General features: G+C 51.1%; 90 protein-coding genes (1 of these 90 only partly in view). 14 read left to right on the forward strand and 76 right to left on the reverse strand.

Annotated elements, in window-relative coordinates:
* Positions 1–332: 332 nt before the first annotated feature.
* On the reverse strand, positions 333–464 hold the full coding sequence (locus CFI03_RS31065) for a hypothetical protein (RefSeq protein WP_283094512.1): 132 nt from the start codon (positions 462–464) through the stop codon (positions 333–335).
* A 442-nt stretch (positions 465–906) separates the two neighbouring features.
* Here CFI03_RS31065 and yfbR point away from each other — a divergent pair, with 442 nt between their 5' ends.
* From yfbR to CFI03_RS12045, 3 genes are all read left to right on the forward strand, one after another.
* Positions 907–1,503: a 5'-deoxynucleotidase gene (gene yfbR, locus CFI03_RS12035; protein ID WP_116393793.1), complete on the forward strand. Its 597-nt coding sequence runs from the start codon at positions 907–909 to the stop codon at positions 1,501–1,503.
* 73 nt (positions 1,504–1,576) lie between these two features.
* Positions 1,577–2,023: a hypothetical protein gene (locus CFI03_RS12040; RefSeq protein ID WP_116393794.1), complete on the forward strand. Its 447-nt coding sequence runs from the start codon at positions 1,577–1,579 to the stop codon at positions 2,021–2,023.
* A 22-nt stretch (positions 2,024–2,045) separates the two neighbouring features.
* A complete protein-coding gene (locus CFI03_RS12045; protein WP_116393795.1) occupies positions 2,046–2,606 on the forward strand; it encodes a DinB family protein in 561 nt (186 codons plus the stop codon).
* Between the two features lie 53 nt (positions 2,607–2,659).
* On the opposite strand, the gene CFI03_RS12050 is transcribed toward CFI03_RS12045, so the two are convergent.
* Genes CFI03_RS12050 through CFI03_RS12075 form a run of 6 tightly spaced genes read right to left on the reverse strand, consistent with a single transcriptional unit; the run spans position 2,660 to position 10,987 of the window.
* On the reverse strand, positions 2,660–3,532 hold the full coding sequence (locus CFI03_RS12050) for a sugar phosphate isomerase/epimerase family protein (protein ID WP_116393796.1): 873 nt from the start codon (positions 3,530–3,532) through the stop codon (positions 2,660–2,662).
* The gene (locus tag CFI03_RS12055) at positions 3,529–4,581 is read right to left on the reverse strand and encodes a glycoside hydrolase family 18 protein (protein ID WP_116393797.1); all 1,053 of its coding nucleotides are present in this window, start codon (positions 4,579–4,581) and stop codon (positions 3,529–3,531) included. The genes CFI03_RS12050 and CFI03_RS12055 overlap by 4 nt, the downstream gene beginning before the upstream one ends.
* Positions 4,582–7,221: a transglutaminase domain-containing protein gene (locus CFI03_RS12060; protein WP_116393798.1), complete on the reverse strand. Its 2,640-nt coding sequence runs from the start codon at positions 7,219–7,221 to the stop codon at positions 4,582–4,584.
* Positions 7,218–8,252: a carbohydrate-binding family 9-like protein gene (locus CFI03_RS12065; protein WP_116393799.1), complete on the reverse strand. Its 1,035-nt coding sequence runs from the start codon at positions 8,250–8,252 to the stop codon at positions 7,218–7,220. Before CFI03_RS12065 ends, CFI03_RS12060 begins: the two co-directional genes overlap by 4 nt.
* 28 nt (positions 8,253–8,280) lie before the next feature.
* Positions 8,281–9,567: an alpha-L-fucosidase gene (locus tag CFI03_RS12070; RefSeq protein WP_116393800.1), complete on the reverse strand. Its 1,287-nt coding sequence runs from the start codon at positions 9,565–9,567 to the stop codon at positions 8,281–8,283.
* Positions 9,568–9,592: 25 nt separating this feature from the next.
* Entirely contained in the window at positions 9,593–10,987 is a 1,395-nt protein-coding gene (locus CFI03_RS12075; RefSeq protein ID WP_116393801.1) for an alpha-L-fucosidase, read from the reverse strand.
* A gap of 118 nt (positions 10,988–11,105) precedes the next feature.
* Between CFI03_RS12075 and CFI03_RS12080 the strand changes: the two genes are divergently transcribed.
* Positions 11,106–13,364, forward strand: a complete 2,259-nt coding sequence (locus CFI03_RS12080) for a helix-turn-helix domain-containing protein (protein WP_116393802.1) — start codon at positions 11,106–11,108, stop codon at positions 13,362–13,364.
* A 39-nt stretch (positions 13,365–13,403) separates the two neighbouring features.
* Here the strand turns inward: CFI03_RS12080 and CFI03_RS12085 are convergent, their stop codons facing one another.
* The 4 genes from CFI03_RS12085 to CFI03_RS12100 all read right to left on the reverse strand — a co-directional run bounded on the left by CFI03_RS12085 (position 13,404) and on the right by CFI03_RS12100 (position 20,163).
* Complete coding sequence (locus CFI03_RS12085; RefSeq protein ID WP_116393803.1) at positions 13,404–15,041, reverse strand: type 2 periplasmic-binding domain-containing protein; 1,638 nt, start codon at positions 15,039–15,041, stop codon at positions 13,404–13,406.
* 42 nt (positions 15,042–15,083) lie between these two features.
* Positions 15,084–15,992, reverse strand: coding sequence for a carbohydrate ABC transporter permease (locus CFI03_RS12090; protein ID WP_116393804.1), 909 nt, complete (start codon positions 15,990–15,992; stop codon positions 15,084–15,086).
* Between the two features lie 34 nt (positions 15,993–16,026).
* Positions 16,027–16,956, reverse strand: coding sequence for an ABC transporter permease (locus tag CFI03_RS12095; RefSeq protein ID WP_481857675.1), 930 nt, complete (start codon positions 16,954–16,956; stop codon positions 16,027–16,029).
* Between the two features lie 336 nt (positions 16,957–17,292).
* Positions 17,293–20,163, reverse strand: coding sequence for a family 78 glycoside hydrolase catalytic domain (locus CFI03_RS12100; protein ID WP_116393806.1), 2,871 nt, complete (start codon positions 20,161–20,163; stop codon positions 17,293–17,295).
* 123 nt (positions 20,164–20,286) lie between these two features.
* Here CFI03_RS12100 and CFI03_RS12105 point away from each other — a divergent pair, with 123 nt between their 5' ends.
* A complete protein-coding gene (locus tag CFI03_RS12105) occupies positions 20,287–20,715 on the forward strand; it encodes an NUDIX hydrolase (RefSeq protein ID WP_116393807.1) in 429 nt (142 codons plus the stop codon).
* A gap of 77 nt (positions 20,716–20,792) precedes the next feature.
* Here CFI03_RS12105 and CFI03_RS12110 read toward each other — a convergent pair whose 3' ends face one another.
* From CFI03_RS12110 to CFI03_RS12165, 12 genes are all read right to left on the reverse strand, one after another.
* A complete protein-coding gene (locus CFI03_RS12110) occupies positions 20,793–21,770 on the reverse strand; it encodes an aldo/keto reductase (protein ID WP_116393808.1) in 978 nt (325 codons plus the stop codon).
* A 221-nt stretch (positions 21,771–21,991) separates the two neighbouring features.
* Positions 21,992–24,193 (reverse strand): protein kinase family protein, encoded by a 2,202-nt coding sequence (locus tag CFI03_RS12115; RefSeq protein ID WP_116393809.1) that lies wholly within the window; start codon positions 24,191–24,193, stop codon positions 21,992–21,994.
* Between the two features lie 5 nt (positions 24,194–24,198).
* The gene (locus CFI03_RS12120; protein WP_116393810.1) at positions 24,199–24,972 is read right to left on the reverse strand and encodes a protein phosphatase 2C domain-containing protein; all 774 of its coding nucleotides are present in this window, start codon (positions 24,970–24,972) and stop codon (positions 24,199–24,201) included.
* 11 nt (positions 24,973–24,983) lie between these two features.
* The gene (locus CFI03_RS12125; RefSeq protein ID WP_116393811.1) at positions 24,984–25,814 is read right to left on the reverse strand and encodes a vWA domain-containing protein; all 831 of its coding nucleotides are present in this window, start codon (positions 25,812–25,814) and stop codon (positions 24,984–24,986) included.
* A gap of 124 nt (positions 25,815–25,938) precedes the next feature.
* Positions 25,939–26,460 carry an AAA family ATPase gene (locus CFI03_RS12130; RefSeq protein WP_236013294.1) on the reverse strand — a complete coding sequence of 174 codons (522 nt, stop codon included), beginning with the start codon at positions 26,458–26,460 and terminating at the stop codon, positions 25,939–25,941.
* Positions 26,461–26,492: 32 nt separating this feature from the next.
* On the reverse strand, positions 26,493–28,190 hold the full coding sequence (locus CFI03_RS12135; RefSeq protein ID WP_116393812.1) for a response regulator: 1,698 nt from the start codon (positions 28,188–28,190) through the stop codon (positions 26,493–26,495).
* 2 nt (positions 28,191–28,192) lie between these two features.
* Positions 28,193–29,902: a histidine kinase gene (locus tag CFI03_RS12140; RefSeq protein WP_205411925.1), complete on the reverse strand. Its 1,710-nt coding sequence runs from the start codon at positions 29,900–29,902 to the stop codon at positions 28,193–28,195.
* Between the two features lie 101 nt (positions 29,903–30,003).
* Entirely contained in the window at positions 30,004–30,882 is an 879-nt protein-coding gene (locus CFI03_RS12145; RefSeq protein WP_116393813.1) for a carbohydrate ABC transporter permease, read from the reverse strand.
* Positions 30,883–30,893: 11 nt separating this feature from the next.
* Positions 30,894–31,754 (reverse strand): ABC transporter permease, encoded by an 861-nt coding sequence (locus CFI03_RS12150; protein ID WP_201003924.1) that lies wholly within the window; start codon positions 31,752–31,754, stop codon positions 30,894–30,896.
* Between the two features lie 109 nt (positions 31,755–31,863).
* Positions 31,864–33,597: an extracellular solute-binding protein gene (locus CFI03_RS12155; protein ID WP_248757523.1), complete on the reverse strand. Its 1,734-nt coding sequence runs from the start codon at positions 33,595–33,597 to the stop codon at positions 31,864–31,866.
* 318 nt (positions 33,598–33,915) lie between these two features.
* The gene (locus CFI03_RS12160) at positions 33,916–34,497 is read right to left on the reverse strand and encodes a histidine phosphatase family protein (RefSeq protein ID WP_116393816.1); all 582 of its coding nucleotides are present in this window, start codon (positions 34,495–34,497) and stop codon (positions 33,916–33,918) included.
* Positions 34,498–34,533: 36 nt separating this feature from the next.
* Entirely contained in the window at positions 34,534–35,052 is a 519-nt protein-coding gene (locus CFI03_RS12165) for a GNAT family N-acetyltransferase (protein WP_349292473.1), read from the reverse strand.
* A 277-nt stretch (positions 35,053–35,329) separates the two neighbouring features.
* Between CFI03_RS12165 and CFI03_RS12170 the strand changes: the two genes are divergently transcribed.
* Positions 35,330–38,743, forward strand: coding sequence for an S-layer homology domain-containing protein (locus CFI03_RS12170; RefSeq protein WP_116393818.1), 3,414 nt, complete (start codon positions 35,330–35,332; stop codon positions 38,741–38,743).
* A gap of 176 nt (positions 38,744–38,919) precedes the next feature.
* On the opposite strand, the gene CFI03_RS12175 is transcribed toward CFI03_RS12170, so the two are convergent.
* The 18 genes from CFI03_RS12175 to CFI03_RS12260 form a co-directional block, all read right to left on the reverse strand.
* Positions 38,920–39,489 carry a histidine phosphatase family protein gene (locus CFI03_RS12175; protein WP_116393819.1) on the reverse strand — a complete coding sequence of 190 codons (570 nt, stop codon included), beginning with the start codon at positions 39,487–39,489 and terminating at the stop codon, positions 38,920–38,922.
* Positions 39,490–39,512: 23 nt separating this feature from the next.
* Positions 39,513–39,848, reverse strand: coding sequence for a hypothetical protein (locus CFI03_RS12180; protein WP_116393820.1), 336 nt, complete (start codon positions 39,846–39,848; stop codon positions 39,513–39,515).
* A gap of 155 nt (positions 39,849–40,003) precedes the next feature.
* On the reverse strand, positions 40,004–41,611 hold the full coding sequence (locus CFI03_RS12185) for a glycoside hydrolase family 3 protein (protein ID WP_116393821.1): 1,608 nt from the start codon (positions 41,609–41,611) through the stop codon (positions 40,004–40,006).
* Between the two features lie 25 nt (positions 41,612–41,636).
* A complete protein-coding gene (locus CFI03_RS12190) occupies positions 41,637–43,259 on the reverse strand; it encodes a response regulator transcription factor (protein ID WP_116393822.1) in 1,623 nt (540 codons plus the stop codon).
* Positions 43,256–45,076 (reverse strand): cache domain-containing sensor histidine kinase, encoded by a 1,821-nt coding sequence (locus CFI03_RS12195; protein WP_116393823.1) that lies wholly within the window; start codon positions 45,074–45,076, stop codon positions 43,256–43,258. Before CFI03_RS12195 ends, CFI03_RS12190 begins: the two co-directional genes overlap by 4 nt.
* Positions 45,077–45,100: 24 nt before the next feature.
* Positions 45,101–45,958 carry a carbohydrate ABC transporter permease gene (locus CFI03_RS12200; RefSeq protein ID WP_116393824.1) on the reverse strand — a complete coding sequence of 286 codons (858 nt, stop codon included), beginning with the start codon at positions 45,956–45,958 and terminating at the stop codon, positions 45,101–45,103.
* On the reverse strand, positions 45,958–46,839 hold the full coding sequence (locus CFI03_RS12205) for a carbohydrate ABC transporter permease (protein WP_116393825.1): 882 nt from the start codon (positions 46,837–46,839) through the stop codon (positions 45,958–45,960). The genes CFI03_RS12200 and CFI03_RS12205 overlap by 1 nt, the downstream gene beginning before the upstream one ends.
* A 248-nt stretch (positions 46,840–47,087) precedes the next feature.
* Positions 47,088–48,470, reverse strand: a complete 1,383-nt coding sequence (locus CFI03_RS12210; RefSeq protein WP_116393826.1) for an ABC transporter substrate-binding protein — start codon at positions 48,468–48,470, stop codon at positions 47,088–47,090.
* A gap of 385 nt (positions 48,471–48,855) precedes the next feature.
* Positions 48,856–51,753, reverse strand: a complete 2,898-nt coding sequence (locus CFI03_RS12215) for a DEAD/DEAH box helicase (protein WP_116393828.1) — start codon at positions 51,751–51,753, stop codon at positions 48,856–48,858.
* Positions 51,750–53,339, reverse strand: coding sequence for an SWIM zinc finger family protein (locus CFI03_RS12220; protein ID WP_116393829.1), 1,590 nt, complete (start codon positions 53,337–53,339; stop codon positions 51,750–51,752). Before CFI03_RS12220 ends, CFI03_RS12215 begins: the two co-directional genes overlap by 4 nt.
* Positions 53,340–53,473: 134 nt before the next feature.
* Entirely contained in the window at positions 53,474–55,219 is a 1,746-nt protein-coding gene (locus CFI03_RS12225; RefSeq protein WP_116393830.1) for a sensor histidine kinase, read from the reverse strand.
* A gap of 100 nt (positions 55,220–55,319) precedes the next feature.
* Positions 55,320–55,997, reverse strand: coding sequence for a tetratricopeptide repeat protein (locus tag CFI03_RS12230; RefSeq protein ID WP_116393831.1), 678 nt, complete (start codon positions 55,995–55,997; stop codon positions 55,320–55,322).
* Between the two features lie 333 nt (positions 55,998–56,330).
* The gene (locus CFI03_RS12235; protein ID WP_116393832.1) at positions 56,331–58,169 is read right to left on the reverse strand and encodes a beta-L-arabinofuranosidase domain-containing protein; all 1,839 of its coding nucleotides are present in this window, start codon (positions 58,167–58,169) and stop codon (positions 56,331–56,333) included.
* A gap of 25 nt (positions 58,170–58,194) precedes the next feature.
* Complete coding sequence (locus CFI03_RS12240; protein WP_116393833.1) at positions 58,195–59,025, reverse strand: carbohydrate ABC transporter permease; 831 nt, start codon at positions 59,023–59,025, stop codon at positions 58,195–58,197.
* Positions 59,022–59,969 (reverse strand): carbohydrate ABC transporter permease, encoded by a 948-nt coding sequence (locus CFI03_RS12245; RefSeq protein WP_116393834.1) that lies wholly within the window; start codon positions 59,967–59,969, stop codon positions 59,022–59,024. Before CFI03_RS12245 ends, CFI03_RS12240 begins: the two co-directional genes overlap by 4 nt.
* Positions 59,970–60,060: 91 nt before the next feature.
* Positions 60,061–61,515, reverse strand: a complete 1,455-nt coding sequence (locus tag CFI03_RS12250) for an ABC transporter substrate-binding protein (RefSeq protein ID WP_116393835.1) — start codon at positions 61,513–61,515, stop codon at positions 60,061–60,063.
* A gap of 119 nt (positions 61,516–61,634) precedes the next feature.
* Positions 61,635–63,410, reverse strand: coding sequence for a sensor histidine kinase (locus CFI03_RS12255; RefSeq protein ID WP_116393836.1), 1,776 nt, complete (start codon positions 63,408–63,410; stop codon positions 61,635–61,637).
* Positions 63,407–65,023, reverse strand: a complete 1,617-nt coding sequence (locus tag CFI03_RS12260; protein ID WP_116393837.1) for a response regulator transcription factor — start codon at positions 65,021–65,023, stop codon at positions 63,407–63,409. Before CFI03_RS12260 ends, CFI03_RS12255 begins: the two co-directional genes overlap by 4 nt.
* A 191-nt stretch (positions 65,024–65,214) precedes the next feature.
* Here CFI03_RS12260 and CFI03_RS12265 point away from each other — a divergent pair, with 191 nt between their 5' ends.
* A complete protein-coding gene (locus tag CFI03_RS12265; protein ID WP_116393838.1) occupies positions 65,215–66,843 on the forward strand; it encodes a catalase in 1,629 nt (542 codons plus the stop codon).
* Positions 66,844–67,043: 200 nt separating this feature from the next.
* Positions 67,044–67,268, forward strand: a complete 225-nt coding sequence (locus tag CFI03_RS12270; RefSeq protein ID WP_006040330.1) for a helix-turn-helix domain-containing protein — start codon at positions 67,044–67,046, stop codon at positions 67,266–67,268.
* A 208-nt stretch (positions 67,269–67,476) separates the two neighbouring features.
* Here CFI03_RS12270 and CFI03_RS12275 read toward each other — a convergent pair whose 3' ends face one another.
* Positions 67,477–68,334, reverse strand: a complete 858-nt coding sequence (locus CFI03_RS12275; protein WP_116393839.1) for a YhcN/YlaJ family sporulation lipoprotein — start codon at positions 68,332–68,334, stop codon at positions 67,477–67,479.
* 190 nt (positions 68,335–68,524) lie between these two features.
* On the opposite strand from CFI03_RS12275, the gene CFI03_RS12280 reads away from it, so the two are divergent.
* Positions 68,525–69,514: a ketoacyl-ACP synthase III gene (locus CFI03_RS12280; protein WP_116393840.1), complete on the forward strand. Its 990-nt coding sequence runs from the start codon at positions 68,525–68,527 to the stop codon at positions 69,512–69,514.
* 11 nt (positions 69,515–69,525) lie between these two features.
* Here CFI03_RS12280 and CFI03_RS12285 read toward each other — a convergent pair whose 3' ends face one another.
* From CFI03_RS12285 to CFI03_RS12335, 11 genes are all read right to left on the reverse strand, one after another.
* Positions 69,526–70,635 (reverse strand): CgeB family protein, encoded by a 1,110-nt coding sequence (locus CFI03_RS12285; protein ID WP_116393841.1) that lies wholly within the window; start codon positions 70,633–70,635, stop codon positions 69,526–69,528.
* Positions 70,636–70,646: 11 nt separating this feature from the next.
* On the reverse strand, positions 70,647–71,747 hold the full coding sequence (locus CFI03_RS12290; RefSeq protein ID WP_116393842.1) for a CgeB family protein: 1,101 nt from the start codon (positions 71,745–71,747) through the stop codon (positions 70,647–70,649).
* A 114-nt stretch (positions 71,748–71,861) separates the two neighbouring features.
* Positions 71,862–72,149: a hypothetical protein gene (locus CFI03_RS12295; RefSeq protein WP_116393843.1), complete on the reverse strand. Its 288-nt coding sequence runs from the start codon at positions 72,147–72,149 to the stop codon at positions 71,862–71,864.
* Positions 72,150–72,181: 32 nt separating this feature from the next.
* Positions 72,182–72,460, reverse strand: coding sequence for a hypothetical protein (locus tag CFI03_RS12300; protein ID WP_116393844.1), 279 nt, complete (start codon positions 72,458–72,460; stop codon positions 72,182–72,184).
* Entirely contained in the window at positions 72,457–72,798 is a 342-nt protein-coding gene (locus tag CFI03_RS12305; protein ID WP_116393845.1) for an alpha-helical endospore appendage domain-containing protein, read from the reverse strand. Before CFI03_RS12305 ends, CFI03_RS12300 begins: the two co-directional genes overlap by 4 nt.
* Before the next feature lie 25 nt (positions 72,799–72,823).
* Positions 72,824–73,111 (reverse strand): hypothetical protein, encoded by a 288-nt coding sequence (locus CFI03_RS12310; RefSeq protein ID WP_015843055.1) that lies wholly within the window; start codon positions 73,109–73,111, stop codon positions 72,824–72,826.
* A 98-nt stretch (positions 73,112–73,209) separates the two neighbouring features.
* Positions 73,210–74,562: a glycosyltransferase gene (locus CFI03_RS12315; RefSeq protein ID WP_116393846.1), complete on the reverse strand. Its 1,353-nt coding sequence runs from the start codon at positions 74,560–74,562 to the stop codon at positions 73,210–73,212.
* A gap of 17 nt (positions 74,563–74,579) precedes the next feature.
* Entirely contained in the window at positions 74,580–75,302 is a 723-nt protein-coding gene (locus CFI03_RS12320) for a sugar phosphate nucleotidyltransferase (RefSeq protein WP_116393847.1), read from the reverse strand.
* A 29-nt stretch (positions 75,303–75,331) separates the two neighbouring features.
* Positions 75,332–76,084 carry a glycosyltransferase family 2 protein gene (locus CFI03_RS12325; protein WP_116393848.1) on the reverse strand — a complete coding sequence of 251 codons (753 nt, stop codon included), beginning with the start codon at positions 76,082–76,084 and terminating at the stop codon, positions 75,332–75,334.
* A 187-nt stretch (positions 76,085–76,271) separates the two neighbouring features.
* Positions 76,272–82,994, reverse strand: a complete 6,723-nt coding sequence (locus tag CFI03_RS12330) for a WIAG-tail domain (protein ID WP_116393849.1) — start codon at positions 82,992–82,994, stop codon at positions 76,272–76,274.
* A gap of 100 nt (positions 82,995–83,094) precedes the next feature.
* Positions 83,095–84,408, reverse strand: a complete 1,314-nt coding sequence (locus tag CFI03_RS12335) for a glycosyltransferase family 4 protein (protein WP_116393850.1) — start codon at positions 84,406–84,408, stop codon at positions 83,095–83,097.
* A 173-nt stretch (positions 84,409–84,581) separates the two neighbouring features.
* On the opposite strand from CFI03_RS12335, the gene asd reads away from it, so the two are divergent.
* Entirely contained in the window at positions 84,582–85,370 is a 789-nt protein-coding gene (gene asd / locus CFI03_RS12340; RefSeq protein ID WP_116393851.1) for an archaetidylserine decarboxylase, read from the forward strand.
* Between the two features lie 280 nt (positions 85,371–85,650).
* On the opposite strand, the gene CFI03_RS12345 is transcribed toward asd, so the two are convergent.
* Positions 85,651–86,436: a helix-turn-helix domain-containing protein gene (locus CFI03_RS12345; RefSeq protein ID WP_116393852.1), complete on the reverse strand. Its 786-nt coding sequence runs from the start codon at positions 86,434–86,436 to the stop codon at positions 85,651–85,653.
* A 349-nt stretch (positions 86,437–86,785) separates the two neighbouring features.
* On the opposite strand from CFI03_RS12345, the gene CFI03_RS12350 reads away from it, so the two are divergent.
* Positions 86,786–88,081, forward strand: coding sequence for an aminotransferase class I/II-fold pyridoxal phosphate-dependent enzyme (locus tag CFI03_RS12350; RefSeq protein ID WP_116393853.1), 1,296 nt, complete (start codon positions 86,786–86,788; stop codon positions 88,079–88,081).
* Positions 88,082–88,154: 73 nt separating this feature from the next.
* On the opposite strand, the gene CFI03_RS12355 is transcribed toward CFI03_RS12350, so the two are convergent.
* The 6 genes from CFI03_RS12355 to CFI03_RS12380 all read right to left on the reverse strand — a co-directional run bounded on the left by CFI03_RS12355 (position 88,155) and on the right by CFI03_RS12380 (position 94,414).
* Positions 88,155–89,408, reverse strand: a complete 1,254-nt coding sequence (locus CFI03_RS12355; RefSeq protein ID WP_162862756.1) for an ABC transporter permease — start codon at positions 89,406–89,408, stop codon at positions 88,155–88,157.
* Positions 89,405–90,157, reverse strand: a complete 753-nt coding sequence (locus tag CFI03_RS12360) for an ABC transporter ATP-binding protein (RefSeq protein WP_116393855.1) — start codon at positions 90,155–90,157, stop codon at positions 89,405–89,407. Before CFI03_RS12360 ends, CFI03_RS12355 begins: the two co-directional genes overlap by 4 nt.
* Before the next feature lie 134 nt (positions 90,158–90,291).
* The gene (locus CFI03_RS12365) at positions 90,292–91,491 is read right to left on the reverse strand and encodes an S-layer homology domain-containing protein (RefSeq protein WP_116393856.1); all 1,200 of its coding nucleotides are present in this window, start codon (positions 91,489–91,491) and stop codon (positions 90,292–90,294) included.
* A 129-nt stretch (positions 91,492–91,620) separates the two neighbouring features.
* A complete protein-coding gene (locus tag CFI03_RS12370) occupies positions 91,621–93,039 on the reverse strand; it encodes a DEAD/DEAH box helicase (RefSeq protein WP_116393857.1) in 1,419 nt (472 codons plus the stop codon).
* Between the two features lie 24 nt (positions 93,040–93,063).
* Positions 93,064–93,837, reverse strand: coding sequence for an SDR family NAD(P)-dependent oxidoreductase (locus tag CFI03_RS12375; protein ID WP_116393858.1), 774 nt, complete (start codon positions 93,835–93,837; stop codon positions 93,064–93,066).
* A gap of 115 nt (positions 93,838–93,952) precedes the next feature.
* Positions 93,953–94,414, reverse strand: coding sequence for a chemotaxis protein CheX (locus CFI03_RS12380; protein WP_116393859.1), 462 nt, complete (start codon positions 94,412–94,414; stop codon positions 93,953–93,955).
* Between the two features lie 168 nt (positions 94,415–94,582).
* On the opposite strand from CFI03_RS12380, the gene CFI03_RS12385 reads away from it, so the two are divergent.
* Positions 94,583–95,557: a zinc dependent phospholipase C family protein gene (locus CFI03_RS12385; protein ID WP_116393860.1), complete on the forward strand. Its 975-nt coding sequence runs from the start codon at positions 94,583–94,585 to the stop codon at positions 95,555–95,557.
* A 33-nt stretch (positions 95,558–95,590) separates the two neighbouring features.
* Here CFI03_RS12385 and CFI03_RS12390 read toward each other — a convergent pair whose 3' ends face one another.
* Positions 95,591–96,574: an HRDC domain-containing protein gene (locus tag CFI03_RS12390; RefSeq protein WP_116393861.1), complete on the reverse strand. Its 984-nt coding sequence runs from the start codon at positions 96,572–96,574 to the stop codon at positions 95,591–95,593.
* A gap of 213 nt (positions 96,575–96,787) precedes the next feature.
* Between CFI03_RS12390 and CFI03_RS12395 the strand changes: the two genes are divergently transcribed.
* Together CFI03_RS12395 and CFI03_RS12400 are read left to right on the forward strand one after the other, a co-directional pair.
* A complete protein-coding gene (locus CFI03_RS12395; protein WP_174806559.1) occupies positions 96,788–97,084 on the forward strand; it encodes a DUF3055 domain-containing protein in 297 nt (98 codons plus the stop codon).
* A 57-nt stretch (positions 97,085–97,141) separates the two neighbouring features.
* A complete protein-coding gene (locus CFI03_RS12400; protein ID WP_116393862.1) occupies positions 97,142–97,414 on the forward strand; it encodes a hypothetical protein in 273 nt (90 codons plus the stop codon).
* Positions 97,415–97,452: 38 nt separating this feature from the next.
* On the opposite strand, the gene CFI03_RS12405 is transcribed toward CFI03_RS12400, so the two are convergent.
* From CFI03_RS12405 to CFI03_RS12475, 15 genes are all read right to left on the reverse strand, one after another.
* Positions 97,453–97,977 carry a phage tail protein gene (locus CFI03_RS12405; protein WP_116393863.1) on the reverse strand — a complete coding sequence of 175 codons (525 nt, stop codon included), beginning with the start codon at positions 97,975–97,977 and terminating at the stop codon, positions 97,453–97,455.
* Between the two features lie 18 nt (positions 97,978–97,995).
* Entirely contained in the window at positions 97,996–98,493 is a 498-nt protein-coding gene (locus tag CFI03_RS12410; RefSeq protein ID WP_116393864.1) for a phage tail protein, read from the reverse strand.
* Positions 98,494–98,516: 23 nt separating this feature from the next.
* Complete coding sequence (locus tag CFI03_RS12415; RefSeq protein ID WP_116393865.1) at positions 98,517–99,035, reverse strand: phage tail protein; 519 nt, start codon at positions 99,033–99,035, stop codon at positions 98,517–98,519.
* Positions 99,032–99,514, reverse strand: coding sequence for a GNAT family N-acetyltransferase (locus tag CFI03_RS12420; RefSeq protein ID WP_116393866.1), 483 nt, complete (start codon positions 99,512–99,514; stop codon positions 99,032–99,034). Before CFI03_RS12420 ends, CFI03_RS12415 begins: the two co-directional genes overlap by 4 nt.
* A 147-nt stretch (positions 99,515–99,661) precedes the next feature.
* Positions 99,662–107,347 (reverse strand): S-layer homology domain-containing protein, encoded by a 7,686-nt coding sequence (locus CFI03_RS12425; RefSeq protein WP_116393867.1) that lies wholly within the window; start codon positions 107,345–107,347, stop codon positions 99,662–99,664.
* 283 nt (positions 107,348–107,630) lie between these two features.
* Positions 107,631–108,488 (reverse strand): 5'-3' exonuclease, encoded by an 858-nt coding sequence (locus CFI03_RS12430; RefSeq protein ID WP_116393868.1) that lies wholly within the window; start codon positions 108,486–108,488, stop codon positions 107,631–107,633.
* A gap of 608 nt (positions 108,489–109,096) precedes the next feature.
* Positions 109,097–110,290, reverse strand: coding sequence for an aminotransferase class I/II-fold pyridoxal phosphate-dependent enzyme (locus CFI03_RS12435; protein WP_116393869.1), 1,194 nt, complete (start codon positions 110,288–110,290; stop codon positions 109,097–109,099).
* A 4-nt stretch (positions 110,291–110,294) separates the two neighbouring features.
* Complete coding sequence (locus CFI03_RS12440) at positions 110,295–110,657, reverse strand: arsenate reductase family protein (RefSeq protein ID WP_116393870.1); 363 nt, start codon at positions 110,655–110,657, stop codon at positions 110,295–110,297.
* 17 nt (positions 110,658–110,674) lie between these two features.
* On the reverse strand, positions 110,675–111,625 hold the full coding sequence (locus CFI03_RS12445; protein WP_205411926.1) for an RluA family pseudouridine synthase: 951 nt from the start codon (positions 111,623–111,625) through the stop codon (positions 110,675–110,677).
* Positions 111,622–112,203 (reverse strand): cob(I)yrinic acid a,c-diamide adenosyltransferase, encoded by a 582-nt coding sequence (locus CFI03_RS12450; protein ID WP_116393871.1) that lies wholly within the window; start codon positions 112,201–112,203, stop codon positions 111,622–111,624. The genes CFI03_RS12445 and CFI03_RS12450 overlap by 4 nt, the downstream gene beginning before the upstream one ends.
* 111 nt (positions 112,204–112,314) lie before the next feature.
* Positions 112,315–113,523, reverse strand: a complete 1,209-nt coding sequence (locus tag CFI03_RS12455; RefSeq protein WP_116393872.1) for an aminotransferase class I/II-fold pyridoxal phosphate-dependent enzyme — start codon at positions 113,521–113,523, stop codon at positions 112,315–112,317.
* Between the two features lie 13 nt (positions 113,524–113,536).
* Positions 113,537–114,028, reverse strand: a complete 492-nt coding sequence (locus CFI03_RS12460; RefSeq protein ID WP_015843024.1) for an Lrp/AsnC family transcriptional regulator — start codon at positions 114,026–114,028, stop codon at positions 113,537–113,539.
* A 94-nt stretch (positions 114,029–114,122) separates the two neighbouring features.
* Complete coding sequence (locus CFI03_RS12465) at positions 114,123–114,509, reverse strand: spore coat protein (protein WP_116393873.1); 387 nt, start codon at positions 114,507–114,509, stop codon at positions 114,123–114,125.
* A gap of 52 nt (positions 114,510–114,561) precedes the next feature.
* Complete coding sequence (locus tag CFI03_RS12470) at positions 114,562–114,783, reverse strand: hypothetical protein (protein ID WP_116393874.1); 222 nt, start codon at positions 114,781–114,783, stop codon at positions 114,562–114,564.
* A gap of 65 nt (positions 114,784–114,848) precedes the next feature.
* On the reverse strand, positions 114,849–115,343 hold the 3' portion of the coding sequence (locus CFI03_RS12475) for a Ger(x)C family spore germination protein (protein ID WP_116393875.1). 681 nt of this gene lie beyond the right edge of the window; 495 of the gene's 1,176 nt are visible here — the last part of the coding sequence; its start codon lies off the right edge, out of view; the stop codon is at positions 114,849–114,851.

A 115,343-nucleotide genomic window follows, 5' to 3' on the forward strand; every position in this document is an offset into this window, starting at 1 on the left:
CTTTACCTTCAATATGTAATTCTAATAGAGACAAAAAAAGCCTAAATAAAAGTTGTAAAAAACCAACTCTTATTTAGGCTTATGTCCAGCTCCATCTCTGGTTCATTAATGCCGAATTAGTCGTTAACCGTTAAAAAGCAATTTAAAAAGGCAAAAGCTTTATTTCCTTTACCCAAGGATTATTTTAATGATTTTTTTAAATTAAAACAAGATAAATATTTAAATAAGTTAAGTTAACGAGGCTATTGGGCTATTGTTCTCCGTTTATAATCTTAGTTACCTCTTCGGTAATCGAATCGCCGCCAAGCTCCTTCCACTTCAGGAGGAAATCATCAAACGCATCGACCGGTTTTGTCTCCAACAATGATCTGCAAATACGTGTCGTTCTCCACCTTCTGAATAGCATCCCATTTCATGTCCATCGTTGGCGTCGTTCCGTAATAGAGGCTTCGCACCTTCATCATCGACGCTCCCTCAAGCGCTTCGCCTCCTATTAGATCCTATTAGATACGATTGGGAAGTTTTCCACGCATCCAGATTTTTCGTTCCCCTAACCGCTGGCCATGCGCAATGCTGCCCCCTTCCCGTATGGCCGTAAACCATCCGCCTGCTCTTACCGCGAGGCTAACGAAACTACGTATCATTATTTCGCCTAATTTTGCTGTTTCCCATTTCTAACGAAACGTAGTATCGCTATTGGGCTGCATTTGTTCATCTGGCGGGCTTTTTCCAGCTGATAGCGTGTCTGCGTTTCGTTAGAATTCCGAATGCCCTCTTTTCGGGCAAATAAGGATACGTCGTTTCATTAGAATTTACCGCATGTATGCGGGAGTCCGCGGAATTATGGTAGGATATTGTAAAACAAGTACTGATGCACGAGGGATTAGAGAGGAGTTTGCGTAACGGATGGAAAGTCATTTTTTCGCCTATATGTACCGCCTGAAATATATTGAACGCTGGAGTCTGATGCGAAATACGACCAAGGAGACCGTTGCGGAGCATTCCTTCCACGTGGCGCTGCTTGCCCATATGCTATGCGAGATCGGCAACAGCTTTTTCGGACGCAGCTATAACGCGGACCGCGCCGTAACGCTGTCCTTGTTCCATGATGCGACCGAGGTCTTTACCGGCGATATCCCGACTCCCGTGAAGCATCACAATCCGAAAATGCTCGCAAGCTTCCGCGAGATAGAAGCAATGGCAGCAGAACGGCTGCTTGGCATGGTGCCGGAACAGCTGCAATCCTCGTATGCCCCGCTTCTCGGCAAGCCGGGAAGCACGTTATCCGATGAAGATCAGCTGCTCCACAAAATCGTAAAAGCCGCTGACCTGCTGGACGCTTACTTGAAATGCCTGACCGAGGTATCCACCGGCAACCGGGAATTTCTCGTGGCCAAGGGGCAGACGGAAGCTGCCATGAAGCAGCTCGGGCTCCCGGAGACGGAGTGGTTTCTCACTCATATGGCGCCTAGCCTTGGCATGACGCTGGATGAATTATCGTAAAGAGCAGAGTCCTGCTCTTTACGGTTAATTGCAGAAGAAAAGCAGCAATGTTTAATGGTTTGGGGGAGTAATCATGACATTCAGAATATCCAGGGGGCATGTCCTTTTTTTACTCGGAGTTGTTTTCCTATTACTCCTTCTTGGATGGAATTATTTCAACGGCTTATACAGGCTCGCTGCTGCCGTATCTCTATTCCTGGGCTTCTATCTTAGCGAAAGCTGCGAGCTCCATGATGGGGTACTTACGAAATCCACGCTATTCTTTTTCAAGAAACGCTTTGTCATCAAGGACATTAAGTTAATAGAAGCCGTTACCAAAAAGAAACTGGGTTACATCTATATCAATCTCACAAAAGGTCCGACGGAAGATTACTACCTTATCCACTTTAAAGATTTGACAACCTACAAACTCAATGCCAACTTGTACAATAAGGGTCAATCGATAGGCAGATTCCTGGCCAAGGAGTATAAAATCAAGCTAAAAGAAAAAGAGATCATGCAGTATCTGTACGGAAACTGATTAATCAAGGCTGGTGAGTCTTATGTCCATTCAAAACACGATGGAGCGGATTAAGAGGGAGTTAAATCAGATATTAGATGATTACGAGTATTGGTTTGCTGCTCCGGAAGCTTTGCAAATGTACCAGCCTCGCGAAGGATGGAGCATCGCTCAGATTTTGGAGCATGTCTCTCTTACGAACCATTTTCTGCTGATCCTCATTCGAAAAGGAAAAAACAAAGCCCTTATGCTCGCAGCCAAATCGAATTTGGAAGATTCGCTGAATCATTATCAAGATAATCTTGGAGAGCTGGATCAGATCGCGGAACACAAATCTTTTAAGTGGATCAGGCCGGAGCATATGGAGCCAAGGGGAGAAATGCCGCTTGATCAGGTTCGCAAATTGCTAGAAAGTCAGGTTGGTGAATGCCTGGACATTCTGCAACAATTAAGCAATGGCGAAGGAATCTTGCATAAAACGATGATGAGCGTAAATAACCTAGGCAAAATCGATGTGTACCAGTACATCTATTTCTTGGCTCTTCACGCCAAGCGGCATATTGCTCAGATGCAGAGGGTAAAAGCGGAATACGAGCAACAATGAAAAATCGGTCTCCGTGGGAGACCGATTTTTCATTACCGCAATAGTGGTTTTTCTCAGATTTCCTGCCATAACCGCTTTACGTTATCCATGGCAATGCTGGAGGCCATGCGGCACTCCTCCATCCCTTCGAATTCAACAGTCAGATAGCCATCGTAGCCGGATTGCTTGATCAGACGGAAGATTCGACGGAGGTCGAGATCGCCATGGCCGGCAATCGCGCCGCGCAAATACGTGCCATGGGCAGACTTGAACCAATCGCCGCCCCCCGGAGACTCGTCGCTAGGACGAATATAAAAGTCTTTAATATGGATCAGCGATGCATATGGCAAGTTGCGGCTCACGCCAACGAGCGGATTCTCGTCGACGCACAGGAAGTTGCCAACGTCGAGCGTCGTCTTGAAGTTCGGACGGTTCACCTCATGCAGGACGCGTTGCACGCGGTCGCTTGCCTGCACGCTGAAGCCGTGGTTCTCGATGGTTGTCGTAATGCCGTACGCCGCGGCGTAATCGGCGATCAGCCGGCTTCCCCTCACCATGTGGTGCAAATTCTCCTCGAACCATTGAATCGTCATGCTCTCGGGCGGAAGCGTAAACGCCGTCACGTCATGACGCATGTGCTTCATGCCGAGCCTATTTACCAGATCGACATGATCTTTAACCCGCGCGACTTCGGCCTGGAACGCGTCTTCGCCGTCTTGCACGAAGTTGGCCGGCATCGAATAGTTGGACAGCTCGACTCCCGTTTCCTTCGCCTTCTCCCGCACGGCGTCCGCAAGCTCCGGCTGATCGACAAGCGTAAAGCCGTAAGGAACGATTTCCATATGCTCGCCGCCGTTCCCGGCAATCCACTCCACAACGTCAAGCACCGACATGTCCCCCGCCTTAAGCGCGGGGAGCAGACTGTATGTACTTAGTCCAACCTTCATAAAGTCTCCCCATCTCCCCGAAATCCGTCTTGTATGGCATTCAGCAGCCGGCGGGTCCGGTCGCAGCCGAATTCCCAGAACATCAGACCGCCTAATCCGCTAGCTTTCACGAAATCGCACTTGTGCCTGATCGATTCCTCATCGTCGTAAGAGATAAAGCTTGAACCGTTAAACAGATAAGGCGCGCGAGCTTCCTCGTCCCAATAACGAACAAAGCCGTTTTTGCCAATGTATTCTGCAGTTAAAGCCGTGAAGTCCGGCCCGTACCCGCCAACGCTGCCGGCCATCTGGTGAAGCCCGCGATTCCGGTCTGGAACCTGATTCCACATCCGGGAATAGAAGGCAGCACCAATCACAATCTTCTCCTTCGGCACCCCGGCACGAACAAACAAATTGACGGAGGCATCCGTACTGATCCGGAACAAGTCTCCCGTCGGTGTATAAAGGTTGGTATGATGACCGGTCAGCACCTGGAACCCGCCGCGCATATCGTAGGTCATAAGCTGAATCAGATCCAGATATTTCTGTGCCTGATCCATCTCGGTTCCGTCAATGTAATACTGATCGGCTCCCGCCGCGATCGTAAGCAGATAATGCCTGCCCTCCAGCTCTCCTAGCTTATCCAGCGCTTCCCGGATGGCAGCGAGCAGCAGCGTAAAATTCGTGCGATCCTCCGGGCTGGCCCCGATTCCGGCTTCCCCGTAGCAAGGATACTCCCAATCCAGGTCAATCCCGTCGAAAGGATGCTCGATCACCGCGCGAACCGCCGATTCCGCCATGCGGTTTCTTCCTTCTTCCGTCGACGCCGCTTCCGAGAAGCCTCCGGCGCTCCATCCTCCGACGGAGAGCAGGATATTCAACTGCGGACGTTCCTTCTTAATCCGCGCGAGCTCGTCCAGATGGCGTAAATGATCGGTTGAAATAGCATCGCTCTTGACATGGCCAAACGCGACATTCAGATGCGTAAGCTTCGCCAAGTCTTCCCCGGTCAGCTCGGCAAGATGGTTATCGCTCGCATAGCCGGCGACCACGTAGTTCTGCTTTGTCATTTAAGATTCGCTCCCTTTCGCTTGCGATGATTCGTTGGTCTGCCTTACGGCAACCAGCGCTTGCCATGCCTCTTTCCCCATTCCGATCTTATAGCCCGACGCGGCATAACGGATGCGGTCCTTGCCATCCAGCACAAACAGATGCGGGTAGCCCGCCTCGCTGACCGCCGCCTGCGGCAGGGAGACCTGTGATCGATCTCTCGCGAATCGTACCTCTGCCGGCAATTGCTCGTATTTCGAAGGATCAAACGACGAGCTCCATTCCGCATCGCCGATAATGAGCAGGATCACTCCTCCGAGTTGGTTCAAGGAAACGGCTAGCTCCCCCAACTCGCGAAGCAAATGCTTCGTTGGCTCGCGCTCCGGCTCGATCCAAGCAACAATCGCGCCATCCTCCATGATCTGTTCGCCTATTGTCAGCTCCGAGCCGTCCAGCCCTTCGAGCGGTCTCGCCCGGTCCATAACGCCAAGCACGGGAAGATAGCGGGTGGCCTTGCGATAGGTGAGCCATACATCCGTATTCTCGCCTGCGCGTACGCGGAAATAGGTAAACCGCGCCAATACCGTGCCGTCCCGAAGTCGCATGCCCGTCGTAAGCCGGTACGAACCCGGCTCTGCCTCAAGCAGCTTGCCGTACACATCGCCAAATTTGTCCGGATAGACTAACGTTTTGTAGAATCCGTTCTCCTCAAGACGTGCCACCGAGAAATTCTCGGCATACGACGGCTCTGGCGCATCATCCGATGCTTCGGGATCGCGTTGCAGACGAATGCTGCCCTTGCTCCCGATAGGAGACTGAAACGCATTGGCGCCCTGCATCGCGTCCCGCCATTCGCCGTCAGCCATGTACTGCGAGGTTAGCTCATGCGGATGCAGCCGCGCCGGTATGCCTAAACTTCGGCAGACGGCTACGAAGAGAATGTTCAGCGAATCCAGGTCTCCCCATTGCAGCTTAAACGTGCCGACCGGATTGCCTTTCCCCTTCAGATTCGGAAGGTCCTCCCATTCGCCATGCCTTTCGCTCAGCCAGCGCATTAGCGCAGTTGGGTCCAACCGAAAGGCTTCCCGCTCCGGCTCCGTAAAAGCCGCTTGGAAAAACTGCCGGTACGGCACGATCAGCTCGTTCAGCACGCGCGGACAAAGCACGTAAGAAACGAAATCCCCGTCCGGCAGGCTTCCGCAAGCGGCAAGCGAGCCGATCAGATGATCGTCCAGCGTGTCCTTTCTCGTATCGATCAAATCTTTCTCGCGGAGGCTCTCCAAAAGCCGCAGCGGCCACTGCCCGTATTCGGCCGTCCGCTCCCGCAGGAAAGACGCGATTTCGCGGAAGTTCCCGCGCGAGCGGCTCAGAACATTCCACACCCGTTCTCCCGGAAGCCCAAGCGAAGCAGCCAATGCCTCGGCATCCTGCTTGCTTGCGAACGTGCTCTCATAGACGGCGCGAAGCTTCGCCCCTTCTTCAAGCCGGCGAGCATGCTCGCTCTCCCGCTCGCCGGACAAGGGTTCTGCAGGTTCGCCTTCGCCTTCCGGCGGAGGAAACATATCCAGATCAAAGATGCCTTCCGGCTGCCCCGTTCGATCCAAAACCAACTCATGGAGGTAATGCCCATAAGCAGCCAGCTTAACCTCGCCCCATCGGCCGTTCCAAGCACCGCGGACCAGCAGATCGCCATACCCCGTCTTAAAGCTGACTTCTCCCCGTTCGTCCGCCAAGAGCGTCGCGATCGGATAAAATTCAGCCATGTTGTACAGCTCGAAGCGCACTTCGGCGCCCGGGACAGGATTTCCGGCACTGTCTTTAACCGATAGATTAACGGTACGCGTTGGGGCGTAGTTTTCGAGCAAATTAATCTCCGTAAACCAATCGCTTGCTACCGTAATATCCTCCGGACCCGGATAGTCGGCCAGGATGCGCGTATTCAGAAGCATCGCCCGTCGGGCCGGCGGGCCGAACCACCCTTGGTCGAGCCGCGCTTCCGGCTCGCAGGCGCCGAGGTAATGCCATTCTCCGTCGGCCCAAGCCTCTACCCAGGCATGATTATCGTCGCAATGCGCCCACCTGGGCGTATAAACCTGGCGGGCGGGAATGCCGATGCTGCGCAGCGCCGCAACCGCCAGCGTCGACTCCTCGCCGCAGCGGCCCCTTGCGCTCTTGATCATCGTAAGGGGCGACATCGTTCTCAAATCGCTGCCGGTATAGGCAGCCTTCTCGTGACACCAATAATTCGTCTCCAGAATGGCCTCTTCCATCGTCAGCGACTTTATGCGATAGGCTAGCTCGTTGAACAAAATGCCGCGGTGATCCTCGATATTTTCCGTATTGACCCGGTAGGGGAGAACATAATGCAAGAACAGGGAGTCAGGCACCCGATCGCCCCAAGGGACAAGCCGGCGGATCGCCAGCGTCCTGCGCACATGGCTCAAGAACAAAGCGCCGTCATAATCCGCGAGATCGTTCACCGGCATATAGGCAAACAAATATTTGAGCGCCCAGCTCTCTTCCTCCGTCAGTTCCTCCCGAAATACATCGAATAGCTCGTGTTCCCTGGCCTGCGCCAGCTGGCGTTTTCTATTGAATTTGCTCTCGATCAGATCCCGCTCCGCCCGATTCAGCGAAAACGGCGAAGTCCAAGTCGTCATGGTCCCACTCTCTCCTTCCACAGCTTCCCGTCCTCGCGAATGCACCACAGCGACATTCCATCCTCCGACAAGGCCGAGATTTGAAACAGGCTGCGCGTCGTCTCGACGGTTGCTTCGATGGACCACCCATCGCCTTCCATCAATCGCTTCGCATCCGCTTCATACCTGCCTTCAGCCGCATAATGGTTGCGCTGGCGGTAATACAGCTTCCGCAGCTCCCACTTGATGCGCTCGTCCTCCGGCATCGCAAAAGCATGCGGACCGTCTTCGCCGGAAAACACGACATAGCCCCACAACTCCGGGTAATGCATGTTCACTATGCCCATCGGCGACCACACCCAGTTGTCCTCCGGATAGGGCTTGCCGATCTTCGGATTGATCACCTTGCGGTAGCCGCCTTCCGCCGGCTCCGCCTGCCATTCCACCCTGGAAAAGTTAATGCGCCAGAACTCCCCGGTAAGCGGCGGCCTACTCTCCGCCGCGCACTCCCGCAAGCTGGCCCAAGGAATAGCGATTTCGACGCTCCACATGCGGTTCTCCGCCGCTGGATTGTTCAGCTCGCCTTCGATATAAACGGCGCTCCGGAGTCCGGCTATATCCCAGCCGTTCACCGGCGGTCCGCCGTCGCGGTACGGCTTGACGAGAAGCAGATCCCATACCGTATTCAACGCATTGATCTCGATCTCGTAATAACCATGCGTGTCCCCGTCCGGGTCGATAAAGATTTCAAAATCGTTATCGTAAAAAATAACCGAGTCACGCTCGGTAAGCGTTGCCCAGATCTGATCCTCAAGCAGCTCCGCTCCGACATACAAATATTCGTCGTCCCACAGCATTTTGACGCGAGTCCGCTTCGCCGGCTTCGGTCGAACATCCCCTTCGATATCCGTAAAATCCTCGGTCCAGTCCGCCGCTTCCCAGAATGGCTTGTTTAAGCATCCGTCAAGCGCGAGCGGCCCTGTGGCACGCCGGCAAATATAATGCCTTGGCCCGTAATCGATCACCGGCTCCGGCACTCCGCTAAGCATCATGTCCTGTCCCCCGATCGCATTGTTCTGGCTAGTTATGGGTCACTACGGCTCCCGCGCCTCCGTAAAATTTTACTTCCTCGTCGAATTCCAGCTTCAGCACCGTTACGTGCTCATGCGTGTCTTCCGCCGTTAGACCGATCCAGGTCGTTCCCGGAATATCGAACCAAGGAACGCCTCCATGAATGTGATGCGACAGTTCTTTTCCCGAATGCAGCACGGTAATCCGCTTAATCGGATTGCATAACCCTTTCAGGCATACATGTTCCTTCGGATCGTCATAGACGAACAGGTAGAGTGTCTTCTTATCGGAGGTCAACGTGCTTCCGCCCAAATAATAACGCGTCATGATGCCTTCCCTCGTTCCGTAAACCGCCTCCGCATGCTGACGGATCCATTCGCCGAGGCCAAGCAAAATATCTTCCTGACGTTTGTCGATCGTACCGTCCTCCCGCGGCCCGATGTCCAGCAGCATGTTTCCGCCCATGGAAATGCAGTCGCAGAACATCCGGATAATCATGCCAAGCGATTTATAACGGTTGTCGGTTGGCACATAACCCCATGAGCCGTTAATTGTCGTGCAAAATTCCCAAGGCCCTTCCGGTCTCGTAATGGGAAGTCCTTGCTCCGGCGTTTTGTAATCGCCATGTCCCTGCAGCCGCGAGTTGACGATCACATCGGGATTAAACGACTTCAGATACTGCTTGAACGCCGGCAAATTCCATTGATCGGCGCTTCGTTCCCAATCCCCATCGAACCACAGCAGATCTACCCGGCCGTAATTCGTCAGCAGCTCCCGAAGTTGGCCGTCATTGAATCGTAGGAAACGCTGCCATTTGTCCCCGTCCTCGATACCGTCTGCCGGACTGGAAAAACGGTTGACTTGGCTCAGATCCTCGGGAATCCTGCCGTCCTGATAGACGCTTGGATAATCCGGATGCGACCAATCGATCAGCGAGTAGTACAGACCAAGCCGAATATTCCGCTTCGCCATCGCGTCCGCGAATGGCTTGACCAAATCCCGGCCTGCCGGCGTCTTCTTCACGACATTCAGGTCGCTAAGCTGCGTGTCCCACAATGCTACGCCGTCGTGATGCTTCGTCGTCAGAACGGCATACCTCGCACCCGACTTCTCGATCAGATCGGCCCACCTTTCCGCATCGAAGCTTGAAGCCGTAAACCCGCCAAGCTGTTTCATATATTGCTCATAGGTCATGTTCCCGTTGTAGAAGGACCATGATTCCGCCACGCCGTCAACCGCGTAAATTCCGTAATGAATGAATATGCCTAGCTTGGCGTCTTCGAACCAACTCTGCATTCCGAATCATCCCTTCTAGCGATAGTTATGCATGAATCCGGAAGACATGCGCGATTGGCGCTTCCTTAGCGGAGCGCTCCGTTTCCGGCAGACGAATGGCAATCCCGCTTTCGGTACGGCGATAGGCAACCCGCTCCTCTCCGCCGACCAAATCGATGCTTCCGGCCTCTCCGTTCCAAGGAATAAGAATCTCCTCCGGTACTTGCTCGTTTGCGTCCTTGTACAGGTAAAACGCATAGACGGCGTCGTTTTTCTGAGTAAAGCATGTATTTCCCTCCGAATACGGCTCGCAGACCCGAGTGCCATAGATCGCTTCACCGTAAACGTTCAGCCATTTTCCCATTCCTTTCATGCGGGCGATCGCCGTCACGGGCAATCTGCCATCCGGCTGAGGGCCGATGTTAAGCGCCAGGTTGCCGCCTTTTGCCACAATTTCGATGAGCAGCTGGATAAGCTGACGCACCGATTTGTAACGGTCCTCGTAACGGAAAGAAAACGAAGTCCCCATCGTAATGCAGCTCTCCCACGGCACATGCAGCGCCCGTTCCGGCAGCGTCTGCTCCGGCGTAATCAGATTCTCGTATGGCCCTCCGACGGTCCGGTCCGCCGAGAGCAGCCAAGGCTGAATTTCGCGTGCCTTCTCAACCACTTCTCCCAGCCGGATATTTTGTTTGCGGTAATCGTTCACCCATCCGGCGTCCAGCCACAGCACGTCGATCCGGCCGTAATTCGTCATCAGCTCCATAATCTGCTCATGCGTAAATTGAACGAATTTCTCCCACAGCCACGGGTATTCCGTAGGATCGTAACTCGGTCCTCTGGATGTCTTCGTATCCGGCCGTATTCCCGGCGTCCAATAATAGGGAGAATGCCAATCCGCTTTGGAGAAATAGGCGGAGATGCCAAGCCCCTTGTCCCGAAACGAGTTGAACAGGTGCTTCACGATATCCGCGTGCTTATGGGTATGGAACGGACATTCTTGTCCCGTAATGCGATATTCGGTCGTGCGCGTATCCCACATGCAGAACCCGTCATGATGCTTGGTGGTGAAGTTCAAATATTTGAAGCCGTTCTCCGCCGCAAGCTCGGCCCACAGCTCGGGCTGGAAACGAAGCGGATTAAACGTCTTGTTCAAGGCAAAATATTGCCGCTTCAGCTCTTCCGAATCGATATCCCAGTCGATACCGTCCCGGGACCAATCCCCGTCCTCGTCGCTCAAAGCCCATGATTCAACCAAGCCCAGCTGGGAGTAAGGCCCCCAGTGCATCATCAAGCCAAGCTTCTGATCCTTGAACCACTCGAGCCGCTCGAGCAGCAGGGGATCCTCCGGCTTCACCCAGCTCTCCTCGCTGCTGTAGTTATGTACCCCTTGCTCGACTGCTTCTTCCGATTCCGCAATTGCCTGTTCCTTCTCACTCATCCTATTTCCTCCTAAAAAACCATTCTTTCAATCCGATTAACGTTGTATAATAGATTTAATTTTCAGATATTTAAGATTTGTAAAAGAGATAGATAACCGTTGTCAGGGGGCGTACCATTTGAACCGGAACTATTTCAAGTCCAAGCTTTTTCTGAAATACACTTGGTCCTATTTATTCATCTTGTTGATTCCTTTGATTTTTACGTCGATCTTTATTTATGAAAACGCATCGCACCGCCTTCGTTCCGAAATCGAACGCTCCCATCTCGACCAGCTGACGCAAGCCGAAACGATCATCGACGGTCGAATGAAGGAACTAAGCGAGATTGCGGTCCGCATCTCGTACGACCACAGGCTTGCCTCTTACCTCGTGCACGATCCGATTCATAGCGGAGAAGCGATTGAAGCTCTTGACCAATACAAAGCAACAAGCTCGATCATCGGGGAGCTGTACTTGTATTTCCACAAGGACGACCGCATTTATTCCAGTGAAGGGATGAACCATTTCGACGTATTCACGAGCAATCTTCTGTTTCAGAATTGGAATAAAGACGCGGTATACCAGGATTTAAACGACGTCAAATTCCCGACAATGCGGCCTGCCGATATGGCAAGCAACTCTTCCGGCCGGAAACAATCGATGCTCGCCTATCTGATTCCGATCAAACCCAATAATCCGAATCCATACGGAACGGTTATGTATTTGATCCGGAAATCCGAGCTGACGAGCCTCATCGATTCCATTCTGGGCAATTATCAGGGCCAGTCGTATATTCTCGATAACCAAGGCCAAATTCTGGTGGACAACCTCCAAGGCGAGACGTTATCGGATACGGACACCCGTTCTTTGTTCGGTCATTTGACCCCGGGTATTCAAAAGCATGTTCTAAACGGCAAGGAGCATTCGATCGTCTCCGTCCAATCGCCGGTCAACGGCTGGACCTACGTGACCATCATGCCAAGCGAGCAATTCTTCAGCAGTGTCCTGCATGTTCGCAGCTTTATCATTATGCTGCTCATCTTTGTTGTGGCCGCCGGAGCGGCAATCGCGCTGCTCTTGGCCCGCATGCAATACCAGCCGATTTCCACGCTGGTTGAGTTCGCTGCCTCCAAGAGCTGCAAGCCTCTGAGCCGTCCCGGCGAGTCCCGCAACGAATTGGACCGGATTCGGACAACGCTGCTTGAATACAGTGCCCGGGTTGATCTGCAAGAGCCGTTCGCCCGCCATCATCTGCTCTCCATGCTGCTCCGGTTCGGCAGCTCGCGGATTCTGACGCCCGAGTTAAGAGAGGCGCTGGACCTCCGATTCGACCGCTCGCTTCATTTCGTCATGGTGATTGGCTGGATTAGCAGCGAAAAAAACGGCGTATTGGAGCATCAGGAGATACTGGAGCTGTTAACGCATATGGAGTTCCCGAATCTGAACAGCCACGGGTACGGCGTCGAGCTCTCCCAATTAGGTCAGATCGGCGTCCTGGTCAGCTTCGATCCGGATGAAGCTGCCGGCGAATTCGAACACAAGCAGCTTATCGTTGAAGCTTTGCGCAGTCATTTGACGGAATCTTGCCAGATTCAGCCGGTCATTGGCGTCGGCACGAGCTATTCCGGGCCGGAGGGGCTGAATCAAAGCTATATCGAAGCCTGTTCCGCCTACGACCTGCGAGTATCGTCGAGCTCCGGATCGGTGAATTATTTCGAGAAACAATCGGTTGCGACGGATCAAACCTTCTGGATACCGAATAACACATTGTTAAAGCTCTCCCAGAGCTTAAAGCAAGGCAGCTTCGAAGTAGCTTCGCAAATGATCCAGTCGGCCATCCTGAGCCTGCGGCAGTCCGAGCAATCCACGCTGCTCATACGCTGCATCGGCATCGATCTGTTGAATACCATTCTGAAGACCGCCTCCGAACTCGAGAACCAGCGGCTGATTCAAGAAATTGCGCCGCAGATGATCTCGGGCCAATCGCTGGACGAGCTGGAGCGCAATCTCCTTCATTTGGCTTCCCGGCTATGCGAGCAGGTGGAGCAGGCCAATCAGAAGGAAGAACAATCGCTTACCGACCGGATGATCGCTTACATCGAAGAACATTTTGCGGACAATGCCCTTAGCCTCGAGACGGTCGCTTCCGAATTCAGCCTGTCGCCGTCCCACGTCAGCCGCTCCTTCAAGGAGAAGATGGGCGTGAACTTCGTCCAATACATCTGGCAGAAAAGGCTGGAAGAAGTGATGCACCAGCTGAAGACGACGGACGATTCGCTCAAAGACATCATTGTCCGGGTCGGCTACGTGGACGCGCCTAACTTCATCCGCAAATTCAAGAAGGAGACCGGCTACACGCCGGGGCAATACCGCAAAATGTTCGCGTACGTCCAATAGAATCAACCGCCAACGACCGGGGTCGTTGGCTTATTCACGTTACTTGCCCGACTTCCAGCGGTCGTACGCGCCTTGGTATACTTCCGCTATACGGTCTCCGCCCATTTTTTTAACCTGCGCCAGATACTTGTCCCAGCCCGACATCGGCTCTTGTCCCGTCACGAACTTCGCTTCCATCTGCTGAACGTAAGTGTCCAGATCGGACAGCAAGGATGTAATTTCGCTTTGCTCGTCATTAGTCAGATAGACGTTAGGGAACGGAGCCTTGCCGATTGGCTTCAGCTTTTCTTCGCTTTCCTTTTGAATCCAATTATCGAATTCGGTCGTAAGACCATTCGTTAGTTCGTTAATTTTGATACCCGGCGTTAAGATCCCGAAGTTTGGCGTAAGCGTGCCGCGGAAATCTTCGCGATCCTGGCCGTTCGGAAGCTCGACCCATTCCTTCTCGTGCGTATCCTTGTTCTTGTACTTCCAGAGCATGCCTTCAGGTCCTTGGTTCATAAGCGTTGCGCCTTCGTAGCTGTATTGATAGTCAACCCAGCGCATGGTCGCCTCCGGATTAGGATCCTTGCTTGTAATGGCAAACGTTCCGTTCGCGGAGATGCCCGGATGCATGCCATAGACCGGCGTTCCCGCGATTTCGCTGCTGACCGGCGTCATAAGCGGATTATCCCCGCTAGGCTCGCCTCCAAGCGTGAAGTAAGGGAAATAGTCGTTAAACAAGGCGATCTGGTTATTCTGGCCTTTCGCTTTTTTCTGGTCGGAGGTTTGCGAGAAGGTCTCGTGATCCAGCAGGTTCTCGTTCCACAAACGGTTCATGAACGTCAAGTAACCCTTGTAGCCTTCCTCTTGCGGCGAATAGTGAACCTTGCCATCCTTATCGGCATAGATCGTCTCGTCATACATGCCCCAGAATCCGAAGAAGAACATGCGCAGATCGTCCAGCTTCACGGAAGTGAGCGGAATTTCGTCCTTCTTCCCGTTTCCGTTAGGATCCTCGTCCCTCACCCGCTTCAGGAAGTTGTACAGCTCCTCCGTCGTCTTCGGCAGCTCCGTTACGTTTAACGCCTTGAGGAACTTGCCGTTGTACCACATCGGACTGCGGTACCAGATCGCCGACAGATCGATGTACGGAAGAGCATACATATGTCCGTCAGGCGTCGTAAACGATTTGCGGATGTCCGGATGCTCGTCGAAAATTTTCTTGAGATTCGGCGCGTAGCCTTCGTCAATATACTTCTCCAGCGGAATAAGCACGCCTTGGGTTCCGTACGTCACCTGCTCAGCCGGCGTCAAATCCGGAGCGTAGAGGACATCCGGCAGGTCTCCGCTCGCGAATACGAGGTTCTTCTTCGTGGAGAAGCTGTCCAGCGGCGTCAATTGATAGGTGAACTTGATATTCGTCAGCTTTTCCATTTCCTTTAACGCCGGCATGGTGTTCCAGTCTGCTTTGCCCACGTCCTGCGACATCATCTTAAGAGTGATCGGCTTGTCTACGATAGGAAAGCCGTCTTTTTTTACGCCGCTATCGGTAGAAGCCTCGGGTGAAGAAGAATTTGCAGAAGAGGATGGCGAAGCGGAATTGTTGTTCTCGCCCGAAGAACTGCAGGCAGCCAGCATGCTGGCTAACATGGTAACGCTGAGAATAACGGATGATGCCCTGGAAATCCTGTTCATGCAATACACACTCCCTTTTATTAGTTGATTGATATGGGAAGATCAGCCCTTAACGGAACCGATCATTACACCCTGAACGAAATAACGCTGCAAGAATGGATAGATCACGATAACCGGAATGGTAGCGACGATAATAACGGCATATTTGACGAGCGCCGCAATCTCCGCCTTGCTGTTCATGGCCGTTGCCGAAGAGATGTCGATCGCGCCTCCTCCTTGCGCCCCCATCTCCTGAAGAACCAGGATTTGACGCAAGACAAGCTGCAGCGGATACTTTCCGGCCTCGTTCAGATAAATGAGCGCCGAGAAATAACTGTTCCAGTTGCCTACCCCGTAAAACAACGCCATTACGGCGATGATCGGCAGCGAGAGCGGCAGTATGATTCTGAAAAACAGCCGCATATTCGAGCAGCCGTCAATCTGCGCGGCTTCCTGCAGCTCCTTCGGAATGGAGCTTTGAAAAAAGGTGCGGGATACGATTATATTCCAGATGGACGCGGCGGACGGAAGAACGATCGCCCACATCGAATTCATCATGCCTAATTCCTTCACGAGGAGATAAGTTGGGATCAAACCGCCGCTGAAGAACATGGTAACCATAAACATGCCCATGAAGAAGTTTCTCCCGACGAAATCTCTGCGGCTTAGCGCGTAAGCTGCGGGCAGCGTCACGAACAAGTTGATCGCCGTCCCAACTACCGTATAGATGATCGTATTTTCGTAGCCAATCCATATATTGGTGTTCTTGAACACCATCTTGTAGCCTTCTAACGTAATACCTTTCGGCCACAGCCACATCTCTCCCGAAGCCACGGCCTTCGGATCGCTGATGGATGCGCTGATCATATACACCAGCGGATAGAAAACGATCAGAAAGGCGAGAAAAACGTACAAGTAATTGCAAGCGAGAAATAGTTTATCGCCCCTGCTCTCTTTAATGCCATGGAACATGCGTCTCCAGCCTCCTTCTTCGTAAGCATTCACTTTACCACAAGCTGTTCTCGCTCGTCCGGCGAACGATCTGATTTACGGCTATCAGCAGAATGGCGTTTATGACGGAATTAAACAGGCCAACCGCTGCCGAGAAGCTGTATTGGGCATTCTCCAGACCGGAACGGTAGACGAAGGTAGCGATGACGTCGGAAGACTCCATATTAAGCGGATTCTGGAGCAGCAGGATCTTTTCGAACCCAACCCCAAACAAGCTCCCCATGTTCAAAATAAGCAAAATGGTCATCGTCGGAATCAAGACGGGTATATTAATGTGGCGAATGCGCTGGAACCGCGAAGCCCCGTCGATAATGGCTGCTTCATGAAGCCCGGGATCCACGCCGGATAAGGCGGCCAAATAAATGATCGTCCCCCAGCCCGCGCTCTGCCACACGTTCGAGAATACGTACATCGTCTTGAACCATTTGGGATCGGTAAGAAATTCCGGTGTGCCAAAGCCAAGCCATTGAATGACATGAACCAGAATTCCGGTAGACGGCGACAGGAAAGATATAATCATCCCGGCCATAACGACAACCGATATGAAGTGAGGAGCATAGGTAACCGTCTGGGCCATCTTTTTGAAAAAGCCGTTGCGTACTTCATTAAAGGCCAGCGCCAGTATGATCGGAATCGGAAAGCCAATCGCTAGATCATAGAGACTGACGCTCAGCGTATTCCAGATCAAGTCCCAGAAATAATAGGAATGGAAGAACCGGTCAAAATGGTCCAGTCCAACCCAAGGACTTCCCATTATTCCTTTGGTCGGGATAAACGATTTGAACGCGATCTGGACGCCGTACATCGGCAGGTAACAAAAGATAAGAAAGTAGAAAAAAGCCGGTGCAACAAAAAGGTACAATTCCCAGTTCTGCACGATCCTTCTTCCGAGCCGCTTGGTCGAAGTCCCGGATCGTAGCGCCATGCTGCCCGTTGCGGCAGCCTTCGAATCTTGCATCGGATCACCTCTTCCAAATAGGTTCAAGTGCTCTCGCCGCGAAGGAACGTTTGCTTGTCCTTGTCAGCGCTTACTTCCGAGGATAGAGCATGGAAGCGGCCAACGTAAATATGTCGTTTTCGTGAACGCGAAAAGCACTACCCGACAAGGCCGGAGCAATGATGACAATCTCTACAGACAATCGGACAATATGTTGTTTTCGCAGCGGGATTAGGCGCCCAGCCTGTCCTTGTCAAAATTGACATATTCGAATCTATCCGAAGACAAAGAAAAGCCGGGTCAACAAGGACCCGGCTTTCCCTATTATAAGGGCAGCTTTTTCGTTCTGACAATGGAAACATTCCCTGTTAAGGCTTCAGGCAGCTGAACATCAAGCTCAATCTCTTCCGGAGCCGAAATTCGAAGGGACATGACGTCATCCGCGATGCTCCAGTCCACCTCGATGGTTCCTCCGTCTGGAAGCGGTACTGCGCCTCTTGCCCATTTCAAATCGCATGGAGCCGGCTCGATCCTCACTTTGCTCCAGCCGCTGTCCAGCCGTTTGACTCCAAGCACGTTGCGTCCCAGGAAATAAGCCGGGCCAGCAGACCACGCATGACAATGGCTGCGGGTAAGCAGCTCGGCATTGGCGCGATTTTCCGTAAAATTCGGGTACATCTCCCAGCATGTCGTTGCATCGTTTGCGATCATCAAGCCGTAATTGCGGCGGATATCGTCAAGCATGGCGGGGATATGCCGCATCGCTTCCAGCGCTTCATAGTAGAAGAATGACATAAACGGACTGCCGATCTGCACAAACGACGCCGGCGGCTGTAGAAGATAGGATTCCAGCTTTGCTCTGCGCTCCCCTTGAGCGATGCCGCACAATAGAGCAACGACCTGCGTCTGCATGCTGTAGATGTCCGAGCGCCGTCCGTCAGCATGAATACAATCGAGGTAAGCTCCGCGCTCCTCATCCCATAAATGATCGTTTATGGCTTGTTCCAGTAATACAGCCGCTTCGGCAAAAGAGACTCCTTCATCCGCTTTCCCTGCTTCGACGGACATTTGTACCGCTTGCCGGAGAGTCTTTGTCAGGAACAGATTCTGGTGGGTAACGACACCTTCGTTCGGCTGGTCAATCGGCGCCCAGTCGAGCAGGTTCCAGCCCCGCATGTCGAGCAGCCCCTCCGCATTGATGTGGGTCAAATAATGCTCGAGCGTAAAGCGGACATGGGGCCACATCTCGGCGGCAAAAGCCTTGTCTCCCGTATGTTCCACATATTCCATCGTCGCGAGCACCCAGAAGAACGTCCAGTTCGGAATAACGCTCGTCCAGCCGCTTGGCACCTGATCCATATAGAGCGGGGATCTGTCCTTCGAGCCCGGGACAAGACGCAGGCAGCGTTTCACGATGTCCAGCTCGCCAAAAACATAATAGTTAACCAATGCCTCGTTGCGGCTGTCTCCCACCCAGTAAGTCTGCTCGTATGAAGGGCAGTCTACAAACGTATCCTCCATGCAGTTCCGGGTCGTATGCTGGCTGATCGCCCAGATGTCGTTCAGCAGCGGGTCGGAGCTATGGAATGTTCCGGCTTCCGCAACCGGATAAGTGCTCTGCACCATATAGACCTCATGCAGCTTAACAGGCCCTGCCGCTCCTCTAATGGTCAGCACCGCGTAACGGAACCCGCGCCGGACCGGCGATTCGTATTGCTGCCGGCCTTCCCGGCAAACGTATCTGAACGTATTATCGAGACCAAACGTATGCTGCCGGAAATCCGCTTTTAAATATTCAAGGCCATATACATCCACAACCGTCCCAGCCGGAGCTTCAAGCTCGAAGCCGAAAAAGCCGGTCCGCTGCTTGCCGAGATCAATGACGAGCTCGGTATCTCCATCTTGGAAGCGAGGGATTACCGCATATTCCCGCACTGCCGTCAGGCAGGCATTAAGAGCCGAAGGCAAGGCGTACCGCTCGGCTTCCGGACGCCATACATTGGAGCCAAATACGTCCTGCTCGGTATAATAAACGCCTTCCAGAGGGCGGATCCAAGAGTGAACGGCAGCAAGCTCCTCCATTGAAGCGGCTCCTGCCGCTTTTATATAGTTAGGCTCATTCCGGTCAATCTGCCTGTTTTCCCTTGTATCCATGTATTCCGTATCGTCAAAAGGTCCAATAAGCAGCCACGGCGTCTCCCCGGCCGGATCGGGAGAATGAAGCGAGAACTTCTGCTCCGAATGGATCGCCACGTGGTAAGCCCCCCCATGATCCCCTTGGGTAATATCAAGCAGAAGAAAATGCTCGCCGGCTTCCAGCTCTACCTCATAGTAACGCTCCGGATCGTTGCCGTAACTCTTCTCAATCCGTTGTCCGTCGATCCAGAGCTTCTCGCCGCGGGATTGCAAGATGCCAACCGTCACCTGGCCGGCTTCGGCCAGCGAAAGCGTCGTTGCCATGTAGCCCATATATTGGATAGGATTGGCATGCTCCACCGAACCGGGAACCATTGCGTTCCGAAGATCGATAGCTGCCGTCCAGGCAGGCGGCTTAACCCGCTGGAGGGACTCAATGCGGGAAGGATACAGCTTCTCTTCCGTCAGGAACGGGATATCGCGGGGAATCAGCTTCTTCCACGGCCCTTCCCCGACTTCAGCAACGTGTGAAGCCTGCAACCAAGAAGAATCGTCGTAGGCTGTCTCCGTCCAATCGCCATCCGATTCCCTCGCATCGTAAATTTCCGCAAAGCCTTGCTGACACGACATCCGGGGAGCCGCGGTATGATGGCCTCTCAGCTTCTCCGTCTTCCAGGACGTATCCGTCGCTGCCAGCACGTCAGCGCCTGAAGCGATTTCCGCGAGAAGACCGCCCTTCCCCCGCAAATAATAGAAGTTGGTTACGCCAAAATGCAGCACAAGAACGGCAATCGTGTTCCTTCCGCCCGACTGAAGTAAATGACCGATGGAATAGGTATCGTAAAACTGCTCCTCCGGCCAAGAACGGACCGGACCTCTGCCGACTTGCACCCCGTTCACATAAGCAACGTATCTCGAATCCGCGCTAATTCGCAGCTGCGCATCGGATGCTCCCTCCCCCGGCACGTCAAACGTTGAACGGAAGCAGCGCCATTCGTTGCGAGGGCTTTCCTCCTCCCCTCCCCAAATCCATCGAGCCTTCCAAGCCGTTTCCTTCATCGTCTTTTCCTCCTCGTCCTATTGAAAGCATTTTCTGACTGCCTTGTCTTCACCGCAACTTAATTCCAGTTATTGGCGTTAAAGGAATAGAGCTCATACCTTAACTACCAAGGAGGAATAGGTTTGTCGGACAAGCTAATGGGCGCGGCAGCGATTATTACCAATACCGAAGGCAAGGTGCTGCTGGTCAAGCATAGTTATGGCAAGAACAATTGGGATCTGCCGGGAGGCAAATCGGAAGCTAACGAATCGGCGCAGCAGACTGCCGCAAGAGAAGTGGTTGAGGAGACCGGGTTGACGGTCGAGATTGGCGCGTTAACGGGGATCTATTACGATCCGGCTTATGATATGCACCACTTTGTCTTCTTGGCGGATATTCATGGCGACCGGCATCCCGTGCCAAGCTCTCCGGAAATACTGGAATGCCGCTATTGCGATCCCGCTGATCTCCCCCGGCCAATCAGCGATTTTACCAGCAACCGGATTCTTCATGCGCTAGATTCAAACCGCAAGTCTCTCTTCCATACCATTAGCCCTAGGCAATGGATTTAAGAGGATCCTCTGGTTAAAAAACAAAGCTCCTTCGCATCCAGCTCATGCTGGCATTAGAGGGAGCTTTATTTTGTTTCTTATTTTCTGCCAAGGGCTTGCCGGATGAGCTCCACTTCCTGCGTTGTCAGCGGCGCTCCCGCCGCCAACGCGTTGGATTCCACTTGACGGATATTTTTGAAGCCGGGTATGACGCATGCATTTGGAGATTGTGCCAACGCAAATTGAATAGCTGCTCTAACCAGATCCTGCGTGCTTTCGCCAAAATTGTCTTTAAGAGGCTGAAGCTGTCTGCGGATCTCGAGCAAGCGTTCCTTGGAATAGGATTGATTCGTTGAACGGATATCCCCTTCCCCAAACTTTGGAGGATGCTCCGGATCGAATTTATCCAGCAGCAAACCTTGAGCAAGCGGTCCGAATAAGACCATGCCTAGATTCTGCTCTTCCGCCCAGCGGAATAGATTGGTATTCTCCCGATCAAATTCATTGCCGAAGGCGTTGTAATGGAACTGCAGCACATCCGGACGAGTTACCGGACATACCCGCATAAAATCGGCATAGCTGTATGCCGATTGGCCAATGACGCGGACCTTGCCTTCCTTCTGAAGCTCGCGCATCGTATCTGCTGCTTCCTCCAGATAGCGGTCTTCCGGGCCAAAGTTCGTATTATGGAAATAATAGAGATCCACATGATCCGTTCCGAGATTCGTAAGCGTCTGCTCCAGCTGGTGACGGATATGCACCGGCTGCATCGCGTTAGGTGCGGTTCCTCTGAACCATCCTACCTTGGAGGCTACAACAACGGAATCGCGGGGAACATCCTTCAGGAACTGTCCGATTACCCGCTCCGAATGGCCGTCGCCGTATACATCCGCTGTATCCAAATGGTTAATGCCAAGCTCATGCGCTCTGCGCAAGCCGGCAAGAGACTCGTTGTCGTCATTGCCCGACCAGCCAACGGGTTCACCGTCCCGCCACGATGGCCCGCCAATCGCCCAGCAGCCCAAGCTAATCTCGCTTACCTTCAACCTGGATCGTCCTAGTACACGGTATTCCATGACTATCACCTCTAAGTGAAATATGAATATTTAATATAACATATGATTCCATTCATTATAACATTAGAGATTTTACGGAATAAGAAGTGAAAAATTATTTACTTAGTTACTCCAGGATACTGTGGGATTGCGACATCAATATGAAGACAATTGGCAATAAACCGCAATAAAAATCCCCTCCGGGCTACCGGAAGGGGATGCTAACTCGGGATAATGGAAGTTTACCCTCGAAACAGGAATATTTGCTTTACGTACCTTATAAAATGAACATCCGTATACGATGCCAGTCGTTTGTTTAGATCGCGATATTCCTCCAGTTTGTCTGAATGGCGTTTACTTCGTTCATCGATCTGCCTATCAAAGCGATGAAGCTCGTTCTCAAGCCGGGTTCTGGCAGCCTCCAATTCACTCGTTAAGGAATCCACCTCAGGATGATGGGCCTGCTTGATCAAAGCTAATCTTTCCTGTGCTTCGGTTTTATACGTTTGTTCCGCATCGGTTAATTTTGACTTTCGATCCTTATACTTTAACGCTATGGCAGAGATTTCACTGTGAGGAAGAACTGCAGGAATTTTAGTCCGGTACTTGCGTTCGATTTTTCTTTTCCAGTCGACCAGCGCCTTCGCTTGAGACCGGCTCATGCCTACATGAACCGAACCGCCGTTTTTTAAAATCAAATAGGCCCTATCGATTTGTTTGCGGCCATAGGACTGATTGATCGTAATGTCCATGAAATCGGCCGGCGTTCGAATTCCGTTCGTTCTTAAACGGCGCTTCATTTCATCGTCGATCTCCGGAATTTTTTCCTGGCTTATCTTATGTTTCGTTATTTGCACTTCCAGCCATGTTTTTTGGAACGAGGCCAATTTGCCGGACAGCTCCGTTTTTTCCTCATGGTCAATGTTCCGTCTTTCGCCAAATAACCCGTTTAAATGAATATGAAGCTCCTTCTCCACCGCTTCCTTTTCATGCCTTTCCCGATAAGCGGCTTCCTCGAGCTTTTGTACGCAAGCGTAGATCGATTCCTCTTCCATTTGACTAAAGCTTTGCTTGTTATCGTTTAATTCCTTCAATTCGCTTCTCAGTTCGGACAGGACAAGCTCCAGCCTTTTTATGTTTTCGCGCGTTTCTCTCTTTTCCCGGACGGCGGGAACCTTTCCGTAACGCCAGCTTAAAAAGGCCATCTCCGTTCCAAAACCTATTATCGAACAGAAGAGTAGCGCTGCGACCGGGGCACTGCCGTACAAAGCAGCCGCGGCTAACGCTGCCGCGAGTAAAATCAGGTAAGAAACGAAGCTGTCCCGCAAAAGCAAATACGTTGATCGCTTTTTGCGCGGCGCCCTGTCCAACGTAATATGGTCCAACACCCATGACGTCCCGCCGGAATACGAGGTTTCCGGCGGCGATATGACGGCATCCTTCCTTGGCATTCGCTTCAAGAACCGATCATACAAGACGATTAGTGAAGTCTTAAATGCCGTATTTTTGGAGGTGGATGAGATAGGGAGGCTTGAAGGCTGCATCTCCTTCTCTCCCGAATCAGGATCTGGGAGTCTAGGCACCTCCGGCACTTCCATGGCCGCGAAAACGCGAAGGGCGTTTGCTGACTTGCGTACCGCTTCTTCTTCAACCATCGTCAGTAATTCGAACGCCCGTGAAACATCCGGACTAACAAAGTCATTCCGCCGAAAAAGTAGGCTTTCCTCCGCCTCACCCGCTTCAAGCGAATGCCATAATGAGGGATCGGAACGAACAGCTTCGATCGATATCCAAATCACCCATGCCGAAAAGTGATCGATATAGGGGCCGAAATGTCCTTCATTCCTTCCCGGGTGTTGGTAGTTCCGATGACCAAGCTCGTTGCTTGGCATGCCGTTTAAAGCGGGGACATACATCCCGTCGTAATCGATCAGAATGATTTCATTATTGTGGATCCATATATTCCCATGCTGCAAGTCGCCATGGCCAATATTGGCCGAGCTCAGCTCGCGGGTCATTATTATCCATTTATCGGAGAGTTCCTGCAGCAGGTCGGCATTTTGCAGGTTCCGCTCCATGTAATCGAGCAGCGACTCTCCTTCCACCCACTGCATTTTTACGATCGGAAACCACTGGCCGTTAATGTTGATGCCTTCGGAAAGATATTCGAATGGGACGAGATAAGGAAGAGGATTGGAGCGTAAATGCAAGCTGATGGCATCGTAGCGGATCTTCTGATCCTTCACATTGTTAGTGAAACACCTGACCGCCCACTCTCTTTCGCCACAATTCAGTTTGTACACGCTGGCGAAGCTTCCCGATATCGGACGGGGGAGGCCGAGCTTATCCAATTCAGGAAAGCCAGCCTGCAGATCCGGGTCCTTGAAGCAGATACGCGGATTTTGGATGGCTTCCCTATAATCCTGCGGAGTGGGCCAGAACAATAGCCTCACTTCCCTTTGACCAGTTTTAGACGAATGAACGTAACATCATCATTTCTAAGATAGAAACAGCCTTCACGATGATGTCGCCGTCTTTCTTCATGCACGAGAGTGTTAAAGTCGCGCTCGCCGGCCAGCTTTTGTATGATGCTTATTACGCTGCTATCTTCCTTGTATCGAGTGAGCAGCCAACAGGCTAGGGCATCGGTCATCAACCAGAACTCGTCTCCCGCTTCCGCGGTACCGCTCCATTTGCGAACAAACGCATGAAGCTGGACGTTATTGGCCGCGTTACTCGAGATGAGAACCGGACGACTCCCGAAATCATCGGCTGTGCTTAAAGGAAAGGAAGCGATCATCGTCTCCTCTCGAACATGAAAAATACAGCTGTCGCCGACCGCAATCGCGTCAAATACCGCGGACTCCGCATCCACCGCGAATCGGAACGTGATGCCCGCTAATGTGGAGAACGCCCCGCTGCCGAGCTTCTCTTGCGCATACCAGGGGAGGCTTTTGCCGCTGGTTTTTTTCTGCCAGGCTTTCGATAATGGTGAGACTGATCTATGGATCTGCTTATCTCCCAATCTGCCAAGGCAATAACCCTTTACGAGCAATCTCGCCCATAGTTCAGCAAACGAGGACTCGCTTGCCCCATCGGCTATGGCGAATCTACAGCATGTCGTCTCCTTGTGAACATGCGTGCTGCTATGGGAGGCATCCTCGTATTCATCGGTGCGGTTTCCTGCCTTAGGCAATAGAAAACATTCGTTTTCGATTCGCATAGCTTTAAGCTCTATCGCAGATTGGCCGGACGCGTTCCGATATCAAGCGCCTGGATCACGAGAGTCAAATCCGCATTGAGGACAAAACCTCTCGCTCCATCGGAAAGATTCAAGTCGTATTCCTGATTGGCGACTCGGATCATAAAAGGCGTCAGCGAACTTGAGCCTTCGTAAAGCATTCTGGAATACGCGTCGGGCAGCGCGTCCGCGGTTTCCGGAAAGCGGAGCTCCACCGCGCTTGGACTATCGGATATGTGCAGGTTGAATAGCAGGACATTTCCGTCATCGGTCGAGAGTGCTCTGATTTGTTCCATTTCAAGTGTAGGATCGCCGTCGGTCGATTCCCCATCCGTGATATGAATGACAACCGGCGGAAAACAATGGGTGTACTCGCTGATCCATTGAGTCAGAACGGTTTGAGCCGTTCTCATCGCTTCGCACATCGGCGTGCCTCCGTTTGCAACGGGTTCAAACCAGACCGGAAACTTGACGAGTTGATCAACCAGTCCGCCTGCCCCATCCGGCACTTTTTTCAACCGCTTATCCAGCTTTGAAGGGTTATCGGCAATTTCGCTAATCGGCACCACTTCTTTCCCCGCTAAAACACCTCCGAACGCCGGACCGACACCGGCGCCGTAGCCAATTACGCCGACATGATAGTAATCGCGTATCCCTTCCGACTTCGCGCACTTGATAACGAGATTTTGCAATAACCGGTTGATGGCGTCCGAAACGCTCTCGGACTTCGTGCTTGCCCCAAACGGATCGGACATCGACCCGGATTGGTCGATAATAAACAAGATACACGACGGATTCGAACGGCTGATTTCAGCTGAATACATGCGCTCACCCCTCCTAATAGATACATAGTTATACCTATTCGAAAGGGGACAAAGTATTGACAATAAATCATTAATAATGACTCTAGCATCATTCAAAATCAACGATGTTGCTGATCTTTGATGATTATGCGTATTGAAGTACCCATTCTTTAATTTGAGCTGCTACAACAGCTACTTCGGCAACCGTAGTATCGACAATAGGCATTGGTGGGCTATATTCTTTATCTGCATGATCAACTAACCATTTTGCAAATTCCTTATAGTCCTGAATCATTTCTTCCGGCCAATTTCTTGCACGTAATCGTATTTCACGGGTTTCATCATCACAGTGTAAATTTAGATAATATACATGTTTAAAATAAGGGTAATCCACGCATTTTTTAATATCCCATGGCATTGCTGTTCCACATATTATCGTCATCCGTCCACTTTCGGCAGTATTTCGTGCAACCCTAAGCCATACGTTTCTTATTTGTTGTTCGTCAGTAATGCCGACTTCGCGGAGATTATCGATATCAAAGATATTGAAATGAGGTAATATTTTTCGAAGCTCATCGATAACATAAGTTTTTCCGGAACCGCTTGAGCCTGTCACAATGAATAGCGGTATTTTTTTCTCCATTAGAGAGTTTTGTTCATTGCCCACATATAGTCCACCTTTTCGCAAATGTAATTCGCTCACTTAACCCTCATCACGTATGAATCTCTATATTCTTGCGGTGAGCAGCCTGTTGAGCTTTTGAAGAACCTTGTAAAGGAGGTAGCTGATTCATAACCTACTTGTCTGGCAATCTCATGTATTTTAATGTTTTCATTCACTAACAATTCTTTGGCTCTTTGAATTCTGGCTGCATCAATGAATTCCGTTAATTTTTTTTTCGTTTCCTGCTTAAATATCCTTGATAAATATGAGGGGTTTAAATACACTTGCTCGGATAATCGAACAAGAGACAAATCCTCACCGAGATGTGAAACTATAAAATTTTGAATAAACGAGATTACATTATCAGCCCTTCTTTTTTGCTCTAGCTTTTGAAGTTCAAAGACACATACGGAAAGCTTTCTTATATAAGTGACCGCATCGCCCCAACTACAAAAATGAACCGTATTAACAAACCGGATTTCACCTATTTTGCCAATAACCTTGTCACGCAATCCCCAACGATTCATATAAGACAATAAGCACATCGAAATAGAGCAGTACACTTGCTGGGCAACCAGATTATTTTTATTTTTTATCAAGCTTAAAGGCAGCAAAATTTGCTCCAGCTCTTCAAAATACTTATCCTTCAGGCCCGATTCTAAATATTGCTCTAAGAAAGTAAACAAATTTGTAGTTGTAAGTGACAGTAATTTTTGCTCTGCTTCAAATTCCTCATCGTTAGAGCATTCCGATTCATTCTCCGCTGCAGCAGTCGAGGGCACTTCATCATCTACTAATAATACCGTATTCTCTGTTCCAATTCGGTAATTCAAAAGGGAATGCAAGGCATGATATTGCTGCGAGATATCATTCCATGTCGTCGGTTTACTGCCAACGGTAAAGCTGATAGAATGATTGAGCTTATCCTGGCAGCTTTGCTGGACGGACTCAAGCATTCCCTTTATGTAGTGTAAGGTATGGACATAATCCTCCGTAGCCGGGTTTACGTTTTCCTTCGGTTGTATAAGGATCGTAAATCTAAAATGATCGTCTAAAATGATGACGCATTTCAAATTAGAGGTAAGATATCGCTTTATCATTTGTCGAACAGAGTAAATTTGCTGTATTTTCTCTAAATAGTTATCGTCTTGGAATGATAGATCATCTAATTTGCCTACAACAAGGATAACCGGGGCTTCATCCGTAATGGGCAGAGAAAGCTGGTCAAATTGCTCCTTCGTTGCCTTTACCATCGAGCTCCCCTTTAATAAGCTAAGCAGATAACCTTCCTGAAACAGTTCCAATGCGATGTGAATTTTTTCTTTGGCTTCTCTGATGAGATCACCGGTTTTGATTTCCTTACGGATTTTGAACACCGTCTCTTCAACAACTTGTATGATCTTGTCAATATCTTCTAATTTCAGAATATAGCTTACATCGGGATGCTGGATCGCTTTATAGATATAGCTAAATTCGCTGTGACCCGTTAAAAAGATGATTTTGCATTGCGGCCACTGTTTAAATATTTCATCCATCAGTTGCAGCCCGTTAATATTCGGCATATCGATATCCGTTAACACAATATCCATACGGGTGCGATGCAGCCACTCTATCGCTTCTTCACCGCTATATGCCTTATACACGTCAAGCGATAAGTGGTCCATCCCTCTAAATACCTCAAATAAATGATTAACTATAATTTCCTCGTTATCTACAATCAAAAGTCTTAACATGGCTACTCCCTCAGCTTAGCATGAATTTGCAATCTGACTAATAATCCTCCCAGCTCACTTCTTGCTACCTGCAGCCCATACTCCTCACCATAGATCAGTTGCAATCTTCGATGAATATTGTTTAGCCCAGACGATTCGCTGCTGTGTGCTTCCATGAATTGTTTTTCTAGATCCAGCAATTTGTCATCGGTTAATTGCTTTCCATTATCCTCGACAAAAATCGATAGCTTATCATCTGTCGTTTGGAAATAAACCCGAATGGTGACGGGACCTTTTGAATGCTCTACCGCATATTTAAAAGCATTTTCGATAATTGGTTGCACGATTAATCTAGGGACGCTGATTTCCTTAAAGGAAGGCGGACAGTCTTCAAATTCAATCGTCAGCTTGCTTGGATAACGCATTAACTGAATATCGGCATAGGTTCTTGCATGCTCAATTTCCTCATACAAAGAAATAAAGTCGGAATCATTTTTCGTAATAAACTGAAAATACTCCCCTAATAGCTTGGTGAAAGGAATCAAATTCTCATCCTTTACTTTCGCCATCATGTTCATTAAGAAAAAGCTATTGTATAAGAAGTGGGGGCTGATTTGAGATTGAAGATGCTTTAACTCGGCTTTTTGTTCAAGAATTTTGTGTTTGTACACTTGATCAATGAGATTCGAGACGTTTTGAACCATGGAATTAAAGCCCTTGTTTAAGTAATCAAATTCATTGTTGTGATTCACTTCCACTTTGACATTGAAATTACCCTTTTCAACACTGCGGAACGATTTCACAAGCTCCTTCATCGGACGTTGAATTAACTGGTAGGTGTAAGCATAGATAAACGTGACAAGGATGAGTACTACACCCGTAAACACCCATAGCCACACGTAAAATCCTTTTGTCGGAACCAGTACAGCATCTTTAGGTATGAATCGAAACAGCACCATATTCAAGTATTCGGATTTCTCCGCGATGATGAACGTGTCGCCATGACTAATCACTTCGCCAATTTTGAATTCGCTTTCATTTCTTGCGAACGAATGAACGACATCGTCGAACATGTGATCCTCGTCGCTATATATCGTTAACCCGTTTGTTAGATCCAGCAAAATCGACTGACTGTCGGGATAAGTATCGAACTGCTTTAACGCTTCCCGGAATACTTCCGTATTTAGTTCGATTTCAATCATAAACAAAGGGCTTAACCCCATGTTGCCCGATAGAAATGTACTGAGATGAAGGTTCCCATTATACATTAATAATTGAGCGCCCTTCATGCCTTCCGGAATTCTTAATGCTTCAAATTTGTCCCTATTCAAAGCGCCCACTGATTTTTTGGAGGAAATGGTCTTTTGTATAGGGTAAATATGCGCGCTAACATTTGAAATATAAGCATTGCTATTTTGTATGGATACCAGGCGATGATGCAGCTTTCTCATACTCTCCATCTTTTCGTAATCGTCCATAATCGTATATCGTATCGCAAGCTTATTTAAATCCTCATCATTTAAAACATCATATTGCAATATTTTTATTCGATCGATTTCTGCCTCCAGCCCCTCTAAATAAAAGGTAACCTGAGCCGTCGTTGATTTGTAAATTTCATCTTTAACCGTCTTTAAGCTCCAGTTGTACATATAAATACCTAAAGCGACAATGACCAAGATTGCGGCTAAAAATGTTGCCATTAATCTAACAAAAATGCTAGATTTAATCGCCACCCCCTCCTTCTATTTCTTTTCCTACATATTAACAAAAAATCATAGCACAAAACATGACTATTTCTTTTATCGCTAGCGGCCTCTTGGACGGCTGATCGCGATCAGCCTTTAACACTGCCTAGAACCATACCTTTTACGAAATACTTCTGTAAAAATGGATAAGCGCAAATGATCGGCAGAGCACCTAAAAAGATCTGTGCGGACTTTAACGTTTTATCGGAAATTTTAGCCATTACTTTCGCTTCCTCAGGTGTTAATGTCGTAAATGATTTTTGTACAACAACCGTTTGCATATAACTTTGCAGCGGATAATTGCTTGGATTGTTCATATAAATGAGCCCGTCAAACCAGCTATTCCAATGACCGACCAATGAAAACAATAAAATCGTTGCAATAGCCGGCATGGATACCGGAACATAAATGCTCCATAACGTTCTCCAATGGCCTGCTCCGTCTATAAATGCGGATTCGCTTAATTCCTTTGGGGTTAGCCTAAAGAAATTCAAAAGGACGATTACGCTAAATACAGGTACCGCACCAGGCAATATTAATGCCCAAACCGTATCGATGAGTCCTAATTCCTTGACCAGCATGTAGGTTGGGATTAAACCGGCACCAAAGATCATCGTGATGAAAAAGGTCCATGCATAGAAGGCTCGAAAACTAAAGTCTTTCTTTTCCTTGGATAAAGGATAGGCAATCGTTGTCGCTAACAACACATTAATTGCGCCGCCAAGAGCGATGCGCTGCAGGGATACAAGCATGGAGTCCCAAAAGGCTTTACGCTGAGCAACAAATTCATAGGAGGTTAATGAAAACTCTTTTGGCCAAAAGGTTACCGTACCGGTAGACGCAATCGCGCTTGACGATAAGGATATCGCTAAAATATGAATCATCGGAAGCACGCAAACCGCAGCGACCAAAAGGAGAAAGATATTGTTAATGACTAAAAACCAGTCTAGTTTTTTTTTGATTCGCATTCCTATACCTCCTAAAAGATTCGATAATCAGCAAATTTATAAGCAAAAAAATAAGAGGTTGAGACAAGGATCAATGCAATGACGGATTTAAACAAACCGACTGCCGTAGCTACGCCAAACTGCGCATCCAACAAACCGATCCGATAGACGAAAGTGTCGAGTATGTCTCCACTCTCATAGACCATCGGGCTGTACATATTAAAGATTTGGTCAAAGCCTGCATTCAGAAGATTCCCTAAGCTCAAGACCATCAATAATACGATAACCATCTGAATACCGGGTAGGCTAATGTGTATCGTCTGCTTCCAACGATTCGCCCCATCCATTTGAGCCGCCTCGTACAGATTCGGATTAATCCCGGTTAACGCAGCAAGATAAATAATCGTTCCGTACCCGAAATCTTTCCACGTATCCGTTAGTATCATCGTATACGGGAACCACTTATTGTCACCCAAAAAGAATATGGAATCAAAGCCAAGCTTATTAATCAACGTATTAATAAGTCCGTTTGTAGGGGACAGGATGTCGATAAAGATGCCGCCCAATACGACCCAGGAGAGGAAGTGCGGCAGGTATATCGCCGTTTGAATGCTGCGCTTCAATAGGACATGCTTCATTTCGTTTAACAGCAACGCAATCACGATGGGAACAACTAAGCCCAAGATGACCTTCAAAGACGCAATATAAAAGGTATTCCACAAAATATTGTCGAAATTGGGCAGGCTCATCACATATTTAAAATTTTTCAAACCGACCCATTGTTGATCGCCAAAGAGCCTTTTAGCCGGAATAAAGCGTTGAAACGCTATAATAATGCCAGCCATAGGAACATAGCTAAATAGGATGACGAATAGAAACCCTGGCAAGATCATGAGATTTAACGGCAATTCTCTTTTCAATTTTTTTAAATTCAGCTCAATCACCTTCTCCTATGGATTAAGAAAATGGAAAGCAAGGATGCTCCTTGCTTTCCATAACGTGTTATTTGTTTGATGCGTACCACTCATTGACTTCTTTCGTGATGTCTGTTCCGCCAACTTTATACCAGTTGTCTACGAATTTATCGAAATCATCCAAAGGCACCGCACCCATAATAATTTTGACGAATGTTTCTTTCTCCAATGCCTCTAATGTAGATTTTCTTTCAGCCATCGTTTCTGTCGGCGGACCGGCAAACGCTTCATACTTGAATCGTTCATTATCCATATAATTAACCCCATGCCTGTAAACGCCCTCTGCTCCGTAGATCTTAGGCCAACCCCATTGCGAAACATCCCCGTCTTCGAAAGCTTTAATATTGCGATAAATAGCTAATGCTTCACCCGTTAAGCTGTCAAAGCTATTATCTTTTCTAGCCTTTTCGATTTCCTGGAAAGCTCGAATGTTTTTAAATGCTGACGCAGGCTGAACCGGGGAGTACTTCCACACCCCTACGCTATCATTTGCTGCCGGCATGTAATAGTAGTCAAAATCTCCTGTTTTGCCCCAGTTAAGCTCCACGTGTAAATTGAACATTTTGATAAGCGCCTCAGGGTTCGAGAATCCCTTTCTTACTACCCAATAGCTGTCCGCTTGGAATCTTTGCGGAGAAAGGGCCGGTTTACCGTCTACGGAAACAAGAGCATAACCTACCCAGTTGGCATTTGGATCATTTTGATAATTGCTGATGAGCGGATACATGGGATTCCATTGAGCGCCAAAATCAATGCCGATTTTACCGGCTGCAATACTCTCGGCTACTTTGCCACCGTCTTTAACCCCGAACTCTTTATCAAGCTGACCTGCCTTATACATATCGGAAAGCGCTTTCAATGATTCCTTAACTTCAGGGAGCGTGCTGCCCCAAACTAACTTTCCTGAGCCGTCATCAATCCACATATTCGGATAAGCATGGTAGCCCGCAAAAAATCCTTCCAAGCCCATTGCGCCGCCGTATAAATCTTTTGTTAAAGCTAAGCCATACGTATCATTTACCTTGTTCCCGTCTGGATCCTGTGTTGTAAACGCTTCGGATATTTTCAGCACATCCTGCAGGGAGGTTGGCTCAGGAAGCTGTAATTTGTCTAACCAATCCTTGCGGATCCATAAATAAACGCCATCACCGTAAACGTCAGCCTTACCAAGCCCCACAATCTTTCCGTTAACTGCAGCAGAATTAAGCACAGCCGGTCCTTGTTCAGCGTAAAGTTTCTTTAGATCTTCCGATGCGTACTGCTCCCAATATGGCGTTAAATCCTCGATTAAATCCGCTTCGGCTAGCTGCTTCATTTGCGCTGGCGTTACGCGAAGCATATCTGGCAAGTCACCGGATGTTAACGTAACATTCATTTTTTGGGTATAAGCATCGCCGGTGCTAACTGTCCAGTCATACGTAACATTAATGCCCAGTTTCTCAGAAAACGCTTTCAACCATCTGTTGTTTTCAATCGTTTCTCCTGGAGTTTTAGGAATGATATTATCTTGGGTGTCATTGTCAACATCACGAGTAAAGCGAATCGTAAGCGGCGTTTCATACTTGCCGAACGGATCAGCATCTCCGGAAACCGATTCCTTCGGTTCATTGCTGCCCGTATTACTGTTGTTTGCTGGACTCTGAGCTCCAGTATTCGTTTGTTTCTCGGGTGAATTGGAGCTGCATGCTGAAATAAAGCCCGTTGTAAGCATCAGCGATAACATAAGAAGTATTGCTTTTGAAGACGGTTGATTTTTCTTCACCTTAAAACCCCTCTCATATAGTGGGAATACTAAGCACATTTTAAATTCTATGTTATTTTTTACTAATCGTATATTTTCAATTTGTTACTTCATTATCATCTCTTTACTCCATGCCATCCCCCTATGCTTTCACTTTTTTAGATCGTTGTCATTTTTTTACCTTCTCGTCTAAAGCACACATACCCGTTTCAAGTGCGCGGACAATACGCTCCGATTGAACTCGATTTGCCCTTTCTTTAACAAAAGCTGCAGCAGATCCTCCGATCTGCTGCAGCTTTTGTGATTAAGCTATAGTTGATATCGCAACTCCGCTGCTCTTCATTTGACTGTAGAGCCGTTTATTTTCATCCGGTAGACTCCTGCCTCACCGAGAAAATCATCTCTTGTTAATCCCTTTTCTCCAAGCAAAATCCGATAGTTCGTTATGGTACCATCATGCGAGATAATCAATACTCGCTTATAACTTTCCGGGATCCAATTTAATAATTGCTTTGCATACCCTTCGAAAACCTCTTGGTCTATCCTATTTATACCTTCCTTCCAACAGTCCAAATTAAAATCGAGAATTTTTACGTCTCCATATAGGTTTGTAATCTCAGTTTTAGAAAGGATCTGATCACAAGATAGAAAAAGGGATTCTTGATTTTGTGGGAACATTCTTGGACCAACAAAAGGGGAAATAATGAAGTCTAAGCTATTGTGTAATATCAAAGCTGTTTCAATTGTACGTTTGGTTGGACTTACAAGCATCAAATCATCAGGGTTAATTCTTACTTTGTCTCGCAGTTGAGCTACCTGAAACACGCCGTATTCTGTCAGACTAGGGTGTAAAGTATTCAACCGATTGGGATAATCGTTGAGGTGTTCTCCGTGACCGTGTCGAATAAATAAAAACTCCATCTATCTGCCCCCTAGCTTTATAACTCCAATGGCTAATCACCTATAAATCTTTTCATAGAAAACCATTGTCATTTTGTCGTTAATTACTTTTGTTGCACCTGTTTTTTTATAGCCTATCTTCTCATACAAATAACAGTTTCCTTTCTCTTGTAGGATGGTACCCAACTTCCATGACTTTGCATCATCATATATCTGCTCAACCATTGTAAAAACTTTTTGAGCTATTCCTTTTCCTTGATGTTCTGGCAGTATAAAAATTGGGCTAATACTATAAATTTGATTATCTTTTTTCACGACTCTAATTCCACCTACAGCAGCCTCAAGATAATGAATGATGAAATAATCCGTAAAAGATTGATTGATTTGAGTGATAATTCTTTCTAAGGTTTCATTGGCGGGGCTTGTTTCAAAATCCTGATATTTTTCCAACAAGGGCATAAACGCTTTGACCTTCATTTCATGAATATTCACTGCATCTTTTAATTCTGCTTTACATATTGAAACCTCCATTAAATAGATCCCTCCAACATTAAGGATTAACATAGCCTCTTTCAATGCAGCTCCTTTAAAGTTACACGATCGGAAGAGAGTAGGAGACGCTACAACTACCAGCGCGCATACCTTGCGGATAATTTATTTGAGTTGAATCATGTTTATTTTCTTAAGATTCCTCGGAGTAAGCGTTTCCATAGATTCTATATTTTGACAGGTTGTAAACCTGGTAAATATACAACATCATATAGTTGGGCGTTTGTCAAATTGGCAATGTGTCCGAATACGATGCGGTAAGCCGTAGGCCCACCGGATCGAAAAATAAGGAGGATTTTCATTTATGTCAAAACGTTTTGGCAGAATGCTCGCGTTCCTCTGTTGCTTGGTAATGGTGGCGTCGCTAATGTCTGCCAGCTTTGCCGCCGCCAATGACAACAGCGAGTACGCAGAAGCACTTGATGGCGACCTCAGTTCTACAACTCTTGCAAGCTTGCAGGCGAATGAAACGCCGACCGCCATTTTCGGAACTCCCGAACTCGGGTCAAACGACCCACTGTGGGCCTTGACAATGGAACATCCCATCAATAAAAGCACTGTACCCGACGACCCTAGACCCCATGCCACAGGCACAGCCAGAATCCTTTGGGACCACGACTACCTGTATGCCCGCGTAGTTGTGGAGGATAGCAATCTATATAAGGGAGCCGGCGGAGATTACCAGTACGACAGCCTGGAGTTTTATGTCGGCAATGGATCCGGAGGCTCAAACCAATGGCGTGTCAGCGCGACGGGCGTGTTTTCAGGGCAGTCCGCTCCTGGCAGAGCTGCGTGGACCCAGATCACGGATACTGGATATATCGTGGAGATGAGAATACCCAAAGGAACCTTGACCTTACAGGAAGGCAAGCTTACCTTTGAGGTCTATATCAATAACTCGACGGAAAAGGGCGGTGATCGCTATGAAGTCGTTTCCTCTTTCGGAGTTCCGGACGCGGGTTATTCCAGCGATGCTTCATTTACAGACAGCCTGCAGCTCACTTCAGCCAATGAAGCGGATACCAGATTCTCAATCACCGCCACGGCGGGACCGGGCGGTACAATAACGCCGGACCCACCCGGCGATGTTCTGAGACTTGCTAAGGGCTCAAGCAAACAATTTTCGTTTAACCCCAATCACGGCAAAATTGTAGATACCGTAACGGTAGACGGCGAGGCCGTGACTCTAACTGCTGGCACTTATACCTTTGCAAACATTGAGGCTGACCATACCATTCACGTGACATTCAAAAACGATCCGAACGCGAAGCAGCTTCCCTTTATCGTATGGAATGACAACTTCGCCCGTGGCGAGTACACGACGGCCGTCATCATTGACTTAGGCGATGGGAAGGCGGCGTTAAGCTCCGCGCTTAAACCGGGCTTGTTTACCGTATCGGCTAGGAACACGACCCTCAGCGGCGACTCGGTGACCTTTGAAGGGACGCGCAAGATCGCAAGGGTATACGCCAACAACGAACCAAAAGTACGCGGCTATCTGGGCACGGTAAGCCATTCACCGGATTATCAGGAAGAACTGGCTAGCGGCCGATACATCGTAGTTGAGTTTGAGTTTTATTCAGAGAGCGGCGGCAATATAACGCTGGACGGCAACAGTAACTCGACAAAGCAAGTTTACAACATCGTCCAGAACGACGAGATCCAACTAACAGATGGGAGTTCGCTTCGCAACGTGGTTTTTGAACAGGACAAAGTTGTGAATCCGATCCTTGACAAGTTTACAACACCTACGGGCGATTCGGTCAATCGCGCGCTCTACCTTCACAAGGATGGCAACGGTAACGTGGTGCAACGATTGCCGCTGTATGTCTATACTCACGGCCGGTCACGCGGCGGCACAAACGCTGAAACAGACCCTAAAGCGGCCATGAAATCCGCCAATGGCTCGGTCGCTTTAATGAAAAAAATGGAGGAAAACCCTAAAAAATACGCCAGCCATATCCTGAATATTTCCTATAATGGCGTATCTACTCCCTCCACAGCCAATGTTAAGAAGGTTATAGACGACCTGGTTGCCAGCGGCGCAGTAGACCCTAACCGTATTTACGTGGCAGGCTTCTCCTGGGGCGGCTTGTATACGAACACCTTAGTTAACGACTACCCCGGCTTCTTCGCGGCCGCAGCACCTATGTCTCCGGTAAACGGATCACCGAATGCGAGCACCAACGACGCTCACGCCAAACTGGCCTATTGGATGTTTATCAATGCGAATAACGTTGGAATATACCAGACTAACCTCGCTACCTTCATAAACACCAATATGCCGAAAATGACCAACGCGAGAGCTTCCCGCTTTGAGAGCAATGAGGCTCTTACATGGCCCTACAATCAATATGATCAGCCGAGTCAGAGGCCGAATCCGGACAACACACCTGCCCTGCCTGATTATATAGCGCACGAGGTTGAAGCTGCGGTTCTTTACAACCAGATAACGATGGGGAATTGGAGCATAGCTCCAACGGCGCAGTCCCCTAACTTGCCGACTTGGAGCAATGACTACACAGACGTCTTTGATTGGATGTTCGCGCAGAGAAAAACGGACGGTCCCGGTGCTCCGGGCAGCTTCAAGGCAACGGCGGGCGACGGACAGGTCGCATTAAGCTGGACTGCTCCGGCTGACGACGGTGGCAGCGCGATATTGGGTTACAAGGTCTGGTATGGCAGCGTGACGCTAGTCACACTGGGTGCGGCGGAGACCAAATATACCTTCACGGGCCTGACAAACGACCAAGCCTACACCTTCAAGATCGTTGCGGTAAATGCGAAGGGCGAAGGCGCGGAGATCAGCGCAACGGCTACGCCGACGAAGACGACAACTTCTGGTGGCAACAGCGGAAATTCGGGCAACGGGACAGACGCGGGATCGAAGTCGAACTACACTGTGAATACACCTAAGGATAAGCCCGCGGTCACAGACAAAAACGGCAACACCACCTTGCCCGGCGGCGGCGAGATCGCGATCAAGGGTGGGACGAAAATCAAGGTACCCGAAGGCACAACAATCGACTCAAACGATAAGATGACCCTTCCGGCGGGCAAGAGCGCCGAAGTGGCGCTATCCGGCGGCATGTCGCTGAACCTCCATGAGGGTACGGAGCTTGTGTTCGATGACGACACCCCGCTGGGCTTCCTTGTGTTGTCGGGCAATCCTTTCAGGGATGTCAACAAGGCCGACTGGTTCTACAGCTACGTAAACTTCGCCTACACATACGGTCTTTTCAACGGCATGACGTCCACGACGTTCTCACCGGGCACCTCAATGACGCGCGCGATGTTCGTGCAGGTACTAGCCAATCTTGAGAACGTAAACCGCTCCGACTACACGAGTTCCCGCTTTAGGGACGTAACGGACGGGCAATGGTACACGGCGGCAGTCGAGTGGGCAGCCGAAAGCCGAATAGTCAACGGTATAAACACAAACCTGTTTGACCCCAATTCACCGATGACGCGCGAGCAGATGCTGGTAATCCTGTACAACTACATGAAGTACAAGGGCTATGAGATACCTGAAAGCCAATCTAAGTCCTTCGCGGACGAGGGTGAGATGAGCTCATGGGCGCTCAAGGCCGTTCAGGCGCTGCGGGGCATCGGCATTGTATCAGGCAAGCCGAACAACCTCTTTGACCCGAACGCCACCGCCACCCGCGCCGAAGTAGCCACTATCTTTGTAAGATTCGTCGAATATATGGCTAAGTAAAAGCGTAAACAGAAAAATGCGGCCCCTTCCGGCTGGACGCGACACTCCACATGCGCTGTCTGAGAAAATCGTCGCGGATATGCTCGAGTAATAAATCGATTAGATTGCTTAAAAATAGAAACAGCGGTAGCTTTGGACTCAGATATGCAGTCGCAAAACTACCGCTGTTTCTTGTACTATCGAAAATCCCCATTCCACAGTCTTCTTACTTCTTTTAATTCTAAATTTTCAAAACTTAATTTATATATATCCGGTTTCTCCAGTTGATTTAAAAAATCCAAACCATAACTCGAATCAAAATTGTTCATCATCAATGTCATTACAAGTCCATGAGTTCCGATAGCTATTTTTTTCCCGGAGCGTTCTTTTAATAATTTTTTTATCACTGATACAGATCTATTCTGGCATTCATAATTAGACTCCCCACCCGGTAAACAATAATCAAAATCATAAAATTTCTCATGAATAACCGACATTAAATCTTCAATAACTTCGCTAGCAAAATGCCTTTCCCTGAGATCTTCAAATATTTCGATATCTAATCCCACGTTTAGTGCCAATCCCTCAATACTCAGAATTGCTCGGCTATACGGGCTGGATATGACGACATCAATACCTTCTTCTTTAAGGATTTCTGTAACTTTTTCAACATCGTCCTTGCCCTTAGCGGTAAGTCCCCTTGTTCTTTCCGTTCCTTCATTGTAAGGTGATTCAGCATGCCTGACCATATAGATGATGGTGTTCATATCGTCCTCCTTAAATTGTTAACTTATGGTCCCAGTTTCGAAGCTTTGAAATACTTATCATCTACTTTTATTGCAATGGCTTGATTGGGGTCTTTTCCTTTTATTTCAAACAAAATACTTCCTATTGGTATGCGCAGGTCATTTGAGTCACCATTTTTTTTCGGCATAGGCGTTGTTTGTCTTTTAATCTTTCCTATCTCTTTACCGATTTCTTCAATGGAGATCTCCTCAATCGAATATCCATACAGGATATTATTCCAGGCAACAGCGCTTGGATATGATGAGCTTGACTCTTTATTTTGAACACTGCAACCCGCTAAGAGGAAAGACACTATCAAAACTAACACTATCATCCTCATAGATTCCCCTCCTCCCCGAAAGTAAAATGGAAAATATCTCCTTCACAAAAAAACGTAAAAGGATATTGATTTGTTGCAGTAAACTCCCGCCTCATACCTTAAATAAAAAATGCCCCTGAACGTCAATCATGACGAGATCAGAGACATTTCTATTATTACAACGCTACATTCCAGCCAAAAGGATATTGCGCGGATAGCTCAAGCGGCAATGCGCCGCTTGGCTTCAGCTCCCCGGTTAATACTTTGGCGGCTGATTCCAGGGCAAGCGGACGGCATTCGTATACGGCCAGGTAGGCTTTCGCAACGGGATATACGTTCAGATCCAGCGGGTTGCGGACAGACACCGCAACGGTGCGATCGCCTGCCAGCTTAATGACTTGCTCTGCGATCTCGCGTTCAATCGGGTGTTTTGTCGCATCGTAAGTGACCACAACAATCTGGTCGAACGTTTCCACGCCGGCAAGCGGATCCGAGCCGCTCATGGAACGCTCCTCGACTTGATCAAGGCGATCCTTCAAATAATCCCCAAGCGTACCGTCTCCCGATAACATCTCATCCGCAACGGATACCGGCTTGATATCCGGCCACAGCACAAGCGTACGGGCTTCCCGGCGCAGCGGAAGCAGCGAGCCTTCATTTTTTACTAGCGTAGCCGAGGCTTCGCTCCACTTCCTTGCAACCGCTTGGTTGCCGGAGGTTGCAAGCTGTGGTTCAACCGCTTCCCAAGCCGCAAGAGGAGCTTCAATCTCATAATCCTGCTTCAGCTGCATCACTCTGGCGAGCGATTCGTTAATCCGCTCCTCGGACAGCTCGCCGTTCTCAACCGCAGCTACCACGGCTTCAAGCGCAGCCACTTGTTTTTCAAACGTATGGCTGACGAGAACCATGTCCGCTCCGGCTTGAATGGCCTGTACCGCGCCATTCGCCGGTCCGTAAAATCGATCAATGGCATCCATCTCGAGGCAATCGGTGACGATAACCCCTTTGTAGCCCAGTTCTTCACGCAGGAGGCCGGTTAAGACCGGCTGGGACAACGTCGAAGGCTTACCCGACGGATCGAGCGCTGGCAGGCAGACATGCGCCGTCATAATAGCAGCTGTTCCAGCCGCAATTGCCGCACGGAACGGTGCCAGCTCGATCGCATCGAGCCGCTCCCGGCTATGAGGAAGCACCGGCAAATCATGATGGGAGTCTAACGAGGTATCGCCATGGCCCGGGAAATGTTTTACCGTTGCGGCTACCTTTGACGCCTGATAGCCCAGCAGGGCAGTTTTCCCAAGCTCGCTGACAATGTGCGCCCGGTCGCCATATGAACGGACGTTAATAACCGGATTATCCGGGTTATTGTTAACGTCTAGACATGGCGCGTAGTTCATCGTAACGCCTAACAAGCGAAGCTCTTCGCCGCATACGCGGGCGGTCTCTCCCGCTCCCTCAGCCGAACCCGTTGCTCCAAGCGCCATATTGCCGGGCATCAGCGTGACGCCGTCCACAATCCGGGCCACCATGCCGCCTTCCTGATCGATCGCGACAAGCATGTTCGGCCGGCCGGCACGACCGGCAATAGCCTTCAGCGAGCTGGACAGCTGATGAACCTGCTTCGCATTGCGTACGTTGCGTCCAAAATAGATTGTGCCGCCGATGCCATATTTTTCGATTAAGGAAGTGATCTCTTCCGTAGGTTCATAGCCGTGAAATCCGAATACAAACAGCTGTCCAACCTTCTCCCTTAGCGACCAGCCGTTCCAATTATATTCTCCCATTACCTTCCCCTCTTTCCCCGCTAATCTAGCTTTCCTGCTCCTCCTGAGCCAACTGATGCTTGCTCCGGTAATCAGTCGGATTCTCCCCGGTATACTTCATAAACACCTTCGTAAAATACCTCCGCTCCGCGTAACCAACTTCCTTGGCAATCTGAGCAATGCTTTTCATCGTATCGGCGAGTAGCGATTTCGCCTTCTCCATCCGTTCGCGGGTCACGTATTCAATAAAGGTTTCGTTATAGGTTTGTTTGAACAGCAGGCTGAAATAAGAGGTGCTTAAGCCGACATGGGTCGCTGCTTCTTCTACGCTCAAATCCCTGTAGAGATTGCGGCCGAGGAATGCCTTGGCTTCCGCCATGGAGCGTTCGGACTGCTTTTTCTTGTCCGTCGATTTCTCGGCAACGGCCTTGGTCACCTGCAGGATGACCGACAACAGATCCTTAATGCCGAACCTGCGGTCCAGCTTCAGCCAAAGAAGATCCTCCTGCTCGCGCGAAAAAATCCCCATTTCCTTCGTCTCGCGCATCAGGTTAAGCACAAAGAAATGCAGCATCGGCTTAAACCGTCCAAGCGAGGTTTCGTTCATCATCTGCAGCTGGGCGGTCAGATGCTTTAGTTCCTCGTCAACAACCGATGTATCGCCCCGTTTGACAGCCCCAATCAGCTTCTCGGACGTATCCCAGAAGGCTTGGTCTTCCCTTGAAGCCCCGGCGCAATCATTCGGGTAGACGGAAATCTGCTCCTGCACCGGCGTTAGCTGCATCCCCTGCTGTACCATTTTGTAAGCCTGCGACAACGCCTTGATATCCGCGTAATCCCGGTAAATGCCGGCATACAGAGATAGCTTGACGTGATTTTTCACCGCCGTAAGCAGCAGCTCCGTCCAGATCGTAATTTGCTTCAAATTGTAAGCTAACGTCTTCTCGCATTCGATAAGCACGCACCACTCGCCGTCGCGGATTTGGATTACCGCATGATGCAGGCCGTTCTGCTGAAGCCTCTCCCGAAGGACATTGCAGACCGCGAAGTTCCACAGCTTCCGCTCCTTGTCCGACCATTCCCGCCAATCCTTGGTCCGCTCCGAGCTGACGTCGAGATCAAGCACAATCAGCACATACTTCTTATCCAGCTCCTGCTCTTCCCCGTTAAACAGCCAGTTGCCGCTTGTGACCTCGGTATAGTCCATCAAAATATCATATAAAACCTTCTCGCTCGCAAGATCAATCATGCGGCCGATTTTCTGAAGCTCTTCGCTTTGCTGCTTTTTCTTCTGGCGCTGATTGGCCATTACCCGGGCAATAACTCCCGTTAATTCGTCATAAGGAATAGGCTTTAAGACATAATCCTTCACGCCGTATTGGATAGCTGCCCGGGTATAGGCAAAATCCTGATAGCCGGACAGCATAATAATGTCGCTTTCCGTCCCTTTTTCCCGAATATGCCTGACAAGCTCCAGCCCGTCCATAACCGGCATCCGAATATCGCATAACACGAGATCGAACGATTCCGATTCCAGAAGCTCAAGAGCCTCCATCCCGTTTTTCGCCGTTCCGCCAACGGTTAAGCCAAGCATCTCCCACGGAATAACCTTCTCGAGATTTCGGGTAATATGCGGTTCGTCATCTACGAGCAATACTTTGCCGTTCATAATCGTTCACCTCTGTTCTTCGGAATGGTGCAGCGTATAACTGTGCCATATCCTTCCGCGCTGCAAATCCTTAATCCGTAAGATGGACCATAATGAATGCGAAGGCGATCCGCCACGTTGCGGAGCCCCAGTCCCCGCCGTTCTCCAAGCTCCGCGGCATTGCGCCGTTTCCCGCTTGGCAGCTGCTGTTCTCGTTCGGCGAATTTTTTGAGCGTCTGCTCGTTCATGCCATGTCCGTTATCGCTGACCATAATAACAATCTGATGGGGTTCGACCGTGACTTCAATGGTAATTATGCCTGCCCCGTCTTCCAGCCCCTCAAAGCCATGCTGAATGCTATTCTCAACAAGCGGCTGAAGCGTCAGCTTGAGTATGGAATACTCCAACGCCTCTTCCGATACGTTTAATTCATACGTAAATAAATCCTCGAATCTATACTTCTGAATTTCCAAATAACTGCGGACATGCTCGATCTCCTGGCTGAGGAAAATCTCTTCGCTATGATGCATGCTTGTGCGCAGCAGATTGCTGAGCCGCCGCACCATCATCATAATCTTCCCGCCCTCATTCTGGGCTGCTAGCGCATTAATGGATTCCAGCGTATTAAACAAGAAATGCGGCTTGATCTGCGCCTGCATCAGCATCATCTCGGCATGCTGCTTGCGCTCTTGCTCCGTTCGAACTTCCGTGAGCAGATCGCCAATGCGCTGCACCATGCTGTTAAAGCTGTTGGCGAGAAGCACCGTCTCATCCTTGCCCTGCGCGTTAACTCGGATATCCAGAAGACCTTGCTCAACGAGACGCATTTTGCGGACGACTTTAATGATGCTTTTCGCTACCCGGTTCACGAAAAAGATATTAAACAAAATAGCCGACAGGATACATAGAATCGTAATCATCCCAATCCATTGGACAAAACGTTCGTTTTCGTTCGTCAGCATATCCCATGACTTTACGGACACGAGCACCCAGTCGTTAAAGCCGAGATTATAGGAAGAGACAAGGCTGTCTTCCCCGTTAAAACGCAGTCTTGCGCTGGAGTAATCGGCCGTATTTTGCGGTAAGACGCTGGAATATTCCGATATATTGGTCCCTTCGAAATGCTTGCCGCTGTCCAGCATGACAAGTCCTTCGGAGTTTACAATAACGTATCTGGAATTGGGGCCTTCCGCCTCCGGATTGAGGAAGGTATTCAGCATCGAATAAACTTCTTCGGTCTTATACTGCGTGATCATAAGGCCTAAGTCGTCAAGGGTTTCATAGTCTTTAACAAGTCTGAGCTGGGTAAATAGAGGCGGTTCAACCCCAGTCAGCTCTTGATGCTCATAAGGGCCAATCCACTTCGGACGGCCTCCTAATTGAATCGTTTCATTATATAAGGACTGATCCTTTAGCGCCTCGAAGGCAATCGGCCGGAACGTCGTTGGATCATTGCGGAATGCGCGGAACATCGTTCCATCCATCGCATACAGCACCACATAGCTTACAGCCGGATGCTGAAACAGGATACGCTTCATTTCCTTCTCGGATTGGTTAATGGCAATCAGGGTGCTGGCGTCATCGCTGGAATAATATTTCGTGTAATTCAGCGTATCCTGTACCTCGGAGCTCGTTAAATTAGTGTCGGAGAGCTGATCAAGCTCCTTGAAGAAGTACTTGATATTCCCTCCGACAGCCTTGAGTGAGATCTCGGTCTGCTCGCTGTACTTTTTCTCCAGCACGGCTTCCGTATTAAGAAAAGACACGATGCCAAGTCCAATCATCGGAACCACAACCAGAAATATAAAAGCAAGCATCAGTTTCGGTCTCAAGTTCATCTAGCGGGCCCCTTCCGGTCATCCTCAGCCCTTCACGCTTCCCGCCGTCATGCCTTCGATAATTTGCTTCTGCAAGAAGAAGTACACAACAAGCACCGGAATAATACTCATAATAACGGCAGCCGATAATGCGGCGAAATTCGTACGGTACCCGTCATTAAAGCTGGCCATACCCGTCGGCAGCGTGCGGAGCGATTCGGATGTTATAAATAATTGGGATAAAATGTATTCGTTCCAGTTGCCGATAAAATTAAGAATCGTTACCGTAACGAGCGCCGGCAGGGAGATAGGCAATACAACCTTGACGAATAAGCCGCCGGCCGTCAGCCCGTCCATAATTCCCGCTTCCTCAAGTTCATTGGGAATAGATAACATAAATGCATAAATAATAAATACGGTTATAGGCAATGCATATGTGCAGTATACCAAAATAAGCCCAAAATGCGAATTGTATAAATGAATGCCGCCAAGGCTCATTTGCTGAATCAAACGGTACAGCGGGATGAACAGCGCACCCGGCGGGACAAGCAGGCCGAACAGGATAAATTGGTACACCGTCTTGTTCATCCGCGAGTATTTCATGCGGGACAAAGCAAAGGATGTCATAGCCGCAAAGAGCAGCGTGACTAGACAGGCGATAACCGTAACTTTCACGCTGTTCAAAGCGTATAGGCCGATTTTTGCCGTCTCCCAGGCTTGGCGGTAGTTGTCAAAGTTGAAATGTTTGGGGAAACCCCATGTATTAACCGTAATCTCGCGGCTCGTCTTGAAAGACGACATAAGCAGCCACACGAGCGGGAACAGTGTTGCGATAATGTACACGATCAAGGAAAAATGAATCCAGAACTTTCCTCTGCGAAGGCCCGTAATTGCTGCATTCATCAGTACTGCACCTCCTCATGCTTCGTCAGTTTTTGCAGGATGCCCGTAAGCACGAGAATCAGAATAAACATCGTAACGCCAATCGCGCTGCCGTAACCAAGCTCCATCGAGCGGAAGCCGACCTTCAGCATGTACGTGGACATAACTTCTGTCGATTGGAACGGACCGCCATTCGTCATAATCTGAACGATATCAAGCACCTTCATCGTGCCGGATACCGTGAGAAGCAGCATAACGAACAACACGGGACGAATCAGCGGAAGCGTAATAAGCCAGGTCTCGCTCCAGCCGTTGACGCCGTCAATCTTGGAAGCTTCGACAATCTCCTTCGGAATGTTCAGAATGGCAGCCAGACAAAGGACGATAAAGAAGCCGATATTCTGCCACGCGTTCGCGATCAGAATCGAGAGCATCGCAAGCTTTGGATCCGACAGCCATTCGCGCGCCCAGCTGTCCGGCGCGACCAGACGAATAAATTGGTTGATAAGACCCGAATCGTAGTTGTACAACACGCCAAACAATATAGCGACCGTTGCCGTCGAGATCACGACGGGAACAAACACGGCCGACTTGTAAAAGTCACGCATACGGCCAACCTTACTGATCAGAATCGAGATAAGGAAGACGAGCGGAATATTCACGATCAGGGAAAACGCCATAAAGTAGAAATTGTTCGCAAGCGATTTCAGGAAAACGTCGTCTTTCCACAGCCGGGTGAAATTGTCCAGGCCGATAAACACCTTTTGCGTAATGCCGTCCCATTGAAAAAATCCGTAAACAAACGATACGATAACCGGATATACAAAAAACAAAGCATACAATACAAGCGTTGGTAGAATGAACGCGATATAAGTATACGGATTTCTGAGAGCCTTGTTCATAACTTCGCCTCCTGCTTCCTTTAAAAAAAGCTAAGGTTCGCAGAAAACCTTAGCTTTTTCCCTTCCTATTTCCCTTGCCTGTGAAGTTGTTTAGGATGTTCCCACGCCGCACTAGCGGAGCGAAAGTATCATTCTGGAGAAATGGAATGTTCGCTTTTGCCATCCGAAATTTCATCCGCTAAACGGAACCTAATGAAGAAATTCGGTGGCAATGGCGATCGGAAGAATGATACTTTCGCGTAGCGGCCTTACTTAGCAGCAGCAGCGTTAGCTTTGTCCTGTGCGGCCTGAATATCCTTAGCAACCTTCTCAGGCTTGCTCACCTTACCGATCAGCTCTTGCAAGCCTACGTTTACAACAGCGCCTACGGCAGGTTGAACGATAGCGTCGTAAGCTTTCCAGGAAGTCGAAGCGTTAGCCATAACCGTCAGCACGTCAGAGATCAGCGGATCTACGCCGGACAGGTCGGACAGCTTCATCGAAGGAAGAACCTTGTCTTCGAGCAGCGTGCGTTTTTGGATTTCTTCACTGTAGAAGTTAGCGATAAATTTCTTAACCATGGCAACTTGATCTTCGTTCAGATTAGCCGAGAAGCCAAAGCCGTTCGAGTAAGACGCGTTGATCGACGTTTGGTCGCCTGCGCCGCCCGCGATCGACGGGAAGTTGAAGTAGCCGATTTGACCTTTCAGATCGCCTGCTTCGTCGCCGGTGAAGCGGTTAGCATCCCACGAACCCGTGAATACCATAGCTGCTTTGCCGGACAGGAGCTGCGCGCCTTGATCCGCATAAGCAAGACCCAATGCGCCTTTCGTGAAGTAGTCTTTGTTTACAAGCGTTGCGTAGTCCGTGAAGCCTTTGATAAAGCCTTCATCCGTCCATTTGGTTTCGCCGGTAACAAGCTTGTTGATTGCGTCGATACCTACGTTACGCTCCATAACCGTGTTCCAGAGCATGCCGTTAACCCAGCCGTCTTTTGCTGCCAGACCAAGCGGCGTAATGCCTGCTGCTTTGATTTTGTCCGCTGTTTCGAGCAGTTGATCCCAGCTGGTCGGAACGGAAAGACCCAGATCGGAGAAGATTTTCTTGTTGTAGAAAATGCCTTCCGAATAGCCGCCAAACGGCAAGCCGTATACTTTACCGTCAACCGTGAACTCGTCAAGGCTGGCGAATTTGTCTTTAATGCCAAGCTCTTCAATGATTGGGGTCAAGTCGAGCATGCGGCCTGCTTTTACGTACAGGTTCAGGTCGGCGCCGCCGAACACTTCGAAGATATCAGGCGGGTTGCCTGCCGTCATTTCCGCTTTCAGCTTCTGGTCGCGGTTGACTACTTCGTCGATGCCCTCCAGCTTGAAGGTCAAGCCAGGGTTCTCATCCTGCGTTTTCTTAACAACATCCTCGAGAATTTTAAGGCGGTTTTTGCTGGTCTCTTTAATTTGCGTATGGCGCAGGGACAACGTTACGTCCTTCGCTGCGGGAGTAGGGGTTGCTTCTGTTGTAGCTGCCGGCTCTTGCGAAGCTTCTGTGCTTGCAGGAGTGTTATTGCCGCCGTTGTTATTGTCCGATCCGCAGGCCGAAGCGACCATGGTGAATGCGGCAAGCAATGTGGCGGTGAGCAAAGTACTTTTTTTCATTTAAGAAGACCTCCTCGATATGATCTTGCTTGTTTGCCTTGCACCCTTATTATAGATTCGATGATTCCTTGCTCGGGAGGTCGAAAATAAGCCCGATGAGGGATACAATTCTATTATTTTTCGAAACAGGGATAAAAAAACACAGCTTCTCGGGTTACTATTACCGACAAGCTGTGTAATGATAGATCACCTATTACTTACGCATATCCTCAATATGGGCTCGGATTGCCTTATAAAAAGCTCTCCACTCTTCATTTCCTTGCTCAGAACCTGACGTCTCCGAATCTTTGCTCCCCTGGTCTAGCTGATCGGGTCCAGGGAAACCGCTGTGCCGCTCACTCATTGCTTTCGCCCACTTGTCCTTTTCTCCAGACATTTATCCCCCTCATCCCTTCAGCCAGTTTTTGCGGAGCGCGAACAGCTCCTTCAGCTCATCCGTGGACAGCTCGGTAATCCATTGCTCCGACTGCCCGACGACCTGCTCGTTCAGCTGCTGCTTGCGGTCAATCATCTCGTCGATTTTTTCCTCAAGCGTGCCAAGCGTAATAAACTTGTGAACCTGTACCTGCTTCGTCTGACCGATCCGGAAAGCACGGTCCGTCGCCTGATTCTCGACAGCCGGATTCCACCACCGGTCGAAATGGAAGACATGATTGGCCGCCGTCAGGTTAAGACCGGTACCTCCGGCTTTAAGGGACAGTACGAATGCGCAGCATGGCTCTTCCGGGTTCTGGAACTTGTCGATCATTTCGTCCCGCTTGGCCTTGGGCACTCCGCCGTGCAAATACGGAACCGGAAGCCCCAGCCGTTCCTCGAGAAGCTTCTTGAGCTGCTCGCCCATATCCACGAACTGGGTAAAAATCAGGCAGCGTTCGCCTTCGGATGCAATCTCCTCCACCATTTCCAGCAATCGCGCTACCTTGTTCGAACGGTTCTCATCCCACTGCTGCTGAAGCTCGCGTTCTTCATTAAGCATCGCCGGATGATCGCATAGCTGCTTCAGTCTCGTAAGCGAAGCCAGAATCAAGCCCCGGCGCTGCATCGGACCCAGCTTATCCAGCTTCTCGAGCAGATCGGCAACGATATTTTCGTAGATCGCCCCTTGCTCCGTCGTTAAGGTCAAATAGGTCTTTGCTTCATTCTTTTCCGGCAGCGACAGTTGAATCGCGGGATCCTTCTTCACCCTGCGAAGCATAAACGGCTTCACCCAACGTTGAAGGCCGCTGATGACCTGTTCGTCGCGGGTTCTTTCAATCGGCAGTACAATCGCCTTGCGGAACTCGCCCATGCTCCCCAGGTATCCCGGGTTAATAAAATCATAGATAGACCATAGCTCGGTCAGCCGGTTTTCCATCGGGGTACCGGTCAACGCGATCCGATGATTGGCCGGCAATGCGCGAATAGCGGCAGATTGCTTCGTGTATACATTTTTTATATTTTGAGCTTCATCCAGACATAGGGCATCCCATTCGATCTGATTCAGCTCTTCTTCATCGATTTGAGCAAGCGAGTAAGACGTAATGACGATATCGGCACCCGCAACCGCTTCTTGAAGCGCCTCGCCTTTTTCCCTTTTTGGACCGTAATGGAGATACGCCGTTAAGGTCGGGGCAAATTTCTCCAATTCCTTCTGCCAGTTGCCGATAACGGAGGTCGGACAAATCAGTAGAGATGGGCCGAGACTTTGGTTTCCGTGCTCCTTCACATAGGACAGATAAGCCATGAACTGAATCGTCTTGCCAAGACCCATATCGTCGGCAAGCACGCCGCCAAGGCCGAATCTACGGAGGAACAGCAGCCAGGAAACCCCTTGCAGCTGGTACGGACGCAGAGAGCCTAGGAAGCTCTCCGGTATATCAACCAGAGGAATTTCGGCCGTATGCTGAAGCTGCTCGAGCCATCTCGTAAGATGATCGTTCAGCTCTACCTCTGCCCGTAGCTGGGCGGAAGCATCCTCTCCGTCCTCCATAACGGTACCGCCGAGCAAATGCATTTCCATCACATCGCGGAACGACAGCCCTTTGCGCTTGCCGACCCGCTTGATCCAGTCTCGAATCTGAGCGACATCCTGCGGATCGAGATGAACCCATTCGCCGCCGATATTCATGAGCCTGCGGTTCTCTTCGGCAAGCCGCATGAACTCGGATTCCGACAAATCGATATTGCCAAGAGCCATCTTCCAGTCGAACTGCACGATCTGGTCCAAGCCGAACATCGGCTGCGCGTCGGAGCCAACCGACGATTTCATCTTTGCTTTCAGCCTTAAACGGCGGGAGCGTACCGCTTCCCACCAGCCTGGCAAGAGCACCGGGCATCCAGCCTCCAGCAGCTGCAGGCTCGCCTTCTCCATAAAGAACCAGGCATCGTTATCCGTAAGCTGTCCGCGCAGCTTTTCCGGGTCCGCTTCATCCCTCCACTCCGGCAAGACGGCAAGCCATTTGCCGTGCTCCTTGGCTAGTCTGGCATCCAGATGCGACCCCCAGTCCTCGGGCAGCGGGCCGTCTTGCTCGAACAAGGCCTGCCATTGCCCTTTTGCGTAAGCAACGGGAATCCATGCTCCGCCGTTTCGGTCCTGCAGCGCTGGACGAAGCTGCCAGCTTGCGCCTTCCACAGGCTCCGCGAGCTGCAAAGCGACCTTAAACGGCATCGTATCCTTATGAAGACCAAGCGCAATCAGCCAGTCCTCTTCATCGGCTGCTTTATGAAGCAATACGGATTCTCCGCCAGCCGCCGAGGCAATTTTGCGCCACGCCGCCGCGGCAGGACCGTTTTGCGCCAAAATCTCTTCAACAGCCTCGCTTAACCACTGATCGGCACCGGTTATCCCGGTATTCCTTACAAGCTCTTGCCATTCCGCGGCAAAAGCAGCCTGTTCCGCCGGAACCTCCAGCCGCCACGCGCGCCGGTGTTCCGACCATCTGCTCCAATCCGGCTGAAACCATCCCTCAAGCAGCGCCTCGCGAAGCTTGCCTGCCATTCGCATCAAGTATTGCAGCCGATCCGTCCATTCCACTTGCAGAAGCCGGACATGACGGGGTGAGGACAAGTAATCGACGGCAAGCAGGGGAGGCAGCTTAAGCGCCTTCCCGATTTCCGAATCTATCTCCTCAACCTCCGCGCCATACCAAGAGGCTTGATGCCAGGCGAAGAGCACCTGCTTCAGCCTTGCCGGACTATCCCCCCGGTCTGCCGCCGCGAGTATAATCGCACTGTCTTCTGCTGTATCGCCTTGCTTCCAGTAACCGTCCACGAGTAACGTCCGAGCGCCGATGAATGATTTCATGTTACGATTTTTCCTTTCCACAGCTCTTCCTGAAACGCGCGCAGCCGTTGATACTTGCTTGCGATTCCTTCAATGTAACGCTCCCATTTATCCGCGTGCTTATCGGCCTTGTACAGTCTTTCAAGCTTCTTCAGCTCTTTCACCGCGAGGCGGTAGCCCTGCCGGTTGCGCGAATGAATTGCCTCCTCAATCGACTGGTGATAAAGAGGAATCATAACGCTTGGAGCCGCCTTCGAAACCTCGCGCACATTCTGAATGCCAAGATCATCCGGCTTCATGCCGATCAGAAGCTGAAGATCCGCCCATTCCTCGTACTTTTGCACGGCTAGCCAATGATCGGACAAATCCGCATAGGAATGCGGAAGAAGCTCAACCATATACCGGGTCCAGCGCGGTTCGTCGGGCTGATCCGTATCGGCCCTCCGGCACAAGGTCATAAACGGTCCAATCGTTCTCGCATTTTTCACTTTGGAAATATGGTCGTACAGGAAGCTCATCCAGTGGCCGATCAATTCCCAGTCCCCCTCCTCAAGCCGCTGCGCGACGCAAGGGTAGATCACCTTCTGCGAGCGCTGGAAATCCGTCTTGCCGAAATGCGCCAGCGCCTCTTCGTCATTGCGCCCGAAGAAACAGAGCATGGCCGCCGCCGTATGCACAAAGGTACTATTAACCGGCTCTTCCGAATCGCGGAGTTCTTCCTTCCTCATGGCATCAAGCTCATGCTCATACCAATCTGCATCTACCGCCATCCGCTCGCAAATGGCCAAATAGATATAGGTCCAGTCAAACAGCTGCTGCTCGTTTTTCACGGCTCTGCCCTTCGCGTAACCGGCAACATAATCAACCCAGCTGCGGATATGGCCGGTCACCTCGGCAGGTTCCAGCTCGAGCGCCAGCGTATAATAATGTTCTACCCACGGCTCCGCCATGCGCAGAAACGACATTTCATGATAATAACGGCTGAACGTATCGACCGTCTTGATGGCCTGCTCCGCTTGGTCGAGCACGAATAAGATGACGCTCATCCAGTGCAGCCGCTGGCTCTTTTTGTCCCAATGCTTCGTTGTTCCCTTAAGCGCGGACAGAACCGGCTGCAGGGCATGAAGCGAATGCCGGCAGCTTCGCCAGGTTTCGCCGTATTCGGCATCCATCCACAATCCCCATTCTTCCGGCGAAGCATCGTCGGATGGCTGCACATGACGGCCGCTAAACTTCGGCACGCTTACGGTAACCGTACTTAGCTGCTGCTTCCGGTCAACGCCCGTAATCCGGTCGTAGGCATCTTTGGCAGCCGTTTCGCCGTCAAGGCTATGGCAATAGGCGAAATAGACAGCCGCCATATGTTTGCAATAATCATTAAAAGGACAAGTGCATTTGCTGTATCTGAAATGGTCTGAATCAAGCAAAACCGAATAAACGTCGGACCCCTGTACGGCGCCGTATAACGTATCCTCGTCTGCCTGCTTGACGTTCAGCACCTGGCCGCTCCGATAATAATCCCATCCGCGGCGAATGATCTCTTCGTTCAAATGCTGTCCCAGACTGTGTTCAAGCGCTGTATGAAGCTTATCATCAAGACTTGCCAAGTTCGTTCACCTGCCCTCTTTCCGTTCACCTAGCATCTTATTAGTATACCACAAAAAATGCGCCCTCAGAAAAGACAAAAGCAGCCCATTTCACTTCGTTGAAAGTGAACGGGCTGCCAAGCTTACAAATGTTATTAGTGCGGGATGCGGATAAAGAAGGTAATTCGGTCTTCCACTTCAGCATGGATTTGTACGGTTCCCTTATACTGCTCGGTAATGGATTTGACGGTAAACAAGCCAAGTCCCTGATGGGCATCGTCCTTGGTGGAGAAGCCTGCGTCAAAGAGCGGCTTTTCCGTAACTTCCCGCGCATTCGAGCACGTATTAGTGATGCGGAACTCGATGAAGCCGTCTACCTGCTGTCCCGTCAATTCGACCATCCGGCATTCCTCGGAATACTTCATAACCTCGTCGAAAGCGTTATCGATCAAATTGCCAAGCATCCGGTTCACATCCAGCGTCTTAATCCCCATCTCCAGACGGTTTAGCCCGCTGAAGGAGCAGGTAAAGGCGATTCGGTAGCTTTCCGCCTGCGAGATTTTCGATCGGATCAACGCCGCAATCGCCGGGTTCCCGATATTAATAATATCGTTCATCAGCCGGATCTCGCCGGTCAGCTCTTTTGTATACGCGACAAGCTCCCTCGATTTGTTCAGCTCCGCGAGGGAATGGATGGTCTGGACATGGTTCAGGAAATCATGCCTCTGCGCCCGGATGGACTGGAACATGCTGTTGATCTCGTCTACGTATGTCTGCTGCGTCACCACAACAACTTTCTCGCGGGTCTGGCGGAAATACCGCATCGCGAAAGCAGCGATCAGGAGACTAATGCCCGTTACGAGGAATATGACAATTCCGATGTTCAGAAACTGGCTGTCGAGCCTGTCCTGAATGACCTGATAATCGGATACGAGCGAAAGCACGTAGCCATGAATCGGGGTCCCGTTCTCGTCGACCAGGTTAACTCCCGAGCCCGTCGAGACCGGAATAAACATTTTGAGCACATGCTTGCCGTCAATCTTTTCTTTGGCAGAGACGCTCTTGCCGGTATTAAAAGCTTTCTCCACATAGTCGACATCTTTGTCTCCCTTGTAACGGTACGTTCCGTAGAAGATATCCTTCTGCAGCAAATGCCCCTGGACTTCGCCGGCTTCGTTAATCGTATCGAAGGAGCCTTTGCCAAACGTCATTGGATTAAATACCGTCGCTTCCAGCAAGGAATCGCTGCTCTCAATCGATTTGCCGATCAGCTCGTTAATGCCCGTCAGCTTCTCGTAGTCGGCAAGCGTCGTATAGTTGACGTACGGATCGATGATATAATTGGTTGTTCCGTCGTAGTAATAGCCCCATTTGTAAATGCTGTTTGGGTCCGTTGAGGCCACCTCAAACGGTCCGCTCCAGAAGTTCGGAAGCGTCTGGCCCAGCCAGTCGATCTTGACCTCGTGCTGGTCGAACAGCTGATTGAAGGCGACATACCAGGGATCCCAGGTTTTTGTCCCTTTACCCAGCTCGTTCACGTCCGAGGACTTGTACAGGATAATGTTGTCTTTCGTCCGCTTCATCAGCGTAATATGTTCGACGCCCAGCTTGGCGCTTAATTCCTTGAGCTGGTCGTTTGTCACCTTCTCAACGTCCGGATCAAGCGCGTATTGAGCCGCGATCGATACGACCCGGAGCTCTCTCCCGATCTGCTCCTGGAACTTTTCGGCTCCAAGCCTCGATTGCTCGACGGAAAATTCAATTTGCTTCGCAACAGCCCGCATCTCATGGTTTAGCGCATCTTCCAACGTTTTTTTCGTCAGAAAATAATAAGCGGCATTGCTTAATAAAACGATGATAACGCTCAAGCTAATCGCCATGAGCCAGATATTGCGCGGCATATGATGCTCCTTTAAGCTCTCGTAATGTAATTCGATTATGGATGATTTTCACGGAAACAACAATATGGCATGCGGCAAAATAAACAAGCAGTTCCTTCCATCATCCCCGGGTCTTGCGGAGGTACAAACGGAGAGCCCATTTGCGTTCCGCGCGCTTCTTGTAACGAGGCAGCGAGCGGTAAATCCGCAGCCCTTCCGAAACGGCCTCCATCGCATCCTCTTTGCGGTTCATCTGCTCATGGATATCCGCAAGCCGGTAGTAAGCTTCGCAGGAGGAAGAATGAATCTCCTGAAAGGCCTCGATATAAGAGAGTGCCCGTTCCCCATCCAGCTTCGAATAATAAGCGGCCAGCCTCAAATAAGGTGCGCCGTATTTCACTCTTGGATTAAGCAGCAACGCCTTGCTCATGGCAGCTTCGCCGGCTTCCGGTTGTCCGGTCTGCATCAGGCAAAGCCCAAGATCATCCCAATATTCGGCGGAATCGTCCAGCATCCGCTCAAGCGGCTCAAGCAGATTAAGCGCCTCCCGGTATTTCTTTTTCTCGATCAGAATTCGGGCAATTTCTACTTTGGCGGATGTATCGTTAGGAGATTGGGCGATATGTTTCTTCAGCTTGCTTAAACGCGAGGAGCGGCGAATCGGCTTCAACAGGCTTGGGGACAGACCGATAAACCGGCGGTCGATAACGTAAACGATAACTAACAGCGCAATGATGGCGAGAATGGGATTACCGAACAACCATGTAAAGAAAACGAACAATAAAAAGAGTTTTCCCATGGGACCCTCCTAAAAAGAAATTTACAGCTTAAACCTATTTTTGCGTCAGTTTGTGTCGATTTTTGTTTGTAAACGTGCATTTTAAGGTATATTTTGGTGAAATATGTGTTTATTAATAGTAGCATAACCCTATCATCTTGAGAAATAGATTTCATCGATAACCTTATCTCCGGAAAGCATGAAAGGCCTGTTACAGAATATTCCTCAATTGCTCCGATTACCATTAAAAATCGGCGAATGATGATTATAACACGAAAAAAAGAGCTGTCCATACAGCCTTATTGAAAGGCTGTACAAACAGCTCGCCGCATTACCTGCCGCAGCTAAGGGGTCTTAGCGGTACAGTCTGCGGTCTTCGGCTTCGCGTACCCACACCTGCATAAATCCGGCTTCCCGGTTATCCCACGCGTAATACGGGATCAGCTCGCAGGAACGGCCGTCCACCGTTCTGCCGCGCAGCACCGTTACTCCGCCAAGCTGATCGCCGGCATACTCGGCAACAAACGGTTCAGCGGCTTTAAACGCGAATTCGTCATAGACAAGCTCCTGATTACCCGCCTGCTCAATGCAATAAACGACGGGACCGCGCTGGAAGGCGATCCTTCCGCGGTTCGCTTCCACTTCTTCGAGGGAACGCACCGCAGTTACCGGCATATCCAGCTCCAGCACGACCGTATCGCCAGGGAGCCATTGCCGCTTAAGAACGAGGTACCCGTTCTCCGCCAGCGCCTCTTCACCGGTTACGGATTCGCCTTGCGCATAGATCCGGTAGCTTCCGCACCAGCCCGGCAGGCGCAGACGGAGGACGAATTCATCCGATTGCTCCGGATTTACGCGAAGCTCTACCCGGCCATCCCAAGGATAAGCCGTTGTTTGGGCAAGCGTCACGCCGCTTCCGCCCGCAAGCTTAACGGTCGTCTCGCTGCTTAAGTATTGGTTCACCGAAATCCCGTCTTCCGACGCCGCATACACGTATTGACCAATCGACGGCAAGAATCTGGCAAGGTTCGTCGGGCAGCAGGAAGTATGGAACCATTCCACCCGGTGATGCTCGCCCTTGGATGCGAGCGGATTTACGTAGAAGAACCGGTCTCCGGATAACGAGATGCCCGACAGCGCCCCGTTAAACAGCTCTTTCTCCACGATATCCGCGTATTTGCCGTGACCATGCAGCAGATTCATCCGGTGATTCCAGAACGCCATCGTGATCGCCGCGCAGGTCTCGCAGTAAGCCGATTCGTTCGGCAGGTCGTAATCAAACGTGAAGCCTTCGTTATGGACGGACGGCCCAATGCCGCCAGTCACGTACATGTTCCGTTCTACCGTATGCGCCCATACGCGGTCGAGGGCTTCCATATAAGCCGGATCACCCGAAGCCAGCACGACATCGGCCATCGCCGTGTACAGATACATCGCCCGGACCGCATGCCCTTTTACTTCGCGGATGTCCCTTACAGGCACATCGTCCTGGCAGTACGCCGGTCCCCAATCCTCTTTATCCCAGATGGCGCCAACGCCGTGGCCATGGCCGCGTTCCTCGAGAAGCCATAGCGCAAGCTTCCAGTACCGGTCTTCACCCGTCACGCCAAACAGCTTCACGAGGGCCAATTCAATTTCTTCATGCCCTTCCGCCCAGTGGCGTTTGCCCGGTCCAAACAGCGTGTCGTAATGATCCGCCATCCGGCAGGCGACATCCAGCAGCCTGCGCTTGCCCGTCGCTTGATAGTAAGCAACGGCTGCTTCAATCAGATGGCCGCCATTGTACATCTCATGCTTTTCCATGTCGGTCCATTTAAGCTCCGGCGCTTCCAAAGTGTAATACGTGGACAAATAGCCGTCGCTCTCCTGAGCGGCCTCGATCAGTTCCACAATCCGGTCGATCTCCGCCTCCAGCTTGGGATCCCGGTCCGTCATAAGCGAGTAAGCCGCGCCTTCAAGCACCTTGTACACATCGGAATCGTTGTAGTACATGCCTTCAAACTTGCCATCCGTCAATCCGCCGGCGATGGCAAAGTTGGCAATCCGTCCCGTTTTCTCGCATTGGTCCAGACAGACGCCCATCGTTACGTTTTTGAGCGTCTCGAGGCGCGGACGCCAGAATGCATCGTTAATCTTTACTTCCGAGAACGGAACTCCGCGCCAGCCTTTAATCTGTTGATTCGCAACGGTCACGTTTCTTCCTCCTTATTCGCCCTAGTTAACCTTTCAACCCGGTAAGCGTAATGCCTTCCAGGAAAAATCTTTGACCGATCAAAAAGACTAATACGCATGGCAGTACTACCGCCGTTGATGCAGCCATCAATAAATCCCATTGCGCATTATAGCTGCCCTGGAACATCTGCAGGCCTAGCGCAAGCGTAAAACGGCTGTCGCTCTTCAAATAAATGAGCGGGCCCATGAAATCATTCCATGAAGCAAGGAACGTAAAGAGCGCTACAACGATAACGGCCGAACGGCTGAGCGGCAGCAGGATGCGCCAATAGATCTGGAAGTAGTTCGCGCCGTCCACTAGAGCCGCCTCGTCGAAATCTTGCGGGATCGACATGTAGAACTGGCGCAGCAGGAAGATATTAAACATGCCGCCCCCGAAATACGCGGGCACGATCAGCGGGTAGAACGTATCGTAGAAGCCAAGCTCCTTCCAGCCGATAAAGCTTGGAATAAGCGTTACCGCGCCCGGAAGCATCATGGAGGACATCAGAATGGCGAATACCATGTCGCGCCCCTTCCACTTAATGCGGGAGAAGCCAAAAGCGGCGATGGTACTCGAGACAACCGTTCCGAGCAGAACCCCGGCTACGATAATGAGTGTATTTTTGAAGAAGGTCCCAAACGGTACGACAGTTAAGGCCTCCTTGAAGTTTTCAAAGTGAAAAGGCTTCGGTATCCATTGCGGCGGCATGATGAAAATTTGCGACAAATCCATCACCGAGCTGCGAAGCAGCCAAAGGAACGGCACGATAAACATCGCGGAAACGATAAGCAGGGAGGTAAACCCGGCGGTAAGCTTCAGCCTGGACTCTCTCATTGTTTTTCCCCCTCATAATGCACCCAGGATTTCGAGGTCTTAAAGACAAACACCGTAAAGATCATAATAATGATGAACAATACCCACGCCAGCGCGGAAGCATAGCCCATTTCCGTATCGCGGAATGCGGTACGCCACAGATAGAAGACGAAGAACAAGCTTTTGTTATTGGGTCCGCCTTGGGTCAGAATGTACGCTTCGCTGAACACCTGGAAGGAGCCGATAATCGTCATAATGGTATTGAAAAAGATCGTTGGCGTCAGCATCGGAACCGTAATGTGGCGAAGCTTGCTGTACCATCCGCCGCCGTCAACGTCAATCGCTTCATAGTAGGATTTCGGTATGCCTGACAAGCCGGCAAGGAAAATGATAACCGTACCGCCAATCCCCCATAATGTCGTGAGTACGATGGACGGAATAACGCTTCCCTCTCCGAACAGCCAGTTGCTTGTTGGCAGATGAAGCCAATCGAGCGCCATATTCAGCAGGCCTAGATCCGGGTTCATAAGCCACAGCCAGATCATCGAAGCGGCAACCGCCGGAACAATGCTCGGCAGGTAGATAATCGTCCGGAAAATCGCCCGGCCCTTCACGTTCATATTCAGCAAAATAGCCAAAAAGAACGAGATAATGATAACCGCCGGCACGCGCAGAATAACGAAATAAAAGGTTGTGCCAAGCGACTTGTAGAACAAATCGTCTTCGCCGCTGAACAGCTTGACATAGTTGTCCAGACCGATAAAGCTGGTCGTGTCTTTAAAGACGTTGTAATCCGTTAAGCTCAAATATAAGCTGGCAATCATCGGCCCTAGCGTATAGATAATAAAGCCGAGTATCGCCGGCGCTGTAAAGAGCAGGCCGTAGAACAGGGCCTTGCGCTCCCTTTTGCTGCTCTTTCTGGCAACCGTCTTGACGGACTTGCCCGTGTTTGCCGAAATCTCCATGCCGTAACCCTCCCTGTCTATGGCAGAGGACAGCGATTCATCGAATTCCCGAACCGCTGTCCTCTCCTGTTATCCGCGGTTTGCGGACAGCTTACTCGACGTCGCGCCGGCCTTGTACCTGCTGCTGCGCCTTCGCGGCAATGGAATCAAGCGCTTCCTGGGCGGTCTCTTTGCCCAGCCACACTTTATCCAAAGCGGGGTTAACGACATCCATGATTTTATTGAAGTTTTTCACGTAAGCCGTAGGCGTTGCATGGCTGTGATTCAGAAGCATGTCAATAATCGCGCCGTTATAGCCGGATGGGCGGGCTGCCAAGTCTTTGGTCCACTTGTCCAGCTTCTCGCTGTCGGTGTACCAATCTTTAGGAGCAGGCATCCATGTTCCGTTAGTCAGCATGTCAAGCGAAGCTTCCGGATCAAGCAGCGCCTTCAGGAGCTCCCAGGATTCCTGCGGATGCTTGGTCGATTTGAAGATGGAGAACATGCCGGCTACTACGGTCGTTACCGGCTCTTTCATAACCGGCAGAACGCCTACGTTATAGTTGAACTTGGATTCCGCAAGCGAGGACGAAGCCCATTGTCCGTCAATAGCCATCGCAACCTTCTTCGTCTGAAGCGCGACGTTTGTTCCGGGAATATTTTTCGATTGGAGCGGAGATGGAGCGACATGGTACACGTTGATCAGGTCGGCCATCTTCTGGAACACTTCTACCGCCTCCGGTTGGTTAAGGGCGAAGGTTTTACCGTCGGCTGACAGGAAATCGCCGCCGTTGGAGTAGATAAAGTTACTGTAAGCGCCCCACCAGGTTGGCAGGTTGATGCCGAATTGCTTAATATTTTTAGGGTCGAAATTCGGATCGGCCGCATTGCGTCCCTTATTGTCGAGAGTCAGCTTCTTCGCAACGTCTACGAATTGATCCCAGGTCCATGCTTTGGAAGCGTCGGATGGAGGCGGTTCAATGCCGGCATCCTTGAATACGTCTTCGTTATAGAACAGTCCGAATGTCTCCGGACCGGGACCGATGCCGATAATGTTGCCCGGCGCCTGGGAATACGTAATATTCGGAACAATCGAATCGAGTGTGATCTGCTGATCTTTAGAAAGGAAGTCCTGCAGGTTAAGGAACTTGCCTTCTTCCGCCAGAGGGAAGGCAATGGTCGCGGATTCCATCATCGCGACATCCGGCTCGTCGTTGCCGGCTACCATTGTCGTCAGCTTCGTATCGTAATCGCCGCTGCTAATAGACTGAAATTCGACTTTCACGTTCGGATGAGTCTTCTCGAAATTGGCAATGGCGGATTTGTACGCCGCTACTTCCGCCGGTGCGCCCCAGCCGGTCAGCTTCAGCGTAATTTTTTCTCCGCTGCTGGCACCGGTATCGGCACCGGAACTGCTCGTATTGGCCGAGCTGCTTGCGTTATTCGTGCTGGATGAGGAATTGCCATTGCTGGAACTATCGGACTTGGTGCAGCCGGACATGACAAGCACGGCCGACAGAACCGTAACCATAAATGCGGAAGTGTATTTCCATCGATTCATAATCATTTTTTTCGAGCCCCTCTCTCATTTCATCCTCATGGCTCATAGCTGCAGTCTATGATTGCTTTTATTGTAGATGATGGATAACGCTTACAAAACCCGAGCATTTCTAGAATGGTGGACTTTTATTGGGTCTTGCTCGGCAGATGGATGACGATGCTTGTCCCCTTGCCGGGAGCGGAATGAATGCGGATGCCGTATTCGTCGCCATAGGCCATTCGGATGCGAGAGATCGTATTTTTAATTCCGATAGACGCGGATTCCTTGTACAATATCGTATCGATCCCTTCCTTGCTGATCCCCCGTCCGTTGTCGCGAACCTCGAAATAACGGCTGTCGTCCTCGATCCAGCCGCGTATCGTAATCTGCCCGCCTTCCTCCACGCCGCTGAATCCGTGCAGAATGGCATTTTCCACAAATGGCTGGAAGAGAAGTCTTGGCAGCTTTTTCTCATAGAGCGCCGGCTCAATCTCGTAAGCGACCGTGAACTTGCCCTCGAACCTGGCGGACATGATAAAGAAGTAATTGCGCATCCATTCCAGCTCCTCCGACAGATGAACGGCCTCCCAATCTTTGCGGGACGTATAGTGCAGCATATTGGACAGGCAGACCAGCATCTTGCTGAGCTCCGTCTGGCGATTCTCGAGAGCGGTCCAGTTCATGATGTTCAGCGTGTTATATAAAAAATGAGGATTCATCTGCATGTTAAGCGCCTGAATCTCCGCTTCCTTCTCCTTCAGCTTGATCTCGTAGTTTTCTTTCACGAGCATGGCAATCCGGTCATTCATCCGGTTAAAGCGCTGGGACAAGAGACCGAATTCGTCCTTCCGGTCCACGTCCACGCGGGCTTCAAAGTCCCCTTCCCCTACCGAACGCATCGCGCTCATGAGCTTCTTAATCGGACCCGTAATGCGGCTAATGATGAAGTAAGCAAACACCAGGGCTACTACGCTTAAGGCGATGGCGCTGACGATCGTTGACGTCCGGAGAACCGGAACCAGGGAACTTACGAGCGCGGATTGCGGCGTAATGACAATCGACATCCAGCCCGTCACTTCCGAGCGGGCGAAGCTGACGATCTGGTTATGCCCGTCCAGCTTGATCCGCTGGCTCCCGCTGCCTTGCTCGCGGAAATGATCCATCCAGTCCTCATCGAAGCGCTTCGTTACCTGCGATTGGTCGCTCGAAGCCACGACGATATTGTCGGGATCAAGCACCATATACGAGGAACCAGCCGGGATACTCCGCTCAAACAGCTCGTCCATCACCGTCGACTTGAAGCTGATCGCAAGCACGGGACGCTCGACTTCCGGCTTCAGCTTGACCAGCGTGCTGTCCTCCATGTGGGAGAAGTTAAGCAGCCTGGTTGCGGAGAACAAGTAACGGTAATCTATCGTCCCGTCTTGAAGCCAAGGTTGGTCGTACATCTTGATGAAATCGTAGGTCGGGTACCAGACCATCTTGCCCCCTGCCTTAACCGCTTCCTTGTAAATCGCAGACTGTACCGGATTGCCAAGCGGCATCAGCATCGTGCTTCCGAAGGTGTAGTAAGAGGTCCACAGCTGCGCGGAATAGACATCCGAATTCTGGGAGAAATATTTGCTTAAGATGGCCGTAACCTGCCGGTCGGCCGCGACAAGCTCCTCTTCTTTTGCCGGATTCAGGTTATTGAAAATCTGGAACAGGTCCTTGTCCACGAACAAGGACCTGCTATTCTGGTCGACGATCCCCAGCTTGGTATCGATCACGTCGTTGTTTTTCATCACGACATCGTGAACATTGTTTTGTGCCTGCTCGGTAACGACCTTTAAGCTTGAATTATAAAACAGCGTGCTCAGCACAAGCAGCGGCAAGGCGATAAGCGTCAGATAGCTGAGCAGCAGCCTCAATCGAAAAGTCATGGCCTATCCCCGCCCCCCGTCTGCGGACGCAGCGTATGCTTATAAGCTTCCGGCGACAGCCCTACCTGCCGCTTGAATATCCGGGTGAAATATTTCGTATCCCGGTAGCCGCATTGCTCCGCGATTTCATAGATTTTAAGCCGTCCGCCGGCCAGCAGCTCCTTCGCAGCCCGTATACGGGCTTCCGTCAAATGATCGGAGAATGAGCGTCCGGTGCGGCTTTTCATCAAGGTGCTGAAGTAGGAGGGGTTGAAATGAAATTGTTCCGCTGCCCTATCAAGCGTCAGATCCTCCGCATAATGCTCCTGAATCCAATTCAGGCATTGCTCCACCGCCAGCTCCCCGCTGCCCTGCTTCCGGTCCGTCAGCGATTTGTGCACCTCAGCTAGTCTGACCAGCATCAGCTCCATCAGCATACCGCTGCTCGCGCAAGAAGGAATTGCCATAGACGCGGTATTCGCGAGAGCGCTTCCAACCTGTTGGTCTATGATGCCCGAGGTCCTGCTCTTCAGCTTCATCAGCGTAAGAGACGCATAATTTTTCATAAGCTTCGGCTCCGTGCGACCCTGCGAAGACAGCTGTGCAAAGGCAGCCCGGCACATGGCTTCTGCTCTATCGAGCGACTGCTCCTGCAGCGCTTCGAACAGCAGCTCGCCATCCAGCTGGAAGACGGGATTCGTATGGCCCAGCCCGATTTCATGCCCGAAGGTTACGACGCTCGCCCATTCCTCATGGAAAGCATATTCCAATGCTTCCTCCGCCTGGCGGTAAAGCTTGGGGATAAAGGTCTCGGCGGGATTCAGGCTATGCTCCGTCTGCAGAACCGCAATGCCATGGGATACCGCGCCGCAAGCGCGCCATATCTCCGTCTGCTCCGTCAGGCAGGAGCGCAGCTCCTCTATGCCCGCTGCCGGCTGGGTCTCCCGCTTCAGCACGGTGACCAGGCGAATGCTGTGCTGCGATACCGTTTGCAGAGGAAACACGCAGGCCTCGCCATAGACCGATACCCGCTGCTTAAGCTGTTCGACCAGCTCCGTCACGGGGAAAGCTTCTCCTTCATTTCGGATTTCCGTCAATACGAGAGTGTTCATTTGCCGAAGCAAAGGCCACTCTTCCAGGTCAACCTCTTCGCCAGGAGGAAGTACGCCGTGCAGCCACTGGTGCAGCAGCCGGTAGCGGTAGGCAGAAGATGCGAGCTCAAGCCTTTGCTTCATCTCGGCCGACTCGCCGCGCTCCCGTTCTTCTTCCGCAAGCTGCCGGTCAAGCCGCTGCAGCAGGACCTCCACCTTGTCCACGTCGACAGGCTTGAGCAGATAGTCGTACGCGCCATGGCGAATCGCTCTTTGGGCGTACTCGAACAAATTATAAGCCGATACCATAACGACCTTGGTCCGCAGCTCCTCTTCCTTCAGCCGCTGCAGGAACGCAAGCCCGTCAAGCTTCGGCATTTGTATATCGCTAAGCACTACATCGGGCTGTTCTTCCCTGACCAGGGCAAGGGCCGCTTCTCCATCCTTGGCCGTTTTTACCTTGGCCTCCGGGCGCATCATTTGAATCATGCCGGCCATTCCTCTCAAATGCCGCGGTTCGTCGTCGACGATCAATATGTTCATGAGACCAGTCCTTTCCACCCTTTTGTTAGCAGGCTGTTTTCTTAATACAGTACTACGCGCCTTGCCGCTTGAATAGGGGGATAGAGCTTTAACGATATGCCAATTGTTATCATAAACTCTTTCGGAATGAGGAATAGTAGTGGAGTATTAGGTAAAATCGACTTTAAATTGGAAATGGAGGAAATGCTAAAATGTCCGCAAACGATACAAACGGCACTCATGCGGCAGGCGCGGGCGGAGCAGCCGACAACCGCAAAGCGGCAGGCGAAACCGATCTGACGCTGACGACGAGACAAGGCCATCCGGTATCCAACAATCAGAATACGAGAACGGTTGGCAACCGCGGGCCGGCTACCCTTGAAAATTACCACTTTATCGAGAAAATCACCCATTTCGACCGCGAACGCGTTCCCGAGCGGGTTGTTCACGCCCGCGGAGCAGGCGCGCACGGTTATTTCGAAGCTTACGGCACATTCGGCAACGAGCCGATCGGCAAATATACAAGAGCAAAGCTGTTCCAGGAAAAAGGCAAAAAGACGCCAGTCTTCGTCCGTTTCTCGAGCGTGATCCACGGCGGGCATTCGCCGGAGACTCTCCGCGACCCGCGCGGCTTCGCGACCAAATTTTATACCGAGGACGGCAACTGGGATCTGGTCGGCAATAACCTGAAGATCTTCTTCATCCGCGATGCGATGAAATTCCCGGACATGGTTCATGCCTTTAAGCCGGATCCGGTAACGAACGTGCAGTCGATGGAGCGCTTCTTCGACTTTGTCTCGAATTCGCCGGAAGCGACCCATATGATTACCTTCTTGTTCTCCCCTTGGGGAATTCCGGCGAATTACCGCCAAATGCAAGGCTCCGGCGTCAATACATACAAATGGGTAAATGCGAAGGGCGAAGCGGTATTGGTCAAATATCATTGGGACCCGCAGCAAGGCGTCAAAAACCTGACTCAGGCGGAAGCCGAGCAAATTCAGGCGAAGAACTTCAACCATGCTACGCAGGATCTGTACGAGGCTATTGAACGGGGAGATTATCCGGCCTGGGAGCTGAAGGTGCAGATCATGGAGGACGGCGAGCATCCGGAGCTGGACTTCGATCCGCTTGACGATACCAAGCTGTGGCCGGAAGACCAGTTCCCGATGGTGCCGGTAGGCAAGATGGTGCTTGATAAAAACCCGGAAAACTATTTCGCCGAAGTGGAGCAGGCGGCATTCGGAACGGGCGTATTGGTGGACGGGCTGGACTTCTCGGACGATAAAATGCTGCAAGGCCGCACCTTATCCTACTCCGATACCCAGCGCTACCGCGTAGGCGCGAACTACCTGCAGCTGCCGATCAATGCGCCGAAGAAGCGTGCCGCAACCAATCAGCGCGACGGTCAAATGGCCTTCTACGTAGATGTCGCTCCGGGTCAGAATCCGCATGTGAACTACGAACCCTCCAGTCTGAACGGACTTTCGGAGGCTGAAGCTTCCGGCGCGCCGCATGAGCCGCATTACGACGCGAATCTCGTCCGCCAGACGATAGACCGGACCAACGATTTCGCCCAGGCCGGCGATACGTTCCGCAAGCTGGAGCAGTGGGAGCGCGACGAGCTTGTTCATAATCTGGGCGATGCCTTGTCAACCTGCGCGCCTGTTATCCGGGACAAAATGCTGTCCAATCTGACGCAAGCGGATCCGGAGTACGGCCGTCTTGTAGCGGAAGCCATCAGGAAATCCTCTGCTATGAAAGCTGAGCACAAAGGCACTTTCCCTGCCCGCGAAGGCATGGAAGTCGCCGAGGAGCTTGGACGCAAAACGGACGGATACTAAGTATGGCTTAAGCAAAAAAACAGAGAAGGGCTGTCCCCCATGTTCAGTAACCATGAGCATGCGGGACAGCCCTTCTTTTATTATAAGCGCCCATTTTCCCTACATACAGCACCATTGCCATAGCCATTTCATACAATAATTTGACTGTATCCCTTAACCTTGTTAAACCATAAAAACCCGAGCAAGGAGGGGTGACAAACTTGAAGGGTAGCGACCATAAAAGCAAGTTCTTATTAACACATCGTGAACGCGAGGTATTTGAGCTGCTGGTGCAGGATAAAACAACTAGAGATATTGCGCAGCAATTATTTATCAGCGAAAAAACCGTCCGCAACCATATTTCGAATGTCATGCAAAAGTTAAATGTTAAAGGTCGTTCGCAAGCGGTTGTCGAGCTGATCAAGCTTGGGGAGTTACAAATCTAACCATCCCATTCATGATTTGGGCTATTTCATTTCCCCGCTCCTTATACAGGATGCGGGGTTTTTACTTTGTTTCAATTTCGACAAAGTTCTTTAATCTTAGACTAAGGTTTCTTCGATACAATCATATGCATCAACCCCACAGTTGATACCATTTCTAGGACAGGCCCGCTTGCTTCGCAAGCGGGCCCTTTTTGTTTATTTTCGGCTATTAGCGGTGATCGTAAATATAAGGAGTGGTGTGCTTGGCCATATTCGAGTTCAGCTTCGTCGCATTCGCCGGGAAGATGCGCTCGACCATGGCATTAAATTCGGATACAAAGCCTTGAATCGGGTGACCTAGGCGAACATCGCCCATATAGCTGTTCATGCGGTCCACAAAGTCCGGGCTTGCGGATACATAAACGTTCTGAACCGACGGATGCAGCCGTTTCACTTCCGCAGCGATATCGCTTTTGATTTTATCGGTCAGCTGGCTCTCGCCGGTATCGGTTGTGCTCAGGCCGCGAATGCCGTCATTATGGTAGCCGCCCATCGTACCGTTCATGCCATACGTTCCGTTCATGCCGTTCATGCCGTATTTCCCGCCGTTTGCTCCATACGTGCCGTTCATGTGGCGGTTCGTATCGGTAATCGGGCTGCTCAGGTTTGTGCGGTTGTAGCTTTTTGCGCTTAAGCCGCGCGTATGATCCTCGAAGGATACGGCAACATAAGCATTATGATCGGTCAGCATGACATTGGCTGTCTTAACCGTATTCATAGCCACAAGCTTCTTGGCGATTTCCTCGCTCATTTCCATTTTATAATTTTTATGACTGCCAACAATGTTGTTGCTGTTGAGACGGCGGCCATTGACGCGGTTCATTTCGTTCATTTGATCATTCGCGAAACGTTTGTCGGTCAATGTTCCCGGAGCCGCCAGATTACGGATCACATTCCCGTTAGCATCGTAACGCACGCTGTTGGGACGGATGTTTTTATTGCCGATATCTCCCTGATTGGACGCACACCCCGTTAACGTTGCTGCTAAAGCCACACTTGCTGTAAGAAGAATGAATTTGTTTTTCATGATCTGGCCACTCCTCCATTCGATTAGTTAGGCTTCGACCCGTGTCTTATTGTGCTCGGTTACGAGGAAGCTATCCGCAACAAGGCTTGACAAATCCATTCAAATTCAGTAATTTAATATCAAGTATTAGTACCTGGTACTAACAAGATACCAAGAAGCGATAGTATGAAATGAAAAGGAGCTGTTTCTAATGGAAAAGCAATTGCAATCCAACGCAGCTGTTACGGCCATCGGCACTTATATTCCGGATAAAGTATTGTCCAATGCGGATTTGGAGCGTATCGTCGAAACCTCGGACGAATGGATTGTTCAGCGCACGGGCATCCGTGAACGCCGGATTGCGGCGGATGACCAGTTCACGAGCGATTTATGCATTCGGGCGGTAAGGGATATGCAGGAGCGGTACGGGGTGGAAATCGAGGATGTGGATTACATTATTGTCGCTACCTCTACGCCGGACAATGTCATCCCAAGCGTTGCCGCCCAGGTTCAGGCAGGCCTTGGAATCCGTCATTGCGGCGCAATCGATATTCAGGCCGCATGCGCAGGCTTCACATCGGCCATTCAGCTGGCGAACGGCCTGCTTCTGTCCGGCGTTTACCGCAAAATCCTCGTCATTGGCGGAGAAACCTTGTCCAAGGTAACGAACTACGAAGACCGGACGACCTGCATTTTGTTTGGCGACGGAGCCGGCGCATTCTTAATGGAAGCCCGTGGAGACGGGGATGTTCTTGCGATATCCGCCCAGACGGACGGTGCCGGCGGACATCATGTTTACCGGAGCGGCTTGTCCCCCGTCATTAACGCGGCGGATATCGATACGACAAGCCGTATCGTTCAAAATGGCCGCGAAGTGTACAAATGGGCGCTCAGCCACGTATCGGAAGGAATCGCCGGATTGCTGAAGGACAGCGGCTACACGCCGTCCCAAATCAACTGGTTCGTTCCGCACAACGCGAATCAGCGCATTATCGACGCGTTATGCGAACGGACCGGCATAAGCGAGCAGCAGGCTTTGTCGAGCATCGAGCGCTACGGCAATACGTCTGCCGCATCCATTCCGCTTGCCCTTGATGCCGCCGTCCGGGACGGCCGCGTATTGCCTGGACATTTGCTGCTGCTCTATGGTTTTGGCGGCGGATTAACGCAGTCTGGCGTTTTGCTTCGTTGGTCGATCTAATTCATGAAGAATTAGAGGAGCGGGAATAATATCTTCAGCATTGTCTGAAGACGGTTCGCGTATTTATGGTCCCGGTAAGCCCGGTACATGCCGCGAAGGGCGATTTGCTGCCGCTCCTCTTCATGCTTCAGGTAATATTCCATCTTCTCGATCAGCTCCGCCGGCGAGGAATAAGTAACGATTTCTACTCCCGGGGTAAAAAAGGAAGCAAGATCATCCCGGGTATCGCATACCTGCAGTACGCCGCAAGCGGCAATCTCAAAGGTCCGGGGATTAGGGGAAACGGCCGTTAATCCGATTCGGTTGCTGTTGTACAAGGCATCGTCATGCGCCCTATGCATATTGATCACGATTTTGGAAGCATTGTACGTCAAGGCTGTTTCTGCCGGTCCCATCCAATTATTCAGCTTGATTTTGGAGCTCAGCAGGTCATATTTCGCTAAACGGTCCCACCAAATACCGGATATTAACGTATTTTTCCCCGCCAGATAAGGAGTTAATTCATTGAAATAGCTAACCCGGTTCAAATAGGCGGATCCGATAAACGTAATTTCTTTGCGGCTTGAGCGTTCGGGATTCGTCGGGCGATATTGCGCCGGATCGAAGCAAAACGGCAAATAAAACACATTCTGGCAGCCAAGCTGCTTGTAATAGTCCACCGAGTTGCGCTCGAGCGTAAATACCGTATCGTAATACGGAACAATCATCGTTGTAATATCCATATAATAGGGATCGTCAGTCAGCCAGATCGCTGTCCGGATTCCGTTTTCCCGAAGCTTTTCGATCTGGGCGACATCAAACTGCAGTCCATCCAGAACGATAACGACTTCCGGCCGGTCAGCGAGCGCAAGCTCCAACACGGACTGCGCCGCGTTAACAACGGTCAACCTCTGGACCATAGACGCTAAAGTCCCTCTTACGGCTTCGTCGATCGGCGAGTAAGGAAAGCCTTTGCCCGTCTCCACATACATGGCGTGAATCGGCCATACTTTATTGTCCTGCGGAATACGGCTGATCGCTTCCTCGCATAACCCGAACCAGTATCCGTGATCCCAGCCCAGCTTATATCCAGCCTCTCGTCCAGCCTCCTCATCGCTCTTCCGTTTGACCACTGGCGCCATATTTGTCACTCCTACATCAATAGATTCAAAAGCGTAGCGATTCGCGTAGTCATCGTGTGATCACGCAAAGTACGGTACAAGCCTCTCATGGCAATCCGCAAGCGTTCTTCTTCATGGGTCAAGTAGTAATCAATTTTCTGCAGCAGCTCCTGCGCATTGCCGTAAGTTTCAATCTCATAACCCGGACGGTACTGGGAAAACAGGTCATCCCGGATATCCGTTAGCTGCAGCGTCGCGCAAGCCGAAACATCATAGGTTCTCGGATTCAGCGACAAGCCGGGTGCCTGCGCTTCAATCTGATTATCCTTCCCTGGGACATCGGACCGGTGCATATTAATCACAATCTTGGAGCCGTTGTAATAATGGGCGGCCGCTTCTGGCGCAATGCCCTCCGGGTGGATATTGGATGCTAACAGCGGATATTGCTTCAGACGGTCCCAGTGCCCTCCGGCAATAAACAGCTTTCGCTTCGATAGCTGCCCGGCGATCGAATCAATCAGCTCTACCCGGTTCCAGAAGGCTACTCCGATAAAACAAACCTCGTATTCATACGTCTTATCCGCGCGAAAAGGACGGAATACCGTCTCATTGACGGCAAGCGGCAGATGATGCACCTGAAGACATCCTTGCTGTTGATAGAGCGGTATTGTCCCGCGCTCATGCGTCAATACAATATCGTAAGCTGGCGCGATCTGGACCGTGTGGGCCGTCATATACGGGTCATCCACAAACCAGATCGCCGTCTTAATCCCTAGCGCGCGAATTGCGGCAATCTGCTCCAGATGATCCGGCGGGAAAGTGTATAAGCCGTTCAATACAAGCACAAGATCGGGCCGAATGGCGGCCGCTTGCTGCAGCAAGCCTTCCTGCGCGCCTACATGCACTTCGCTGGCGCATCGTTGCAGCGCCTGAATAATGCCGGAATCAATGGCGTCAAAGCCTAATGAGCCTTGCGGAATATATAACACGCGCAAAGGTAATGCTTCCGGAACCGGAGTTACGGGAGATGTCTTTGCCCATTCGCAAGCCCCGTCCCGCCAACCTGCCTGAAATCCGGCCGAATAACCCTGCTGCCTGCCTTGCCGAAAGGACGCCGCTGCTGCCTTGTTCAAATTTCCCACTCACCTGCCCGTTACCCGAAGTTATACAAAAAAAGCCTTATTCCTGATTTGTCCATTCTGGCATGAACAAGGCAGAGCTAAGACCTCTATCTTTCGTCTGTGCGATTAAACCTGCGTCTCGTAAGCAATCTGATGGCCGTCTTCAAAGCCTTTGGCGAAGCCGGTATTATACCCGTCGTTATAGGCTTGGTTAAAACCGTAATCGTAGCTGGCTTGATCAAAGCTTACGCTTTTTCTTCTTTTTCTGGCCGAAGACTTCCGGCGTTTCATCGTGCTTTTGCCGGGCTTCTTCTTCCCCGCCGTCTTCCGGGCTCCGTTTACTTTGCGTTTAGTCCTTACACCAGGCTTGCGTTTGGTTCTCCGTTTGGCTGAAACAGCGCTTTTCTTCTTCATATCAAACGCCTCCTTCATGGATGACTTCTATCTTACAGCCTGCTGATCTTGGCGTTCAGCCAAGGGCTGCCGGGGCGCCCCCGCTTCAGACGCTTGCCGCGCATGGTCAGCCCCGTTACCGACTCCGCTATATTTTTCTGCATGGACGTTAGGAGCTTCACATTCTCGGCAATGCTTCTGGCAAGCGCCGGGGAAGCCTCCGATACGTCGGCGATGCTGTTCAGAATGCGGGCAAGCGCCGTCTGGCTGCTTGCGAGAGAAGAGAGAATCTCCAGCTTCACTTGCTGTTCTCTGGACGACTGGAATCTCAATTCATGTCACCCATGCCGCCGAACAGCATCTCCTCGTCGTCCCCGTCATGGTCGCCTCCGCCCTCGTTGCTTTTAGGCAGAACCGAGCGCATGACGGATAGGATCCCTTGGCTCATTTTGTTAACGCCGTCCAATAGTTCAATCACTTGCTCGTTGATTTGGGCTGTCTGTTTAAGCTGCGTTTGATCGCCCAGGAAGGATGCCGCGGTAATATGATTACATATCCAATGACGTGCTTTCTCTGTCTCTTCGGCCTTAGCCTCCAGCATTTTGGCAATATTCCACTGCATATGGGCGGTAGCGCCCAGCATTCGCATATAAGCCTGTTCCCGATTCATGACAAACATCCTCCTTCCGGCAAGCTTACTCTTCTTCCTCCAGGCGAAGCTCGCGGACCGTAAACGTCAGCTGCGCGGCAAGCGTCTCCTGCAATTCGGCTATCGTTGTTAAATAAGAAACAACTCCGCCAAGCAGAGCCTGCGTATTCGACAGCAGTCCATCCGTTCCTCCAAAGTTCGGATTGTTGTCGGGGATGGCCTTCACAACCTCGGCCATCCGCACGACAACATGCCGCTTGGAGTCAATCATGCGAGCCATTTGTTGATGGGAATGCGATAAATGCTCTATTATTTCGTTTACGATCTGCTGCAACTTCCAGCCCCTCCTTTGCAGCAATAAACGTGTCAAGTTCAATTGTCGTCGTCATACTAGCATATGCATCTTTGAAAAAGGGTGATACTTGCGTATGCCTACAGGACCTGACGCAGCTTAACCGGCGGAATTAGAGGCAGCCCCTCCGGCATTGCCTGCAGCTCTTCCGAGGTTAGCGGATATTTCGCCCTTTCGTTCAAATGCCAGGAGACGGCTGCTGCTTCCGTAATAATTTTTCGCTTGGTGCCATTCTCCAGATAATACAGGAAGCCGTCCAGCCCGCTTGCAACTTGCCCGTGCAGGGAAGCGCCGAAATGAACGGAGTGAAGCGCATGCCATTTGGATGCCGCTTCAACCGCGGGCAGCGCGTCCGCAGACGGCCAGCTCCGGAGCAGAACCTGCGGCAGACGCACGACCGGTCCGGACCATTCCCCTTCGATTGGACGTTTGCTTCCTTGTTCGATCCAATAAACCTGCGGGCCAATTCCCTTCACAGCGACACTTTCCGGGTAAAAGGCGATCTCTCCCTTTACCTTAGTCGAAGCTGGCTTCGGATGGCTTGTGCGGACCAGATGAATCCACGCATACGGATTATTCCATTTGGTCATATAGTAAACCATATTTCGGGTGTTAACCTGTTCAAGCTGATCGCCAAGCGCCTTGATGCTGACGCTCCCGAAATGATGGATAAAGGTGTCCCTTGCGATAATAAGGGAGTAACCGAGCAGCCTGGTCCGAATATTATAATCATCATCCTCATAGTTGCCGAATTCGAACCCTTCATCAAGAAAGCCGACCTGCTCCCACAATTCTCGGCGGAACAAGAGGCAGAAGCCCGGCAGCCTGTCTGTTCTCTCCCAGCGCTTCGGATCGGAAATATTATTGAGTCTCGCGAATTCCGGCATATCTTCAATTCTTTCGTAAGGGACCGGAATTTGCTGATCCCCGCTAATATAATTCGTGACCGGCCCCACCATTCCGATTGTGGGATCGCTGTGCAGACAGATTAGCAAGTTGCCAAGCCAGTTATCCGTCACAAGCGTATCATTGTTCAGTATAAGCATCGTTGTGCCTTTGGCCATCATGAGTCCCATATTCACCGCACCCGCGAAGCCGTAATTCTGATCGAGAACACGGTAACGCACCTGACCGTCCAGTTGCTCCAAATATTCGGCTGTCCCGTCAGTCGAAGCGTTGTCGACAACGATAATCTCGTGGGGCTGCTCCGTATTGTCCACGATGCTGTCGATGCAGCCGCGCAAATAATTCACCTGATTGTAGCTCGGGATAATAATGCTTGTTCCCTCGAACAAAGATTGATAGCTGCTTTGACCAGCAAGAAGTCCCTGATTGTATCCTGCCTGCAGACCGGCCTGATAATTAGCCGAACGCCTTCCCTCTTTCGTAGGCGCGGGCTTGAGACGACGAATGCCCCGCGGTTTGCGTCTCACTCACAAATCTCTCCCGTCTAGTATTCTATATCCCAATATCGGGCGGATGCTTCCTTAAGCGACTCGAATGTCCCCGCATCCATCCACCAGCCGGCTAACGTCCGGTAGGTTAATAGACCGGCAGCCGCGTAAAGATTATTCAGATCCGTAATTTCGAGTTCTCCTCTGCTTGACGGGCTGATATTCTCGATTCGCTCGAAAACATCCGAGCTATACATATATAAACCGGTAACCGATAGATTCGACTGCGGCTCCGCGGGCTTTTCTTCTATGTGCTTGATCGCACCGCTAGCATCAAAGACCGGAATCCCGTACCGGTGCGGATCGTCGACTTCCTTAAGAAGCACCATCGCCCCGTCTTGCTGCTGCCGAAAATCATGAATATAAGGCGTTAAATCCTCTTCAAACAAGTTGTCACCCAGAAGAACGAGAAACTTCTCGCCATCCGCAATAAACGGTCTGGCCAGCTGCAGCGCATCCGCAATGCCCCCGGCCCCTTCCTGGATCCGGTATACCAGCGATACCTTCCGGTCTTCGCCGCTGCCGAAATACTGGATAAACGTTCCCGCAGACTGACGGTTCGTGATAATCAGAATATCGTTGATCCCTGCCCTGCGCAGCGATTCGATACCATGATGGATCATCGGATGTCTGCCGACCGGCAGCATATGCTTATTGATATAAGAAGTAAGAGGCATGAGCCGTGTACCGGTTCCGCCCGCCAAAATAACAGCTTTCAAAAGTGCAGCCCTCCTAACCATGTGCAGACTTACAAGGCCATCTCGCGCTTGCGCAGCCGATCCTCGAACCCGCCCCGTTCATCTGTGCATGACAGCAGCCAATAGATCGCCTCCAAATGATCGCCTAAAATTAATCGTTCAAGCGGGTTTTTCCTCTCCCGCTCCGGCCGCGGTTTGTTTATTTTGCCGACATTAACGGTGTGTACGGCCTTCACCTTGAGTCCTTGCTTCACAGCCATCGCGTGGGCAAGCGGAGGGACTGACAAGGCTTCCGCTCCTATCGTATCCAAGCATCTGCGGCTGATCGCATGCGGTACGGCCGTGAACGACATTCCCTTCAGATCAGGCCTTTGAAGAACGGCATTCAAGGCATGCTTAGCCAGCACGACACTATGAACCTTCGCTTTGCGAACCGGACCGGAATAGTTATTCAACGCCGCGTCTACTCCTTTTTCTCTCACCGCGTAAATGAAAGGACGCAAATTAGCAGCTGATATAACCATATCTCCGTCAATAAACAGCAGTACCTCGCCTTTAGCTTCCAATGCCCCTATCGTTCTCCCAACGTCATGACCAAGAGGCTTCCCGAATTGCAGCACTCTTGCCCCCATCTTTCTAGCAATTGCTATGGAACCGTCTGTAGAACCATTGGCAACGACAATAACCTCCGTACGGGGATGTACCTTTGCCGCTTCGCGAATCACGCGCCCGATGGTCGATTTTTCATTCATAACAGGGATAATGACCGATACGGCCGGATTAGGATGAGGTGCGCGTTTCATCCACTGAATCACCTCGGTTTTACGCCTATTAATATTTGCAAGCATATTGATGCACATCACATAGTATGTATGCAGACTGTTGGCGCAACGGCATTTGTACAACTTCCAAGACGTCTGTCCCCCTCCCAATTAAAAAAGAGGATAGGAGCATAGATTTAGCTCCCATCCTCTATTGAATCTATGAATGTTACCGGCCAATGGCGATCCAGTTCATATATCCCTCAGGCTCAAACGAACCTCTGGAGCGGACAATGTTTAGAATGGCGCTGCCTTCGGATTTGCTAAAGACGGATACATAGCATTCCGGATTATCGCAGATGGCGGTAATGGCATAGTCCGTATTGCTGAACGGCTCGTCGAATATAACTTCAATCTCCAGCATCTTCCCTTTTTTGAAGAACGAATACGGGGCAAGGCCGAACTGTTGAATGACCTGACCGGTTCCCGTGGAGCGGATATAGGAAGGCGCCGGTTCCGGCTCTTGCTCCGACTGTTCTTCCGCATCTTCTATGACTGGCGGGAATATCGCCGATACAAGCTCCGGCGCCAATTTATCCAGCGTTATTGCCTCTGTCGCAATATGCCAGCCGCATACGCTGTCTTCCGCCAGCTTCTCTCTCGTTACGCTCTCATTGGCTAGCTTCTCGGTTGTGATGCTCTCATCGGCAAGCTTCTCGACCGTGATGCTTTCTTCTACCAGCTTATCGCCAGTGATGCTGTTGCCGGCAAGCTTATCGCCCGTCACGCTGCCGAACGCCAGCTTCTCGCGGGTAACGCTGCTATTTGCCAGCTTCCCGGATGTGACGCTAAGATCCGCGAGCTTCCAAGTGGTTACACTGTCATCGGCTAGCTTAAGCGTTGTAATGCTGTCATCGGCAAGCTTCTCCGCCGTAACGCTCTCGTCGGCCAATTTGCTGCTAGTCACCGCTTGATCAGCCAGTTTATTGATCGTAACGCTGCCGTCCGCCAGCTTGCTTGCGGTCACACTCTCTTCGGCCAGCTTGCGGCTTGTGATGCTGTCGTCGGCAAGCTTCTCTGCGAGTATGCTGGCATCCCGGAGGATATTGCCGGTAATGGCATCTGCAGCAAGCTTCTCGGCCGTAATGCTTCCAGCCGCGAGCTTCTCGCTTGTAATGCTGTTATCGGCAAGCTTGCTTCCGGTCACCGCTTGATCAGCCAGCTTCTCGCTTGTCACGCTCTCGTCGGCAAGCTTATCGCTGGTCACACTTTCATCAATCAGCTTGCGGCTCGAAATACTGTAGTCGGCTAGCTTACCTGTCGAGACGCTCTCATCCGCCAGCTTGCTTCCGGTGACGGACAGGTCGGCTAGCTTGCTCGTAATGACATTTCCGTCCGCCAGCTTCTCGTAGGTTACGCTCTCCGCAATCAGCTTGCGGCTTGTAATGCTATCGTCGGCAAGCTTCTCGGTTGTCACACTTTCATCGGCTAGCTTGCGGCTTGTAATGCTAGCAGTGGCAAGCTTTTCTTCCGTGACGCTTCCCGCCGCAAGCTTCTCCGTTGTGACGCTCTCATCGGCCAGCTTGCTCCAAGTGACGGCCAGATCGGCCAGCTTGTTGCTTGATACGCTGCCGTCGGCAAGCTTCTCGCCGGTCACACTTTCATCAATCAGCTTCCCGGATGTAATACTGTCGTCGGCAAGCTTCTCGGTCGTGACGCTCTCTTCGGCCAGCTTCTCCGAAGTAATGCTTCCGGAAGCCAGTTTGCCAGTCGTGACACTTTCATCGGCAAGCTTATCGCTTGAGATACTGCCCTCGGCAAGGTTCCAAGCCGTGACACTTCCGCCCGCGAGCTTGCGGGATGTAATACTTTCATCCGCCAGCTTCTCGGTCGTGACGCTCTCGCCTGCCAGCTTCCAGGTGGTCACGCTAGCATCAGCCAGCTTCTCATTCGTTACGCTGCCGCCTGCCAGCTTCTCGGTTGTAACGCTCTCGTCCGCGAGTTTACTGCCGGTAACGGCCAGGTTAGCCAGCTTTAGGCCCGTGATGCTTTCGTCCGCCAGCTTGTCGCCGGTCACGCTTTCGTCCACCAGCTTACGGGTCGTGATGCTTTCGTCCGCCAGCTTCTCGGTCGTGACACTTTCATCCGCCAGCTTGCTGCCGGTAATGCTGTCTGAGGACAGCTTATCAGCCGTAATGCTTCCGGACGCCAGTTTCTCGCCGGTAATGCTGTTATCGGCAAGCTTGCTTCCGGTAACAGCCTGATCAGCCAGCTTTATGCTCGTCACGCTGCCGCCTGCCAGCTTATCGCCAGTCACGCTTTCATCGATTAGCTTACGGCTCGAAATACTGGAATCGGCCAGCTTCCCGGTCGAGACGCTCTCATCCGCCAGCTTGCTGCCAGTGACTGACAGGTCGGCTAGCTTGCTTGTAATGACGCTTCCCTCAGCCAGCTTTTCGGTAATTACGCTTGCCGCGGTCAGCTTGCGGCTTGTAATGCTGTCGTCGGCAAGCTTCTCCGTCGTTACGCTTTCGTCGGCCAGTTTACGCCTTGTAATGCTTTCTGCCGCGAGCTTCTCAGATGTAACGCTTCCCTCAGCCAGCTTTTCCGTCGCAACGCTCTCATCCGCCAGCTTGCTGCCGGTGACAGACAGGTCCGCGAGCTTGCTCGTAATGATATTCCCGTCTGCCAGCTTCTCGCTGGTGACACTCTCATCAACCAGCTTGCGGCTTGTTATGCTGTCGTCGGCAAGCTTATCGGAAGTGACGCTCTCCGCTGCCAATTTACGGCCTGTTACCGCCTGATCGGCCAGCTTGCTCGTCGTTACGCTCTCTTCGGCAAGCTTCTCGGAAGTGACGCTTTCGTCCACCAGCTTGCGGGTTGCAATGCTATCGTCGGCAAGCTTCTCCGCCGTTACGCTGTCGTCTGCCAGCTTCCGGCCAGACACGCTTTCATCCAGCAGCTTCTCGGCCGAGACGCTTTGATCGGCCAGCTTGCTGCTCGTGACGCTTCCGTCCGAAAGCTTATCGCTTGTAATGCTTTCAACAGCCAGCTTACTGCCGGTAATACTTCCGTCGGCCAGCTTGCTGCCCGTAATAATGCCATCTGCCAACTTCCGGCTTGAAATGCTTTCATCCGCCAGCTTATCGCCGGTAATGCTGCCTCCGGCCAGCTTGCTGCCCGTTACGCTTTCGGCAGTCAGCTTATCGCCGGTGATGCTCTCGAATGCCAGCTTCCGGCCTGTCATGCTTGCGTCGGCCAGCTTATCGGCCGTAATGCTGTTATCAGCCAGCTTGTCGTTAGTAATACTGCCTGCCGTCAGCTTGCTTCCGGTAATGCTCTCATCCGAAATCTTCTCGCCCGTGACGCTGTTGTCGGCCAGCTTGCTGCTTGTGATGCTTCCTTCCGCAAGCTTGCCGGTTGTGACGCTCTCATCGGCCAGCTTCCCGGTTGTGATGCTGTCATCCGCCAGCTTATCGGTAACAACGCTGCCGTCAAGCAGCTTGGAGGTTTCGATAATCCCTTCAGCCAACTGCTCCGGCAAAATCGTTTTAGGCTTGAATTCATTAAGAACATCCGCACTCAGGTGATCGAAGGACACCGTGCCTTTCCGAAGATGATAGCTTTGAATGGAATCGGCCTTAATATGCTTGCTCGCAATCGTCTCCAGGCGCAGGTGATCGCCCGATACGGTATCAACTGCCAGCTTGGCGGATGTTACCGCGCCGTTTTGCAGCTTGCTTTCATCGATGCTGCCCGGCGTCAGATGCTTCTCCTGAACGGACAACGGCTGGATATGATCGGCATTAACCGATAAGGAAGCCAGCTTGGTTTCCCGAACCGCACCGTCCGCGAGATGCTCCGTTCCGATAATTTCATCCTGCAGGGCTTCCGAATTTACCGCGCCGGCTTGGATATGGGCTTCCCCTACGCTGAGCGGAGCAAGCTTCGCTTCGGTGACTGCTTCATCGGTCAGATGAATGTTGCGAACGCTGCCCTCTACGATATGAATGCCAAGGACGGAATCATTCGCCAAATGCCTGCTTACGACCGCTTCGTTGCCGATATGGCTGGACTGCACAGCGCCGGTTGCCAGCTTCGGCGCCGTTACCGACTGGTTAGACAAAGCCTCCGTGCCAACCGCTCCGCCGCGGATATGATTCGCTCCGATAATATCCTCCGTCAGATGCTCGGATTGAATGGAGAGCGGCTCGATATGATTCGATTGAATCGAGAACGGGCGTATCAACTCCGAGTAGATGGAGCCTTCCGCAAGTTTGCCAGCCGTAACGCTGCCGTCTGCCAGCTTGGAAGAGGTTACGCTTGAATCGTTCAGCTTTTCGGTTGTTACCGCATCTTTGGACAGCTTGCTTGCCGTTACGGCCTGGTCGGCAATATGATCCGTGTTCACGATATCGTACGACAGATTCATCTCGGTAACGGACTGATAACCCATATGCTCCGCTTGAATAATACCCGTCTGCAGATGCTCCGACTGGATCGCCTGAAGGCCGATTAATTCTGAATGAATCGAGCCCGGAGCAATATGATTCGATTGCACGCTGCCATCCGCCAGCTTGGAGGAGGTAACGTTCGAATCCGCCAGCTTCTCGCTTGTTACCGATTGGGCAGCCAGCTTGCCGGTTGTCACCGCTTGGTCGGACAAATGCTCCGTTTGTACGCTGCTTTCCGACAAATGCTGCCGCGTTACTGCTTCGTCAGCCAAATGAACGGATTGGATGGCGCCGTCCTCAATATGCTCGCTTGCGATAGAAGAATACTGAAGATGACCGCCATGGATGGATGCAGGCTGAATCGCATCGGAATTCACCGCATCTTGCGCGATATGCTGTTCGTTGACGCTGCCATCGCCAAGCTTCGAGGCGGTTACGCTTCGATCGGCCAGCTTGTCGGTTGAAACGGATTCGGGAGCGAGCTTCTGGGAGCCGATGCTATGATCGGCCAGATGATGCGGATGAACGGAGTTCGGAGACAGGTTAAACTCGGTAATCGCACCGTAAGCGATCTTGCCGCTTGTAACCGACAGATCCTGAATGGCATCCGTGCCTACTGCCTGATTGGCGAAATGCTGCTTCTCAATCGCCTTCGGCTTCAAATGCTCGCCGGAGATCGCTTCCGGGGAAATCGCATCCTCGGTTACGGAGCCTGCCGAAAAATGATAGGCGCGGAGCGTATCGGGAGCAAGCTTCTGAAACGTAATAATCTCGTTCTTCAGATGGCCCGTTTCGATGGCGCCCGCAGCGAGCTTGGAGCTTTTGACCGCGCCATCCGCTATTTTTCTATCCGTTACGGCCTGGTCCGCAAGCTGGTGCGTACCCACCGACAGGTCGCTCAGATGATCGGTCGTAATGGCCTGGGGAGCGATTTTCTCCCCTTTCACAGAGCCGTCCTGCAGCTGCTCCCTGCCTACGGAACCGGACTGCAAATGCTGACGCGACACCACCTGATGGGCAATATGGCGCTGCTCGATCTGGCCGATGGCAATATGGTCCGAAATGATGCTGCTGCGCCCGATATGACGGGTTTGCACGGCTTCATTTGTCAGCTTGCTCGAGTTGACGCTTTGATCGACAAGATGCTTGCTCCCAATCTGTCCGGCCACGATATGCTCGCCGGAAACGGTCTCCTGCTGGAGATGACTTGCGTTAACGGCTCCGGGTGCTATCCGCTCGGCGTTTACGGATTGAGGCTGAAGGGCTCCGGTCCCTACCGCTCCTTCCGCCAGATGCTCCTGCGTGATGGCGCCTGGAGCCACGTGCTTCCCCAGGATAGCTCCAATCGATACATGCTCCGCCAGGAGCAGCCCTTGCTTCAGATGAACGGACTCAATCGTATCCGAGGCCAGCTTGCTGCCTGTAATCGCTCCGTCCCGCAATTTGGAATGAGTAACCGATGCCTCGCCAAGCTTCGAATTCGTAATAGCCTCATTGGCTATTTTTTCCGTGCGGACGGCGCTGTTTTGAATTTTATCCGCAGAGATGGAATGGTTGTCGATCAGCTCCTCCGTGATGATAAACGGCTGAAGATGCCGCGATGTAATCGAGCTGTCCGAGATTTTGCTGGAATCAATAGTCCGGTCGGCCAGCTTCTCCGATGTGATGCTGCCATCCTGCAGCTTGCTGCCGTTAATCGAGGAATCCACGATTTTATCCCCGGTAATGGAGCTGTTCGAAAGATGGTTGCCCGTAATGGTTAAAGGCGAAACTTTATTGCCCGTTACGGCTCCGGGGGCAAGATGAATATTTTGCACCGCATAATCGGATAAGGTGGAAGAGTTGATGCTGCCCGGACGCATTTTGTCCGAGTCTACCGAGTAAGGAGCAAGCTTGCTGCCCGTTACGGCGCCATCCACGATATCATCCGTATAGATAAACGGAAACGGTTTGTATAGGTCCTGCTTCTCCACCAGTTTGTCGAGCTTCTTCTCATAAGTTGGCTCAAGTCCCGGTACAGATGTTTTTTCTTCCTTCCGCTCCTGCTTCGATTCTTGCCTTTGCGCTTGCTTAGCTTCCGGCTTCGATTCAGGCTTAACTTCTTGTTGCTTCAGTTCAACCCTAGGCTCCTGCTTCAGCTCCGGAATCGGTACGGGATCAGCATCATAAGAAGCGATTTCCTCAATAAGCCGCTCTGTCTCAGCGTCGCTTATTTCAGCCGATGAGGAGGCATCGGCAACAAGGATCAATTCTTCCGTCAATACAGGGATCAAATCCGTCTCCGCTTGCGGGGCTTCTTCCACTGGAGCTATTGCGTTAATGTTCACCGGCCGGTTCTCTGCAGGTTTAGGCTGCGGAACAAGCAGGTTATTATTCTGAACCTTATTCTTTTTGCTTTTCAATTCATCCAGCCACTTTAATTCCGAGGCATTCGGATTATCAACAAAATAACTCGGCTTACGCCCTTTGGCGCTTTTCGACGATTTACCTTTTGTCATTGACCTCTCCTTCTTTCTTCCTCCCCAAAGTTATTTCACTATATGCTCTTACCCATGGGCGCGCTACTAACGTTTAAGCAACAAAAAAGGACGGCAGCTCTTAACTGCCGTCCTCCCGGGTATAAGGCGTATGATTCAAGTAGCCCATTTCGTAGCTGATTATCTGCTCCTCCTCATGAGCCTTTTCCTGCACGAGCTGCGGAACCGACTCCGGATCTAAGTTTTCATCACTTAACTCCGGGTTGTCGCTGTATTTCAGGTCCGCTTCATTTCTTTGAATCTTTAACCACCGCTTCGCCGTATGTTCCCATGTGAAAAGCTGCTCCACCCGCTGCCTGCTCTTTACCCCCATCTGTCGGCGCAGCGCCGCATTATGGAGCAGGAGCAGGAGCTTGGCAGTCAGCTCGGTTTTGATTTCCGTCTGATTGATGAGAAAACCGGTCTCTCCGTCCTGGATAATTTCCTGCATTCCGCCAGCGCGCGTAGCTATAACCGGAAGGCCCGTTGCCATCGCCTCTACATTCACAAGCCCGAACGCTTCCCGCTTGCCTGAAGGCATGACGGCAATGTCGGCGGCCATGAACCAGCCCGGAACTTCCGAATAGGGCACGTACGGCACGAACCGGACATGCTTCTTGTACCGCTCACCCATCTTTAACAGCTTGCGGGAATAAGCCGTCGTACGGTGCGACCCGTAGAATGGACTTCCGACAATGACGACAAGAAGATCGGGATGGATCTTGATCAGTTTTGGCACGATGGCGAGCAAATGATGCACGCCCTTAAGCGGAATCAGCCTGCCGAGGAAAACAACTACTTTTCGGTGGACCAGGCCTTTACGCTCCCTGTGATGTCTTCGCGCTGCCTCCCCTTCCGCCGTATAGCGGGACTGGAAGCGTCTTGTCTCCACTCCCGGATAGACGACGCGGAGCTTCGCGCTGGCTTCCGGCACCTTCTTAAGGATCAGACCTCGCAGAAATTCGCTGTTTACAATAATCCGGTCCGCTAGAGCAAAGCTTTTGCGGAGCTGCGTCTCGGAGATGTGTCTCGGACTGATGTAAGTGGAAGAATGAAGATTAAGCCATATTTTGGTTTTCGGGTTGGAATGCCTCAGCTTTATAACATAAGTCGGACGGTTCTCGACCTGTATAATTTGCGGACCGAATTTCTTGATAGCACGTCCTATATTCGCAACATAAGCGGAACGTCTGGCAGCATGGAATCTTTCGCATACGACGTCATGAACAAGGCTACGGCGGGGCAAATTGCGCCCGGTTTTCCCGTAAATACGAGGCTCAACACTAGGACGCAGCAGAGGAACGAATTTTTCAACAACCCGTTCGACTGAGCTGCTGTTTCCCGATGGAATCGGATAGGCTCCAGGCGTAACGAATGCCACTTTCACAGGCGACATGTCGAAGGAAGGCCTCCTTCGTTATCAATTTGCAGTTAGCATACGCGAGCGATTCCGTTATTGCCACAAGGTTGCGCGGACGCCTATACTATTGATTTGTAGGAATGGTTGTGTCACACTGTTCGGAGGACACCGAAAGGCAAGACGCAAGGAAAGGACGTGAGTGAGCGGGCATGATGGGATGGTTGTTTCAAGCCATGACGGAGCTTAGTTCGCGCAAATGGATATCCAGACTGACCGGCCGCTTCGCGCAATCGAAGGCAAGCCGCGGCTGGATTCCGAGATTCGCCAGCATGTATAACATCAAAATCGAAGAAGCGGAGAAGCCGCTGGAAGCATACAGCACGTTAAACGAATTTTTTACGAGGCGCCTGAAGCCGGGCTCCCGGATTATTCATGAAGAGACTACAGCACTTATAAGTCCGGTGGACGCCTTGATCACGGGGGCAGGACCAATCAAAGACGGTACGATTGTTAACGTAAAAGGACAGGATTATACGATTGAGGAGCTGCTTAACCGCTCTCCGCGAACAGAGCTATACCGCGACGGATACTACATCGTATTGTACTTAAGTCCAACCGATTATCACCGCATACATACCCCCGTAGACGGACGGATTGTCGAGCGCGAGCATGTTCCCGGCAAGGTATACCCGGTTAACGACTTTGGCCTTCGCCGCATGCGCCGCGTCCTCAGCCGGAATGAAAGACTGATTACCTACATCAAACATGCCGGAGGAGAAACGGCCGTCGTCAAGGTTGGCGCCATGAACGTCAGCAGCATTCGTTATGTGGAGCCCATTCGCGACAAAGCCGTAAAAGGCGGCGAGCTTGCCTACTTCGAGTTCGGCTCAACGGTCGTATTGCTCATGGAGAACGACACCTTCATTCCCCGGCAGGATCTTGCGCACGGATTAAAGGTGAGGATGGGCGAGAAGTTGGGGCAGTTGATTGAGGGGTAAATAGCATGTTTATTGCACGTTAGAAGGCATGCTCATTGCGCATTAAATGTTCTTCCGATCGCCATTGCTCGGGGATTCCTTTGAACAATCCTGGCGGATTGGAATCCCCAGAGCAAAAGCGACCACTTCGTTTCTACAGAAACATTTAATGCTCCAATCGCACTTTTACCCCTAAATAAACTTATTTTTAAGAACCGAATAGAGCCATTTCATTACTCGAAATGGCCCTATATAGAAGAAAGGCGCCGAGGGATTATCCCTGCGGCGCCTTTTCTTGTTATTAACGGATTTCGGATGGGCTTTTGCCCGTGTATTGCTTGAACTGCCTGCTGAAGAAGAAAATATCCCTGTAGCCAAGCGCATCCGCAACCTCCGTCACGTTCATGCCTTCGTACATCAGCAGATGCTGGGCCCGTTCGATTCGTGTCCGGATCATATAAGATTGTACCGACATGCCGATCATTTCCTTAAACTTTACGGAAAAATACCGCGGAGACAGCTGGGCGCGCATCGCCAAATCCTCAACCCGGTGAGCTACGCTTGGATGCTGCTTCACGTAATTGGCAACCTCTTGAATCGCTTCGGTCAGTTGGTTGCTGCCTTTGCGTTCAACCGGCATCTCCCGGTCCTCGCGCAGCAGATGGATCATCAGCTGCTTAAGCACCAGCAAGGCTTCCTCCTCCGCCGCGTATGTCTCAACGAGAAACAGCCGGACATACCGGGAAAGCAAATATTCGAAATCAACCGTATCCGTCAGCTTCCGGTAACGTTCCGGCACAAACTGCACAGGCTCGCGTACGTCAAAATGAATATAGGTCAGGACAAGGGGCTTTTGTGGATTATGGGTAGCACTCGTGTGGTCACCAGGCCGGAACAAAAAGCAGCTTCCTTTTCCTACCGGATACGCTGTTCCGTTAACTTCCACTTCCCCTTCGCCGCTCCATACATAAAATAAATCATAGTTCGCCATCGGCTTCTCGCGCCGCTGCCATCTCCAGTTAGGTTCACATACGATTTTGGCAATAGGCGGCAATTTAATGTACGAATCCGTAGATAAGTGCAGCATGCGAATCCTCCTAAAAGTTTAACCCCGCTTGCTATTGGTTGAAGATACATTGCAAGCATAATCCTAAAGTTTACCAAATAATGCTTTTCGTTATGCCGAAAATTACTTCCCATACGAATATTAAGGATCTCGCGACGCTTTTCCGAAGCATTTTTCGCGAAATTTCGAGTTCTTGCCGACATCATACAACAGCCGGAAACCCGTACGCAAGCGGGTATTGCCCTCCCGTTTGCACAAAAGTCAAAAAATATTGCATTTTGGTTGGTGTGCTTTGTTAAAAAAATGTTATAATAGCACCCGATAAGCGTTAAATGACGAATTGATTTCCCGGAAGGATGGAATGGAGTCCATGAACCCACTTGCTCAGCAGTTGAATGAGACGCTCAAAGCCGAAAGTCCGAACGTCTACGACATGTTGTCCGCTTTAGGAAAAGCGATTTATTTCCCGAAGGAAGGCATACTCAGCCAATCCGCAGAAGCAAAGGCCAAAGCTAAGAAATTTAACGCCACGATCGGCATAGCAATAGAAAACGGTCAGCCCATGCACCTTAAGGTTATACAAGACACATTGTCCTCGTATGATCCAAAAGATATCTACGAATACGCTCCGCCAGCAGGCAAGCCGGAGCTGCGTTCCGCATGGCGCACCAAAATGGTTAAAGAAAACCCTTCCCTTGAAGGCAAAAAATTCAGCAACCCTGTCGCAACGAACGCATTGACACACGGTTTGAGTATTGTTGCCGACCTGTTCGCCGACGTCGGCGATGCGGTTATCATCCCGAACAAGAACTGGGAGAACTATGAACTGACATTCAACATCCGCCGCGGTGCCGAGATCGTTGAATACCCGCTGTACAATGAGGATTACCGCTTCAACAGCGCCGGTCTGCGCGAAGCTCTGCTCGCTCAGAAGGACAAAGGAAAAGCGATTGTCATCCTCAACTTCCCGAACAACCCTACAGGCTACTCGCCGGATCCTCAGGAAGGCGATGAGATTGTTGCGGCAATCCGCGATGCGGCAGAAGCAGGCATTAACGTAGTGGCCGTAACGGACGACGCGTACTTCGGCCTGTTCTTTGAAGACTCGCTGCATGAATCGCTATTTGGCAAGCTGGCCGATCTGCATCCGCGCGTACTGGCTGTCAAAGTCGACGGCGCGACTAAAGAAGAATACGTATGGGGCTTCCGCGTTGGTTTCATTACTTACGCTAACCCTTCCGATAAAGCACTGGCTGCTCTTGAGCAGAAAACGATGGGTATTATCCGCGCGACAATCTCGAGCGGCCCGCATCCGTCGCAAACCTTCGTCTTGCGCGCACTGCAGTCTGCTGAGTTCGATGAACAGAAAGCGGAGAAATACGAAGTGATGAAAAAGCGTGCCAATAAAGTAAAAGATCTGCTCGACAGCGGACGTTACGGAGACGTATGGAGCTACTATCCATTTAACTCCGGTTACTTTATGTGCCTTAAGCTGAAAGGCGTCTCCGCGGAAGAGGTCCGCACACGTCTCCTGGACGAGTACGGAATCGGAACAATCGCGCTTGGCGAGACCGATCTTCGCGTTGCATTCTCCTGCATTGAGGAGCCGAACCTGGAAGAGCTGTTCGATACGATCTACAAGGCGGTTACCGAGCTGCTCGGTTAATTGCCCTTTATAAATAAAAAAACAGCGGTGCAAGGGATGATCCCTGCACCGCTATTTTTATAACGAAAAACCGTCATTCCTCCTCCGCATCTTCGACTAGCTTGCGGCGCAAACGGCCGGGACGAAAGAATAGAATCTGCGCGTAAGCAGCCAACAGCGCGACAATCGCCGGAACGATGAGCCCTTGAACCAGCAGCATGACGGCTGCCGGCAGCCACATGAGGAATGAAACCGTCGCAAACGCCCACCGGTCTACAAGGATCAGGCTGTCCATCCGTTGTGCTTCAGGCAGCGGATAGACATGGCGCCAGACGGAATAGCGATGGGAATGCCGCAATCCCCCGAGCTGTACGGCTACCAGCTGCAGCAGGATGAAATAAGCTCCGGCAGCTCCCCAACCCGACAGCCATCCGTCCTCCGCAAACCAATAAACGATAAGCGCAAACAACACGGTAAGCCGCAAGACGATGCCGCCAATCTCCGTTCTTACAAGAGACGCCGCGTACAAATATACATAGGTCAGGCGGTGCCGATTCGGAATATACCTTAAAACCCACGCCAGGTAAGCCCGGGATGCTGTACGGGAAGGCATCGTTGGAACATCGATAAATAAGCCGAAAAATTGATAGTAGCTTCTTCGGGTTCGAGCCTCTTCTTCAATCAGCCGTTCCCATGGGAACGAATGCTTGTCCGGCAGCCGGTACAGCAGAGCGAACAAGACAAGAAGCAGCAGCAGGAACAATGCAGCCTGCCACGGCGCGCTCGTCAGCGTAACCGCCAGCGCAAGCGCATTCGCCGCCCAGCGAAAAAACCGAAACAGAAGACGGACACCGGACCAGGCGAATTTCCGTTCCTTCCACGCCCCCCGCAGGTTTGCCGCCCGCATAACCGCGCAAATGAGCAGCAAAGTCAAAAAGCCGGCTTCCCCGTCCCCTTGCCGGTAAATCGGCCAATAGAGCAGGAGCACAATAATCCCAAGCAAAGAAGTCATAATTGCCGAGCGGCGGAAGCTTCTGCGCATATAGCCGCCCATTTCCGCCTCACGGGGCATATGGAAGACAATATCAGGCAAGGTCAGCCAGGTTCGGAGCGGACTCCAGCTAAGAATAATAAACAAGGCCACGGTACCAACAAGCGTAATCGGAAATCCGCTTGGCAGATCACGGATCAGCCTGATGTAACCAAAGGCGGATGACAACACGATAAACGACATAAACAACGGAAACCCGCTTTGCGCCATATAACCGAAATAAGGAGTTACTTCTTTCCGGAATTCTCCTGACCGCTTGAGCCATAAAGCCTCAAGCGACCGATCTCCCCCGCTCATTGGCGTCCCTCGGTGACAAGCTTGTAAAAGGCATCCTCCAGCGCCCCGCCGCGCGTTTCGATTCCGGCAGTCTTGCATACCTCTTCAAGCGTTCCGTATGCAGCCACCTTGCCTTGATGCATAACGATAAACCGGTCGCAATACGCTTCCACCGTCGACAGGATGTGGGAGCTCATCAGAATAGCCGAGCCTTTCTTCTTCACTTCAACCAGCCGTTCAAGCAGAGAACGAATGCCTAACGGATCCAGGCCTAGAAACGGCTCGTCTATCATGTAAAGCGGCGGTTCGGAGAGCAGCGTATTCATAATCATTACCTTCTGCTTCATCCCCTTGGACAAATGCGAAGCAAATGCCCCGCGCTTGGGCCTCATCTGGAATTCGTCCAGCAGCTGCTCCTGCCGTTCGCCAAATGCCGGCTCGGCCACATTATAGGCCATCCCGGTCAGACGCAAATGCTCCTCCACTGTCAGCTCGTCGAATAGGACTGGCGTCTCCGGCACATAGGCAAAAGCGGAGCGGTAACGCTCCGCGTTGTCCTCAAGCGTAACGCCGTCCACCTTCACCTGCCCCTGATGAGGCTTCATAAGCCCGAGAATATGCTTGATCGTTGTGCTTTTGCCCGCACCATTAAGTCCTATTAATCCTACCATTTCTCCTGCGCGCACCTCGAACGTCACATCATGAAGCACGGGACGCCGCGGGCTGTAACCGCCGGTTAATCCGGCCACCTGCAAAATGGGCTCGCTCATATTCCGTCACCTACAATTACCTATAAAATAAGTTGCTCTTCTCCTATCAGCATACCGAATTACAGCCGCAATATCAAAAAAAGCAGATATTCCTTTCCACGAGGGAAGGAATACCTGCTTCCATTCAATTCTTATTAAAGGATCGTAATACCCGCAATAACGCCGTCTTTGCCTTGAATTCTAACATCATGGCCTGTTACGAGATTATTTCGGTCGCCGGCAATAAGCGCGTTATCCGCAACGTTATAAATGGTTACCGTTGTTTGATTTCCGTCTTGCTTCGAGATGGAGATCGTGGACAGCTTGCCGTTAGCGTTGTAAGTAATCGTGTTGATTTTGCCCGTAACGTCAAATACAGTGGACTGATCAACGGCTGCTTTAGTTACTTCAATAAACACAACCTTGTTCTGATAAGTGCGGACAAGAATTTCGTCGCCGGCTTTCAGCGCGCTTACCGCTGCTTTCTTGTCTTCTCTGAAAATAAAGACGTTAGGATCCAAAGCAAGCGTTACATCCGTACCATTCGATTGCGTAATCGTAATTTGACCGTTCGAAGCAGCTGCTTTCAGCTTGCCCGTGATAGCTTGTCCGTCGTTATCCGGAATTTCGGAATCCGTGCGGTCGAGCAAGGCAGCAAGCTCCGCGCGGGAAACCGGCTGGTTCGGACGGAACGTATTATCGTTGTAGCCCGTAATGATTCCTTTTTTGATAGCCAGAGCCACATACCCAACGGAACCCGCCGGAATGTTTTTCGCATCCTTGAAATCAAGCTGCGTGTTGTTAAGCGCCTTCGCTTCATCTTCCAGTTTAAGCGCTTTAACGAGAATCGTTGCCGCCCACAGACGAGTTGCATTTTCCTGAGGCTTCACCTCGAAGTCATTCTCGTTAAACAGATCGTTCTCAACCGCTACCGCTACGTAACCAACTGCCCACGGATACTTCTTCTTGATCAGATCGGCATCCTTGAAGTTCAGCTTCGTGCTCATTTCTGCCGTCGATTCCGCCTGATCGCGAAGTCCCATCAGACGAACCGCTGCAACCAATGTCTCAATGCGGGAAATTTTTTGGTTCGGCTTGAACGAACCGTCCTCGTAACCGGTAAATACGCCTTTCGATGCAAGACGCATAATATATTCCATTGCCCATTTCATATCATCTTCGTCTTTGAATTTCCAGTTCACTTTAACTTCTTTTTTACCGCCGCGATCGTCGCCTTTATTTCCGCCATTGTCGTTATGGTTACCGTTTGCGAATGCCGAAGACGCACCGCCTGCGAGCATCATTACTGCCATCGAAGAGATCACCGTTTTTTTCCATACCGCTTGTTTCTTCATAAAAAGCCACTCTCCCTTGTACTTTTTTGACGGAAAATATTCCGCTTGTACCTTCGCCTATACGTTTTCGTCGAAGGTCTAAAGTTTTGGGAGGGTGGCTTCTAAAAAAAATTTCTTTTATTTGGTTTTTTATTGGTTATCCTGATTTTCGCGCTTCGCCTTCAGCCACTTCGGAGCGCCCTTGTCTTTCTTGTCGCGGAGCCTCTCCTGCTTGGCGGCAGCCGGCTTTGGACGCGGGGCCGGAGCTGCGCTGTCTGGTTTAGCAGCGCCTTTTTTAGGCTTCCGTTCTTCCTTGAGCAATGATTCCCATTCCTTGCTGTTCTTCGGCGCAACAAAGGAACGCGTGCTGACTTCCTGCTCTTCGGGAGTACGGCGCGGGGACGGTCTTGCCGCCACTTTGCTTGGCAGCTCGCTTGGAGCCACGAATTCGCCTTTGTACATCGCCTTCTCCGGAAGCTCAATCCGAAGCGACTTGCGGAATTTGTCCATAATAAACCGTTCTTGCGGCGTAATTAGCGAGATAACGGTTCCTTTCCGGCCCATCCGCCCGGTACGGCCGGCGCGGTGAACATAATGATCCGCATCGATAGGAGGCTCCAGGTTAATGACAAGCGGCAGACCTTCAATATCAAGACCTCTGGCCGCTACGTCGGTTGCGAGAAGCAGCTGCGTTTTTCCTTCACGGAATCTGGCCAGCGTCGCTGCGCGGCGCTGCTTGTCCGAATCGCCGTACAACGTCTCGACGGAGAAGCCTTCATAGCTCAGCTTCGCTTCCCAGTTCGCGATATTTTCGGTAATATTCAGGAACATAAGCGCGGACTCCGGCTTCAGCATGCGGACAATCCGTCTTGCGACATCCGGCTTGTCCCGTTTATCGCATACGACGTAAAAGTTATCAATCGTCTCCGATACCCGTTGCTCCGGCGCAATCTGAATGCGGACGGGATCCTTCATCCAGCGTCCTTCGAACCGTGCCATCACGTCGGGATACGTTGCGGAGAAAAAGGCCAGCTGGCGCTCTTGGCTCATGGCGAACAGGATCGTCTCCACCTCGCGGGTCGAACCAAGCTCAAATACCTGATCCGCTTCATCGATAACAATATGACGCACCTCGCTGAGCTTCAGCTTGCGCAGCTTTAACAGCTCATGAATCCGCCCCGGCGTACCAATGACAATCTGCGGGCGAAGCTTCAGCTTCTCAATTTGGCGCTTCATCGCCGCGCCGCCGATCAACTGCTGGACGCGAAGGCCAAGCGGCTCCGCATAGCCTTCTGCTACACGGACGATTTGCATCGCCAGCTCTTGCGTTGGAGCCAGGATAATCGCTTGAATGGCCCCCGATGTGGGCTTCAGCTGTTGAAGCATCGGCAGCAAATAGGCCAGCGTCTTGCCCGAGCCCGTCTGCGAACGCGCCGATACATCCCGGCCCTCCAGCAGTGTCGGAATCGCTTCGGCTTGGATGGCCGACGGTACCTTTATGTTGTTCGCTTCCAGCTTATCGCCCAGCGCTTTCGTAATGCCTAGATCATTCCATGTCTTTTGACTCATATACGTTCCTCTCTTATTTCACCGCTATTTTCGATTAAACCAGCCGCCGAATACACGGTCGGCGATGCGCGGGAACAGCTGATACAGCCTAATGCCAACAGCCGCTGTTTTTGGCAGGTCCACTTCGGCTTTCCGCCGTTCCATCACTTTAATAATTTGCGATGCCACGTATTCAGGCTTCATCATAAACCAGCTTACGTTCTTCACGTAAGTGCCCGAAGGATCGGCGACATCGAAAAATTCGGTACGGATCGGACCCGGATTAACCGCCGATACCATAACGCCGGTACCGTTCAGCTCCATGCGCAGAGAATTGGTGAAGCCAAGCACCGCATGCTTGGTTGCCGAGTAACCGGTAGACTTCGAGGAACCGATTTTCCCCGCCATGGATGCAATATTAACAATATGTCCGCTTCCCTGCTTCAGCATGTAGGGCAGCACGGCTTTCGTGCAGCGGACAACCCCCATGTAGTTGGTGTCCATCATCTGCTCGAAGCTCTCTAACTCTGCTTCCAGGAAGGTCTCGAATTTGCCAAAGCCCGCATTGTTCAGCAGAATATCGATTTTGCCGTATTTCGCTATAATGGCATCAACGGTCTGCTGCACCTGCTTCATATCGGTTACATCCATCTGATACATCGGGCATGCCGCACCGATGACGGCCGCATGCTTGCGAAGCCGTTCCAGATTCCGCCCGGTCAAGATCGGTAACGCGCCAAGCTTAGCCAGCTGTTTTGCCGTGACCGCTCCAATTCCGCTGGAGGCTCCGGAAATAAGGACAATTTTCCCCTTTAACACTCATCATCACCTGCATCCGCTTCGCTCATTCTCATCTCTTAAGTGTACTTGATCAATCCCTGATTAGCAAAAAATAAAGCAAAAAAAATAGCTCCCGAAGGAGCCTGCTTCTATGTTACGATGCGACTAGGACTTGAATATCAAATTGACCGATTCCGTCCATAATGAGAGGTACCGTTAATGCCTGTCCTGCAGATAAGCTTTCGGCGCTAGCAGACTGAATAATTCTTGGAGGCGTAATATCTACGCTTACCCCTTGATTGAAAAGCATGGTGCTTGCGTTACCGCTAATCATGTTACCAAGCTCGGATATCGCGCTGCGACCGATCTCGTCAAGCTCGGAGATCGTAAATCCGCCCATCATGGCAGAGACCATCTTCAGAGCTACCTGCTCGCTCAGCCCGAATACAATGTCGCCATTCATTTGCCCATTAATCCCAATCTGAATCCAAATGTGATTTTCTACTAATTCGATATTCTTCAAGCCTAGCTTTCCGGTGGAAGGCCGAATCTGGATCACCTGTTCGATGACGATCGTTGCGGCTTCAAGAAACGGATTAATGTATTCTGCCTTCATTAGCGGGAACGCTCCTTTTCGACAAAATTCGCACGTAGTCTATTCTATTTCCATTATACTTAAATACGTAGGACAAGTATACTAATATTATCATTATTGAACCTTAAGTCCTACGCATATAGTCACTTTTTCATACTTAATTTGACAAAAAGTGGGGGGTTTCCTTCCATGCCTAACGTTTGGGCGCATCTCATATTTGGCCAAAAAGTACTTGATCAGCTGCAAGAGTCCGGGCTTGCAGCCTCGGAACCGCTCCGCCGGTTATTTTATATGGGCTGTCAGGGTCCGGATTTCCTATTCTATCACCGTTTTCTGCCGTGGCAGGGACAATCGCCCATGATTCAGCTTGGCAGCGACATGCATAACCGGGACTGCGGGCCTGTCCTTATGAAGCTGCTTGATTCGGTTGCCGGACGTTCCGCGGAGGCCCGTCAGCCTGATCCGGCTGTTGTGTATGCATTGGGATTTGTGCTCCACCATGTGCTCGACCGGCATATGCACCCGCTTGTCTTCAGCAGATCCGGCTTCCGCAAATGGGATCATCAGCGTTACGAGGTCATGATGGATACGATTATTGCCAGGCAGCAATGGGGAATCGAAACGTGGAAAACACCGGTATGGCGTAAAATCGACATAGGAGGCCGGTTGCCGGAAGCTGTAGTGAAAGCCTTCCAGGCTATTACCGGCAGCTTCTATCCGGAGCTTGCACCGGTCGTCCGCGAGGAAGATTGGAATAACGCAGTCCGGGATATGATCCGGGCTCAACGTCTGTTCCACGATCCAACTTCTATTAAACGATCCATTACCTTCGGGCAAATTGAACCCTTTGTCTTTCGTAAGCAAGTGCCTTACGATGTGCTTAACGAGGCCGGAACGCCATGGATTGATCCTTCGGACAACACCGTTATCCGAAACGAGACCGCCTGGACCTTATGGAACCGCGCGATGGAGGATGCGCTGCTGGTTATTCCCGCGGTCCTTCGCTATTTAAGAGAAGGCAGCGGAAGGCCGGAGCTTCGTCAGCATGCAGAAGGTCTTATCGGCAACCTCTCCTACGAGACCGGACTTCCCTGCGATTCCGGCGCGAGCATTCGCTATGCGGAGCCGATTTGGCCGGATGGCGGAATAAAGGAAGCCCCCTAAAGCGGGAGCTTCCTTTATTTCTTCCCTCACCAATTACATCGCTTGCTGCTTCGCGGACTTCCGGTAGTGGAGGCGGACAAGGCGCAGCCTTTCATAGAGTACGTCCATCTGCTTTTCCTTCAAGCTGTCTTCCCCGTATACCTGCTGCAACACGGGCTTCAAGTAACGGTCGCCGGCCTGGCGGAACGTTTCCCAGATCAGCTCTCTTTCCGTATCCGGCATATCCGCGAGCTCCCTGGCAATAAGCGGTTCAAAATCGTAGCCTTCCGTTTCAAGCTGTTCAATCCGGTCCATAATCTCGCGGCGGGGAAGCTCAAGCTCCGATTGCAGCTGTTCCATCGAACCGCCTTCAAATACAAAGCTTAATATCCGCTTCTTCTGCTGCTGCCGAATCATATCGTTCTTGTATCGTGCCTCCTTCTGCTTATACATCCATTGGGTATACGCCGCCGGCTCCAGCTTCTCGGTTACCCATTTCAGCGGAAAATCGGTCTCGCGGCCATGCTGAACCGTTATTTCCAAGAGCTCCTGCCCGTAGGCCGCATGCTTCTGCTCTCCCCAGCCCGGAATTTGCAGCAATTCTTCCGTTGTATACGGAACAAATGCGCTAATCATCCACAGCATCCGGTTGGTGGCAACCAAATAAGCCGAACGCTTCTCCGAGACTGCCTTCTTGCGGCGCCATTCCCGAAGCGCCTCGAACAGCTCCTGCTTCGCATGAAGCTCGCCGTAGCATTGCAGCATCGACAAGAAGCTGCCGGCTCCTCCCCGCTTCTCCTCCAGCATGCCGTCTACGACAGGCGTATAGCCTTCGCCCATTTTTACCGCAACGCCATGACGGAAGCCGATCAGCATTTCTTCCCAGGACGTACCTTCAAACCAGCTGACTGCCTCTGCATCCCCCTCCGACCACAAGACTGCCCAGATGCCGTCTCTCTCGCAGATGGAGAGCTTTCCCGTAACAATGGTGCCGTCCTCAACCGGTTTTTCAAACGTGTTCAGAAAAACGATTTGCATGATTCATTCACTCCTCGACCAAAATGGATAATCGCGCGAATAAACGTAAGCAAGCCTAAACGCAAAAAAAAAGCACCCCTCCTGCAAAAAATGCAAGAGAGGTGCTTCCTCACGTTCGTTTATTCGATTAGTTTTATGCTAACATAACCATACCTTTCTTACAAGCGTTTTCTTATTGTATAATGTGTGCAAACGATTTATGGAGGCTTTATCATGCTGCTGCCTGATTATGATTTTATGTCCGATACAACGGAAGATACGTCCACGAGATTCGTGACGTTTATTACGCCGAGCATGAAGCGTTTCGACCTCGCTATTATGTCGACGGCAAGATTTTACGGGAAGAAGCTGATTACCGATCTTCAAGCCGGACGTACGGCTATCATTGGCCCGGATGATCTGGAAGAGGAAGGATATCTGGAACATACCTTTCAACTAACGGAGGAAGAAGCGGCCGAGCTGGCCCAATTTTTATATTTTGTAGTAGGAACGGTGAATTTTACCGATTAATCAAGGGTACACTGAGAGGGCGAACGCAAACTTAAGCCATTTCAGGAGGAGATATCGGTGGATCGGTTTTTAAACGAAGACCGCAGCGAATACACGGATTTATCGACGGTGGAATCGCAAAGGAATGATCTCTCGCACGAGGAGTTCCCGGACGGTTCCTACGGCTCGAGCATAACGGGGCCAACTGGCAAAAGCGGTCCTTGGCGCATAGATCAGCGTTCCTCGAGGCCTTACGGCTATGAGAATCGCCAATTGCACGAGGAATATAACCGTGATTTTGCGGGCGATGATGATTACGACTCGCTCCCTGATGCAATGGATGAACCATAAAACAAAGCCCTGGCCAATGGCCGGGGCTTTGTTTGCCGTTATGGTCTCTGAGGGAAAATGCCTCTCAAAGAGATAATAAAATTAAGGGCCTGGTAAGGCTGCATATTGTTGTGCGGCTGAGAGCCTCCTGTAATTCCTACCGCCATCGGATTAAGAGAAACATCCGTCTTATCGGAATAATACTGGATTCCGCCCCGGCCTGGCGCGCCCGCCATTGCCCAAATATCATTTTGCGCCTCCGTTTTGTTAGAAGCGGCTTGAGCGTTTGCCAGATGAGTATGGGCAGGAATTTCGGTTTGAAGCAGCGTTACGCTAGGCTCACCGTTCATCTCGCCTAAATCTCGAAGCGAAAGGCCCGGCCCTTGTCCCCAATGCATCGGTGCGCGGCCTCGAAGATCCGGCAGAGCAAATGTCGTCTTGCCGTCGCCTCCGTACGTGACGCCAAGCAAAGAGAACAGAGCCGTATTTTGAGCGATAGACATAATTTGACCATTGCAGAATGCCCAGTCTCTCGGTGCGTAGTTGCCTGCAAACAACCTAATCTCGCCAATGTATGGATCCATTTTTTTCAGTCCTTTCTACTAATCTCTCGGAGGATAAATCCCTTGTAATGCGATGCAGAAATTGACAACCAAATACGGCTGCATATTATTATGTGGCTGGCTGCCACCCGCTTGCGCGATGGCATTCGGTGACATAGTCGCATTGGGCTGCGGAGCAAAAGGCGTAACGCTGGTGGAGGTTCCCCAGGTTTTTCCGACCGGCCCCGATCCCGCAGCATCGGATCCGCCCTTAGCCTGATGATTATGCTGCGGCATCTCGTTAATGGTAATCGTATGAGCTTCTTCGCCGGCCGTCTGCCCTAATACGACGGTTTGGCTTGGATGAACCGGAACGCGTCCTTGCAAATTCGGAAGTGCAAAGGTGGTCCTGCCGTCACCGCCATACGTTGTGCCAAGAAGAGAAAACAGCGCCTGATTCTGCTGTATCGACAGGAGCTGGCCGTTGCATTGCGCCCAGCCCTTTGGAGCAAAGTTGAACGGAAATTGTCTTACCTCGCCAACAAACGGTTCTGCCATGATATTTCCTCCTTGTTTTCTTTCTAGTATTGGGTCGGATAGATCCCCTCAAGGGCAATAATGAACGAAACAGCCAGATAAGGCATCATATTGTCGTGAGGCTGGCTTCCGCCGGTCGCTTCTATAGCCGCAGCGTTTAAAGTAACGTTGGGGGCTGCGTCGGAATACAGATTTTTGTCGCTGACCGCCCAAAAAGCATTCTCCGGACTGCTGCTCGTTCCCGATAAAGTCGAACTGTTCGCTGCATGGGAGTGAACGGGAAGCTGATTCATAGTCAACGTAACGGATTCGGTACCCGCATTCTGACCAATCACGTACATGCTGCCTGTCGTATTGTTGCGTCCCGTATGCACAGGCAAACGCCCCTGCATATTCGGCAGCGCAAAGGTAGATGTGCCGTCACCGCCGTACGTTGTGCCGATCAAGGAAAACAAAACCTCGTTTTCGCTGATGGACAATACCTGACCGTTGCAAAAAGCCCAGCCGACAGGAGCAAAGTTGCCTCCAAACATGCGAATTTCACCTACGTACTGATCACTCATATTAATTGCTCCTCTCTCTTATCCGGCTGCCAGGCCATAGAAATATAAGGAGATGTTCCTCCTATAGCCTTGAAGCCAAGTCTTTCGTACAACCGCTTTGCCTGATTGTGCTCCAATACGCTGAGCTTAACCGGTAGACCTGCTGCCGCTGCTTCTTCCTGTAGGCTTGTTATTACCGCCGTTCCAATTCCCTTATTGCGGTAAGCGGTCAGCAAGGAAATATCAACGAGATGAATAGAGCCGCGCCTGGACGAAATGATCCTTCCTATTCGATTCCCGTCATGCGTTATTACTTGCGTGACGGCCTCCGGGAACTGCAACGCATAAGACCTGGCCTGAAGCTCGAACTGCATGCGCAGAAAAGCTTCTGCGTCCCCTGCCGGCCATCCCCAGGCTTCCATCTCTTCGCGCCTTGTATCGGCATAAACCTCAAACAAAAAATCAGCATCTTCAGGACAAGCAGATTCGAATATCAGCATCGCACCCCCACTTTTTAAGTAGTAAATATTAGCAAAAAGTAGTGCAATTCTACTATAGATTTAAGAGACGGATATTGTCAATTAATGTATAAAAATATTAAAAAAAGCCCCTGCCTGAATTAGGCAAGGGCTTCAAAATGGATAGATTTATTCCGGTATAAATGTTTCGCCGCCACCGGTATCCCGTGCCGCGTCATGAGACCTTGAAGCTTCTTCAATAGCTCCAAACGCCCAGAAAGAAGCCGGTACATCCTTCCAAGTAGGCGTTGTTACGCCGGTTAACGGACCGCGGCCCAGAATCCGGTTAACGATGACAACCGCTTCGGCACGGGTCAACGGCTGGTCGGGACGGAACGTGCCGTCCGAATATCCGGTCATGTAACCAAGCTTTGCCGCCGCGGCAATGTGGGCAGACGCCCAATGCCCTTTCACGTCGCGGAACGCCGGATTCGCGGCACCATGATCAAGCTGCAGCCATTTCGCTATAATAGCCGCCATTTCAGCTCGCGTAATCGTGGCGTTTGGCTTGAAGCTGTGATCCGGGTAACCGCTGAGAATGCCTACCTGCTGCCCCCACCGAATAGCTTCGGAAGCCCAGAAGCTGCCGGATACGTCCGTAAAAGCGGTAACGGAGCCTTTGCCCGGAAGAGTGCCTGACAAAAGACGATACAGCATGGTGCTCATTTCCGCTCTTGTTACCGATTGATTCGGACGGAAAGTGCCGTCGGAATAACCCGTCATATAGGCGTTATGATGCACGGCTGCACCTTCTGCCGACACAATCGTAAACGTACTGAACTTGTTTACCTCGATTTGAATGCCTACCGGGTATCCTTTGTCGTTATAGACAATTTTACCTCGCTGGAATACCTTCTCGCCGTCCGAGTGTTCAATGTACACGCCAAGACCGGCAAGGAAAAGCTTTCTTTGATTCAGGTCGCTTGGAATCACGTTGGAATCCAGCGGGAACGTCACTTGAACGGCTACTTTCGGCAGATTCGTCTCAATCGTCATCGGCATGCCGATGACGCTCACTTTGCCTGCGTTCGCGATTTTGCGGATGGCTTCCGCGTTAACCGTTCTGTCCTTTACCGCGTCCTGCTCATCCTTCTTGCGGATTGGCAGGATATCGAAGAAGAACTCCTGACTGCCTTTCATCGCGCTGAGTGCCTCGGTGGACAGATGAAGCGACGCATTTTCCGTTTGAATCTCCACTTGTATCGAGCTTTCGAGGAGATACTTGATGGAGTTGACCGACAGTTTTACTTTCACCTTATCTGCCGGATCTCCGGGAATGTCGTCCACGATAATTCTTATCGTACCTTGGTGGGCACCAATTGCGCTTTCAACCGCTTGTTTGATTTTGTCTTCGTTCATCATGACGGTGTCCACTTTCTTGCCGCCGATGACCTCGCGTACAATATCAATCTGCACGACAACCTGCGGATGATTGGGGTCTCCGACTTCAACCGTCACTTGGCGTACGTTTGTGTTGCTGACCGGTCTGTTGACCACCATTACGGTACGAATCACTTCTACCGCTTGATTGCCTGCAAGGTCAACCGCGTTATAATGCAGCGTGTAAGTTCCAAGCGCCGTCGTATTCACCGTTCCGGTAACCGTAGCCAGAGGAGCTGCCGGATTCGCATCCTGCACTTTAGCCCCTTGCTCCGTATAGGTGCTGCCGTTATAAACAATAACCGTATCATTGCCGTTCAGCACGATAACCGGGGCCGTCTTATCGATCTTCACTTCGACTGATTTGACCTCGCTAATGCGATTCTCAGGATCGATGACTCTCGCGTAAAAGACCGTCAGTCCTTCCTGCGAAACCGTCACGGGAGCGGTATAGCTCGTCCAAGTTCCGCTGCTGCCCAGCTTGTATTCCATCTTATTGTCCGGATCGGTCGCGACGGTCACCGTTACGTCTTTATTCGTCCAGTTTGTTTCACTCGGCGTAATCGAGAGGCTGTTGCTGACCTTGATGTTCTGGGTAGCGCCGATATGGTTAAGCGTTGTGCTGAAGCCGTTGCCTGCGGCATCCGAAATAACGGCTCCGTTTAAGGCTAATGCTCCGGCATCTACGCTTATGCCATCCGTATCTTGATCCTCCAGACGTACCGTGTAACGGAACTTGAGCTCGCTTGACGATAGAGCTTCAAGGTATTCCGCTTTAACGACAGCGGATCCAACCTGTACTTCAAGGTATGGTCTTCCGGCTGGGACATCCAGAATAACCGGTTCGCTTACTTTAACAATGAAATCAAGGTTTGCCCCTGCGTGATACGTTCCGTCAGCAGGAACGCTCACCAGGCTTACAACAGGTGCCGCAGTATCGATCAGTACCGCACTTGTATCCCCTGCGCTTGCAAGAGTAAGTACAGCCGCATTGCCTGCTTGGTCGGCAATTGTTGCTGCGCCATTCAAGGAAATAGCCGCAGCAAGCTCAATGCCTGTCGAATCCGTATCTCCAGCTTGCACTTCATAATGGAATACAAGAGCGTTTGTGCCCGATCCCGAAACATACGACGCTTGAACGGTTTTACCGTCAAGCTTCACATCGAGCTCCGGATTACCGCCGGTTACAAGAACGTTCTCGTTGAAATGAACCGTAAACCGCAGGTTTGATCCCTCTTTGTAAGAGCCGTTTGCCGGAACCTCGACCTTCGTAATGCCCGGTGCAGCGGCGTCAACCTTCACTCCCGCCGTGCTCCCCAGGCCGCCAAGAACCGCTTGGGCGTTATTGCCTGTTGCGTCCTTCAGCGTTCCGCCGTTCAGGCTCAAGGCTCCGACTTCAATGCCGTTCGCATCACTGTCGCCGGTTTGCACGGTGTAGCGGAACAGCAATGCCTTTGTCCCCGTACCCGAAACATATTGGGCCTGCACCGCAGCCGAGCCAAGCGTAATCGAGATCGAAGGCGTTCCGCTGACTGTTACCTCCTCATCGTAATGAATCGTGAAATCCAGATGCTCTCCTGCCACGTAAACATCGTTCGCAGGCAAATCCACGCTTTCAATCGATGGGGCTATCGCATCCACGAGGACAGCGCTTGTGCTTCCTACGGAAGCGAGCGTCAAGTCTGCCGCATTGCCTGCAGCGTCTTTCAACGCGCTTCCGCTCAGGACAATGGCATTACCCACTTCTATGCCGTTTCCGTCAAGGTCGCCGGCTTGAACCGTGTAACGGAATAACAAATCGCTTGTTCCCGTGCCCGATACGTACGCCGCATGGACGGCAGTCGAACCAAGCGTAAGTGTCAAATACGGCGTTCCTTCGCTGACCGTTACGTTCTCGTTGAAGTAAACCACAAAATCCAGCTGTTCTCCCTCTTTGTAGGTCCCGTTTACCGGAACAGCAACGCTTGCAACGGTTGGTACAATCGCATCGACGCGTACCGCGCTAATGTTGCCTGCTCCCGCAAGAGCAAGGCCAGCGGCGTTGCTTGCCAAATCCACAATGGAAGCTCCGTTCAGATTTACCGCGTTGCCTGCTTCAATGCCATTCGTATCTTCTTGGCCGGCTACTACCGTGTACCGGAATACCAGCGCATTGGTCCCGGTTCCGGACACGTAAGAAGCCTCTACTGGCGTAGTCCCGATCGTTACGGGCAAATATGGCGTTCCTCCAAAAACGTGAACAACTTCACCGTAATGAACCGTAAAGGTCAATGCCTCGCCTGCTTTGTACGTTCCGTCATCCGGAACATCCAGGCTTGTTACCGCTGGGGCAACCGCATCAACCCTTACCCCCGCTGTGCTGCCCAGGCCGCCAAGAACCGCTTCGGCGTTGTTGCCTGTTGCGTCCTTCAGCGTTCCGCCGTTTAGGCTCAAGGCTCCAACTTCAATGCCATTCGCATCATTGTCGCCGGTTTGTATGGTATAGCGGAACAGCAGATCTGTTGTCCCCGTACCCGAATCATATTGGGCTTGCACCGTAGTAGAACCAATCGTAATTGCGATCGAAGGCGTTCCGGTAACCGTTACCGCCTCGTCGTAATGAATCGTAAAATCCAGATGATCGCCTGCCACGTAGAAACCATTTACGGGCAGGTCTACGCTTTCAATCAACGGAGCTATCGCATCGACTAAGACGTGGCTTGTGCTGCCTACCGAAGCGAGCGCCAGAGCCGCCGCATTTCCGGCCGTATCCGCGATCGTTCCGCTATTTAAGTTGAGCGAAGCGCCTGCGGAGATTCCGTCCAAGTCCACCTGACCCGCTAACACGGTATAGGTGAAAACCAATGAATCCGTTCCCGTTCCCGTTACGTATGCCGCCTGAACCGTTGAAGAACCAATCGTAATCGGAAGGGTCGGCGAACCGGTAACCGTTACTTTCTCATTATAGTGAACCGTAAAGTTTAGAGCCGAACCCTCGCTGTAATAACCGCTGCTAGGCACTTGCACGCTTGTGACGGAAGGCGCGGCGGTATCCACAAGCACTCCGCTGGTGCTGCCTGTTGTCAAGCTCAGAACGGCGGCATTGCCTGCCGCGTCTTGAAGCGCTGCCCCGTTTAATTGGATCGAGCTGCCGGCTTGAATACCGTCCAGGTCATTCTCTCCCGCCTGCACTTCGTATTCGAACAGCAACGCGCCTGTACCCGAACCCGACGCGTAAACGGCATGAACCGTAGCCAATCCTATCGTTACCGGCAGGTAAGGCGCTCCGCCGGTTACCGTAACCTTCTCGTCATAATGAACGGTAAATTCGAGCTTGTCCCCGGCTTTGTAAATGCCGTTGTCCGGCACATCTACGCTTGCGACAGTTGGTGCTTTGGTATCAACCAGCACCCCGTTGGTGCTGCCTGCGGAAGCAAGCGATAAGCTAGCCGTATTACCGGCTGCATCGTTCAGCGCTCCTCCGTTTAACACTACGGTACCTAATTCAATTCCGTCTGCGTCCTCGTCGCCGGCGTGAACGGAATAAGTAAACGTAATATCCTTTGTACCCGATCCGGACGCATAAGCGGCATGGACCGCAGTGCTTCCGATCGTTAACGTGATATAAGGCGTACCGGTTACGGTAACTTTTTCATCATAGTGAATCATAAAGCTCAAGCTGCTGCCGGATTTATATATACCCGCTGCCGGCACATCAATGCCAGCAACGGATGGAGCTACCGCATCGACAAGCACTTCACTGGTATCGTCAACGGCTGCCAAGGTCAAAACGGCCGCATTGTCCGCTTCATCCTTCAGCATTCCGCCATTCAGCGCCAGTGCACTGCCAACTTCAATGCCATCCAAATCTACCTGTCCGCTAAGCACCGTATACCGGAATAAAAGGGCGTTTGTCCCCGTACCGGATACATACGCGGCTTGGACCGTTGAAGAACCAATGGTGACTGGCAATGTCGGAGTCCCCGTAACCGCAACATTCTCGGAATAATGAACGGTGAAATCCAGAGTGGAGCCTGATTTGTAGCTGCCACCCGCAGGTACATCTACGCTCGCAACGGCCGGTGCCGTCGTATCAACCAAGACCGCTGTGGTGCTGCCAACGCCAGCCAAGGTCAAAACGGCATTATTATCCGATTCATCCTTTATCGTACTGCCATTCAGGGAAATAGTGCTGCCGACTTCAATGCCGTTATTATCATTGTCGCCAGCTTGCACGAGGTAGCTGAATACAAGCGTATCCGTACCCGTTCCGGATAAATATTGCGCCTGTACCGTAGAGGATCCAATCGTTAAAGGAATAGAAGGCGTTCCCCCAGCAATGACCACCTTTTTGCTAAAATGAACCCTAAAGTCCAGATTATCCCCTGGGCCGTAGATGTCGTTCAACGGCACGTCAACGCTGCTAACTGTTGGGGCTGTCGCGTCCACCAACACCGCCGCCGTACTTCCAACATTATTTAAGGCTAGGTTGGCATTATTCGTGGCGGAGTCTCTTAGGGAGCCGCCGTTTAAGTTCAAGCCGGATGCAACCGTAATGCCGTCGGCATCAAAATCTCCAGCCTGAACGGTGTAGCGGAAAAGAAGGTTCGGGGTTCCCGATCCGGAAACATAGGATGCTTGAACGGCCTTGCTGCCGATCGTTAGCGGTAAATAAGGCGTTCCCGTAACCGCCACCGGCTCGTCGTACTGAACCGTGAATTCGAGCTCTTGCCCGGCGAGATACGTTTTGTTAGCGGGCACGGTTACACCGCTGACGGTTGGGGCAACCGCGTCTACCAGTACGATATTGGCGCTAATGCCGGAGAGCGCGAGATTTGCGTTGTTGTTTGCCGCATCCCGAATGCTCCCTCCGTTCACCGCTAGATTTGCCCCTGGCTGAACTCCGTCGGCATCAAGATCTCCCGCTTGGACCGTATAGCGGAAAAGAAGGTCTTGCGTTCCCGATCCGGATACATAGGCTGCTTGCCTCGAAGATGCGCCAACTGTAACCGGCAAATAGGGAGTGCCCGCTACGTTTACGTTCTCGTTGTAATGGACGGTGAAGTTAAGCGGGTCGCCTGTCTTATAGGTACCTCCTGCAGGCAGATTTACCGAAATGACGGTTGGTGCTACGGCATCAACTCTTACGCCTGCCGTGCTGCCAACGCTATTTAGAGTCAATGCCGCCGCATTTCCTGCCAGGTCTTTGATGGTTGCTCCATTGAGGGCAAGCGTATTTACCGTTATTCCGTCAGCATCCGATTGCCCGTCCTGCACATCGTAACGGAATACAAGCGAGCTTGTTCCCGAACCGCTTAAGTAATTGGCTTTCACGGTTGATGAACCGATAGTAAGGCCAAGGCTAGGCGTTCCGCCCGCTACGTTTACAGGTTCATTGAAATTAACCGTAAACGCGAGGTTTTGTCCGCTGCCGTAGGTCGCGTTAGCCGGCACGCTGACTGAGCCTACCGTCGGAGCTATGGCGTCTACCTTTACATTGCTTAAAGAGCCGATATTAGTGAGGGTAAGAATGCTGTCTTCACTCAATAGATTTTTAATGGTGCCGCCGTTGAGGCTGATCGTATTGCCTAATTGCACACCATCCGTATCAAGCTGACCGTTCGCTACGGGGTATCGGAAGGTGAGGGCGGTAGTGCCGGTACCAGATCCATAAGTTGCCTGTACAGTCGTCGAACCAATCGTCAGAGGGATGGAAGGCGCCCCCGTTACGTTTACAACCCGGTCAAAATTCACCGTAAAGTCCAGGTTTTGTCCGGCTGTATAGGTTCCATTCGGAGGAGCCGTTACCGACAGTACTTTTGCGTTTGTTGCCGTAGTCACTTCCAGCGCTGGTTTGTTGGAAGGCGCGTTGTTGGAATTGATGGCGAATTGATTGCTTCTCTTGGGTGTATCTTTACTCGTCAGCACTAGAGTAGCTTTCTTATCACCTGCGAGAACCTGACTGTTAATATAAGAGGTGATGTCAAGCAGCAAAAACTGATTTTGCGTAATGCCGGTCTGTCCATTAATAATCGTAATATCTTGGGAAGGGATCTTTTGCGATGATTCGGAAATCGCATCATCATTAGATCCATAGACATTTACAAATAATGGATTTTGATCAGTAAGGTCATAGTCTACATACGGTACAAACAGCTTAAGTTTTGCACTTGTTATCGTATCTGAGGCTGGAATAGAGCTCAAATCGAACTGCATAATGGTCACAGAGTTTCCTATTGATTCATCATAGTAAGTTCCTATCCAGTTATAACCCGGCCCTACATTGTTATCCCCGTCAAAATAATAACCGGAATTATCGTGAAAATAATCCACGCTTGCGGGAATGGGAGCCAGCGCTGCCGCATACCCCGTTTGCGCGGGCAGCAGTCTGAACACGATTAATGCCAGCATAACCGACATAACCGCCATTCCTATTTTTCGTAAAACACCTTTCATAATCCGCCTCCTTGATTGTTCAAATGACCCCTGCCCCGTACCGTTTGTTCCCCTTACGTCGCTAGCAGATCCGCCGGTTTTCGCGCGCCAAAAACCCTCCCATTCGCCCTGCCACCCTGTTATCACCAATGGGCAATGCTAACATGAGAAGTTGCTTATTTTTAGCCAATATAGGTCTTCGTTACCAGTTCGACATTTCTTTCCGGTTTCCTTTCTTCACAACAAAAACTTAGTATTTTTTGGCAAAAAAATAAGACAGCTGCACGAAGCAGCTGCCTTCAGGTTAAACGATAATTTTCAATAATGAGGCCAGACGATATTTTTCAAATACAACTTCGGCTTCGGCAGGTACGCTCCATACGCATTCTTCCAAACTGCATGCAACCGGCACTTCGATGTTAATTCGCGCCAGCGTCCGGGACAAATGCAGCATATCCAGATCAGCTTCAATCTTCGCTTTGATACTCTTCGACACAGAGTCCAGATTGCTCAAAATGCCATCGATCGATTCAAACTCCTGAAGAAGCTTCAAAGCCGTTTTTTCGCCAATCCCTTTGACACCCGGGTAATTATCGCTTGTATCGCCGGTCAGGCCTTTCATCTCAATCACCTGGAAAGGATGGATACCTTTGTCTTCTTTAAGAAAACCTAGATCATAGACCGCATAATTGCCTCTGCCTTTTTTCATGATAACAACATGAATACGTTCCTCAACCAGCTGCAGCATATCCTGGTCGCCCGTCAGGATGTACACATGAGCCATTTGGCTAAGCTGCTTCGATACCGTGCCGATGCAGTCGTCCGCCTCGTATCCCTCTATTCCGATATTCGGAATGCCAAGCGCGGCTACGATATCTTTCACGAGCGAGAACTGCGGGATCAAATCGTCCGGAGCTTCCGGCCGGTTCGCTTTGTAATTCGAATACATCTCGGTTCGGAACGTTTTGCTCCCCATATCCCAGCAGCACGCCACGTGGGTGGGCTGGAACTGATTCACCGCGTCAAACAGATATTGCATAAAACCGTAGATCGCATTGGTAGGCGTACCGTCCGCCAGTCTTCTAGCGCTGTATTGCTGAGCGAAAAAGGCCCGGAAAAGCAGCGCCATTCCGTCTACGATAAGAATTTTATTTTCGTTCATTCGAAAGGCCATCCTCTTCACCATAATATAATTCTATTGTACAGCAGTTTTGGCGTTCATTGTAATGCAAAAGCTGGCATTGGATGCTAGGTCACTGGACGGTCACTTCGCAAGCTTTCTCGGGGAATGGGTCGCTGGTGTCTCTGCGTAAGGGAATATTCTTTCAATCGCTGTTGTGTCCGGATTCCTTGAACAATCGGACCAGGGTCCGAATCCGGACACAAAGGCGAACGCTCCGCTTTTCAAGAACATTCCCTTACTCCGCTTCCCGCTCCCCACCCCCTATACTCGCTCCGTACCCTCGCTCCTAACCTCTCCTAATGCCGCTGAATTTGCATGAAGATGAAGCCAAAACCGTGTACGGCCGCGGACCGTACACCATCACTCAATACCCGAGTGATGACATATAAATAACCTGCATCACTCAGGTTACGAGTGATGAAAGCGGCCCCTATAAAATTGCTTGGACGAAGCGAAGCGAATCAATACTCTGGAGAAGCGCAGCGTTCGCCTTTGTCCCCGAATTTCATCCGCTATTCCAAATGAAGAAATTCGGGGACAACAGCGATCGGAAGAGTATTGATTTGCGTAGTGCCGCATCGCAATCCTTAGCTTTTCAAATATTCGCCGATCCGCCGAGCAGCCTCACTCAGCCTTGCTTCGTCTTCGACCAAAGCAATCCGCACATACCCTTCGCCCTCGCTGCCAAACGCCTCGCCCGGTATAACTACAACACCCGTCTGATCCAGCAGACCGCGGGCGAACTCGCGGGAAGTCCATGTTGTGCCATCGCTGCGTTCCGGCAGCTTTGCCCACGCAAACATGGTCGCTTTCGGCTTTTCCACAGCCCAGCCTTCAGCGGCCAATGCCTCGATAAACGAATTCCGCCGCTGTTCATATAATACGCCGGCTTTAGGCGGCGCAGAAGCGGACATCGCCTCCTGCAGCGCCGCTACGCCCGCTTCCTGAACAGCGCCAAATACGCCATAGTCTATATTTTCTTTCAGCTCTCGCAGCGCTCCAACCGCTTCCCGATTCCCCGCAAGAAAACCGATGCGGCAGCCGGCCATATTAAAACTTTTGGACAAGGAATGGAATTCTACCGCTCCATCCAATGCTCCCGGAACGGCCAATATGCTTGGGGGTTCATGACCGTCGAAGGCCATTTCGGAGTATGCCGCATCGTGGACGACCAGCACTCCGTATTGCTTCGCTTTAACGAGCAATCGCTCGAAGAAGGCAAGATCAACAATAGCCGAAACAGGGTTGCCCGGATAGTTCAGCAAAATAAATTTTGCGCGTTCCCACACTTCAACCGGCACGGAATCGAGATCAGGGAGAAAATGATTCTCTTCCTTCAGCGGCAGCAAATAAGGCTCCACGCCTGCCAATGCCAGTGCCGCCGTATAAATCGGATAGCCCGGATTGGGCACGATAACCACATCTCCCGGATTACACAATGACATAGCCAAATGCGACAAGCCGTCCTGCGAGCCCATCAGGGAGACCAGCTCATGATCGGGATCCAGCTTTACTCCGAACCGATGCTCCATCCAGGCGGCTGCCTGCCTGCGAAAACCCGTACTTCCATGCGTACCCGGATAAGCGTAAATATCCGTGCGCAGCGCCGCTTCGCTTAGCGCTTTTCTTACTGCCTTTGTTGGAGGCTTGTCCGGACTGCCGATGCCAAGGTTGATAATGTCCCTGCCTTTGCCGGCTGCTTCCTTTCTCCACTCCGCGACCTCGGCGAAGATCGAAGAGCCTAGCTGCGACAACCGTTCAGAACGCCACGATTTCCTCATCCCGTCACCCGTTCCATACTTGCTCGTATTGTTCTTCCTTGTACCCAACCGTTACTATTTGGCCGTCCGTTACGATTGGGCGTTTGATCAGCATGCCATGGGAAGCCAGCAATTCAAGCTGCTCCTGCTCGCTCATGCTGCCAAGCTTGTCCTTCAAGCCAAGCGCCTTGTACACTTCGCCGGAAGTGTTAAAAAATTTCTTCAATTCCAATCCGCTGTTCCGTACTAGCGCTTTCAGTTCGGCGGGAGTTGGCGTCTCTTCCACAATATGCTTCAGCTCCAGCTCATTGCCCTTTGCTTGAAGCGATTTGACGGCTTGGCGGCATGTACCGCATTTCGGATATTGATATATGGTCAGCTTGCTCATCTGTGTAAATCCTCCTATCAGCACTCTCTTAACGCCAGTTCCAGCTTCTCAAGATCAGGCGGCAGCGCAGCCGTCCACTCCATCCATTCCTTCGTCATCGGATGCGTCAATCCCAGCGTCTCCGCATGAAGCGCCTGGCGTCCGGCGGCTGTCTCCCATTTGTCTACCTTGCCGGACTGCCGTCCGTACATGCCGTCGCCAATCAGCGGACAGCCGATATGCTTCATATGGACGCGAATCTGATGAGTGCGCCCCGTCTCCAGCTTTAATCTCACTCTTGCTGCCTGTCCGTCGCCGTATACATCCGTCGTCTTGTAATGAGTAACGGAAGGATAACCTTCCGGCGTTACGATTCGAACATGCGAATCCTCCGGGTCGCGGTCAATTGGCGCATCTACCGTTCCTTCTGCCGGGGATGGCGCACCGTAAACGTAGGCGCAATACATTTTCATTATGGTTCCGGCCTGCAGCTGTTCGGACAGCTGCTGGTGAATGTACGGATTTTTGGCAATGACGACTAGTCCCGATGTATCCTCGTCCAGCCGGTGTACGGGACGGAATCGGACGCGTTCACCGTTAACCTGCCAATGATAGACGATCCCGTTCGCGAGCGTGTTGGTGTAATGTCCTTTGGTCGGATGGACGATGATGCCCGCGGGTTTGTTCACGACAAGCAGATAATCGTCCTCGAACACAATCGATAAAGGCAGATCCTGCGGCAAAATATCCTCCGAGAACTCTTCCTCCATCCGGATGGCGACCAAATCTCCTTCGGTCACTTTCGCCGTGGTGTATGCCCTTACTCCGTTAATGGTAATGCCATATTCGGTCAGCTTGAGCCGGGACAGAAGCGAGCGGGATACGCCCAGCTTCCGCTCCAGCACCGTCCTAACGTCTTTTCCTGCCAGATCAGCGCCGACCTCAACGGCCAGCGCTTTGTAATAACCCGCTATATCTCTTACTGTCATTTCGATTTCTTGCGGAACACTTCCGCACTCCGTACGTATTCGGTATCGGGCACGCCAAGCTTCGCGTTCGCCGCTCTTGCCGCCGCGAAGAAAAAGTCGGACAGCCTGTTTAAATATTTCTGCACTTCCGGATTAGCCGGATTGTCAGGATGCTCCGCCGCAAGCGTAACGACGCGGCGTTCCGCCCGCCGGCATACGGTTCGGCATACATGCAGCAAAGCCGATACCGAGCTGCCACCCGGCAAAATAAATCTTGTAATCTCAGGCGCCTCGTCGGTATATTGATCGATCATCGACTCAAGCCTGACTGCCGCCTCTCCCGTCACTTTAAGCGGAGCCCCCGGGCTTGCATAGGCGAGGTCCGAGCCGCAGTCAAACAGCTCCTGCATAATATCGACGAGGAGTGCGGCCATATCCTTCAATTCCTCGTGCTTGGCAGCGTCCGCTGCCGCCTGCCCGACAAAGGAGTTCAGTTCATCGATTGTGCCATAAGCTTCAACGCGGATATCGTCTTTGCGAACCCGACCGCCAATAAGCGAGGTTTGACCCTTGTCTCCCGTACGAGTATAGATTTTCATACCAATCAGCCCTTCCTAAGGGTTTAGTTCCCTTCACTATACCATATATCTGCTTGTTCATTTCGCAAAAAAACAGGCAAGGGCGCGCCCTGCCTGTTTCCACTACTGCTATTAGCCTTGCTTCAGCTTATGGACAAATTGTCCGATCCGGTCAAGTGCTTCCGTAAGCTGTGCAACCGATGTTGCGTAAGAGCAGCGCAGATGTCCTTCGCCTCCCAGGCCAAATACATCGCCGGGAACAGCAGCGACATTCCCTTCCTCCAGCAGCCGCTGCGCGAATTGCTCGGAGGTTAGACCCGTTGACGTAATGGATGGGAAAGCGTAAAATGCTCCCTCCGGCTCGTGGCACTCCAGTCCGATTTGCCGGAAGCCCTTCACAACAAGCCTTCTGCGCTGGTTGTAAGACTCCATCATCCGGTCCTTTTCTTCCAGGCCATGAGGAGTCAACGCTTCAAGCGCCGCATATTGTGCCATAATCGGCGCGCACATAACGGTATATTGATGAATCTTCAGCATGGCGCCAATCAGATCCTGATGACCGCATGCGTAACCCATCCGCCAGCCGGTCATGGCAAAAGCCTTGGAGAAGCCGCTCACAAGAAGCGTCCGGTCCTTCATGCCGGGGATAGCAGCGAAGCTCACATGCTTGGAGCCGTAAGTAAGCTCCGCGTAGATTTCGTCGGAAATAACGATCAGGTCGTTCTCTTCGACAACCTTAGCGATTGGCAGCCAGTCCTCGTAAGTCATAATGCCGCCGGTTGGATTGCTTGGATAACATAAAATAAGAACCTTGGATTTTGGCGTTATCGCCGCACGCAGCGATTCCACCTTCAGCTTGAAATTATCCTTCGCAAAGGTCTCGATGCCAACGGCTTTCCCGCCGCTTAACGTCGTAATTGGCGAATAGGAAATATAGCATGGCTCCGGAATCAGAATCTCGTCGCCAGGGCTGATCAAGGCCCGCAGAGCAAGGTCAATCGCCTCGCTGCCGCCGACCGTTACCAGAACCTCGTTAGCCGGATTATAGGAAACGGCAAAGGAATCGTTCAAATATTGACCAATCGCTTCGCGCAGTTCCGGCATGCCGGCATTGGATGTATATTGCGTCTTGCCTTTCTCGAGCGCGTACACGGCAGCGTCGCGCACATGCCATGGCGTTACGAAATCCGGTTCGCCTACGCCAAGCGTAATTACGTCCTTACGGGTACTAACCAAATCAAAAAAGCGCCGGATGCCTGACGGTTTGATGCTCCGAGCAAGCGGCGACAAATAATCAGCCATTGATTGGCGATGATTCGATGTTACCTCGTCTTTAATCATAGCCATCACCCTCTTATGGCGAAATCATCAATCGATGGTCACCTTCATGCTCCTCGAAGATAATTCCGTCCTGTTTGTATTTTTTCAGAATAAAGTTCGTTTTTGTCGACAGCACTTTGTCGATCGGCGATAGTTTATTGGAAACAAAAGAGGCAACCTCTTTCAGATTCTTACCTTCAATCTCGACAAGCAAGTCGTATGCCCCGGACATCAGATAGACCGATTTCACTTCCGGATATAAGTATATGCGCTCGGCGATGCCTTCAAAGCCGCGTCCGCGCTCAGGCGTAATTTGAACCTCGATCAATGCCGTAACCTTCTCGTCATCAACCTTGCTCCAGTTTACTACCGTGGCATATTTAACGATGATATGTTCTTCTTCCATGTAGGCGATTGCCTGCTTCACGCTCTCCACCGGCTCATTCAGCATGGCGGCGATCAGGTCGGCGTCGCGTCGCGCGTCTTCCTTGAGCAGCTCCAGCACTTTCAGCTGTAGTTCGTTCATCGTCAAACTCCTTCCAAAACTGCGGTTATTAAAATATTTTACAACGAATTATAGGTTCCTGCAAAGAAAAAAAACGAAAGACCCCGAAGGGTCTTTACATGTAGAAAGGCTGATGCGACTGGTTCTGCTGCTGTTGCTGGAACTGCCCGTACTGCGGGAACGACGGCTGGGAGTTGCCCATGCGCTGCTGCAAATATTGAGTCGTTTTTTGCTGGGTTTGCTGATATTCCTTCGTTTGCTTGTCGATTTCCTGACGAAGCGCGGAAGAAGCCGTGCTGTACATATTTTGAGACTGCATCGCTTGGAACAAGTTCCCTTGCAGCTTCAGCGTGCTGTTCAGCAGATGGGTGAACATTTGACGCACTTCCGGGCAAGTCGATTCCGTCGCAGCCGTCGCATACTCGCGTACAACCCGTTTCAGATCGGCAAGTACGGTATAAGCCAAATCTTCATCCGGCAAATGATGCTGTTGTTGGTACATGTTGATAGACCCTCCTAAAATAAATTGCGAAGCCGTTATGCTCCGTAAATAGTTATTGTGGTTGCGTTGGCGCCAAATGCTGATGCTGCTGCAGTGCCTGCATCAACGTTTGATAATGCTGCTGATGCGTTTGCAATTCCGCCATGCCGGCTTGTCTTAACGTCGGGTTAGTCGCCAGGGACGCGAGCAGTGCATTTTGCTTGATCAGCAGATCTTCATTGGACAACGAGTCCGCGATATATTCCAGTTCCTTCGCGGTTAGAGCTTGAAGCATATGTTTTCGTCTCCTTCATGCCAAGTTTGGGATAGCATACGTATTATGGGCGTAACTCCCATGGATTATGTATGCAGCTCGAGCTCGGATTTCGTGCGGAGCTCCGATTCCTTCGTAATCTTGCATTTCACTTCGATCGTCAAATCTTTTGGACCGGGCCTCCAATCTTCTTTAACAAGACGCTTCCACGCCTTATTGTGATGACGGTACAACTGATGCTCGAGATCATAAATATCGGCATTGAGCGCTAATCCCCTCGCGTAAGTGTCCTTCAGCTGTTTTTTCACAGTTTTCTCCACTTGCTCAATAAGCTCCTTGTCTGTCATATCGCTTGATGCTTCAATTAAATGCCCGGACAGATTAACCTTTAATACGAAATGAGGGTTGTTATTATCCATGCTGGCCTTTACCTTCGAGTTTGCGGAATCAACAACAACGGAGGCTCTTTTGTCTTCAGCCTGGATTGGAATGAGGGAACGTTTGAATGCTTCGCCAATCCAGATCAGCCCTTCGGACTTCGCTCTGGACACATAACCGGACGGTTTCTTCTCATTGAATAA

Source organism: Paenibacillus sp. ATY16 (assembly GCF_003399985.2).
GTDB lineage: Bacteria > Bacillota > Bacilli > Paenibacillales > Paenibacillaceae > Pristimantibacillus > Pristimantibacillus glycanilyticus.

Bases quoted from the DNA above. Each gene is read 5' to 3' on its own strand.
- CFI03_RS31065 (WP_283094512.1), bottom strand. From the start codon at position 464: ATGATGAAGGTGCGAAGCCTCTATTACGGAACGACGCCAACGATGGAC.
- yfbR (WP_116393793.1), top strand. From the start codon at position 907: ATGGAAAGTCATTTTTTCGCCTATATGTACCGCCTGAAATATATTGAA.
- CFI03_RS12040 (WP_116393794.1), top strand. From the start codon at position 1,577: ATGACATTCAGAATATCCAGGGGGCATGTCCTTTTTTTACTCGGAGTT.
- CFI03_RS12045 (WP_116393795.1), top strand. From the start codon at position 2,046: ATGTCCATTCAAAACACGATGGAGCGGATTAAGAGGGAGTTAAATCAG.
- CFI03_RS12050 (WP_116393796.1), bottom strand. From the start codon at position 3,532: ATGAAGGTTGGACTAAGTACATACAGTCTGCTCCCCGCGCTTAAGGCG.
- CFI03_RS12055 (WP_116393797.1), bottom strand. From the start codon at position 4,581: ATGACAAAGCAGAACTACGTGGTCGCCGGCTATGCGAGCGATAACCAT.
- CFI03_RS12060 (WP_116393798.1), bottom strand. From the start codon at position 7,221: ATGACGACTTGGACTTCGCCGTTTTCGCTGAATCGGGCGGAGCGGGAT.
- CFI03_RS12065 (WP_116393799.1), bottom strand. From the start codon at position 8,252: ATGATGCTTAGCGGAGTGCCGGAGCCGGTGATCGATTACGGGCCAAGG.
- CFI03_RS12070 (WP_116393800.1), bottom strand. From the start codon at position 9,567: ATGCAGAGTTGGTTCGAAGACGCCAAGCTAGGCATATTCATTCATTAC.
- CFI03_RS12075 (WP_116393801.1), bottom strand. From the start codon at position 10,987: ATGAGTGAGAAGGAACAGGCAATTGCGGAATCGGAAGAAGCAGTCGAG.
- CFI03_RS12085 (WP_116393803.1), bottom strand. From the start codon at position 15,041: ATGAACAGGATTTCCAGGGCATCATCCGTTATTCTCAGCGTTACCATG.
- CFI03_RS12090 (WP_116393804.1), bottom strand. From the start codon at position 15,992: ATGTTCCATGGCATTAAAGAGAGCAGGGGCGATAAACTATTTCTCGCT.
- CFI03_RS12095 (WP_481857675.1), bottom strand. From the start codon at position 16,956: ATGGCGCTACGATCCGGGACTTCGACCAAGCGGCTCGGAAGAAGGATC.
- CFI03_RS12100 (WP_116393806.1), bottom strand. From the start codon at position 20,163: ATGAAGGAAACGGCTTGGAAGGCTCGATGGATTTGGGGAGGGGAGGAG.
- CFI03_RS12110 (WP_116393808.1), bottom strand. From the start codon at position 21,770: ATGGAATACCGTGTACTAGGACGATCCAGGTTGAAGGTAAGCGAGATT.
- CFI03_RS12120 (WP_116393810.1), bottom strand. From the start codon at position 24,972: ATGCGAATCGAAAACGAATGTTTTCTATTGCCTAAGGCAGGAAACCGC.
- CFI03_RS12125 (WP_116393811.1), bottom strand. From the start codon at position 25,814: ATGTATTCAGCTGAAATCAGCCGTTCGAATCCGTCGTGTATCTTGTTT.
- CFI03_RS12135 (WP_116393812.1), bottom strand. From the start codon at position 28,190: ATGTTAAGACTTTTGATTGTAGATAACGAGGAAATTATAGTTAATCAT.
- CFI03_RS12145 (WP_116393813.1), bottom strand. From the start codon at position 30,882: ATGCGAATCAAAAAAAAACTAGACTGGTTTTTAGTCATTAACAATATC.
- CFI03_RS12150 (WP_201003924.1), bottom strand. From the start codon at position 31,754: ATGATCTTGCCAGGGTTTCTATTCGTCATCCTATTTAGCTATGTTCCT.
- CFI03_RS12160 (WP_116393816.1), bottom strand. From the start codon at position 34,497: ATGGAGTTTTTATTTATTCGACACGGTCACGGAGAACACCTCAACGAT.
- CFI03_RS12170 (WP_116393818.1), top strand. From the start codon at position 35,330: ATGTCAAAACGTTTTGGCAGAATGCTCGCGTTCCTCTGTTGCTTGGTA.
- CFI03_RS12175 (WP_116393819.1), bottom strand. From the start codon at position 39,489: ATGAACACCATCATCTATATGGTCAGGCATGCTGAATCACCTTACAAT.
- CFI03_RS12180 (WP_116393820.1), bottom strand. From the start codon at position 39,848: ATGAGGATGATAGTGTTAGTTTTGATAGTGTCTTTCCTCTTAGCGGGT.
- CFI03_RS12185 (WP_116393821.1), bottom strand. From the start codon at position 41,611: ATGGGAGAATATAATTGGAACGGCTGGTCGCTAAGGGAGAAGGTTGGA.
- CFI03_RS12190 (WP_116393822.1), bottom strand. From the start codon at position 43,259: ATGAACGGCAAAGTATTGCTCGTAGATGACGAACCGCATATTACCCGA.
- CFI03_RS12195 (WP_116393823.1), bottom strand. From the start codon at position 45,076: ATGAACTTGAGACCGAAACTGATGCTTGCTTTTATATTTCTGGTTGTG.
- CFI03_RS12200 (WP_116393824.1), bottom strand. From the start codon at position 45,958: ATGAATGCAGCAATTACGGGCCTTCGCAGAGGAAAGTTCTGGATTCAT.
- CFI03_RS12205 (WP_116393825.1), bottom strand. From the start codon at position 46,839: ATGAACAAGGCTCTCAGAAATCCGTATACTTATATCGCGTTCATTCTA.
- CFI03_RS12210 (WP_116393826.1), bottom strand. From the start codon at position 48,470: ATGAAAAAAAGTACTTTGCTCACCGCCACATTGCTTGCCGCATTCACC.
- CFI03_RS12215 (WP_116393828.1), bottom strand. From the start codon at position 51,753: ATGAAATCATTCATCGGCGCTCGGACGTTACTCGTGGACGGTTACTGG.
- CFI03_RS12225 (WP_116393830.1), bottom strand. From the start codon at position 55,219: ATGCCGCGCAATATCTGGCTCATGGCGATTAGCTTGAGCGTTATCATC.
- CFI03_RS12230 (WP_116393831.1), bottom strand. From the start codon at position 55,997: ATGGGAAAACTCTTTTTATTGTTCGTTTTCTTTACATGGTTGTTCGGT.
- CFI03_RS12240 (WP_116393833.1), bottom strand. From the start codon at position 59,025: ATGAGAGAGTCCAGGCTGAAGCTTACCGCCGGGTTTACCTCCCTGCTT.
- CFI03_RS12245 (WP_116393834.1), bottom strand. From the start codon at position 59,969: ATGGAGATTTCGGCAAACACGGGCAAGTCCGTCAAGACGGTTGCCAGA.
- CFI03_RS12250 (WP_116393835.1), bottom strand. From the start codon at position 61,515: ATGATTATGAATCGATGGAAATACACTTCCGCATTTATGGTTACGGTT.
- CFI03_RS12255 (WP_116393836.1), bottom strand. From the start codon at position 63,410: ATGACTTTTCGATTGAGGCTGCTGCTCAGCTATCTGACGCTTATCGCC.
- CFI03_RS12260 (WP_116393837.1), bottom strand. From the start codon at position 65,023: ATGAACATATTGATCGTCGACGACGAACCGCGGCATTTGAGAGGAATG.
- CFI03_RS12265 (WP_116393838.1), top strand. From the start codon at position 65,215: ATGTCCGCAAACGATACAAACGGCACTCATGCGGCAGGCGCGGGCGGA.
- CFI03_RS12275 (WP_116393839.1), bottom strand. From the start codon at position 68,334: ATGAAAAACAAATTCATTCTTCTTACAGCAAGTGTGGCTTTAGCAGCA.
- CFI03_RS12280 (WP_116393840.1), top strand. From the start codon at position 68,525: ATGGAAAAGCAATTGCAATCCAACGCAGCTGTTACGGCCATCGGCACT.
- CFI03_RS12285 (WP_116393841.1), bottom strand. From the start codon at position 70,635: ATGGCGCCAGTGGTCAAACGGAAGAGCGATGAGGAGGCTGGACGAGAG.
- CFI03_RS12295 (WP_116393843.1), bottom strand. From the start codon at position 72,149: ATGAAGAAGAAAAGCGCTGTTTCAGCCAAACGGAGAACCAAACGCAAG.
- CFI03_RS12305 (WP_116393845.1), bottom strand. From the start codon at position 72,798: ATGAATCGGGAACAGGCTTATATGCGAATGCTGGGCGCTACCGCCCAT.
- CFI03_RS12325 (WP_116393848.1), bottom strand. From the start codon at position 76,084: ATGAAACGCGCACCTCATCCTAATCCGGCCGTATCGGTCATTATCCCT.
- CFI03_RS12330 (WP_116393849.1), bottom strand. From the start codon at position 82,994: ATGACAAAAGGTAAATCGTCGAAAAGCGCCAAAGGGCGTAAGCCGAGT.
- CFI03_RS12335 (WP_116393850.1), bottom strand. From the start codon at position 84,408: ATGTCGCCTGTGAAAGTGGCATTCGTTACGCCTGGAGCCTATCCGATT.
- asd (WP_116393851.1), top strand. From the start codon at position 84,582: ATGATGGGATGGTTGTTTCAAGCCATGACGGAGCTTAGTTCGCGCAAA.
- CFI03_RS12345 (WP_116393852.1), bottom strand. From the start codon at position 86,436: ATGCTGCACTTATCTACGGATTCGTACATTAAATTGCCGCCTATTGCC.
- CFI03_RS12350 (WP_116393853.1), top strand. From the start codon at position 86,786: ATGAACCCACTTGCTCAGCAGTTGAATGAGACGCTCAAAGCCGAAAGT.
- CFI03_RS12355 (WP_162862756.1), bottom strand. From the start codon at position 89,408: ATGAGCGGGGGAGATCGGTCGCTTGAGGCTTTATGGCTCAAGCGGTCA.
- CFI03_RS12360 (WP_116393855.1), bottom strand. From the start codon at position 90,157: ATGAGCGAGCCCATTTTGCAGGTGGCCGGATTAACCGGCGGTTACAGC.
- CFI03_RS12365 (WP_116393856.1), bottom strand. From the start codon at position 91,491: ATGAAGAAACAAGCGGTATGGAAAAAAACGGTGATCTCTTCGATGGCA.
- CFI03_RS12370 (WP_116393857.1), bottom strand. From the start codon at position 93,039: ATGAGTCAAAAGACATGGAATGATCTAGGCATTACGAAAGCGCTGGGC.
- CFI03_RS12380 (WP_116393859.1), bottom strand. From the start codon at position 94,414: ATGAAGGCAGAATACATTAATCCGTTTCTTGAAGCCGCAACGATCGTC.
- CFI03_RS12385 (WP_116393860.1), top strand. From the start codon at position 94,583: ATGCCTAACGTTTGGGCGCATCTCATATTTGGCCAAAAAGTACTTGAT.
- CFI03_RS12390 (WP_116393861.1), bottom strand. From the start codon at position 96,574: ATGCAAATCGTTTTTCTGAACACGTTTGAAAAACCGGTTGAGGACGGC.
- CFI03_RS12395 (WP_174806559.1), top strand. From the start codon at position 96,788: ATGCTGCTGCCTGATTATGATTTTATGTCCGATACAACGGAAGATACG.
- CFI03_RS12405 (WP_116393863.1), bottom strand. From the start codon at position 97,977: ATGGATCCATACATTGGCGAGATTAGGTTGTTTGCAGGCAACTACGCA.
- CFI03_RS12410 (WP_116393864.1), bottom strand. From the start codon at position 98,493: ATGGCAGAACCGTTTGTTGGCGAGGTAAGACAATTTCCGTTCAACTTT.
- CFI03_RS12415 (WP_116393865.1), bottom strand. From the start codon at position 99,035: ATGAGTGATCAGTACGTAGGTGAAATTCGCATGTTTGGAGGCAACTTT.
- CFI03_RS12420 (WP_116393866.1), bottom strand. From the start codon at position 99,514: ATGCTGATATTCGAATCTGCTTGTCCTGAAGATGCTGATTTTTTGTTT.
- CFI03_RS12425 (WP_116393867.1), bottom strand. From the start codon at position 107,347: ATGAAAGGTGTTTTACGAAAAATAGGAATGGCGGTTATGTCGGTTATG.
- CFI03_RS12430 (WP_116393868.1), bottom strand. From the start codon at position 108,488: ATGAACGAAAATAAAATTCTTATCGTAGACGGAATGGCGCTGCTTTTC.
- CFI03_RS12435 (WP_116393869.1), bottom strand. From the start codon at position 110,290: ATGAGGAAATCGTGGCGTTCTGAACGGTTGTCGCAGCTAGGCTCTTCG.
- CFI03_RS12440 (WP_116393870.1), bottom strand. From the start codon at position 110,657: ATGAGCAAGCTGACCATATATCAATATCCGAAATGCGGTACATGCCGC.
- CFI03_RS12445 (WP_205411926.1), bottom strand. From the start codon at position 111,625: ATGACAGTAAGAGATATAGCGGGTTATTACAAAGCGCTGGCCGTTGAG.
- CFI03_RS12450 (WP_116393871.1), bottom strand. From the start codon at position 112,203: ATGAAAATCTATACTCGTACGGGAGACAAGGGTCAAACCTCGCTTATT.
- CFI03_RS12455 (WP_116393872.1), bottom strand. From the start codon at position 113,523: ATGATTAAAGACGAGGTAACATCGAATCATCGCCAATCAATGGCTGAT.
- CFI03_RS12460 (WP_015843024.1), bottom strand. From the start codon at position 114,028: ATGAACGAACTACAGCTGAAAGTGCTGGAGCTGCTCAAGGAAGACGCG.
- CFI03_RS12465 (WP_116393873.1), bottom strand. From the start codon at position 114,509: ATGTACCAACAACAGCATCATTTGCCGGATGAAGATTTGGCTTATACC.
- CFI03_RS12470 (WP_116393874.1), bottom strand. From the start codon at position 114,783: ATGCTTCAAGCTCTAACCGCGAAGGAACTGGAATATATCGCGGACTCG.